Source organism: Sporolactobacillus kofuensis (assembly GCF_024125425.1).
GTDB lineage: Bacteria > Bacillota > Bacilli > Bacillales > Sporolactobacillaceae > Sporolactobacillus > Sporolactobacillus kofuensis.
In genome coordinates this window covers 230686-323842 of the sequence record NZ_JAMXWN010000002.1, presented here as the reverse complement: position 1 = coordinate 323842, position 93157 = coordinate 230686, and the positions used below count along the sequence as shown (strand labels likewise).

Genomic DNA, 93157 nt, shown 5'->3' with positions numbered 1-93157 from the left:
TGTACTCTCTGGCAGACTGCCTTGCCGCATCCACTGTGATAAAATGGTAATGGTTACATAATTGATGTGATGATCGTAAAGTACAGGAGGCTTATGAGATGACAGAATTCGAAACATTATTAGATCATTATGCAGATATTACCGTGAAGATCGGACTTAATGTTCAAAAAGGTCAAGATGTTATGATCTTTGCGCCGATTGAATCCCCTGAGTTTGTTCGAAAAGTTGTAAAAAAAGCCTACGAAGTCGGTGCCAAACAAGTATTTGTTGAATGGAATGACGAAGAACTGACGCGAATCAGACTTGACCTCGCCAATGAAGCATCGCTAAAAGAGTACCCTGCATGGCGCTCCGGGTCCTATCAGACACTCTCCGATCAAGATGCTGCCTTCCTTTATATCTATTCACCCAATCCTGAATTACTGAACGGTGTCGATCCGTTGCGCGTTGCCTCGGCTCAAAAAGCTGCTGCTGCTGCAAACAAGCAATTCTCGATGGACAAGAGCAGTGCCAAAGTGAGCTGGACAATCGTCTCAGTACCCACAGTGTCATGGTCTAAAAAAATCTACCCAAAGATGGATGAGGCTGAGCGAATGCGCGCACTTTGGAAACAAATTTTTGCGATCACTCGTGCCGATAATGAAGACCCGGAACAAGCATGGAAGAATCATATTCAATCACTAAATGACAAGCTGGATTATTTTAATGAAAAGCGATTCAAGTTCTTGCATTATAAAGCACCCGGCACCGAACTCACGATCGAACTTATTCCAGAACATCTATGGATTGGCGGCGGCATGACCAATGCGCATGGTGTCCCATTTCAGCCCAACATGCCAACAGAAGAAATCTTTACAATGCCGCTCAAAACAGGTGTGAATGGGACGGTTTCAAGCACAAAACCGCTAAATTATGGTGGAAATCTGATTGATCATTTTTCAATTACCTTTGAAAATGGGCGAATTATCGATTGCCAAGCGGAAAAAGGCCTTGATACCTTGAAACAAATTATCGATACCGATGAAGGCGCACATTTCCTTGGTGAAGTTTCACTTGTTCCTCATCATTCACCAATTTCAGATACAAATCTGATTTTCTATAATACACTCTTTGATGAGAATGCATCCTGTCACCTTGCCATCGGCCACTCCTACCCATTTAATTATCGTGGCGGGCGAGAGATGTCAGAGGAGGCACTTGCTGCCAAAGGTGCAAACATGAGCTTAGCCCATGTTGATTTCATGGTCGGTTCCGACGCTCTTGATATTGATGGTGAAACCCATGATGGCCAAAGTGTACCGATCTTCCGAAATGGAAATTGGGCCATTTAAAAAATCCTGAAAAACACAGATGTTCAGCATAAATGTGGAATGACATGCTCATCGCCTCTGGTTAAGGCGCAGGCACCGTCGCGCTTATACGAACTTCTATAAGATTAAATGATTTCTTATTGTATAAAAGAAGCCCGAGAAAATGTTCTCGGGCTTCTTTTCGCTCAACTATTCATTTCAGGAAACTGTCACGCTTAAATTTTATAGCGCTTGATTTCCTCTTGCATCATCTGTGCTTGTTGATCCAAGTCGCCGGCAAGTTTATTCAATTCTTCCATAGAAGCTGTCTGTTCTTGAACGGAAGCACTCATCTCTTCCGTACTTGCCGCCGTTTCTTCACTTGTTGCCGCAATCGTTTGCGCGCCTTGTGTCACTTGTTCAATCTGTTCATGTGTTTGAATAATCGCATCAGAAATTGTCTGCATGCCTTTTACATTGAGTTCAATCGTTTTTTCAATTTCGGTAAACGCATCATTGGATTCAGAAACGGCTTCTTGTTGATTCTTTAGCGTTGTTTCCGTCTCGCGACAATAAGCGACCGCCTGCTGAATTTCATCATTCATCACTTGTACCGTATCCGTCACTTCTTTCAGCGACTGATTCGTCTGCTGCGCTAGTTTTCTGATTTCACCCGCGACAACAGCAAAGCCCTTGCCATGTTCGCCCGCATGTGCTGCTTCAATGCTGGCGTTTAGTGATAAGAGATTCGTACGTCTTGCAATACCATCCAATACATCGATAATCTGATGTACATTTTTCGCCTGCGCTTCCAGCTGCAACACTGTGTCAATAATTTGGTTGGTCGTATCAGCAGAAGTTTTGGATTGTGAAGACAAATGATTCATTTTATCCAGTCCGCCGCGTGCAAAGTCAATCATCCGATGCGCGCCTTGAAGGACATCTTTACTTTGAGCGTCGATCTTATTGACTTGTCCAAGCAAATTCTGAAGCGAAGACTGGCTCTCGTCAATCGATTTTGATTGGTTTGAAGCTCCGGCCGCAATTTCTGTGACTGTTGCACTAATTTCATTTGCTGAAGCCACATTCTCCTCAGCACTCGCGACAAGTGTTTGCGATGCGCCACTAATTTGATGCGAAACATCAATCATCTTTCTGAACGCATTTCGATTGGCCTCAGCCATCTTATTAATACTCTTCGTCAATTGGGATAATTCATCATTTCCCATGACGGGGATCTGAACAGTTAAGTCCCCTTTTTCAACACGTTGAGCGGCTACTTGAAGTTTTCTTAGTCGAGCAATGACTCGCCCAAGCATATAGCCTGTGAACAATAGAGCAATAGCGATAATAACGATTAGGGTGATCACAGATGGCAATGTAATGAGATTTGCTTTATGTGAAATTTCGCTTTTATCAATAATGCCTAGAAGTGTCCATCCCGTTGTTTTATTCGTTCTAAAAACGACTAATTTCTGCGAACCGTCAACTGTTGCGTAAAAGGTACCACTCTTGCCAATGCTACGCATTTTTTTGAAGAACGCTTGGTCCGCTACATTCTTTCCTATTTCTTTTCGCTCAGGAGAAGCAATATATGTACCTTTATTATCAATAAGTGCCGCGTAACCTGTATCTCCCAATTTGGCTTGGCTCACCTGATTGACAATGGATTGAATAAATAAATCCATTTTGATCACGCCTTTAAGCTGACCATGATCCATAACCGCTTGAGTGACACTGACCACTTTTTCCTTCGTAATGGGGTCAACATAAGGATTCGTCCATACAGACTTGCCTTTACCTGCATCTCCAGCTTTATACCATGATTCGGCAGTTGGATCATAACCTTGATCAAAAAAATATACAGGCGCACGCACCATATCCTTGTTTGCCGACGCATAGGTGATCGCTTGATACTTTGTATTCGAGTTTAGAACATTTTGGAACGACTGATTGATTTCATCTTTATTTTTTGCTACATTCTTAAGCAAATTGCTCATCGTGAACTGCCTGGTAACCGACTGAGCATCGTCAAAATATGTTTCAAATGTTTGATCTGTTGCTTTTAGCTGGCCCATCGTTGCTTGAGTCAATTGACTTTTTGTCAGATCCGCACCATAAATGTAACTAAATAATCCGCCAACAAGCCCGACAATGGCTATAAATGTGACAATTGGAATTAACAACTGTTTTCTGACACTTGAATTTGCAAACAACCGATTTGGCAAAAATTTAAAAAACGGTGATGTTTGTAAATAGTCCTGCACACGTGTTACTAAACTTTGTAACTTATTCTTATTGTTCTTCCCGTTCGTCCTCTGCTTGTCCAGAACTTTCCTCTTATTACTGCCCTTCTCTTTCATGCGCCATTAGCCCCCCCGTCATAGCTTTTGCGTGATGATTCATTGCATGTATGACTAGTAATCTATTATTAATTAATAGAAAGAATAGATTTAAGAAAGAACGTAACCCTTCAATGCCTTACGGATCAGGGAAGCGTCAGACTCCAGATCTGCAGCGAGTTTGTTCAGATGTTCCATGCCGGCTGTCTGTTCCTCAAGGGAAGCCGTCACTTCTTCAGTACCCGCAGCAGTCTGTTCACTGATTTCCGTCATACCATTCATAGTTTGCTTGATCTCCGTTGTCCGATCAACCATCTCATTAAGAGCTCCTGAAATATCGGCAATTTGGTTTTGATTATCCGTAACCGCTTTAGAAATCCGCTTCGCTGCCTGCTCAAAATCACTGACGACAATAAATTGTTCTTCAAGGACTTTGCTTGTCTTACCTGCATAGCCAACCGTGTTCTCCGTATCCACGCGAATACCGTTCATCAATTCGGAAATTTCTTTTAGCGCACGGTCGGTTTGCTCAGACAACTTTCTGACCTCATCCGCAACAACGGCAAAACCTTTACCTTGTTCGCCCGCTCGTGCAGCCTCAATAGCCGCGTTCAGAGCAAGCAAGTTGGTCTGGCCGGCAATATCTGTAATCGATTCGATGATCTTACCAACATTCTTGGAACGAGCCTCCAGCGATGAAATGGCTTCAATAATATCAGCCGTTGTACTGATTGTCCGTTCCGAATGATTTCTTAGTTGATCAACAGACTTCTGATTACCCGCAGAGACCTCGGCCAAATGCTCGGCCACTTGCTTCATTAGCCCCGTTTGCTCTGTGATCTTTGCCATTTTACTCTCCATGAGGTCCGTGGATTCTTTGTTACGCGACATGAGTTCCGCTTGATCAGAGGCTCCTGCTGCGATCTCTGTCATCGTAGAACTGATTTCATTTGAAGAAGCTGTATGTTCCTCAACACTGGAAACAAGCGATTGAGAAGCATCGTTCACCTTCTCTGAAATAGCAGTCATACTTGAAATCACATTGTGATTCATACGCACCATGTGGTTAATACCCTCCGCAAGGTACGCGAGTTCGTCATTTCCTTTAACCTTGATAATTACGCTCAAATCACCGGTCTCTGCTTTGGCAACAGCTAAGCGAAGCCTATGCACTCTGTTGTTGTATGATCGAAAAATAATGAGTCTCAGCGCAATTGCGCCGAGGAGCATAACGCCTACAGCTGTAAATAGTGATGGCCAGAGCATTCCTTTACTACCAAATAAGTAAAATGCTAGCGTAACAATAATAACCCCGATCAAGTACGCAATTAAATAAAAGTTTTGGAGATTGCACACCTTCGCGATCCAGCGGCTTTCCGCTTTCTTTTTCTCTTGTACAACCATGACCAATCCGTCCTTTCGAACCCAGCATATTCACTTTTTTGCTCTATTGCAGCACCCAGTTCTACATATGAATTATATCGGTATCTGAAGATAAAAAGTTTATGTTTTTTCAATCATCCATGCTGTCCGGCATGGATACGAGAAGTATGATGACTTCCTGTATAGAAGAGATAGTAGTAAAGATCAAGTAAAAATACGATAATCATTGCAAGAATCATACCAAAAAGGTCGAAGGTAAAAGTATCAATAAGATGCCCTGTTCGACCTGGAACAAAGGTTTGATGCCATTCGTCAAACATCGCGTAGCATAGAGCAAGTGCCGGACCACAGAGATAACAGAGCATGCGCGGCATTACAGTCGTCATAAATAGATTAATAATCATGAACGTTAAGAGACAATACTCCATGACATGGCTCGCTTTTCGAAAAACAAATTCAAATAAAGCATAAGGTTCATCGGATGTTACGCGCTCCCCGCCGTAATTAAAGTCAACATGCGGAAAAGTCTCAGCTGTCCATTGAAAATGAGCTCTTAGAAATGGCTTTAGGTCTTGCTGAGCATAAGGCGTCGACGATCCTTTATAAATTGATCCAACAATAATTAGAATTAATACCATCCAGAAAATAAATGCTTTAGGATTTTTTAGCATTGCTCTTTCCCCCATCATATCTTCCGCGCCCTAATTTTGATTATTTTTTCATTATAGCGCACTGGACCTGGTCTTTAGTAGGTGTTTCTGTCATTAAGTTTCACGTAAAGCTCATAATTCGAGAAATTCGTCAGAATAATGTAACCTATGTCCCTTTTAACCATCATTCATCGCACCCTATGATTTACATTTAAGCAGACTTTGGCGTATTAAATAGAATAAAACTTGCGATTCATGCCACACTACGGATGAATAAAAATAAAAGGAGCGAGGCAATTGATGAATAAGGAACAAGAATTCAAACGTCAATTTAAGGCGAGGGAAAATACAGGCGAGCATCGCAACGGACGCCTTGCCCAGCAAAAAAATCACGCAGATGATCACAATGTGCCGAACGAATACATCAGCCATGATAAAGAACAATCTGAAGACTTATGATTCTATGCGGGAAGCCCGTTCATAATAGGCTTCCCGATTTTTTTGTGGAACCATACCTCCGCCGGTTGCCCAGAATAAATGGGTTGCTTGATTCATTTTTTCTACGAGCTGATGCCGAGTTAGGTAGCTATGCCCGGCTTTCGTTCCGAGTAACGTTTGAGGACCAATAAGACCTGCGGCAGCTGAAGGTTCGATCCAATAATTTTCCGTATCCTTGAGCACTTTTAAATACTGAAACAATCGCTCATCGGACACAGTCATGCAACCGGAGATCAGATTTCCGGCTGCTTTACCGGCAAACGCAGACGGTCGCGGAACAGCCAAACCGTCCGCTGCCGTCTTATTATCTAACCCAAAGTCTTGAACTGATACATGGTCATCCAATCCTGTAAGCAAACCGAGCAGAAAACATGGTGCATGGGTAGGCTCTACAAAAAATGCATGAACATTAGGTCCGAATGCTTGTTTCAATCCAAAAGTTACACCAGCCGGTCCGCCGCCGACCCCGCATGGAAGATAAACGAATAACGGATGGTCACGATCAACCGGTATTGATGCATCAGTCATTTGCTTTTTTAAACGACCTCCCGCAGTTGCATAACCGACAAACAAATCCTTAGAATGCTCATCATCAATAAAATGACACCTTGGATCTTGGTTCGCCAGCTTTCGTCCTTCCATGATTGCCACACTGTAATCCGCTTCGTATTCCTTGACAAATGCACCTTTTTTTCTGAGCATATCTTTTTTCCACTGACTTGCATCTTTCGACATGTGGACGATCGTGTGAAAACCGAGCATTGCGCCGACTATGCCAATACTTAAGCCAAGATTGCCCGTCGATCCCACAGCAATAGAATACTTTGAGAAAAAGTTCTGGAAGGAGGACTCAGCCAATTTCGCATAATTATCGGTTTCTTTGAGCAATCCATGTGCGATTGCCAGACTTTCCGCTGTCTTCAGTACCTCATAAATCCCGCCTCGCGCTTTTATTGAGCCGGATATCGGCAGTTCATTGTCTGCCTTCATCAGCAGTCTTCCAGGTATCTTAGGACCTAGTTGTTCTAATGCTGTTTGCATTTTCGGTACTTCATAAAGAGGCGATTCGATGATACCGTTCGCCGCTCTTGTTGCCGGAAATACTTTGGCAAGATAAGGGGCGAATCGCTGCAGACGTGCTTCCGCTTCAGCCACTTCGCTGCCGGTCATCAATCCTGTGCCCAACTCCATGTACTTAGGGTTCAACCACAGAACTTCTCCGTATGCCGCGATACGTTTAAGTAACGGATGCTCTTTTTCCCATTCAGCTTTCGTCTTTGCGCCAATTAAATTACTCATCACAGATCCTCCTAACGCTCGTTTTCTCGAGCCGAGACCGATCAGTTCAATGATCCAGCAGTTTGAAAACTAAAAGAAAGTTCGTGTAGCACCGGACCGGATGGTTCCCCGGTTCAAGTGTTCGTCAATCACACTACAGGTGTTTTCGTCATTATACATCACATCGAGCACCCCTGAGAATCGACAGCAGCTTTTTTTGATCTAGGTTTGTACTTATTCCCCTACAAAAGGATACCTTGATTTTAGAAATTCACTTTAACCTATCCTTAACAATTTGGTGTTATCACTCATCCTGGCAATGCACGAACGCGAAAAAAACGACCCACTTATAAAAGTGAGTCGTCTTTTGTACATCATTGAAACATACAAACTAAATTCCAAACAGGACTATCTTATGTTGCTGTTCATAAATCAAATGCGGTCATTTTACGCGCTTATTTCCTAGTTAGACCATTAAATTAACCAAGGTGTTTTCTTCTTCTGAACAGATAGACAGATAAACCACCAACAAGTAGGCCCCCTACAACAACTCCAGCAATGATAACTGAACGTTGGCTCTTTCCTGATTTGATCTGTTCATTTGTAGATTTCTGATGATGTGACTGGCCTTTCTCTTTCTGTTCAAATGTAGATTTCTGTTCATGCGACGACTTTTCTTTGTTCGAAGCAGTCTTTGTCGCTTTCTCGTTATTGGAAGCCGATTTTTCAGTTGAATTATCCTTCTTGTTCGGTGCATTCCACTTATAGTCGGATAATGTTTCATCAACCGGAATCAGTTGGTTTGAAGACACTGTCTTGGATGAAACGTTCCCATCATTAGAATGAGATGCACGAGGATAAACCGGTTTAATCGGGATTGACGGTTTCACTTCTTTTGAAGGAAAATTCGGCTCAATCGGAAGTTCTTGATGCTTTGGCACATCGGAATTTTCTTTTTCCCCAGGATCATTCGAATTTCCATTTTTCCCAGGTTCATTTTCATCATTATTAGAAGTCCCTGTATCTGTATTCTTATCGGAAACCTCAATCGTTATTTCAGCCGACACATTATCATAACCTGGGACAAAAGCCTTGATGACTGCGCTCCCTGCTTTCTTTGCCGTCACGTCTCCATCACTTGAAACCGACACGATGTCACTGCCAGAAGTGACAGAATAACTTATCTTGCTGAGCGATGCAAAGGACGGACTTAAAATTGGCTGAAGCTGCAAATGATCACCGACGGTTAAATTAGTCTTAGAATCACTAAAGGTAATCTTCGTTGGTGAAACTTGTACGGTTGAATCCACATTACTTTCTCCCTCAACACGTGCATTCTCGCCAAGTATCACTTCGCCGTCACCGTTAATTTTACCGTTAACTGTTAGTGCACCATTAATATACAAACGTTTCCCTTTCGGAACGGTCAACGTACCATTAACCGTTAGCTCCCCAAACACTGAAGTTGATGCGTTACTAATTTGATGTGCAAGAGCACCGACTGCTGTTCGGTCATCGGAAATTGTAACATTTTGTCCGGCAGGAACAGTTGAACCATCACCGCTGTAGATTGCTGTTTGTCCATCCCACACCACTTGAGGAAGTTGATCAAGTGCGTTAAACGCTACAATATCTTCCAACTGGGAATTTAATACCACCTTTATTTGGGCATCTTTGGAGAAGCTATTCCATCCATACGCAGTAACCGATCCCCCGACCATTACATCCTTAGTCTTATTCTCAGATTCCTGCGTTGAGTTAAACGCTTGCGATCCAATATAGGTGACAGAGTCTGGAATGTCCACTTTGGTTATACCCGTTGAACTGAACGCGTTGTTACCAATATATTGAAGACTAGACGGTAAGTCAATCGATGTCAGTAATTTGTTTGTGCTAAATGCGCCATCCCTAATCATCTTCAACGAATGGCCAAAGTCAATTTTTTTAATTGAGCTCCCAGAAAATACATAGTCATTAATGTAGTCAACTGAGCTTGGAATTGTAATTGTGTCACGTTTTAGTCCGGCAAAAGCTGCGTCTTCCCATAGATCAATTGATTGCGGCAAGTCAGACGTTCCCTGCCAATTATCAGAAAGTTGTCCAAGATAGCCCAAGGCCTGATAATCAATTTCTTTTAAATTCTTTGGCAAATTAATTGATGTCAAATAAATTTGCTGATCAAATGCACGTTCACCAATATGCTCGATCGTGTCCGGAAGTTTAACTGATTTTAATAGTTTCCCTTGAACATTTTGACCAGTGACAAAAGCAGCGACTGACGTAACAGTATAAGTTTTGGTATTAGACTTATCCGTTATTGTTTCTGGAATATCAAGTTCTGTCCGTGTCGATAAGTCATTAATACCTTGGACTTCCGCCGTCGTGTCACTCGTTGGTCGATACACCACACCATTGACCACAAATAATCCGGGAACATATTCAGTAAACTCAGATCCACCGACTAGAATTGTTCCGCCAAAATTGCTGCGACGTATCTGTTTTGCGACCGTTGCATTTGCTGCAGTAATATCTGCTGTCACCCCAACAAAAGCATCTTTGTCAATTCTCATTGCATTTGCTCCTACACGAATTGAATCCGCTATTGCACCTCTGAAGGCATATTCGCCAATCACTTGGACTGAATCCGGAATAACGATTTTTTCTCCGGAAAAATCTATTTTCGAAAATGCATAAGGTTCAATTCGTTTGACCGAAGAAGGAATCACTAATGATTTTAATTTAGATGACTGAAAAGCATCATAACCTATGGTCTCTAGACTAGTCGGTAAATCAATATGCGTAATTGCCGAAGCAAAAAATGCATTCTTTGGAATCCGTTTTAAATCATTTGGTAAACGAACGGTTTCAAGGTTTCGGGTTGTTGATAGTGCATTTTGCCCAATTGACTTGACGCCATCAGGAAGTATAAGACTTCTTATTGACGAGAGCTCAAAGGCACTGTCACCAAGTTCCTCGAACCCCTTATTTAACGTTACATCGGTCAATTTTTGATCCCCTTGAAAAGACCGGTCACCGATGTATTTAAGATTAGACGGAATATTGATTTCGGCATTTATTACCCAACTAAACGCACTATCGTCGATCCGCTGTAAAGAGTCGGGAAGTTCTATTTTAGTCAAACCACGCGCTCCGTAAAAGGCGAAATCCCCGATTACTTTGACACCTTCTGGAATCGATACTTTGGTTATGTTCGGTGAATTGTAAAAGGCACGACTGCCAATCATCGTTAAGTTATAATCTTTGCCCTTATAGGTGACCGTTTTGGGCAAATTAAGTTCTCCTGATTTATTCGTGTAACGTTGTGCATACACATTCTTGTCTGCATTCGGGTCCTGAACAAGTTCAACCTCATGATCACCGATCACACGATAGTAAAGATTATCTACTTCGAATTTCTGATTCAGAGTTTCCGGCACATGTTCATGATTCCGTGCAATCGAAAGGTCACCGAATTGGGCATCCAAAATTGGCTTTTCAACCTGTTGATTATTGTCTGGTTCTGTTGTACCTGAACCGTCCGGCAACTCGGTATCTACATAAACCTTTGTTGTCGACTGAAAGCCGGTATCAGCGGTTGCTGTGATCGTCGCTATGCCCTTGCTCTTTGCCGTAAATACACCATTTTGGTCAATGCTTCCAATTGATGGATCATTCACCGACCACTTAATGTTTGCATCACTGAATTTATCTGGTTTCAAAGTTGCATTTATCTTTAGTGTTTCTCCGGATTTTACTTTTTGTGCTGGAGATAGTGTTATTGAACTTGGCCCAAACTGTACGTAAGAAGAATTCATATTGAATGCATAGTCATACGTATAAACTGCAATTTTACCAGGATCATACCCTGATTTTTTCAATTTATTGCCGAGATCGGTAATATCGATTTTAACCGAGTCATTTGTTCCACCGTCTTTGAATACATAATTATCTAAGACATTTTCATGACCCGATGTATCCGTAAATAAAGCAACCTGTAATGCCTGATTGTCTTTGGCATCATATTCAAGGTACATTTTTCCGTTTTCTACTTTTGTTGTCGGATTGGAAATTTCTGGTGCTTCAGTATCGATTTTGAATGGGATATCCAGAGTTTGCATCTTCCCATCGCCAACTGGAGTAGCCGAAATATGATACATAAGACTCGTATTGTTTGCAATGAGGTTGTTATCTTTATCTTTTCCATTCCAACCCAAAGAGGTTGGCTGCGTGGCTATAACTGTACGGCCGTTAGCATAATAGAAATTCTTTAAAGCTGATCCATGGTTCTCATTCCAATAGGTCACTTTTCCATCCGTACTGGTTACCGAAAAATTTAACTGGCTCACGTTTCGGAGTAGGCTAAGACGGGCAGTTAAATAATTATTTCGTTCAGCTAAAGTCGGAGAAAAGGCGATTTTATCTTTATCAATTATTGCTGGTGACGCCTGTTGATTAACACCAAGAACGATCGCATTTCGATTCTCATCACCGTTGAGCAATGCTGTAAACGATTGACTGAGTGGTTTTCCATCATATATTGGGGTGTCAAAAACAGGCAGGTTACCCCAATCACCATAAAAGCCTAAAAATGGAAGTGACAGATCAATGCCTTTACTATCCTCACTTTTTAAACCAATAAACCCTTCTACGTAAATGCCATTCGTGAACTGAGTCTGCAATTCTTTCTTGACTTCGTCACTTAGTTTCAACGTCAATGTCACATCTTCAGAAGTGTTGGCTTCAACATGAACCGAACTTTTTCCTTGAACTGTTGCCTCGCTGTCGGAAAGTTGACGTGCGTCGGTAGACAGATATTTGCCATCCTGTAGTTTTCCGGTTAATACGGTTGGATCAATCGTATAATTGACTGCTTTATCTGATGTATTTGTAACCTTAAAATTGATTGTCCATGTTCCCTCGCAATCGACCCCAGTTCGGCTTTGGGACGTCCACCATTAACTGTTAAATATGCTGGCGTCTCAATTGCTTTTTCAACGTTGACTAGTCCTGCCCCCTGCCGACGAACAGGATAAGCAATGTCATTTGTATCTTTAATCGGCGTTGCCGTACTCATTTCTAAGTATTCGATGAGATCAGCTTTTGCGATTGGGCTTAAATTATCGAATCGATTTTCACTATTTAAATATTGCTTCAATAGGGAAGACACACCTGACAGTTGAGGAGTCGCCATTGACGTGCCACTCATTAATTCATACTTTCCACCATTAATACTTGAATAAATATTTCCGCCTGGAGCAGTTATTTCAGGTTTAATTCCTAAATTTGGTGATGGACCGATCGATGAAAAGCTTGAAATCATTCCGGCTCCGGGATTGCCCAGGATTCCTACGAAGGAACTGCTCACATAAATGGTTTTAAGCGCTGCATCGGCAAGTTTCTTACCATCATTTTGAGAAATGAACACCGTAGGAATGATGTCGTCGGTCTGCACGCCCGGAGAAGAGATGGCCCCTGCAACGTTATTGACAACAATGACAGCCCGTGCACCTGCTTCCTCCGCGTTATCTGCTTTCTGCTGGAACGTTAATGATTCTCCAGATTTTGTACCGCCTCGATTGACGACAGCGATCTTTCCTTTTACATCAACACCATCATAGTCTTCGGGAAATCCATATTTATTGAGATAAACGTAACTTACATTATTATTATTTATTGCAGTCGTTAAACTTATCATCTTATTATTTTGTACATTTACCGCATCAGCGTACGGAATTTTTTCACCATCTTGTCCACCCAATGTAAAATATTTTGACTGAAAGGAGCTACTTTCAGAACTTGCGACGGATAATGCCGACGCGTATGATGACGGTGAACCAACAATCGCTGTATCCGGACTGTTTGCGGGATTAAGATTGACTCCGGTTGTATTCTGAACGGAAGACGATGTATCATTACCGGCGGCAACAAGCAAATCAATACCTGCTTCTGAGACCGAACGGTACACTTCATCAGTTACAGGATCACCCGATGTTGGAGATCCCGCTGGTGAACCAAGGCTCATATTAATCGCATCAGCACCTAGTTTCACTGCATCTTCCAATCCTGCTAGAATGATATCATCTGTTGTCGATCCGGTTCCATCGGCAAAAACTTTCATCATCATCAACTGAGCATCTGGAGCGACCCCTTTAAACTGTTTGGCTTCATCAGTCTCTATTGCCGTATTGTTACCAGCAATAATCCCAGAAACATGGGTGCCATGATCAGCTCCACCCCGGACATTTGTATCTTTACCTGCGTAGTCGTAGGCATAGGGAACTTTATCATCCACATAGGTTGAATTCGTTGATAGATCTGTGTTTTTTGATGCTTGAAGATCGGAAGATTTAACTTTTTCACCAATAGCAGCTTGAGTATATTTTAACGGTCCCTTGGGCATAGTATTAAAAGCCTCATGCTGGGTATCCAATCCACTGTCAAGAACAGCAACGACGGTTCCTTTACCCGTAAAACCGGATTGATTTGCTAAATCAGCACCAATTAGATCAGAACTTGTGTTTAACGACTGGAGTGAAACTTTATTATTATTTATCGTTTTTTCATCCGGTAAAGAATAAGTCACAGCCTCGTGAACACTTTTTACCCCATTCAACTTTTTAATTTTATTTATTTCTTTGTAAGGTACTTGAACAGAGAAACCATTAAGCGCAGTGGTATAATTATAGGAATTCTTAAATGAGACCTTGTCAACTTTGTCGATAATTTGTTTCTTTATTTTGGTTTGTTCCACAAGCATTTTCTTTGATGCAGATTTCATTCGCTTAGTTGCTATGTAACTGGCAGCTGTCAGCTTTGATTTATCATGATCATAGTTTTGAAGAATTGACGGAGACTTTAATTCTACGATTAGCTTAATCGTCTTATTTGGATTAATGTTCTTACTTAGATTACTAGATTGAATGTTCTTATCGGTCTTTTTAAGTGGATCTCGTATTTTTTCACCAGGTTTGCTGATATATGCATGAGCAACATCTTTATGAAGACCTTTTTGATCATTGCTTGCATATGTAGAAGTAGGCGTTACAACCCATGATGAAAGAATCAACATTCCAATTAATAATAATGCAATGAATTTTCTGACATTTGATACTATAGCATTAACCACGTATCTCTTCACTCCCTTGAAAATAGAATGCTAATAAAAGATTTTTGTATAAATAAAACCTTATCATAATCAACTCTATATTTCAATATTTGTCTAATTAATATTTAGATGTATATCTAACTATTGAATTCTACTTTAATAAAAGATAAGATTAATTTACTTTCAAATAGGATGGAGAACGATGATGCCCAGAGTAACAAAGAATGATTTGTTTTTTGATACCGATCTTCTTTTTTTTCTTGAAAAGTGCTACCTGACAGCACAAAATCAGCCGCAATCACCGACGGACATGATGCGTGAGATAAGCGACAATTATAATATTCCTTTGAATATTTTTTCCAAGCAAATTGATGTTGTTCAAAGTGAATACGATTACATACGCGAAAATATATATGATAAATTCAAACCTTTAGATTCTCTTAGTCTTTTTCAACAATTCTTTACTGTTGAATCACCAGCCGACACGTCTCTAGCACTCCACCTCTATCTCTTTAATAAAAATGGACAAACTTTTGAAAGCGATGAGCAGATAGAGGGTGAGGAATTAACGAAAAGAAAGTTTATGATTTCTCAAATTCTAAATGATGATTATGAAAATCTAGCAACACTTAATGGAGTTTCTGATTTGACAGATTATCTATGGCAATATCCCTCAACAAACTACAAAAAATGGATTTGCATACTCACCTTGTATCATGCTAAAAAACTGACGGACCAACTTCTTAATTTCGTTGAAAAATCCGTTCAAAATTTTTCGAATTTAAAGAGACCTTTGAAACAATTTGCGCTTTTTGATCTAGACTTGGAAAAAAATAACAAATTGATCTCGGATATCATTGGAGATACAACAGGAAAACAAATAATTAAAATGCCTACCATTGCATGCTTTAATGCAATAAAAATCATTGAGGATGGTTATTCAAACCGAACATATATATTTATTGGTGTACTATATAATGAAATTGGAGAATTGATTGAAAAGTATAGTCAAAGCGACAAAATTGTTGTTAGTCGTCTAAAAGCAATAGGGGATAGTAAACGTCTTGGAATTTTGAAAACACTTCGTAAACAACCGTTATGCGGCAAAGACATCGCTTCTTTATTTGATCTTACGCCTGCGACAGTATCGCATCACATGAACAGTCTTGTTAACGGCGGTCTTGTTTCTATTCAAAGAACTGGAACCCGAGTTGATTACAAAATAAACAAAACTGAATCAGAGAAATTAATTAAAGCATTAAAGAATATTCTTCTGTAAACTATTTTTTAAACATTTGCTCGTTAACGCTTTGATTCTTCGCAATGAACAACTATGAACACGATCTTTATGATAATCTTTTAAAAAGCTGTACTTTTTTCTAAAAAAGTGGTTAATTGACATCTATACAACTTTTTTAACTTTGTTATGCAAAGTTTGATGCAGATTATTGACATAGCGCTTACATCGGGGATCTGGTCCTCCTCGAATGTGATGACAACAAAGTACCTCGCTTGCAGCATCTGTCACATTACCATGGCTTTACTTTACTCATTGGCTTTTTCTATAGTGAAGTCCCTGTTTATCTTATTTTCTTCAATATCCCCGGTGATCCTGGAGGACCATTCCCACTCATTCTGATATTTTTCACCTTTATAAAAACCTGTTGGTAAGAAAAATGATACCATTCTGCGTATGCGTCAAATAGCCCACACCTAGTCAAAGATGTGGGCCCAATCTTTGATGATTGGGAAGAGAGTTTGCAGCTGTCAGGGAGATTTGCGGACCAGGGTAGTAGTTAACGAAAACCTCATCATAAGACTGCTGTTAAGGTACTGAAACGGAATCAGGCGGTTTTCTTTCGCTGTCTCGAGGAGAATGTAAATGGTGGTGCTGGCTACCGCACCTTTAGGCGTATTACTGAACAGCCAGTTTTTTCACTCCATCGCAAAGTGCTAGATCGAACGTTCAGCTCGATTGTGGTCTAGCTCCAAACGTCCATCTTGCAAAAAAGGTAACGAGTTTGTCCTATTGCGACCGAAAACGGCAATAATGTACCAAGCTATAAAATTTAAAGGAGATTGATTAATTTAAATCCATGCACCCATGTAGGATGCGATTAAAAATATGTCAAACCAAAATCGTACATTAAGTCAATTTCAATCCACGCATCCATGTAGGGTGCGATTTGAGACACTCGGATGGTGAGTGGGCAGTTTATATTTCAATCCACGCATCCATGTAGGATGCGATATTTAATAATATCAAAAGCCTTTTTAATTTCAGGTATTTCAATCCACGCATCCATGTAGGATGCGATATAATATCGCTAAAAAGGTTCATGGATTGCCAAAAATTTCAATCCACGCATCCATGTAGGATGCGATAACATTCCAACTTGTTTATTTAAACGATACTAAAATTTCAATCCACGCATCCATGTAGGATGCGATAATTATCGCGCAAGGTATTCTCGAAAGCGGTTGGGATTTCAATCCACGCATCCATGTAGGATGCGATTTGCACAAGAGGTACAAGGCGAGTGGAAGTATTGATTTCAATCCACGCATCCATGTAGGATGCGATAAGTAAAAGGTCGTGCCACCTTGTTCTTTCTAATTCTATTTCAATCCACGCATCCATGTAGGATGCGATTACATCGCTTAGGAGGCTTGGTCATGGATAAGCTATTTCAATCCACGCATCCATGTAGGATGCGATGTATAGTCTTTAAGAGTTTCAACCATTTCCATCTATTTCAATCCACGCATCCATGTAGGATGCGATAGCGGATTTTAACAAAAATAAACCCTAATTTTGGTTTTTTTATTAAATTCCGCATCATTAATAGCATTATTTTGAAATGTTGTAAACTAACTTCCGTTTTTATTACATTCAGTATTAAATTAATTACAGTTTATTGGTGCGAAGGAACTTGAGAAATCATGTGCACATTAAGTTCGCACTAGAAGAGTAGAGTTCCTTCTATATCAATTGATGGCTTTGCCCCAATGTGCCAAACTTTATTTTTGTAATTCTTACCGAGCTGATAAAAACGAAGACTGTCTGTGGATTCATTGATGACTTCAGACAATTCAACTTTTAGTTGAGCGAATTGAGTCGTATCGACAACACATTCAAATACCGAATTTTGAACTCGTTGTCCATATCTTTGACAAATTTTTGATACTTTTCTCAGGCGTTTCTGTCCGGCATTTGTTAGTGTACTCACGTCATACGTAATAAGAACAAGCATGTTTATCACCTCATTTCCACAGAAATGGCGGATATTCATCTAGATCATTTCGTAAAAATCGGGCTAATAACAGCGCTTGAACGTGTGGAACAAGACCCCACGAAATTTTCTCTCCTAGAAATGGATGGGTCAACGTTTCTTGCTTTTTTGTTTGCCATGTTTTTAAGAAGAGTCTTCTTGCTTCTTCGTTCATGATCACTGCGCCATTTTCCTTCTTCAAAAAATCGTTATTATGCAAAATTCTCTTATTAATTAATGAAATAACAAATCGATCTGCATAGACACCGCGCAATTCTTCCATCAAATCTAAGGCTAAAGAAGCACGACCCGGACGCTCACGATGCATAAAACCAACATACGCATCCAGCCCTACCCCTTCAAGAGCTGCAGTCACATCGTTCGCCAATAACGTGTAAGCGAATGAGAGCATTGCATTTACATTGTCTAAAGGTGGCCTTCTTGATCTACCATGAAAAATGAAGTGATCTTTTTGCTGCAAAATCATTTGATCAAACATTGAGAAATAAATAGTTGCAGCTTGTCCTTCCAACCCTCTTAATCGCTCTAAATCATTACAAACGCGAATGTCCTTTAATATGCGTGTAAGCTCTTGTGATGCTTCTTTAAATGGTTGAACTTTAACTCGTAAAGGATAATCACGTGTGGTGCGTTCAAGTATCCATTTGTGATTAAATACTTTTCCAAGAATGAAGTTTCTAGAAATTAAGCATGATTCAGTAAGGTCGTCTGAAACTCGATATTGTTTTTTTCGAAGAACGACGTTTCCTCTACTCTTCCCTATTACCCGCGCTAAGAAATGCCCATTCATTGTAAAAAAAGTGAGTGCAATGTTATGTTCTGCACAGTACCCCATGAGCGCAGGGCTCGCACCTGTGTATCCAAATGAGATTATTGTTTCCAAGTTGTGAAGTGGAATTCTAGCTAGTTTTTCTTGATCTTTTTGAAGGACAATATTACCGCCATCAAGGGAAAGATAGGTGTCAGATTGAGTGACGTATAAAGTGTTCAGCAGCCGCTTCATTCAATGATATTCCCTTCAATATATCGCTTAACAGATTGCTTTTGCATGAGTTTAGGCAAACAAATGTTTTGAAGTGAACAACTCATGCAAAATTTTCCTGTTCGTACTTTGGGTGTATATTGACGTCGATAATAATCCTGCATTTCTGAAATCATCGAATAAACTTTGTTTTTTAGTTCATCTGTAAATGGAACAGATATGCGATGCTTAAGTTCATTGTAGAAAATAAAACCTTGTTTCACGTCACAAAGGAGCATCTCCTCAAGACATAATGCTTGTGCCGTTAGTTGCAGAAGATCTGAATCATCTGTTTTTGGCTTGCCACGTTTATATTCAACGGGAATGGGAATGACTTTTCCATCCATTCCATTAATCGTAACTCCATGAACTTCGTCGTTCACAAATTCAACCACATCGCAAATTCCTGTAACTCTTAGTTTTCTAGATTGAACAGGCATTGCACGGACAATGAGCTTTTCTCCTCTTTTTTCACGAATAAATGGCTGATCTGCTTTACGATGCAAAACTTGACCTTCAAAAGTTCGGACATTTTCCTCCCATTGTTGCTCAATATGAATTAGCGCCCATTGCCGTCGGCAGAATTGAAAATGCTGAATACCGGACAACATTAAATAGTCATCTTCGTTATCTGCCTTCAATAACTTCCACATCCAGACCGTCAAGTCTTTCAAGGCTGGTCTCATAGTCTCCCAGTCTTTTCGGTATGTCGTTTACAGGTTTTACTTCAAGGGAATGATGCACTTTAGCCGATGAATATTGCCCCAATTTATTTTTATGTTCCCACCAGTACACTTTATAGACTTCCATACTTCCTTCAGGGCGAGCTGAGGATGCATCATTCTCAAACAAAGAGAGCAAGGCTTCTTTTATTTTTTTGGCATCTTCACTGGTGAAACCTGTTTTTTCAGCCAATTGAGTATTAATACTTCCATTAAACCGATATAAACCGAAATCAACTCGATGCTTCATCCCCATTGTGTCAGAACCCTTACCTTCCCCTGGTTCCGAGTTAACACTTTTTGTGATTTGCATACTAGATATGTCAATCGGTGCAAGACTAACAGCTGTTTGAATACTTACTGGTCCCCGCACACCGACCGAAACACCTTTACTTGATCCGCCTTTAAAGGCAAATACTTGACCAAAGCTACGGACATCGATCCAACTCCTACAGGCCACTTCAGCATAATCGTCATTCGTTTTCTTTTTATCTTTAGATATAGCTTTTAGTTCTTCATTACCATCCGCGCGTTCTCGCAAACTATTAAATTCATCTTCTTGACGATCATTGGATTGAACAAAAATTGATTCTCCCATGTCTTGAAGTCGGTTCCGAATCTTACGTTTAATCGCAACATCAGATATTTCTCCATAACCATCGTAATTTTGTCTTGGGCGGTTTCCATTAAGTGGATCACCATTTGGATTGGCTTTCATTACCGTCAACAGAACTGCAAAGTCAATCTTATGATCAAGTACTGGCATTTTGATTTCTCCCTTATTTTTCGTTTTTTATTTTTCCAATTGTGCAACAGCAGGTTCTTCAAACCTATTCGGATACAACTGATTGCGCTGACTGTAAAAGCCGAGCAGAAATTTTCCTGTTAATGGGCGATCATTAAAATCCTCTATTTGAAACATTGATGCAACTTGATCAATGAGCTGAGTTAAATACCAGCCACCTCTGCCTAACTTTGCCTGATATGGAACCAGATTGGCTTGGATAATCTTCCAAGTTCGTTCCGGATGTTTTGCAAAATCATTCATATAGCGCATGGCATTGCTCATTCTCCAGTCTTCTGATTTGAGTGCCCGATGTTCAAGCACATCCGCAATAGCTAGAAGACGTCCGAACAAGTAACTCCGATCATCTATTTGTTCATTTAATGCCACGGTAAATCCCTTCTTTCGTTCAAATTCTTGACGATTAATTAACGCGCAAGCAATACTTAGCGTTTTCTCCCACTCCCATTGATCCTTAACAAGTGGACGTATCGCGCGATTAATAACAGAAGTTATGATATCTTTTGGAATATGTCTCCGATCAACAACGCATGGAAGCATCCGCTCCATAATTTCTTTAATCACTTTTTCATTTGCATTGGGTCCGTAGGCGGCGTAAGCAATGTCTAAAGTTGAAGGCGCTCCGTAAAAATTCACAACTTGTCTGTCTTTTTTTCTCATGTAACGATGCTTCCAAATACACTGAGCGTGCCATTCTTTTAAACTATTTAGATAAACATCCTTTTGCATGTTGCGATAATATAAAATCGCCATTCTTCCAGTTGTCGCTGAATCAAGGATGAGAATATTAACTTCACTGACATGAGTCAGGTCATTTTGATATCCTGTGATTGCTCTTCTAAATTGCTCAGCAAATGCCTGGTCGGTAAAAGCTGATTGGTCAACCTCTGGATTTTGATCATTGGTTAATTGGGCGAGATCAAAAAAGTCATCTTCCGGATTCGGCAATGTATCGCCGGACACTGCCCAGACAAGAAATACTCGATTATCAATTATTTTCCCTTGCCGGCGAATCAGCCACTTTAATGCATTATGTGCTTTTTGTGATACGTCATAACTGATGTTCGCTGCTTCATGGCTAGTCTCAAAAAGTCCACGAAAAGTGAAGCCATTCGTGTCATTGGCGGAGATCAGCTTTGCCTTATCACCGGAGTTTCTAATTTTATTAGCATGTTTTTCTGTAAATGGAAGTAAACTCCCGGTTACATAACAGATATCCTTTTTGCCTAGCTGCTGATTGTAGAAATTAATAAAAGAATTATAGATGTCTGGATTTGCCCAAACTTTCGGTGTGATCGGTGAGTCCGCATCATGTGCATACACATTAAAACGAATAAATGCACTATACTGGCCGCCTGAAGCAATCGTAAAAATTTCTGGCTTTTTTCCCTCGCAAACAGATTTGTATTGATCGTTCCATTTATCAATTAATTTTCCTTGTTCATCAAGCCACAGAATCCGTTCACTGACTAAGTCGCTAATCAGCTGTCCCTTTTTTAAATACAGGTAGATGCTATTAATTTGCGGGCAAGTAAACGAATATTCCGCCCATTGTCTGAGTTGCTCAATATAATGTGTAAAGGGTTGATCTTTATCATCCTTTACTTTTCCTCCAAAAGTGACATAGTCTCCTGCAACATAACTCAGTTTGTCGTGAAGCGGATAAGGAGCAATCACAGAACCTGCCCTGCTTGCCGAAGCCTCCGTACAGGGGATAACCGTTTCGCGTTCGTTCTTATTTGTAATGAGTTCTGCAGTATGAAAATTTCCATCTTTAGTGACTGTAACTTCGATATGAGCTGTTTGTGTCGTATGAGAAATAGGTAAAAGTGTATAGCTTTTCCCATTTCTCACTTCTTCCCTTCCGACAACATGCTGATTTGCCTCATAGGTTTCATATAAATTGAGAAAACAGCTCATCTCGTTCCCCCCCTTTCAAGTTCAAACAGGAGTGCGTCTGCTGTTTGAATCGATGAAAGTTCAAAATGTTTGGCCTGCATTTTGCTTATTGTTCTAACTAAGGTACAGGATTCGGGGCGGAGAAAATGGATAATGCCATTTTTCATTACCGGTCGCCATAATCGCACGGATAATTCATCTTTTCCGGTCTCATCAGGGTACGAAATGCCATGCACCATCGTGCCAAAATGTACCTCATCAATTTGGTCATAGTCTCCTTTTTCCTTATCAAAGGTACAAGGTTCGACATAACCCTGACATTCACGTGTTCCTAAGAAAATATCCCTACGCCCCCCAGCCTTCAACGAGCGTTGAAAAATACTAAAATGTTTGCCATCATTACGGTCTGCTGCAAGATCGGGGCGGTTCATATTAAATTCAAAGTGACCTTGTACCATGTATCTCGGTTCTTTTAAATAAGTATAATTAGCCAATGTATTTCCCCCACTGTATTCAATCGGCCGCACACCTTTCGTTTCCATTCGGATCGTATGAAGCACGCGGATTGAGTCAATATAATGGATGATTGTTGGCTTCCAATAAATACTTTCAGCAATGCCTTTTAGCGCTTGATAGGTTGGGATTTGATAGGTCGACTTTTCTCCCCCAATTTTGGTTAGCGGATCGGTAAATAGGGCATAGGTTCCATAGACTACGAAGCAATAACTATTTTTCACGTTTTCACCTCCACAAGATTTATTTTCCATAAAGAGTATTATGGATATTTTTTCCCATCCATTTTCAGCACCCCTTAGTTGTACTTTTTAGACTCTGAAAAGTATACAGTTTTGTTGGAATAGCATTTAAAATCCGTTTGTTTCCAATAAACAGATAATTGCATCAAGGCCTTTATTTGGCCTTTTTAAAATACATATTCATCAAGTGTACCTTCACCCCCAAGATCGAGTCCAAATTCCTTACTGTAAGCCGATTCACGGATTGCTAAAATTTGTCCTTCAAAATATGGAATAAGAAGATTTTCCTTCTCAAGTTTCCTTTTATCTTGCTCATAGATGTTGATGGAGTATTGCTGTAGACGTTTAAATAGGGTACCTAAGTCTTCAATGGTAGTCGCACCGTTCAGCTCAGCGATAATGTTCTTTCCTTCACCATAAGGCACGAGAACACTGATGGACTCATTAATGACATAGAATTCTTTTGCAGCCGTTTTCAAGCTGCTTGGCAGAAAAAGAGGGGGAACAAATCCATGCTTATTTCTAAAATTCTGCACACACTCGCTAAGACTACGTTCCGTATTTATTAGATTGACAAGCGTTCCATTATAGTGACGCAAATTAAAATCAAGCTTTCCTTCGAGTTCGCCAAAGTAATTTTTAAAATACCAATCCATTGCAATTCGAGAGAGAATATTATTCTGAAATCTTTCTGGATACTCACGGAATTCTTTAAGAATCCGCTTAGTTATTGATTTTCCTCTGTTAATCTCAAATAAATTTGCCAGTTTTTCTTCTTCATGATCTACAATAAATACCTTACGATAACCCGGATATTCACCATTACGATTACAACGACCAGCAGCTTGCGCAATGGAGTCCAGACCAGCCAAAGAACGGATCACACATTCGAAACTGACATCAACTCCCGCCTCAATCAATTGTGTACTGATACACACCATTTTTACTTTTTCCTTTAAACAAATCTTTATTTGTTCAAGAAGATCTTCACGGTGTTTTGCGCACATTGATGTGCTTAGATGAAAGATTATCACCGATTGATCTAACTCTCTAATGTGCTGATAAAGCTTACGCACGACCGACTTTGTATTGAGTATTACGAGCACATTGTCTACATCATCCAGTTGTTCAATAATAAGATCGGTTAGTTTGTCAGAATTAAATTTTTCCTGGTATGAACGGTCAATAATTTCCACACGTTTGAACGCATCCGTCACACGATCAAGATCATTAATAAGTTCTGAATGAGGATTCACTTTAAGCGAATGACGAACATAATTTAGCGCGGGCTGTGTCGCCGTGCAAAGCAAGATGCTTGATTTGCCAAATGTCTTTAGAAAGTTAACGGCTTGGTTGAAGAGTGAAATGCAGTGTATGGGGACCTTCTGTACTTCATCAAAAATGATCACACTATCGGTTAAGTGATGAAGACGGCGAATATTACGTGATCCATATTTATAGAAAGTATTTAGAAATTGCACCATTGTGGTCAAAATAATCGGGCAATCCCAGTTATCCTTAGCGAGCCTCAACCGCTCTTGAATAGTCATTACGTCTTCATCCTCATCCCGTTCATCATTTTTCGCATCAACAGCTAAATTCGAATGATGTTCAAGAATGTGTGCATCATCATGGAGTATGGAACGAATGACTTTCGCGTTTTGTTCAATAATTGTTGTATAAGGCACAATGTAAATGATTTGCTTTTTACCGTATTTGAGGGCATGTGCAAGTGCATAACGCATACTCGCTAATGTTTTCCCGCCTCCCGTTGGAATTGACAGTGTATAAATCCCTGATGGTTTTTCAGCAAATCGTTCGCATTGCTGAGACATTTCATTCCGTAGTTGATTAATGGGGGTTTGTGCCTCGTGTTGTGAATTAAAAACGGCAAGCTGATCCCTTAAGCGCTGATCATAGATTTGGAATAGATAGTGGGTGTCCGGCTTTTGACGCTTACTGTTCTCTTCAAATAATCGAGTATCAGTCCGATCAGCATCAATGAGACAGCTAAAAACAAATCTTGTTAACAAGGTTAAATTTTCAATTGGATTTCCAGAATTATTTTGTAGAAATGATTTTAATTCCTGAACTGCAGTATTAACGTATTTTTTCAATTCTTCCTGTGAAAATACTTCTGAATAGAAGTGATCCATAGTCTCAGAGTATCCTGGAAGATCCTCCTCACTTTTGGTGACACGTCGATAGAAAGGAACATCAGCATCGGGGCTAAAATAGTCGTGAAGATAAGAATGATGGGACACAATTGCATTACCAACAATTTCAGCAAGTAAATACCTTAATTGATCACGATTCTGTTTAGTGTGCAAGCATTCAAATAAAAATTTTCCGCCTGCACTTGCATGATCCACTGAACCACGCCGAGGTGCGGTTTCGGGTGAAAACACCGCCATTCGAAGATAGTCCTGAAAAGTAGCTGTATACTTGCCTAAGTCATGGAGCAAGCCAGCCAATCCTGCAATACGTGGAATTCCAACATCATGTCCATAGTGTTCAGCTAAATTTTTTACAGCAAGTAAATGTTCTTTTACCAATTGAGGATGCTGATCCTTCTCACGATAATGAGCAACAAACGTATACACAGCACAACACCTACTATTTGTATAAAAATGACTAATAATGTTTTTTAGAGTCGATACATTTATATTCCATAATAAAAGTAAAAACCCTTCAAAATAGTTCAAATTAATCATGAAAATAGATACTTATGTAAAAGCATCCGCCTCAGACTTTAGCCAGAGGCGGATGCTTATTTTTTATTCATACGTTAATAATGGTCGTTGACTTTACTTCTCCATCTCCGCCTCAATATACGAATTTTTTGAGGATTCCTGCATGCGCCAGTAGACGATCAGGCTGATAAAGATGCAGATAGCGACGTAGATGAAGAACATCGTTTCAATGCCAATGCTCTTGAACCACAGGGCAACAAATTCAGCGGTACCCCCGAAAATTGCAACGGTTAGGCCATACGGCAAGCCAACACCGAGGGCACGAATTTCTGTTGGAAACAGCTCGGCTTTGACAATCGCATTGATTGACGTGTAGCCGGTAACGATGACCAATCCGGCGAGCATGAGCAAGAATGCTGCTGTTGCGCTATGCGATGCCTTCATCAACAAGAAGATCGGCACGGTGAGTACCGTTCCTAAGATTCCAAAGAAGAACAGCAATGGTCGACGTCCGATACGATCGGACAGCATTCCGGCAAGCGGCTGTAAAACCAGGAAGATGAGCAGCGCGACAAAGTTAATCAAGCTGACTACTTCCTTGTCGAGGCCAACAGAGTTGATCATGAACTTCTGCAGGTACGTGGTATAGGTATAGAAAGCAACTGTTCCGCCAAGCGTTAGACCAACAACCGTAAGCACTGCTTTCGGATATTGCATCAATGCCTTGATCGTGCCGGCTTCCTTCTTTTCTTTACCGGACATATGTTTAAATTGGTCGGATTCATCCATCGATAGGCGCAGCCATAATACAGCTAACGCGCCTAGTGCTCCGATAATAAATGGGATGCGCCAGCCCCAAGCCTTTAGTTCCGCCTCATTCAGCATTAATTGAAGAATAATCTGTACGCCTAATGCCACCAGTTGGCCACCAACCAATGTTACATATTGGAAACTGGAATAAAAGCCGCGGCGCCCCTTATTCGCCATCTCAGACAAATAGGTTGCTGATGTACCATACTCACCACCGAGTGACAGACCCTGAAATAGTCGGGCAAGGACCAGGATGATTGGGGCAAATACGCCGATCGTATGGAAATTTGGAGTCACCGCAATGACCAGTGAGCCGCTTGCCATAATCGTGATGGACAGGGTCAGTGCTGCCCGTCGACCATGTCGGTCAGCATACCGTCCCATGATTAAGCTGCCAATTGGGCGCATCAGAAAACCAATCGCAAAAATGGCAGCTGTGCTCAGCAGCTGGGAGGTCGTATCTCCTGATGGGAAGAAATCGGTCGAGAAATAGACCGCAAAGGCTGCATATACGTACCAGTCATACCACTCGATCATATTTCCAAGTGAGCCTTTCAAAATATTTCCTGCAATACGGCGGGATTCCGCACGTTCAACAGTCTTAACGTTAGCCACATGAACATCTCCTTTAATCACTTTTTGCCTGTTCAAAGCCTATGTATCTCGCAACATGTGTGAAAAAATTTTCAGTCGTCGAAAAGTTAACTCTATTAACTAATGTACATGAATTCTTTTATTAAAGGTAATCATTTGTTTGGTTCTAGACCTAATCATTATTGTTTCACTGGAATTTCATGTCCATGTTCAAGATAAATCGGCAAAATCATTCTTCAAAGTTATCATTAACATAACATAAAGATCATAATTAATCATCTTTTTTTGTTACTTTCATAAAATTAACAATTCGAGTTTCCTTGTTTAATAGAAAAAAATTTTTATTTTTTTCTCAAGAGCAATACCTACATTTCTTTTTTAAAATAAGAAAAACCAGGCTGAGCCCAGTCCTTTCTGTTACTCTTTATGCGATTTTGATCACCAAACTTGTGCTTCACTGACACTCCGGTTGCTCGCTTGCCGCGGGCGATCCGTGAGCCTCCTCGTTCATGCCATTGTCTGCGGGGTCTCACTTGGCTCGCTACTCCCGCAGGCGTCTCGCACGTTCGTGTTTGAATCCTAACTTGTTCCAAATATGACTAGCTAATACGTACACGGATACCATTTAAATTTATATATTTTCTATACTTGTAGGAAAAACCAGGCTGAGCCCAGTCCTTTCTGTTACTCTTTATGCGACTTTGATCACCAAACTTGTGCTTCACTGACACTCCGGTTGCTCGCTTGCCGCGGGCGATCCGTGAGCCTCCTCGTTCATGCCGTTGTCTGCGGGGTCTCACTTGGCTCGCTACTCCCGCAGGCGTCTCGCACGTTCGTGTTTGAATCCTTACTTGTTCCAAATATTACGCACACGGATACCATTTAAATTTATATATTTTCTATACTTGTAGGAAAAACCAGGCTGAGCCCAGTCCTTTCTGTTACTCTTTATGCGACTTTGATCACCAAACTTGTGCTTCACTTACACGCCGGTTGCTCGCTTCGCGGGCAATCCGTGAGCCTCCTCGTTCAAGCCGTTGTCTGCGGGGTCTCACTTGGCTCGCTACATTTTTACGCAAAAATATTTAGCCGTTTTTTCTTTATAAAAAAAAAGAACCTAATCACAGGTTCCCACAGATTAATCTCATCCAAAGATATTTTATCTAGATTACAGCCCGACTTTTTCAAAAGCCTGCTTCAAATCAGCGATAATGTCGTTGGCACTTTCCAATCCCACACTAAAGCGAAGGAATCCATTTTTGCGAAAGGCTTCCGGATAATAGTCGATGCGTTCATCATCTGGGCCAGTGTAGACGATTAAGCTCTCATCGTGACCGATGGAGACAGCGGAAATAATCAGCTGCAATGCGTTAACAAAATCGTTGTGGCGTGCAACATCGCCATCAATGCCGAAGGACAGTACACCGGAGTACAGCCCGTGCATCTGTTTCTTGGCAACTGCATGTTGAGGATGGCTTTCAAGACCAGGATATGCGACGAAGGTTACCCCTGGATAAGCTTCCAGAAATTCGGCAACCTTTTGCCCGGTCTCGCTATGCTGTTTCATGCGCAAAGGCAGAGTAACCATCCCGCGCATGATCAACCAGGCATTAAACGGACTGATTGCACCGCCGAGGTTAACCATTGCTTCCCGTTTAATCTTATCAATCAGCTCGTTTCGTCCAATTACAGCACCGCCCATTGCATCGCCATGTCCATTGATGTATTTGGTCAAACTGTGTAGGACAAGATCTGCACCAAGTTCGAGCGGTCTTTGGATGTACGGAGACGCAAATGTACTGTCGACAGAGACAAGTGCACCAACCGTTTTGGCCATCTTGGCAATTTCAGCAATGTCACTGACACGGGTGGTCGGGTTGCCCGGCGTTTCTAAATGAATCAGTTTTGTGTTTGGACGAAGCGCTTTGCGCACTTCATCCAAATTCGAAGTGTCAACAAACGAAACCTCTACACCATATTTATCAGGAAAATACTCGTGGAGCAGGCGGTACACCGCAACGTATGAAACATTGGTGCAGATCACATGTGCATCCTTATCAAGAAAACTGAAAAAGATGCCGGCAAGTGCTGCAACACCAGTCGCCAATACAACACAATCTTCCCCGCCTTCAAGCGATGCCAATCGTTCTTGCAGATAGATTTGATTCGCAGAGGTCGTCCGGGTGTAAATGAGATTGTTCGGATCGCTCCAATTCAATGTCGATGCATCATCCGGAAGCCGGTAGCTGTTTGCCATCGTAATTGGTCTGCGGATTGCACCTGTCTCCTTATCAATGGCGTTTCCGACATGAATGCATCGTGTCAAAAAATCTGAATTACTGAAATCGGCCATATGCTTATCCCCCTTTTGTTTAGCCCCGTAAGCGTTGCTCATTTGCAACAAAATTCACATTCTTGTATTTATTCTTAACTTAACCTCATCGTATGGGCAGATGATAGAGATGTCAATGATTAATCACACTATTTATCTATGTTTTATTACCATTAATGCAAAAGAAGGTTTATCCAAAGTCTATGGCCTTTGGATAAACCTTCTTTTTGCGTGATTTTGAGTCTGTTTTGCGCAACCTATTCAGTTGATTTTTTAGTATTTTTATTATTTCGCAGACGCTTCGTGAATTTGTTATCCGCTAAATGTGCCGTAAATCAGGAAGACATTCAAACAAGTGAGAATGATGGCGATGGTCCAAGAAAGATATTTTATCCACGCCGGATTGGCGAATTTCCCCATCATCTTCTTGCTGCTTGTAAAGATTGTCAAAGGAATGATGGCGAAAGGCAGTTGAATACTCAGGAACACTTGTGTATACAGCAGCAATTGTTCAACCGCATCCTCTCTTCCTCCATAAAGAATGACGCAGATGAGAACAGGAACTACGGCAATTAATCGAGTGATGATTCGGCGTAGCCACATGGGCATTTTCATCCGGATGAAACCTTCCATGACAATCTGGCCGGATAATGTTCCCGTAATGGTTGAATTCTGTCCGGAAGCGAGCAGTGCAACAGCGAACAGGGTACTTAATACGGGACTTGCGATTGTGCCGACAATCTGTGAGTTACTGAGTGCATTATAGAGGTCAGTGAAACGTCCTAGATTGCTTGCGTGCCCATAAAACATGGCCGCACCAAGGATCAAGAGAAGACAGTTAATCACGAATGCAACACTTAAACTGATATTTGAGTCAATCGTTGAGAACTTAATGGCTTGTTTCTTTCCTTTATCATTGCGTTCAAACTGGCGCGCTTGAACAATTGACGAGTGCAGGTATAAGTTATGCGGCATGACCGTTGCTCCGACAATTCCAAGAGCAAGAAGCAGTGCACCTTTGTCTGTCGCAATTTCCGGGCTAGGTATATAGCCTGCGAGAATCTGACTTACAGATGGATTCGAGAGCAAAACTTCATAAAGGAAAACAACAAGAATGGTCGCAATCAAAGTTGCAACAATCGCTTCGATTTTTCGAAAGCCTACTTTTGTCAACGTAAGCAAGAGCAGGACATCGAGTGTCGTGATCAAAACACCAACAAGTAAAGGCAGTTTAAATAAAAGTTGTAGTGCAACCGCTCCACCGATCACTTCCGCAATATCGGTCGCCATGATCGCAAGTTCGGTGAGTATCCACAAAACGAAGGAAACAGGTTTATTGGTTGCTTTTCGGGTCGCCTGAGCAAGGTCCATCCCAGTAACAATCCCCAATTTTGCAGACATGCTTTGCAGTAACATAGCAATCAGACTGGAAATTAAAATCACCGACAAAAGTGTATACGCATATTGAGCCCCACCTTGAATCGATGTAATCCAGTTTCCCGGGTCCATATATCCTACGGCAACTAGAGCGCCCGGCCCACTGTATGCGGCAAGCATTTTCCAGAAACCAGCTTTTTTCGGTACTTTAACAGTATTGTTAATCTCTTCCAAACTTGGTCCATTAGAGTACTGCATCATGTGCTGTCTTGGTTGCGTTCGTGGCTGAACGCTAAACGATTCCTCCATTTCATCAATCCCCTTTTGTTTCGTCTGTATTATTATTTTGCCTTAAGGAAACATTATTGTCAATATGAAATTAAAGGTTTTAATTTTTATTTTCAGCCGGTTGTTAGAAAATAATTTTTCAGAACATGCTAACGCATTAAAGAGCTCATCGTCCCACTTTCTAGGTGTTTCTCAAGGTGAATTTTGAATCCGTTCGGTATGGTCAATCAGCTTAAGAACACGTTCACGCCACTGCTCGCATAACCTTGAACTTCCGCGACGTAATCCACAAGTCGATCATGGACAATTTCCTAGAGAACAAAAAAAACCTTCGCCCATGAAATTGCAGGCGAAGGGTTTAACCAATTCGTATTATTTTTTCCGCATCAGGAAGTAAGGTTCGACCGCTGCATCAACGGTCATGGTGACGGTCATCATTGGATTTGGCGCACGGTCGATTGGTTCGCCGTCCTCATTCCATAGATCACGAACGGTCTGCTTAAAGTGTGCAAAGCCCGGCCCATAGAACTCCACCTCTTCACCGACACCGAAATTATTACGTTGTTCCAATGTCGCGATGTGTGTATCAGGATTATAATCGAGCACCTGTGCCGCAAATGTATACTTAGGAATCTTTCGTACTTTGCCGAAAAGCTGTTCCTTTTCTGTCGGTACACCGTAATAGAAGCCTGTGGAGAGATCACGCTGGGCGACTTTCCAGATTTCCTCATCCCAAGCAGGATCAAAGGTGAAGTGTTCCGGATCGCTGCAGTACGCATCAACAACATTGCGGTAGACATTAGCAACAGTAGATACATAATGAATGGACTTCATACGCCCCTCAATTTTCAAACTGTTCACGCCGGCATCAATCATGTCGGGCAAGTGATGGAGCATGGAAAGATCGACAGCACTCATCGAAAACGGTTCATCATCGCGAAGCAAGCTCTCTTCCTTGCCGCCATCCATTTCAAATAGATCATATTTCCAGCGACATGATTGTGCGCATCCACCCCGATTGGCATCGCGATTGACCATATGATTGGACAGTGTGCAGCGGCCCGAGTAGGCAATGCACATCGCGCCATGGACAAATGCTTCAATCTCGATATCCGTATGACGGCGCATTTCGCGAATTTCCTCAATCCCTACTTCACGTGCCAGCACGACGCGTTCAAGACCCATGCTTTTCCAGAATTCAAGCGTCTTATAATTTGTCGCCGAAGCTTGTGTCGACAAATGAATCGGCAGACCCGGTGCAGCATTGGCACAGACGACAATCAGTGCCGGATCTGAAACAATCACGGCATCAACACGAATGTCTTTCAACGTTTTGAAAAATACGTCCGCGCCTTTTGCATCGCCTTCATGCGTCACCATATTTGCTGCAACGTAGACTTTTGCACCGCGATCGTGAGCGAAAGTGACGCCTTCCGTCATTTCCTCATAAGTAAAATTTCCGGCACGTGAGCGCAGGCCGAATGCCTGTCCCCCAATATATACGGCGTCCGCGCCATATCGGATCGCCATTTTTAATTTTTCTAAATTACCTGCCGGAGCTAGAACTTCAGGCTTTTTTTCGATCATGTTCATCATCGTTCCCTTTCATGAAGTAACCATCATATCTTTGCAATTAATGGACATCTTCAGGATTTTTCATGTAAAATCCGGTACCAAGTGGCCGGTGTTCCGGTTGCAGTTTTGCTAAGCGATTGCAGAAACTCTCTGGGACAAAAGCCCCTGACTCTATTGCTAGTCGTGCTTCATGAAAAAGTGCTGCAACCCTTACAAAGGCCTCTCCGTGAAGCAAAACGCCATCCAACTTCCACGTATTCAGACCTTGCTCATGCATTACCTTCAGTTGCCCCATTAGTGACAAATCTTCTGTCGAGAAAATATGGGTTCCATCTTCATCTTCAAAGATTGGATATTGACTCTCCTCATTTTTCGGATCACGTAAGTAAAGTCCCTGATCCTTAGTCACCGGACCATCGCTGCCGGTATAGTGGTAGTAATTCGTGAGCAGTGGGCGGCCGGACTGATGAATGCACGTTGGTCCATAGACTTGGACCTCAATCGGCTGCTCGAGCTTTTGTTGCATCGCAATTAATTCTTTCAAGGTTAATTCACGAGCGGCAACAGCTCCTGAAGCACCTTGACCGATCCAAAAGGCAATCTGTTCTGCTGACGTAACGAGTGTCCCAGCATCATAGAAGAATTTAAGTGGCAATTGAAGTTCCTTGAGTACAAAAATGGCACCCGGATCGCCAATAGTTATTGTATCGACTTCTAATTCTGCAAGTCGAGTCAAATAGAGCGGCAACTTCTCAATCTGTTCATTGTGCATCAAAGCGTTGCACGCAACCGTCACTTTTTTTCCACGACGATGTGCATATGTGACAATTTTCCCGATTTCTTCAATGCTCAACGGATTTGGCAAACGAAGCCCAAATGGATGACCGCCAACATAAAGTGTGTCCGCCCCCGCGTCAAGCAGCGCTTCAGCCTGCTGATACGACTCTGCAGTGGTAATGAGTTCAATCAAAATAAAACCTCCGTTCTTTGTTCCATTGTGACTAGTATAACACTGGTACAACGCCCAAAACGTTAGAGATAAGGCAATTTGGTGTGTATTTCATCTCTACTATGCTAAGCTGTCATTAGACAATGTTATCGAATAAATGGTTTTCCGACCGGGGAAAAAGGTCGAAACCATAGGTAGGGAGAGACGTTGATGATTGGATTTATCGGCATTGGTATTATGGGCAGTCGGATGGCCGCTAGACTTATTGACGCAGGGCATGATCTCGTAATTTACAATCGAACCAAGTCGAAGGCTGACCCTCTTATTGAAAAAGGAGCAAAATGGGCGGATTCTCCTCGAGAAGTTGGTCAACAGGCAGACATTGTGTTCACGATGCTCGCAAACCCCCAGGCTGTTGACGCCGTCGCTTATGGGCAGAATAGCCTACTTAGCGGCATGAAGCCTGGCACACTTTGGATCGATAGCAGCACAATCAGCCCCACTCAATCGGTAAAACTCGCTGAATCCGCAAGTCAAAAAGAAATCCGTTTTCTCGATGCACCGGTTGCCGGTTCAACAGGGCCTGCAGAAAAAGGTGAATTGATTTTCTTTGTCGGTGGCGCAGCGGCTGATCTCGAAGACGCACAACCACTTCTCAAAATATTAGGTAAAGAAGTCCATCATAAAGGCGCAAATGGCACTGGTACAGCGATGAAACTGGTCAACAATTTGATGCTCGGACAAACGGTTGCTGCCTTCTCCGAAGCCGTGGCATTTGGCGAAAGCCTTGGTTTGGATAAAGAAGGGATCATTAAGTCACTGTTTGCAGGACCGACGGCAGCTCCGATCCTTCATTTCAAAGAAAATAAGATCATGAAGGAAGACTTCGCGAATGCAGATTTCAAGGTTAACAGCATCTATAAAGATATGGAACTTGCATCTGAGGAAGCGTATGGGCATGGCTTCGCACTTCCGCTCTCAAACATGGTGAAAGCATTCTATGGTCTTTGTCAGCAAGAAGGCAAGGGCGACTATGACTTTGCCACTATTTATGACTTTTTAAAGAAGAAATAATTAACTAAAAAAATTGAGTCATACAAGAACCCCCGAGGTTGGACAGATCTTTGTCCTTATTCGGGGGTTTCATTATTTTGCTCATTTTATATGCCATGCTTCAACAGATTCGAACGGAGAGCCTTACCTTCGCTCGTTCGATTTACATTTTAGTCATTTGCCTTATAGACGTTTCATTCAGCTTGTGTTATACATATAGTATAACAGATAGAACAATAAAAGGAGGTCAATCAACTTGCTTCTTACTATTGATCTCAGTTCGGATCAGCCGATCTATATGCAAATACGAAATGGAATTGTCACCGGAATCGCCTCCGGCCAGCTTCAGGATGGCGATGCATTACCTTCCGTGCGCACACTTGGTGCGGAAATCGGCGTTAATCTCCATACAGTAAACAAGGCCTATAAATTACTGCAAAACGAAGGATTCATCGAAATCCAGCGTAGCCGAGGAACCTTTATCAAAGCAGGAAATGCTGCAAAAAGTGCTGCTGATTTTCTTCAAACATCCGGAGATCAGTTGCGGGCAATCGTTTCTGAGGCAATCACCCGCCGCATCGACCGAGCCGTACTTCATCACATGATTGATCATCAGTATGACGAACTGGAGGGGAACGAACCATGAGTGGAAACAATCTTATTTTTATCTGCACCTATATCCTTGTTGCTTGTCTCTTTATTTTGCAGCCTTGGTTTTCAAGAACGAACGTTCTGTTTGGTGTGGTTTTTGGGGATGAGGCGATCTGGCAACATGCCCAGGCAGCAACGATTCGCCGACGTTATCTGATCGAGGCAATTAGCACCGCACTTGCACTCTTACTCATTCTTTTCATTCTTCCTTTTTTCTTACCAAAAGGAACCGTGACGGCTGGCTTTAACATCACTCTGTTTGCGCTCTTTTTCATCGATTCGTTCATTTTTGTTCTTGCAAACCGGCGGACTCGGATACTGAAGCACAGTATGGTGCCGAGTGCCCAGTTGACCACGGATAAAATTATTGTCGAGGTTGGAAAAAGTGATCGAGAATCCGTGCTGTCACTGCGCTGGTTTCTAATCCTGATTCCACTGTTCAGTGCTACACTCGCTGTCGTTTGGTTTGGCTATCCGTACATGGCCGAGTCAATTCCGACGCACTTTGGAATCGCCGGTCCAGATCGATGGGTGCCGAAATCTTGGCATTCCGTTCTGTCGCCGGTCTTCATTGAAATGCTTCTAGGTATCCTTATTCTTTTCATCCGGCGTGCACCGGCATCCGTAAAAGGCAATCCGAATGCTGCCCCCGGTTACGCACGGTATCGAAAAATGATGGGCATTTTTCTGATCGTCTTTTGTCTGCTTTCTGAGCTTCTTTTCTTACTGATCGTCATCGGCTTTATTACACCTGTCCGCACGCTGTTGTATATAATCGTTACACTTGTTGATCTCGGTTTTCTCACCGCAATGATTTTACTCTATAACCGCTTTGTCCGTAGCAAGCGTGCAACCGGACCAATCCTTGATGACGATGACAAGTGGATCTGGGGGCTCTTCTATTTCAATCGCTCCGACCCGTCAATTTTTGTGGAAAAGCGAGTTGGGATTGGCTACACGGTCAATATGGCCCGTCCGATTGCCTGGATTGTCTTGGTCGGCATCATTGCCATTGCAATTGTTTTCTCTCGGTAAGTCTATTTATAACTTTATGAAGAAAAGACAATTGAATAAGAACAATTCCAAACGAACCCCCCGCAGCTGGCAACATCATTGTCCAACTTCGGAGGGTTCGTTCATCTTATTGGTTTACGCAATGTTTCTTCTTTTCCGCCATTTTTTGGCGGATGTATGCTTTTTGTCATTCATCGACATCACTGTCAGTTGTTCCGCTACACGTTTGATCTTGTCATTAAGAGACAGCATCGGTTCTGAATCAATCAATACCTTCACATGATACTTATTGGCGAGGGCAGCGGTCTGCAGGGCTACGCCAACCACAACATCTTGAAGAAGTAGGACGGCGCTGCATCGTGCAATCGTTTTCTCCGCTTGACGTAAATCTTCTGCACGAATCTCTTCACCTGGTCTTCCTAGGTAAAGGACACGTGCATCACCACGATCACGCCGGATCATGAATTTCTTTTTCCACTTACGCTGCATCCTCGCTGTCCCGTTGGTCCCAATTCTATTTGATAACGAACATTGATTAGGTGCACCAACCACCATAATTGCAGGCTTTCTTCGCTTCGTACGCATTTATACAGGGCTCGAAACAATCAAATCCAGGGTTCCCAAGATTTGTAGTGATTTGACTGAAGCCGGGACAACCAAATGATCGCCTTTGTTCAATTCATAGTTTTCATGTTCAATCTGAAGTTTGCCTTGACCATCCAGAACACTCACGAGTAAAAATGGCCAATTCTTCTGGATCGGCTCCGTGTGCCCACGAACCTCCCAATGAGAAACGGTGAACAAATCTTCTCTAAGCAGTTCAGTGAATTTGGCTTCTGCCTCTTGACGTACATGATAAGTGAGTTTCGGATCACGATGTGGACAATTAGAGACTTCTATAGATTGCTGAATATGCAGTTCGCGCAGTTTACCGTCTGCGCCAGGGCGATCGTAATCATAGACACGGTAGGTGGTGTCTGAGCTCTGCTGCGTTTCAAGAATAAGGCAGCCGCCTCCAATAGCATGGATTGTTCCACTTGGTACATAGAAAAAGTCACCCGGCTTCACTTTTACACGCCGCAACAAGCTGTCCCACTTTTTCTCTTCAACTGCTTGGCGGAATGCTTCCCGAGATGGTGCAGTATGTCCATAGACAATCTCAGCACCTTCATCGCAATCAATAATATACCAGCATTCTGTCTTACCAAACGGGACATGCTCTTTTGCTTGGGCGTAAGCATCATCAGGATGCACCTGAACGGATAAATCCGTGCGTGCATCGAGAATTTTTGTCAAAAGTGGGAAATCATCTCCCTCATAATTATCAAAGAACTCACGATGTTGCGCCCATGCATCGGCAAGTGTTTGTCCCGCAAGCGAACCGTTCTTAATCACAGCTGGACCATTTGGATGCGCAGAAATTCCCCAGCATTCACCAGTCGTTTCACTCGGAATCTTGTACCCAAACAAATCCCGTAGCCGAGTTCCACCCCAAATTTTATTATGAAGCGCAGGTTCTAGAAATAGCGGTGTTGTATCCATAATCAATGTTCCCCCGTTCTCTTTGAATGCGCTTATATTATACCATTCTTTTTTTAATAAATAGAGCTCATAAATCGGTGTAATGGACCTGGTTCTCGTTGACAAAAGTTTTGAAAAACTACTTTTTTAAATCTCTCATCATGAAAAATAGAAAAAAGATCATAAGAGAGCAGCAGCCTTCTCGTGATCTTTCCCTATGTTGGTCCGATTTCTGTGAAGTTTGTTTGTTAATGTAGGTGGTTTCTGTCCTTAAATCCATTTATTTTTTAGGCGTTACCAGTTGAAGGTATAAAAAAAACCGCATCTCTTTCAGAGCGGATTTCGCATAGAATTTTTGATCGTATGGAGATCATATTTTGGATGGGCGGATCCATCTACCTTTTGCTTCATCATTTATCTGCTTGTCAGTCGAATAAACAAGTGTACCCCGACTGATCGTCATCTGAATACTTGACGGAAAAACATGACCTTCATATAAACTGAATTTGTTCTTTTGAAACAGCGTATCCTTTGTCACAACATGAGGGACATCAAGGGCAACAAGCGCAAGGTCGGCATCCGCTCCCTCACGGATTTCTCCCTTTTCTGCTGCAATCCTAAAACGCTCAGCCGGACGTTTCGCTGTCCACTCAGCGACTTGAGTTAGCGGAAGATGATGCGCGAGGGCAATTTCTATAGCGCTCAGCAGTGAAAATTGTCCACCACTAATCCCGCCCCAAGCTTCAAATAAATTATCTTTCTGTTTGTCTTTCCACTCGCATGGGGAGTGATCAGAAGAAATCATATCAATCTGTTGATGAGCAAGACGGTCAACAAGCGCATACTGCTCAGATTCCGAGCGAAGCGGTGGCGCACATTTCCCAACGACACCAACTTGGCGAAAATCATCATGGTTATAGAGCAAATAATGTGGACAAGTTTCGAGCGTTACATCCTGCCCCTTCTTTTTAGCTGTTTGAATCAGGTCGACAGCTTCAGCACTGCTTATGTGAACAAAATGAAGCGGACATCCGGTCAGCTCGGCAAACATTAGGGCACGTGAGACAGCTTCGATCTCCGCAAGTACGGGTCGTGACTCAGCGTAAGCATCATAGCCCGTTAATCCTTGCGCTTCTTTTTCCTTTTGAAGGAAGGTAACCATCGGCGCACTTTCCGAATGCAAGGCAAGCACTGCTCCAAGTTTTGCGATACGCTTCATGCCTTCAAGAAGTGAAGAATCATCTACTGAATGGAAATAAGGATTACCGGAAGGGGATAAAAATGCTTTGAAGCCGATCGCGCCTGCATGGGCCAGCCCTTCCAAATCCATCAAATTCTCCGGTACAAGTCCGCCCCAAAGGCCGAAATCAATGTGTGATTTTGCCTCGCCAATCACAACCTTCTCATCAAACACCTTTTTATTGACAGTTGATGGAATCCCGTTAAGCGGCATATCAAAAAAAGTGGTACAGCCACCGGCAGCGAGCATCGCCGATCCTGTGTCGAATCCTTCCCAGTTTTCACGACCCGGCTCATCAAAATGAACATGAACATCAATCATTCCAGGAACTATCGTCTTACCTTTTGCATTGATGACTTTCTCCGCTTGATCCTCTAATAGGTCACCTAAAGCGGCTATTTTTCCATCCTTAATCCCGATATCAAGTTTTTTCACTTCATGAGCGAGCACAACATCACCGTTCTTGATCAGTAAGTCGTAAGGCATGGCCTTCATCTCCCTTTAAAGTAAAAAGATCCGCCCATCAAGACATGAGCTTATTCAGCTGCTTCATCATACACATCCAGTGCTGCTTGCAGCGCTTCCCCTCGATTAACGGAACCCCCACATCGAATGAGGGACGCTTCCAGTCCGGCAAGTACAGCAAGTACATTATCTTTGCGGCAGCCATACCCCATCGTGCCGATTCGCCAGATTTTTCCTTGGAGTGATCCGAAAGATCCGGCAATCTCGATACCAAATTGCTTTAGCAAAACATTACGTACATCATCAGCACTCACGCCATCTGGAACTGCGACACATGTGACCGTCGGCATTTTGCAATCAGGATCTCCGAACAACTCGAGCCCCATTGCTTCGATGCCTACCATCAACGCTTTTTCATTCACTTTATGTCGAATAAAACGCGCAGCAAGCCCTTCATCTAGGACAAGACGCAGCCCCTCATGCAATGCATACTCCATTGATGTCGCTTCGGTGTGATGATTGAGACGGCGTTCACTCCAATAATCCTGTAACTGGCTAAGGTCAAAATAATTACTGCGGATCGGCATGACGGACGCTGCTCGTCTATCTGAATCCGTTGCAATGCCGCGTTCCACCTTTTTCCTGCTTAGAATCACTTTTTCAACGCGCTCATTATAAGTAATTGGTGTAATTCCTGATGGTACGGAAAGGCATTTTTGCGCGCCGCCAATTACTGCATCGAGACACCATTCATCCACACGAACATCCGCCCCTCCGAAAGTTGCCACGCTATCAACGACCAGTAGAGCGTCGAACTCCCGGCAAGCGTGACCAATTTCCGACAACGGCTGCATCCGTCCCGTAGATGTTTCCCCATGGACAAGGGCCACCACTTTCGGGCGAATTTTTTTTAGTTCATTAATCACCTCCTGCGGTTCAAAAACTGTGCCCCATGGACAGTTCATCGTGTGAATTTCAGCACCATAGCGTTCACCAATTTCAACAAACAAATCACCAAAACGTCCATAAATAGGGACAAGCATTCGATCGCCCGGTTCAATTAAACTTGCGATAACTGCCTCGAGTCCTGCACGTGATGTTCCGTCAATTGGGTACGCCCAATGGTTCTTTGTTTGAAACGCTTCACGTAGCATGTCCATCACTTCGTTCATAATTTGCGTAAATGCCGGATCAAACTGACCAAGTATCGGCATCGACATTGCGCGGAGCACCCGTGGATCCACTTCTACTGGACCTGGCGTCATAATTTTACGAGGCGGTATTTTTAACATTTTTTGTTCCTTCGTTCTTTCCATATACTCACTCTTTTCTAGATAAAGATATTAATAGGCTAACTGATAGAGAATCTTCATCAGCATCTGCACCCCAATTTCCAAATCCTCTGTTCTTGTAAATTCCTTAGGTGAATGACTCACGCCATTGTGACTTGGAACAAACATCATGGCAGTCGGGCAGTAGACTCCGAAAATCTGTGAATCATGACCCGCTCCACTCACCATCTTTTTAGAGGGGATACCTGCTTCCCGTGCTAATTTCAGATGGCGCTGCGTCATCATTGGATCCATCTTCACCGGAGGATCATCAAGCCAAGTTTCGATGTTCAGGTCGATCTGCCCCCTCTGCGCAATCAACCGAAACTTCTCTAGTTGCTTACTGTAGAATGCGTTAAGTACGTCATACTCATGATGCCGAATATCAAGAGAGAAGGTGCATGTTCCCGGAACCACATTACCGACATTAGGCTGAACGCTGATTTGGCCCACAGTTGCAACCAATCCATTGTTTTGACTTTTTCCATCGCCAATCACACTAGAGATCATCTGTGACGCCGCGTACAGTGCATCACGACGACTATTCATTGGTGTCGTTCCGGCATGATTACTCGCACCGGTTAATTGAATCGTCATGCGCTTCATACCAACAATATGGCTGACTGCAGCCCACGCTAATTTTTCATCTTCTAAAATTTGCCCCTGCTCAATATGAGTTTCTAGAAAACAAGCAATATCCTCACGTTTTGCCGGTGGGAAAACGCCGGTACCAAAACCCGCTTGATGCATGGCATCTTCAAGGGTTAAGTGCTCTGTATCGGTAACTTTTCTTGCATCCGAAAGCTGATAACGTCCGGTGATACTCCCTGAACCCCAAAAAGCCAGGTGAAACCGACTGCCTTCTTCTTCACAAAGCGAAACCGTCTCAATCGTTTTTTTTGGTGCACCATAGTGCTGTTTCAACCTGCTCACGGCAATGATCGCCGCAAGAACACCAAATGCACCATCATATTTGCCACCGTCAACAACGGTATCGATATGGGAACCTGCTAGAATCACCCGATCACGTTCTTCGGTACCTTCAAGTCGTCCAAAGACATTACCGACATCATCAAATCGGGCGGAAAGTCCCCTTTCTTCCATTTTCTTTTTAATCGCCGTCTGGGCTTCCAACCATGGAGCGCTGTATAGTAATCTTGTTACGCCCCCATTTTTGGTGCTTCCGAACGAAGCTAACCAGTTGATGAGTTTCCCGATCTCTTCCGTTAGTGGCTCTACTTGATTCATCGTCTGACGAGCCCTCTTTCCATGTGAGGTTAAATGTCATATAGTGTGAATAACCTCATTTTAGCAAAATTTCTGACTTTAACCATTGACACTAATTCTAATTTTTTTATCTTCATTCAGTTAAAGTACACAAAAGTTTATAGCCAATGATGTGTTTTGTTCGCTTCATCCATCAAAGATTTCAGCCGAAATGCAAATCGAATCATAAATCCTGTCTCCGGATCTTTTAAATTTTTTCCAAGCAACTGCTCACATTTTTCAATCCGATAGATGACTGTATTTCGATGAATATACAATTTCTTCGCTGTTTCTGAAATCTGGCAGTTCGACTCAAAGTAGACAATGAGCGTACGGAAAAGTTCTTTGTCTTCCTCTTTCTCAGAAAAAGCGAGTCCTTGGAATGTTTCACGATAAAGCTTGTACAAATCTTCCATCGGTACCATGCGCAAAAGATCAGCAAACCCATTTGATTGATAGATCTGGATAAACGCGCGTCGCCCCGAACGCAAACCAACGTGCAGAGCGTCAACAGCTGCCTGGTATGCTGTCGCGATGTCGGTCAGATTCACGCAGAGATTGCTCAGTCCGAAGGAAAGCGTTTCGGAAAAGAATTGTGCCACTCGATTCTGAACTCTGCCCAAATAAGGCAGAAGCTGCCGCTGTCCATTCGTCCAACCTTCCCCAACATTAATCAAGCATATACAGAAAGTGTCTTTGACAAAAAAGAAGCCGGGAAAAGGTAGGTTCGCCAATTCCCCTTCCATGAATTCACAGACATCATTCGTTTTCTTTCTGAAGGTTGTAAAACTGATCTGACGATCGTCAATGTCAAGCTTTCCAACGATGACGATCGTTTTTTGTTCGCTCTGCATCCCGAATTCTTTTGCACGGTTGATCATTTCTTCTTTAGAAGAAAATTCATCAGTAATTAATTTCATGAAAAAGGCATCACGAATTTTCCGATCGCTCTGTTTCAATGCCTCATCTTTAATCAACTCAAAGGCTAGTACATTCACCGCCTGCTCAATCGTCAATACCCTAATCCGATCTTCCATGGCTGTACATCCAGCAATGACCAGAAAATGGCGTTTTGTTTTGTACGTATAAAGTGGGAAGAGTGTATACACTTGATGCGTGTTGATCAAGCAGAATGAGGAAGAGAAACTGCGCGTCTGTATGAATTCAGAACCGACTTGTTTTAGGGGATCAAATAGATTCTGTATGGACCCTTGATGCGCGACTGCAATGGGTTTGAAATAATTGTCAAGCAGCGCTGCAGGGAATCCAATGAACTGTGAAAGACTATCAAGAATCTGTAAGGCCCCTTCGCCATTCATGATATGGCTGGAAAATTGTTGGTGCTTATCAATCGCAAATTGCAACTCTTGTGTACGTGTATTCAGAATAAGACTCAGTGTCTGGTTCACGATATCCACAAGCGGAATGCTGTTGGGAATAAAAATTAGTGGGAAGGACAGCTGATTTGCCAGTTGAATCACTGCATCAGGAATGTCTTCGATAAACCGCTTCGTTTTGATGCCAAGAGCTGCGCACCCTTTTTCAGCCATCTGCCGCACCAATTTCTCAAAAAAATCAGCATTGTTTTTTAGGTGATAACCTGAGGTCACCAACCAGTCGCCCGACTTAAGATAATCAATAATATCCGGAGCGTCCATCATATTAATATTGCGTATTTCCCGATCAGAACCCGCATCACCTGCAATGAGTTTAAATCCGGAAAAAGTTGATTGCGAAAAAATATCAGAGACAATCATCGATGCGTTCCCCCATTTTTACAACCGTCTTGATGCATTCAGCAAGTAGCTTTGGCTTGTTCAACTCGTGTTCATACACTCCGTCTCCGCGAAAAACATATCAGCAAATCGTCAAATTTTTGTCACATCATCCAAAGGAAAACGTGTCTATAGATCAAATATACAAAAAAAGATTATTTCAGTTAGATTATCTAACATAATAATACAGATTTTTCTAAATTCATTATAAACTTTCTGATATTAAAACATAAGGGGAGATTATGGCTATGGCAATGGTGAACACTCAGAGGAACACACCCTATCCGAACGCGTGCACATTTAGTTTGGAAGATTGGACCGTTCTCGCTCAATACTGGTATCCCGTTGCGAAAAGCGATGAGGTCACAGACAAACCGGTAGCCGTAAAACTGCTTGATGTTGAACTCGTCGTTTACCGAGCAAAGGGAAAACCCGTTGTTGCACGCGACCTCTGCATCCATCGTGGAACACCATTAAGCATGGGTTGGGTTGATAATGACACGATTGTCTGCCCTTATCATGGATTCAGTTATGCTTCTGATGGACAATGTGTTGCAATTCCGGCGCATCCTGAAGCAAAAATTTCACCTCGTCTCTGTTTGACCGTCTTCCCAGTAGTTGAACGCTATGGACTCATTTGGACAACGTTAAACGGCGAAGAAGAAAGAATTCCGTCTTTGCCGACTTGGGAAGATCCCGAGCACATATCATTTATCGCGCCCGTGATTGACATTAATGGTTCAGCAGGGCGTCAGGTTGAAGGTTTTCTGGACGTTGCTCACTTTGCCTGGGTCCATACAGATACGTTTGCCGATCGGAATAATGCATTTGTTCCAAGCTATAAAGTGTATCGTACCGAAGATGGTATTCACACGGACTACCTCAGTTCGGTCAGCAACTATCCCAAAGGCATGGATGATCCTTCACCCGCTGATTTCAAATGGCTGAGAGAATATGACATCTTTCCCCCACTCGCCGCCAGATTGATTGTACATTTTCCAGATGATAAGCTGCTTTGTATTCTGAATGCTGCCAGTCCGATCTCCGCAAGAAAAACTCGACTCTTTTGCCCGATTACCCAAAACTTCGATAAGAACCTATCCATTGAAGATGCTTGTGCATTCAACTTGAGAATTTTCAACGAGGACAAGGAAATGGTCGAAAACCAAAAGCCAGAAGAGCTTCCGCTCGATCTGATGGCTGAAGCGCATATTATGGCAGACAAGACATCGATTGCTTATCGCAAACTGCTCAAAGAAATGGGACTCGGCAAACAGTATACAAGTTGACATCGCGTAGATCTGAAAGATGGAACGATCTAATTGGAGGTGGCACAAATGATGAACTATGTAATCGTCGATAAAGAGACATGTATCGCATGTGGTGCTTGCGGATGTGCAGCACCTGAAATCTTCGGCTACGATGCTGACGGTACGTCGCGTGTTCTTCTTGATGACAATCAAGGTACGACGAAAATCCCGGAAGACAGTCTTGATGATGTTATTGATGCCTTCGAAGGCTGCCCATCTGAATCTATAAAGATGAGCGATCATCCCTTTAATGGCAATCCCTTAAGTAATGAGAGCGAGGCAAGCTGAGCTAACTCCATTGGTGTTATCTCATTATTAATAGAAGAAGAATCGAAGAGGAGTGTGAAAAATGGGCACGACACAAAAATCCGGAAAAATATTATCGCTTGGCATTCAACACATGCTTGCCATGTATGGCGGTGCAGTCATCGTTCCCCTGATTGTCGGTGGTGCTGTTGGCTTGAATGGTGCTGAACTTGCACTGCTTGTTTCCATTGATCTTGCCGCTTGTGGGCTCGCCACGCTGTTTCAGGCCTGGAAAAACCGGTATTTCGGTATTGGTCTTCCAATCGTCATGGGGTGTACCTTTACAGCGGTGTCGCCAATGATCATCATTGGTAAATCGTACGGAATGCCCGGAATTTGCGGTGCCATTCTCGTTGCCGGGCTGGTGGTACTCATTCTGTCCACTATTTTCGGGAAAATCGTCCATTTCTTTCCACCTGTTGTTGTCGGTACAGTTGTGATGATCATTGGCATTACGCTGATCCCCGTTGCAATCAACAATTTGGGAGGCGGTGTCGGGGCTAAGGGCTTCGGTAGTCCCCAAAACTTAGGACTTGGTTTCGGCGTGCTCGCGCTGATTATTGTCCTGAACCGTTTTTTCAAAGGATTCCTGCGCACGATTTCCATCCTACTCAGTATTGTCGTCGGTACGATTGCTGCTGCTTTTATGGGCATGGTTGATTTTTCATCAGCAAGTAGTGCTGGCTGGTTCAGCCTGATCAAACCATTCAGTTTCGGTGCCCCGACATTCCACATTGACGCCATTATTGCCATGTCGATTGTCGGCATTGTCAGTATGATCGAAACGACCGGTGTGTATCTCGCACTCAGCGAAATCTGTGAACAGCCGATTAATGAGAAGGCAATGAAGCACGGGTATCGTGCGGAAGGGCTGGCAATTCTGATTGGTGGGCTTTTCAACGCTTTTCCTTACACGACTTTCTCACAGAATGTCGGACTTGTCCAAATGACTCGTGTAAAAACCCGCAAAGTGGCGATCGTCTGCGGTGTTGCACTGATTACGCTTGGCTTGATTCCTAAAATTGGTGCGTTGACCGTATTGATTCCGAGTGCTGTGATTGGCGGTGCGACTCTTGCCATGTTTGGCATGGTCATTGCTTCCGGTGTGCGCATGCTCGGAAAAGTTGACTTCTCGCGTCAGGAAAACTTGTTGATCATTGCCTGCTCGATCGGCATCGGGCTCGGCGTCACGGTCCAACCCGAGTTGTTCGCAAAGTTTCCGAGTCTCATCCAGATTCTCACCAATAATGGAATTGTTTCCGGTAGTCTTACCGCCCTTATTCTAAATGTTATTTTTAATGTTGGCCGTCATACACACGAAGAAGAGGTTACCAATCTTTCAAAGCAAATGGTTGCTGAAACGAGTGCGGCAAAATCTTAAATGGTTCTGTGTTTCCCCAAACTCATAATCTACAACAAGAAGCGCGGTGAAATTGCCGCGCTTCTTGTTCTTCTTACTAAGTAAGAACATATAACTATTTGGATAAATCCAGTGTTCCGATCAACGGAGTACTCTTTGAACACGTTAGGATTAAACAGGAAAGTGCGGGACTGCTTTTGGACCACTTGTGATGCGAACCAGGGAGCCCCGCAGGCAGCAGGTTGTTCAAGGAGGCTCCCAGATCACCCTCGGAAAGAGAGCAACTGGAGTGTAATCGAGCACATATCGACGTTCAAAATCCAACATTCCAGCATAGAGCAAGGATCTGGCGTCACCTAGTTTTCTTCAACTGCCTCTATAAACTTGATAGCCAAACGGAGACACAAGCAACGGTACATGGTAGTTTTGTTCAGCATCTGCAACACGAAAACGAACGGTGACAATATCTAGAAAAGTTAAATCTGAAGAATGATTTGTTCGCTTGAAATAGTCGCCAATATGAACATGCAATTCATAGATGCCTTCGTAAAAATTCATTCCGACAAGCAACGGAGCGTCCAAACGTCCATCACCGTTTGTCCTGCTGCTCTGTAAAAAAGTGATCATTTCCCCATCCACGTTGTACACATCGATTTGGACATTTGACGCCGGTCTCCCTTGTGTCAAGTCCAAAATATGTGTCGTGAGCTGGCCCATAACCATTCCCCCATTGGTTCTGATTGGATTGACCAATCAATTGGCGTATGAAAATCTCTGATCCTAGTTACTCTTCATGCAACAGATCATCCAATCGAAAACGTGTAATCTTCAGAATCTCGTCAATTGCCGTTTCAAATTCCTTCTTTTTGGTATTGTGGATTCGCTTTTCCATCGCTGCGTATATTTCAGATTTTGTTTTTCCTCGAACTGCCATGATAAACGGGAGATCAAATCTTTTTTCATAGTCGGCATTTAATTTTGCGAAAGCAGTCGCCTCTTCCTCTTCCATGTTCTGAAGCCCTGCTTGTTGCTGCTCACGTGTAGATCTTTCCGTCATTTTTCCAGATGATCCGAGCCGAGGATGAGCATTGATCAATGCCTCTTTTTGCTCGTATGATGCAGTTGTTAATGCAGACGCGATTGCTCTGAATAATGTATCAATCGATGAGAAAGGTCTCAAATGATCGATTTTCTTGACAATCCATGGCGCGTGTTCAAAGACCCCATCAAGCAGCTCGACAAAATGATCTGAATCCGCTCGATTCAATGTCTCAAGTTTCATTTGGCATCCTCCCATTCAATGGTGAATCGAGGCTTTGTACTCTTGGCACGGACAGCTCTTGAATTATCCTATGTATGCGTCACCACTTGTTCTGCATAATTCTTCAACAAATGCCAGCAGTTGTTGGTCCGTGTGCGCGCCGGAAATCAAAGAAAGTCCAAGTGGTCGGCCATGATCCATGACTGGAATTGTGACCTGGGGCAATCCTGAAACACCGGCGATACAGGTCAGTTTCATCGTTTGCGCACGTACTTTTTCACTCGCTTCAAATGATGCATCCCGGTCAGGTGCAGGCCCATAGGTAGTCGGCAAGATGAGCAGGCTGTCTGATCCAACGAAACTTCTCATCTCGTGGACAAATTGCGTTTTAATCTGTACCGCTCGATCAAAGGCTTCATCTCGCTTCATTTTCGACGCAGCTTCAAATCGACCGGCAATATCTCGACCGAACCGAGGGTGAATAGCTTCAATCCATCTGCCATGTGCCTCCCAAGCCTCGATACCTTGAATGAGACGAAAAGTCTCGACGAGTTCCTCCAGTGAGGTTAACGGTAAACGGACATGCTGAATAGTCTGATCAAGGAACATATGGGAGACCGCCTGTTCCAAAGTTTCTTTTACTGTTTCAGACGTAATGAGGTCCCATGCATCCTCGAGAATGTACATATGCTTGTAAGTGGCAATTGCTTCATCGGAGAGCAGACATTGCCCCACTGCCGCTAGAACTTCTGCCTTCTTTGCCATCCATCCAACCGTGTCAAAGCTTGGTGCCAAAGGGATCACACCATCAAGTGGAATTGCGCCATGCGTTGTACGGATGCCGAAAAGTCCACAATAAGATGATGGAATACGAACAGATCCACCGGTATCAGTGCCCACTGCAAAGTCGGTTAACCCGGCAGCTGCAGCAACGGCCGAACCGCTTGACGAACCTCCTGAGAAAGAACTTGGGATACGCGGATTTATCGTTGGTGGGTAGTGAATATTATCCCCTTTCAGGCTGTACATTAGCTCATCGGTCACGGTTACACCGCGCAATGTCGCCCCGTTTTCGAGCAGTCGCTCGACCGTCCAGGCATGTTTGTCCGCAGCTGAATGTGTCTTCTGCCAATCTGGATTTCCACCACTATTGACATGACCTCGAACAGCGAAAACATCTTTAACAGCAAAACTCATCTGATCGAGTAACCCATTTCTTGTAGGTTCAATATTCATCTGATCCTGGACGAAAGCACCAAATTGATCCTTCTCCATTTTCCGATCACCACTTTTTATCCTAATTTTAAGAAAACAAGTTAACTCCTATTATACGTCATCATCGCCTAATACAAGTCTAACTCAAATCCGGGCATTTGTTTCTGTACGAATCGTACAAAAACTATTTGTGTTCTATGGATGAATCGTGTATAGCCACAGGGAAGCAGGCTATGACCATTTTTCTAGTGAAAGTGACTAATTATAAAGAGAATATTTAGATCTATTGCAATTGATCTATGTCGACGAAAACGATACTATAAATAGTAAAAATTCTCACAATTAAAGGAGTGGTTTGGCTATGAGTCTGGACGCGTTGAACGAACGGGTAAAACAAGATCTCTCCTATCTTGTCATGAACAGCCCGGATTGGGTACGCCCGGTCAATCATCCTGATGGTCATGTCTACGACGCAGTAATCGTCGGAGGCGGGCAGTGTGGCCTGGGGATTGCCTTTGGTCTTATGCGCGAACGGATTTCCAACATTCTGGTTATTGATGAGAACGAAGAGGGCTTGGAAGGCCCTTGGGTGACCTATGCCCGCATGGTTACCTTACGAACACCAAAACAGCTAACACCTCTAGATTTCGGAATCCCCTCACTAACCTTCCGCTCCTGGTGGGAGGCACAGTTTGGGCAGGAGAGTTGGGCGGCTCTTGACAAAATTCCGCGGGGCGATTGGATGAACTACTTACGCTGGTATCGGCATGTGCTTGATCTTCCAGTGATGAATAAAGTCAAATTGAACTTAATCGAACCGATTAAAGATGGGATTTACCGTTTGCATGTTGGCGGTACACATGCGCCATCCGATACTCTACTCGCCCGAAAAGTGATTCTAGCTACTGGTATTCAAGGCGGCGGCAGCTGGTATATTCCACCGATGATCACAGATAAGCTTCCAAAGAATCTCTATGCGCACACTTCTGAAGCTATTGATTTTGATCGGCTAAACGGAAAGAAAATTGCAGTATTAGGCGGAGGTGCCTCAGCCTTTGACAATGCTCATTTTGCATTGTCGAAAGGTGCTTCAGAAGTCCATGTTTTTGTTCGGCGCCCAGCACTGCCACGCGTAAATCCAATCCGCCAGTTGGAGCCGTCAGGTTTGATTGAGCATTTTCATTTATTGACCGATGCAGAAAAGTACGCAGTAATGGCCCACTTCTTCAAGCTAAATCAACCGCCAACCAATGACATGTTTGCGCGTGCATCTGCGTGGCCGGGATTCCACCTCCACCTCGGATCCCCCTGGCTTGATGTTGCTCGAACTGAGGACACCGCAAAGGTAACCACTGCAAAAGACTCCTTCTCCTTTGATTTTCTAATTGTCAGCACTGGTCTTCGCACAGATCCCGCCTTGCGTCCTGAACTAAGACTCGTCGAAAAATACATTGCCCGTTGGAGCGACTGCTACAATGCCCCGGAAGAAATAAAGAATCAGCTTCTTGATGCACATCCCTACCTTAGTCCCGGTTTCGGCTTACTCAGCCGAGATGAAGAAGGTAAAGAACTGCTTCATGGCCTCTTTGCTTTTAACTATTCGGCGATGATCAGTTGCGGACTTTCGGCTTCTGCACTTTCCGGAATGAAATACAGCTTGCCGAAAATCGCAAAAGCTGTAGCCAGTGCACTTTTTCTCGATAATCGCCATGACTATTTAAGCAGCTATTTTACCTATCAAGAACCTGAATTTATTAGCAATCAATGAAAACTGCTCAGATTCTTATTTGACCATGGACATGCGCGCCTCAGTGTACAACAGAATACAAGGAAGTTATCCATTGCCTCTCTTTCATGGGTTCGAGGCGTTGTAAGAATACCAGGAACATTGATATTAGTCTGCGAATAATGAAAAACGAACGGAAAGATTTTTCCGTTCGTCTCTGAATGGACTATACTCAAAACGCTAGTCATTTTACTAAACTTTGTTTTGCGAGAATTAGTGCTCCGGTAATTCCTGCGTTGTCACCAAGCGCTGGTGGTACAACGTACGCATCAATATCCGCATTGAGCTCAGGAAAAGCGACATAGTTATTGAGATACAAGCGTAATTTTTCTCGAATTAATGGGAAGAGTTGTGCCTGTTTCATGACCCCACCGCCCAAAATGATCCGTTTTGGTGAAACAATCAATACGTATTGCATCAACGCTTGGGCCAGATAATCCGCTTCGATTTCCCAAGCACTATGATCTGAAGGCAATGCACGCGCTGGTTTCCCCCAGCGGGCTTGAAGCGCTGGTCCGGAGGCAAGTCCCTCAAGGCAGTCCTTGTGGTAGGGACAAATTCCTTCAAATTCTTGATCATTCGGATGTCGGCGCAGTAGGATATGCCCCATCTCCGGATGGCTCATCCCTTGAAGTACATGGCCTTCTGATATTGCTCCTCCTCCAATACCAGTCCCCACGGTCAGATACAGACAGCCATTTAGTCCTTTTCCTGCCCCCCGATATAATTCTCCAAGTGCCGCTCCATTCACATCCGTAGTGATGCCCACCGGCAAGCTTAGCTTTTTCTTCATTGTTTTTAGCAATGGATAATTTGCCCAACCCTGTTTCGGTGTGGATGTGATCGTGCCGTACGTTCCACTTTCCGGATCCAAATCCACCGGACCAAATGTTGCAATGCCTAACGCTTCAATTTTGAAATTCATGAAAAACTTGATGACCTTTTCCATAGTTATCTCTGGTGTTTCTGTTGCAATACGTTCAGTAGCTAGAATTTTGCCCGATGCATCACCAACCGCACAAACAAATTTCGTGCCCCCGGCTTCGATAGCTCCAAGATACATAGTCTGATCTCCCCATTCCATGTAAACGTTATCTCCTTCACTTATTATAGCAACTACATAGTCAAAATACGTGATGAAAAGATCTTCTATTCTCTCTTTAATTCATGCCTGTAATTGATTCACTAGCTATGAATCGTCACCTGTTACTGCCTCACGTTCGCCTTCATTGAAAAAATTTCATATAATTGACTTATATTCAACTTTCTTGTGTTCTAGAAAAGTTAGTGAATGAGTGAAAAAGATTAACGGAGGATAGAAAATGAGCGACGCAAAACAAATGAAGACCAATGCGCTTGCGGTTGAGGCAACGGGGCTTGTGAAGCGCTTCGGTAAGAACCGCGCAGTTGACGGCATTGATCTCGCCATACCCCAAGGCACAGTATATGGCTTTCTCGGTCCAAATGGTGCAGGGAAGACGACTACGATTAAGATGCTTGCCACCTTGTTGCGCCCTGATGAAGGACAAGCACGCATCATGGGGCATGATTTAATAACCGAACCGGATGCTGTACGCAGCAGGGTTAGTCTTACCGGACAATTTGCTTCGGTCGATGAAGTGTTGTCAGGTCTTGAAAATTTGATCATGATCGCCCGCTTGATGGGCTATTCTTGGCGAGAAGCAAAAAAGAGAGCTTTCGAATTGCTCGATGCTTTTGGCCTTCAAGATGCCGCTAAAAGGCAAGTAAAAAAATATTCAGGAGGCATGCGCCGCCGCATCGATATCGCTGCCAGTATGGTTGTTCGTCCGGATCTGCTGTTTCTCGATGAACCGACGACCGGACTCGATCCGCGTAGCCGCAACCAAATTTGGGATATTGTGCGTGCACTGGTTGATACGGGAACAACAGTCCTGCTAACCACACAATATCTTGATGAAGCCGATCAGCTTGCCGACCGCATTGCGGTTATTGACCATGGCAAAATGATTGCCGAAGGAACAAGCGGCGAGTTAAAGGCATCAGTTGGTTCAGGTGTCCTCCATGTTCGTTTACTCGATCCGGCTGTGCGTGAACAGGCGCAGCACTTACTCGCTGATGTCTTGAATGTACCTATTCACCTTTCCTCAGACCCTGTCGCTCTGTCTGCACAACTTGCAGATACAGAACATGCTGGTGATGCCTTGAATGTGCTGAACAGCAATCAAATCAAGGTAAGTCAATTTTCACTTGGTCAGCCTAGCCTTGATGAAGTGTTCCTGACATTGACCGGAAAACCGGCAGAACCCACAACTCAAGAAGAAGGTGCTGCAAAATGAGTGTAGAATCGATGCAAGATCAACAGAAAATGAGAACTGCCTTGGTCGAACAGCAACGTCCTTCTAAGCCGAATGGACTCTCAGCATCGTTGACGTTCGCTTGGCGAGCGTTGTTGAAAATCAAATATTTACCGGAACAGCTTCTTGACGTTACGTTCTTTCCGGTCATGTTCACACTGATGTTTACTTATCTATTTGGTGGTGCACTGGCCGGATCAACCGGTGCCTATTTGCAGTTTCTTATCCCCGGCATTCTCGTTCAAACGGTCCTTTTTACCACGGTTTATACCGGCGTTGCACTAAATACGGATATCTCGAAAGGTACCTTCGACCGCTTCCGATCATTACCAATATGGAGCCCGTCACCGCTTGTCGGGGCACTGCTTGCTGACGCTGCACGATACATGATCGCATCAATCATTGTCATCGCCTTAGGTCTTATCCTCGGATTTCGTCCGCATGGCGGCTTTGTCGGTATCGTGATTGGAATTGTGCTCGTGCTGGTCTTTGCATTCAGCATATCTTGGATCTTCTCCGTTCTTGGGTTGATCTTGCGGACATCTGCTGCAGTAATGGGCATCAGCATGACCTTCCTATTTCCAGTGACCTTTGCCAGCAACATTTTTGTCAATCCATCCACCATGCCTTCATGGCTCCGTGCAGTCGTCAATGCGAATCCGGTATCATTATTAACTACTGCAGTTCGCGGATTGATGCAAGGTCACGTTAATGTTGCCGAAATCGGATGGGTATTGCTTTCCTCTGCCGTACTGATTCTTGTGTTCGCACCAATCACCATGTATCTCTATCGCAACAAGCACTAACCAGAATAGTGTATTGAGAAAAAGGATGAGAAGCAGCTTAATGCCTCTCATCCTTTTTTTCATAACTATTTATAATATTGTCCTTTGCCAATCAATAGGTTTCGTTAAAGAAGACACCATTATACATGTTCTGAGTGACCGTTAATCGGTACTTCCCGACGATCAAACAAGGAGAACATCAGTCCGTAAATAAACACTCCAAGAAACGCCACAATACCCAAAATAACGAATGTCTGTGAATAGCCGAACCAGACAGTCATCGGGATCGCCAACGGCGCAAGTGTCCGCCCAAGAGAGAAACGCAATCCTGCAGCAGCAAAATATTGACCACGCAAGTGCTCCGGAGCAAGCTTCGCAATAAAACTATCCTGAACACCGACAACCATGAGTTCAGCCCAGGAGAACAGAACGATCATGCCCAGCAGCAGCCAGACATTCAACGTTTGGCCGATCACGATCATCGCAACACCATAGCAGAATGCTGAACCCATAAATACTTTGCCTTCACGAAATTTTGTCATCCATTTGGTGACAATGACCGTAAACAGTGCAACACAAAGTCCATTCGTGGATACCATCAGACTGAACAGATTCTTTCCATTCACATCGAAATGCCATCCGCCTAATGAGAACAGAGTCTGCATCGGCACTTTATCCGTTGTGTATACGGCAATCAGCATATCCAATTGCATAAATGTCTGAGCAACCAGCACCCCCGCCAAGATATACAGCAGAAAAATATGGTCGGTAAAAATAACATGATAATCACTCAATTGATTTTTCACATGATGCGTCCAGTTCTGTTTCCCAGTCTGTTGCTCCACTTGGCTCTTTTGCGGAACCGTCTCGTGAATCCAGTGCTGAAGTGCCCAAATGAGCCCGGCACTGACCACTGTGCAAACGAGCAGAAAAGCGAATCGATCATTAAAGAAAAAGGTTGCACCCAGCAGCGGTCCCACAACAACCGTCACATTAATTGAAGTATAAAAGACGGCGAATACGTTTGCCCGATGCTTCTCGGGTACTACATCAGCAATCATCGCACTGCTTGCCGGCCAATACAATTGGCCAAACAGACCCAAAAATGAAAAACTGATAAAGGTCACCCATGGAGAAACAAGCCATGGTGAATTGGCTAAAGCGAAGAATGCAAAACAAACGGTCTGCCCAATTGCCGAGAAAACCATCATCCGCTTACGACCGAAATGATCGGCACAGTAGCCGCCAAATAACCCAATTACCGTACCGAGTACTTGCGAAAGAACCAAAAGAAACCCAGCCACTTCCTGACCGAAATGATTGGAAAAGTAAATCGCCATAAAAGGAAAATACATCCAGAACAGAATGTTAAATAATCCTTCACCAATTAATCGTACTTTTAAATTAATGTCCCAGTCACGCCATTTCATTACTATAAATCCCACCTTAACGACCAGAAAACCGTAAAAACTTGTGAGAAACAGTCTACCTGTATACACACGTGTTTCTGCTCACTTCATTTTTCTCCGTTGAGAACTACTGGGCAACTACCGCCCAGTCCCTATTTTGCATCACTTACACTTCGATTGCTCGCTTTCCTCCGGCAGTCCAGGATCCTCCTCAGACATACTTTTACCTGCGTTTCGCCTGCACTCCCGCAGGAGTATCGCAACTTCGCTGTATTTTTAAGTAAAAAGGTTATCCTTCGTTATCAAAAAAAAAGAATCCATGGCCGGCATGTAAGATGCCGGACCACAGACTCTCTTTATCAAAAGTCTTGAACCACAGCACCGCTACGCGATTTGATAATCACCTTTTGAGCTTTGAGGCACAAACAATGTGAAGACAAGTGCATTCATTTTCTCATTTGCCATTAAGCTCTTATCAATGCGTGCAGTCATGATTCAACCCTCTTATTCTGATACAGTTTACCGTGCTTGTGCGCCATTAAAAATGTCGCGGTTCTTGCATTATACTGCATTTATTGTATCGTGACAATTCATGTACATCCTTGAAAAAAGGGAATTATTTTGCGATGAATTGCGCGATTTCATGATTAAACGCATCAAGTAGGCGGCTTGTGATTGCGCCCGGCTTGCCATCTCCAACCGGATGCTCGTCAATCTGCACAACCGGAGTCACACGTACGCCGGTACTTGTGATAAAAGCTTCATCCGCATCCAGCAATTCATCGGTTGTGTATGTACGCTCCTCAACCGGAATGCCAAGCTGTTCCGCAAGCTGCAAGACAAAGAGACGTGTAATCCCATTTAATATAAAGTGATTGGCCGGATGCGTAATTAATACACCATCCTTCACGATGAATACGTTACATGTTGATCCTTCAGTCACCACGCCGTCCCGATGTAAGATCGCTTCGGCACTTCCTTTTTCAAAGGCTTCCTGATTGGCGAGCACATTTCCAAGCAAATTCAGTGTCTTGATGTCGCAGCGCAGCCAGCGAATGTCGTCGATCAAACTTGCCTTAATGCCATCCGGATAGAGATCTTCATCTTGAGTCGTCGCTTCGACACTGGCAGTAAGTACAGAGCTGATCGGTTTTTCTGGAAAACGATGCTTTCGTGCGATCGCACCACGTGTAATCTGAAAGTAAACGTAACCATCGTTCATCTCGTTGTCTTTAATTAATTTGTTCAAGTTCTCCACAAGATGATCCGTATCATAAGGAAGCGTTAAACGTAATTCCCGTGCACTTCGGTTCAATCGTTTCATATGAAGATCAAGCAGAAACATCTCTCCGTTATAGACACGGAGGGCTTCATAGATCCCGTCGCCGAATTGATAGCCTCTGTCCTCCATATCAACCTTACCCTGTTCCCTTGCCATAAACTGGTCATTATATAATATTGTGCTCACTGTGAGGTCCCCCTTTGTCGATGAATTGCTCCACTGTCCTTCCACAGGGAGACAAATCCGATTCATTTCGTACCCATTTGTTTTATTATACTCTGTGATTTATTAAGGCCTCAACTACAAATTTTTCAGAATCCTTGTCAAGATCATGTCGGATCGAGAGACTGATCCATCTCGGAAGCTGATCATTTGCTTTATAGGACTTATCGATCAATCTAAGGCGAGAAAGAAAAAAACAGAGACAATTGCCTCTGTTTCCTAAATCTATTGAGTAATTATCTTAATCAAATAAGTATGTCCTGCAAAATCGGATCGTCATGTAAGATCTGATGTGCAAGCTCTCGATATTTTTCTTCATGAAGGTAGGTATGACGCATCGGTTTCATCTCCGGTGCTCGATCGATCGCCATGTCAAAATCCGCAATAGTCATCCCCACGGACTTTGCGTATGTGAAAAAGCCGGTGCTCTGCAACACTTTTGTCACGCGTTCATAACGATGATCCTGTACCTTGCTCATCAGGTAGGTGGCAACACCAACCTGGATGCCGTGAAGCTGCGGTTTTGCTGAAAAAGTATCGAGTGCATGTGAAATCAGATGTTCACTGCCGCTGGTCGGTGCACTGTTCCCGGCAATTTCCATCGATATACCAGCCATTGTCAAAGAGTCTACCAATTCTTTAAGAAAGAGGTCATCACGGATCGTACCAAAATCGGTGCGGACAAAACTGTTTACCGCTTTCTTCGAGATCATTAACGCACAATCATCTACCCGTGTGACGCCTTTCTTTTCCTCTAAAATCCAATCTTCAGCTGCCGTAATCTTAGAAACAAGATCCCCAACTCCGGAATAGATAAAGCATTCCGGTGCACTTTTCACAACATCAATATCAATGAGAATGCCATAGGGCATCTTCGCATGCACCGAAATACGGCGACCATGAATGGTCAGCGATGTGTTGGAACTTGAGAACCCATCGTTTGATGTCGAAGTCGGCACACTGATGAACGGCCATTTACGCAATAACGCTGTGTATTTCGCCGCGTCAAGCGCTTTACCTCCGCCGATCCCGACCACTGCCTCTGTCTGGAATGGAAGCTGAAAAGCGTAATCAACAACATGATCAATATCAATATCGTTGATCTCAGTTGTTTCCAAAACATCGATACCCGCTTCTTTCATTGATGCAAACACGGTTTCTCCAAGCATTTCTGTTAAGCCCATGCCGAAGAAAAGAACTACTTTTTTAAATTGATGGCGACCAAGCAACCTGCCGATTTCCGCCATATTCCCTTTCCGTACATCCAAGAGTGACGGTACAACAATTTGATGATTATCGCTGCCCATTGATGATCGCCTCCTCATGTGTGGCCAGATAGTTCTCTACATCTTTAAAACTATTAATGGCGACGTACTCTTTATTTTCTTGATCCAGCAAATTCTGAAGCTTTCCTTTGGCAAAAATGGTATCTGCCAGCATGGCTGCTTTCAGATCAGGAAGACTGTCTCCTGCAAACAATACGGTGTTGTACTCTTTCATCAGATCACGCGCAAGCTTCTGTTTGTCAATACCATACAGTTCTGAGTAATAAGAACCGTTTGGATCAGGCTTGAGCTGAATTCCACGATTTTCATATACACCAGGATTAGAATAGATTTTAACATCTGTTATACCCTGTTTCTCAAAAATACGTTTAATATAGTAATCTGTACCTGCACTGATGACTACAAACGCACCGCCAAGCGCTTTAACGTGTTCAATCACCTTTTTGGCATAGGGATCAAAAGGTACCGCATCAATATCTTCATCAATCCCTACTTGATCGCGATCTATAGATTTAAATAATCGGCTCAGATAGTCAAGATCAGTCATGACTTTCTTATCCCAATCATCATAGAGCTTGTCACGTTGATCAGCAAAATGTCGGTCAATGATCACATGAAAAAAATCTTTATCGGAGAGTGTGCCATCGAAATCAGAAAGAAAAAGGAAGGATTTTGTCATATAATAGTTCTCCTTTATTTGTTCTGTTATATTACAGTTATAGTATAACAGATAAATTATCTGTTTTATTTTCATGCAAACGTAACCAATATGTCGAAATGATGAAAATCATTTACCTACTCAACCCGATTGACCTTTTTGAATTAGTATACCCTTTTCTCTAGGTATTTTATCTAAGTCAGTGTATGCGGGTTTACAGACTTCAGATACGCGTAGGAGATTTAGCTTGGTAAAAAACTCTGGTCTCATATTTTTTATCATTGTGCTTCGATCGATTGCCACAGGCGACCCGGAAGCCTCCTCGGTCAATCCTCTATCTACGGGGTCTCCCTTGGCTCGCATCAACTAGAACGGTCCCGAAGGAGTCTCGTACTTTCGGTTTTGAGCTTAAATTTTGACGAAATAAATGCCGTTCATCCTAGTATCTAAGTCCAAAATTTTATACTTTCCTTTCTTACAAAAAACACCCCGACTATTGGCTGGATTACGCCAATCATCGGGGTGCTTTGATCACGCTATTATGCTTCGGATAAATCCTCTCCCTCGTCATTCAGGTGAATGAAAAATGTACCTCTTTCATTAATTCTAATGTTGTGCTCATGGACTTGCTTTCGAGGTACACCAGTATCAAGAATCTGATAAGGTGCGATTCGTTCGCGAATCTGAAGTCGGTATTGTGCTGTTTTCATGACCTTGTTGAAAAACGGGCGAATATTTATTGGTAATTCAATTTTTTGATTATGCGTTAAATAAGCGAAAATAGTTCCGGGGGTCTCTTCACTCTTTGCCCATTGACGAATATGGGAATGGGCAAGCCACACACAGTTTCTTGACGCTTCCGCCATGAGCGGCAGAAAATAGATACCCAGTTCGTTGCATACACAAATAGGCGGCATGCTTTTGTAACCCATCATCATGGCAATTTTCTTTCTGCCGCTGTAGGTTGACCCATAATAACTGCAGGATTCCTGGACGATCTGTAACGGTGTTTGCGCCACTTGACATGTTCGCGTTTCCTCAATAATCAGCGTGCCTAAACTCCCGTCAGAACGGTCGTAGGGAAGCAAGGCCATTGTTTCCGGACGAATAATATACAGTTTTTCGTTCTCCATTAACATGCTCCTCATCTAAATTTGATTTGGTGTCTTACAAATTGCTGGGTGAAAAAGGTACCTGTTTTCCTTACATTGTGTTGGAAAGAACCGCGATAGAGGATTTTTCATTTTTGCGGTTAACCAGTGAGAGGTGTACTGAATAAATTTCAGAGTATTTGGAACCCTGCATTTATACCTATAATTATACAGAATTCACTATATTTTTCAATTAAATATAGAGCTTTTCAGACACTATTTTCCATATTTTCACAAATTGTTCAATAATACAGACCATGAACATCCCTCAGTTCCCTAATCACTTTCATTGTTTAAACAATTTTTCTAACTTTTTAGAATAAATCACATAACACAAATAGCCAATGGACTTGAACCAACAAATGATCTTCTCATAAGAAAAAAAATATTCTTGTCTCATAAACGGAGGCTTTATTACTTATATAATTCGGTTGTCAATGCAGTTGTATAAAAGCGATTAAAAAGATGAAAGGAAAATTCCTCTCATCTTTTTTTAAAGCCACTGATTGAAATTGCCTCTTATCCATAAAAATTCATTTCATTTTTATTAGTTCAATGACCAAGTCTGTATCTTTTTTCGAGAAATTAGTCAGTTGCAGATCTTCACCCTTTTTCAATTTAAATTCAAAGGTATCTCTATTTTTCTTGATATCGTCACTATTTTTTTCTTGGAATGTCTTTGCATCCACTACCTGAACGAACAATTCAAATGGCGTATTCTTATTATTCTCCACACTTAATTTGTAGGTTCCACTCTCGATTTCCTGCCCTGCTCGAAAGTTTCCTGTTTCATTAAGCAATTCAAAACGTTTATTTTGCACAATTATTTTTTTGAACTTAGATGGAGTGAGTAAGGCTGCTCCCTTCCCGGAAACCTGCACTTTATTATTCATAGTATATAAACGATTTACAATCCGATCACCTTTTTTAAGATGAATGATGCCAACAGTTACATGCCCACTTGTCGCCTTGATATCATAATATCCTGGTTTAAACCGTTTATTATCTACAGTATAAGTGTTTCCGCTTCTCAAGGTTATCATTTGCGCCGTATTACTTTTGGTATTTCTCCTAAAGGTTTTATATGATTCATCACTTAAGAGATATCGGGATATCAAAACACCTGCCAAAGCAAGAATAAGAACAACAAATACAATTTTTTTATTTTTCGTCATTTCCGACCAAATGTCCTTCCTCTACTGTAAGAACAGTGTCAGCCAAAATGTCCAAATCATCTTGATTATGACTCGCAATGACAATGAGTGCGCCTCGTTCCTTTTCTTCAACCAAAATGTCTCGGACCAGTTCAACACCGTTTTTGTCTATTGCATTGGTCGGTTCATCAAGCAACAAGATCTCTGGTTTTTCGAAAATCGCTTGAGCAATACTAAGCCGCTGCTTCATCCCCAACGAAAATTTTCTGACAGGCATCTTACTTGTCGGATCAAGTCCCACTCTTTCAATAGCTGATTTAATGTCTTGGTCTGAAGCAACCCGCTTCACCTTGGATAAAATTTTCAAGTTCGTAAATGCACTGTATTCCGGCAGCAGATCCGTTTTTTCAATAATAACACCAATACTTGACGGGAATGATATATCCCGATGCAATACTTTCTCATTAATTTTTATGGTTCCATGGTTAATATAGATCAATCCACAAAGAGCACGAATCAGCATTGTTTTTCCTGAACCATTGCGCCCGCTTAACCCGTATATATGCTTATCATAAAATGTATAACTAATGTCATTTAATACATCTGCACGTTTAATTTTTTTACTCACATGATCTGCAATGACTGTTGTCAAGACAAATTCCCCCTAATAGATATCCACTTTTTTTATTAAGCGTGTCGCAAAGAAGATTAGAATTGTTATCAGTGTACAGACTATGACGAGTGAAAGCACCGTCTCAATGAATAACCCTTGATGAATATAGTGGTTCGTTCTAAGTGGAAACATTGCATTGGGTACAAAGAAATAGATCAGCCATGTCCATTTTCCAATTGCTTGGAGATAATTCCAAAATGATAGTGATAAAGTGACATATATATTGATAATCAGAAAAGAGGTAATCTCTGAGAAAACCAGTTCGAGTATAAGTTGACTCATTAATAGAAAGACAACAATAAGGATATAGAATGGCAACGCATAAACATTTTCATACCAATAAATATAAGTTTCATCGTTCAGAAAAAGCTCTCCTACTACACTAAATATCCCAACTTGGATCAAGATAAACCCGATTCCCAATGCAAGGGTTTTTACTAGTTTCAACACGATAAATTTTTTCCGATTATAGTTACGAACCAACATGTATTTTCCAAATCCGTATAAGTCCTTTTTTAACATTCCCATCATAAAAAAACTGATCACACCAAAACTAAAATACCAGTCCATCATCAATATCAGTGCTGAATTATTCGACACACTAATCATAAAAGCTAGTGACACGGGCCAGTCCGGCTTAAAATCATGAAGACCAGGAATCATCGTCCACGCCTGAAAGAATGTAATGCCAATAAAAAACAATAGAATAAATCGTTTATTCTTTCTCATCAAAGGAAATCCCTTCTTTGAATGAAAATACTATTGACTAAATATAGGCTTAAAAAGACGGCAATTAATCTTAATACGCGTGAGATGAACTCCGTAACTGTCAATCCTTTTTCAAAGTACATTTGGATGAACGGATCAACATCAAAGAGTGGACTCCAAGTAATTTTTCCTAATAGAAAACCTAAATAACTTAAGATAATACATAGAACAAGAGCATGTAATCTATTGAAAAAGTTCTCCAAGAAAAAAAGCAACAATCCTAGAAAGTTCAAATAAAGAAAGAACAGGCAGGCATAGATTAATGCCAAAATGTAGAACTGCTGCTGCATCAATACATTATTTTCTAGAAACAATGCATTCAAACCGGCAGCAACACCCCCATGAATCAGCACAAAAATGAAAGAAAGCACACACAATTTGACTACATAATGTTTTGTAAAATCATAACGATCTTTATGGAGCAATGTAATAACATTTGACGGATAAAGTGTGAGGTTCCTGAAGAGAAGGAAAATAACACCAAATATATAAGCAATTGAGCGAAAATCATAATAACAATAAAAATTTGTGGTAATCTGCTTCAATGTATCTGGTCTTATATGTCGTACTAGAGATTGATAGAGTAAGAAATAATAAAATACACAAAAAAGAATGAACATGAGTGACACGTGAACGAGTTTTTTTAAGTCAAATCTCATCGCTCTTCACCTTATAAATATAAGAAGCTACTATAAGAATGAACGCTGGACTCAGAAAGAGTCCAATATTTGTGAGTACTAATTTCCATGGATATTCATTGAACGGTTGAAAAACAATCATAACGGCATGATCCCCAGTAATATCTAGAAACCAAAGAGCAAACGCAAGAAAATAAGCATAAACTCTTTTCGGAAAAAAGAAACAGATAGCTGTTAATCCTGAGCCTAAGACACCAACAATAACACTTACAAGTAAAATAAAAATGAGATTTGCCAAGGTCTGATTAGCTATTATAAAATACGAATACATAAATTCTGGATGTTGATTGATAATTTTACTTAATTGGGGAAGTGCAGCTGTATATGGATCTTGAGTACCATTATAATTGATTAACCAAACGAGCAAAAAATTAATCAGAAGCGAAATAAGCATAACTGAAAAAGCAACGATAAATGAGAATATCAATTGCCGGCCAAAATATTTCCTTTTGCCTACCTTTAAAATATGGATCGACTGACTGTTCGATTGAACATCCTGAATGTAATACTCGGAAACCATTATTAATATGTAGATGGGAAGAAACCACAACATTAAAATTTGCATCATATGCCCTTCAGAATTTCCAACAAGGAAAGCTGATTGATTGGGAGTAAACTTTTCTGACCACTGACTGTTTAGTAAAAATAAATCGGCGATAGGAAACAGAATCATCAAGGTCATTATCAACATACTTCTTTTACTCTTAATGAAACGATAATAATAAGCCTTCAATTAAGCCACCAACTTTATTAAAAATTATTAATTGAAGAGAGGATCATCCAAATTACTCATTAATATACGATTTTAGGATATTCTTCATCCCAATAACCGGATACGTTATAAGAATTATTATTATAGTTATTATTCTGAGCGGTTAGGTAGCAATACACCCCAGTTGCATCATCGGATGCCTTTTCATAGGCCTCTCCTCGTCCACTATAAGCATTAACCGTTGGTGTTATATTGTGTCCCGATTTATTTTCCATCCAAAATTGGGTAATTGAATTAAACCCTTCTTCAGAGCCCTCCAAATTAACCATCCATGCTTCGTGTATATTTGTAGTTGTGCGCTTATGAGCGTTAGCGTCGCTTACACGCGAATTAGCTTGATACGGACCTATATTAAAGTTATATCTATATTCATTTTTTTCTGCAGCATGAGAAATAGTTGGAATAAGTAAACACAGTGCGATTAAACCAGCAAGTATTAGTTTCATTAATTTTTTCTTATCTAACACCATTGTTTTATCCCCCTCATAAGTATAATAGTGGAACCCTCTCTCATTATGTCATATTACCATAAATAGGAATAATATCAGCAAATACTTATCGACATTTTTCGATATATTCTGATTATATAGTTTTTAATTTGATCCTATATCGATCTGAACCCCAGAGGTTGGATTTTATTGTCTCATCAGTTATGGGGAGAGTTGGTAACCTTTAAGACTTAATCGAAGACCTGCTCGTTCTCAACTGTCTAGTAATCTTGAATGCCCACATACACACAATTCCACTGAATTTTAATTTCTTATTTGTGCAATCAAAACCACCCGTGTGAACGGGTGATTTGCTCTGCGGCTGAAAGCCTTTATTGCTGGCCAGCCCTAAACGGGCACCGAGGCGTTCGCCAACCGCACTACTTTCCCGGCTATCCTAAAAGGGCTGCACTTATTTTTTCTTTGTTTTGCGGTTGACTTCTTCTCCAGTAAACGGATCAATATGTTCAAACATGCTTAATTGTTCTGCGACTACATTCTCTTGTATCTGGTTACGAATGTATCTTCAATTACTTTCTTGTTTCTTCCAACTGTGTCCACATAAAATCCTTTGCACCAAAATTTCCGATTTCCGTACCGATATTTTAAGTTCGCATGTCGATCAAAGATCATTAAACTACTTTTTCCTTTGAGATACCCGATAAAAGCTGAGACACCGATCTTAGGCGGTATACTGATTAACATATGAATGTGATCTTTACACGCTTCAGCTTCGATAATCTCTACACCTTTTCGCTCGCATAACTGTCGCAAAATCATACCTATATCTTTTTTTAGCTTTCCATAGATGATTTGTCTTCGGTACTTAGGTGCGAATACGATATGATACTTACAATTCCATTTTGTATGTGCGAAACTGTTAACATCCGATGGCATTAAAAAAGTCTCCCCTTGTCTGATGAATTTGGTTGGCGAACCAAAATTTATCTTAGCACGAAGGGAGGCTTTTTTTGATACATCGCTTGGAGCTTTCCGGAACCCTAGGCATAGCCTAAGGTTTTCATTACATACAATAAAAGGGCTCCCTTTTGGGAGCCCTAACCGTAACGGACATCACCTGGACGGCACTCCAGGATCTCTTTTAACCACCAATTGACTTGATCGGCGGCGCATGGGGAACCTTTCCCACCTTAATATCCGTATTTATAATATTGACCTTCTTTCTTTATTATAACCTTTTGCTTGATATTTTCAAGTGTATGGGACAATTCTCCCTGACCTTAAACGACTTGCAATTTTTGCCTGTGGATTATTCAAGTCATAGAAGCTACTGACAAAAAGATACCCATCTCAAGAACCCATCAAATTGGTTCTACTTACATAAGTATAAAGTATTCACCAGGTTATCCAAATTAAACTAGACATGCAAAAGAAGTCTTCGCCAAGAATAGACGGCGGGGACTTCTTTGGTTTAATATTGTAATAACTTAATGGGATCTAAAAGGTGGGGTAACATGAAAATTTTGCGAAAAGATATTTTGCCCGCAGTTCTCTTTATCACAGCAATATTTTGTATATTTTTCAGAAATCCATTAGCTTATTGGAGTGCTTTCACGACATGTCTTATCGTTTCGATTATTAATATTTACTATGATCGAAAATTAGCGCATATTGCTATTTACGTTTCTGGCAACATAATCTTCTTAATTTTACTGATTATTTACCGTTAAACAAGAATATTTTTCTCATGGCCTCAAGGCTATTCATGATCGACTGTCCTTTTTTCTTATGGAATTCTTTATATTTTGGATCTTGATGTTTAAGAGGTCATTTACAATCGAGTAGGAGGAAACCTTCGGTTTCCGACCTCTCACACCACCGTACGTACGGATCCGTATACGGCGGTTCAATAGCTTGAGTGTGCATGCTCGAACAGATGAGTAAGATTCTTTAAACCCATCTGTTCGAGTATTTTATTTGTAATCGACCGATGTAGGATATGGCTACAGACAATGCGCCAGTAGCCTTTTCGTGTGTTTGCCCATTCCCATGCCTTTTGTTTCGGCACTTTGAGTTGGATAAGGTTTTTATATTTCGTCTTAACCTTCTTCCAACGTTTCCAGATGATCTGCCGGATTCTGCGCCGGAGCCACTGATCAATGTGCCGAATATAATTCTTCATATAACTGATTCCATAGTAGTTGATCCATCCAGTGGTTACTTCATTAATTTCTTGAATGATCTCACGGATGTTACCACTTCGGCTTCTTTTTGTCAGCTGTTTGAGCTTTCGTTCAAGGCGCTTTTTCGATTCTTGATGAGGACGAAATCCCGTTCCTTGTTTCGTTGTGTACAGGCAGAACCCAAGAAATTTGAGTTTGGTGGGACTGCCAACCTGGGTTTTCTCGCGATTGACTGTTAGTTTCAGTTCCTTTTCGAGGAACGTGGTGATACTTTTCATGACGCGTTCTCCCGCTTTTCGACTCTTGACGTAGATGTTGCTGTCATCAGCGTAGCGGACAAATTTATGTCCTCTTCGTTCCAATTCTTTGTCCAGTTGATCGAGATAGATATTTCCTAGAATTGGTGAGAGTGGGCCCCCTTGCGGAACTCCTTCTTCAGTCGGGTTCACCCTTCCATTAATGACTGCACCACTCCGTAAGAACTTACGAATAAGCCGAAGAACCCTTTTATCCTTGATCCGTTTTTCCACACAGTACATCAACTTATCGTGATTCACCGTATCAAAGTAGGATTTCAGATCAAGATCAACCACGTATCTGTATCCTTCCTCGTAGTAAGCCTTGGCACGCTTCAGCGCGTCGTGGGCACTACGGTTGGGGCGGAAGCCAAAACTGCTATCTGAAAATGTCGGATCGAAGATCCGTTCTATTACTTGGAGTATCGCTTGTTGGACTAGGCGATCGCACACAGTTGGAACGCCAAGTTTTCGTTTCGATCCATCTGGTTTCGGGATTTCCACACATCTTACGGGTTGTGGCTCGTATGAGCTATCTTTAATCTGTCTCATGAGTTTATCCCTATTTCGTATGAGGTAAGGGAACAACTCGTCAACAGTCATTCCATCCGTTTCGGCCGATCCCTTATTCGCCTTGACTCGTTTATAGGCTCGATTTAGGTTCATGCGGTCGGCGATTTTCGTGATGAGATCATGCACACCATCTCTTCTTTCAGTTTCACCGCAAGCCGTACTGCACACTTCTACCGTACCTTCGGATTCCATCCTATTCTTCGATAAATAGTCATCATTTGATGTTGTCTGTGGTTGTCGCATGGCTCACACCTCCGCTGTTTCCAAGATTACTATTGTTCAGCCCTTCGTCCTGATGGACTACTATGGCGTCTGCTGACTTCTTACAATTCATCGCACCATCACTGGCATGATTGTTCCTGTGGAAAATCGCTTTCCTCTTGTTGGGAACCCTTGTAAGACCTCCCCGGGTAAGAATGACAACTTTCCTCCCATGTAGGTGCTGGATTTACTGTAAGAGATTCGGGCAGTATCGGACTTCGCCTTGTTCAGCAGGTTTATCCGTCTCCATTCAGCCTTTGTATCCAGTTTCTGTTCGTCACCTCAGGAGTTTGCCTCCGGCTTCCTCCAGATTCCATCTCACGGTGGACACCCTTGCCTTTAGCTAACAGTTCCTACTGCCAAGCCTGTAGCGGACTTTCACCGCCGAGTTGTCACCCATGCCGGGCGCACAATGAAAAAAACATCGATGCCGATCGGCATCGATGTCAGCTTATTAAAATTATTTATTTTGACTTGTACTGTAGTCTTCCTTGGTAATGAGATGCAGCTTGCGGCACAGCCATTCAAAGAACCAACCGCCTGCGAAAGGAATGATAATAAACACGAGCACAATAATCAGCAGATTGCTCAATGTGGCACCGCCGGACATAAACCGAATCGCGTTGATTGGTCCGACAAGACCAGAAAAGCCAAATCCTGCACTAATCGGCGTTCCTTTAATGTCAAAAACAACAGCAAGGATGCCAAGTAAGGCAGCATTTAATACGACCGGAATCAGAATCTTCGGTTTGCGTACAACCGCCGCGATCATAATTTTCGGTGTACCGAGCAAAGCGGAAAGCGAGAGACCGATTGGATTCACACGCAGTCCGCCGATAAACATGCCCACCGCTGCTGCAACAACTCCAAGGTTACCCGCGCCGGATGCAATCCCGCTCATACTAATCGCTGTCGCAATTGCGACTGTAGAGATCGGAGAAAGAATGATAATTGAAAAGCTGACTGCAACCATAATCCCCATAACAATTGGTTGTAGCGCAAAGTAACTGTCCACGAGCTGACCGACGGCCATCGTAATCTTACGGACAAAGGGCAGCATCCATAGACCAAGACCGCCTGAAACAATACACACGATGGTCGGTAAGACAAGAGGCGCGAATGCCTTCAGTTTATCGCCAACGATGAGTACAACACCAACGGCTATGCTGGCTGTTAACAATGTATTAATCAAGTCGCCCATGCCGGTCACAAGGACACCGTTCGGGGTAAAATTCAAAGCTCCGGAACCAATGTACGTTGCCGATGCGACTGCCACCATTTGGATCGGATTCAACTTGAAGTTGAAGGCAATGGCGGTTCCGATTAATAATGGGACCGTGAACATAATTGTTGTAACAATCTGCAAGATAATCCCGAAAATCGGTGCGTGAGGGGCAAGCGCCTTACAGATTTCACTGAGCAATGCAGACGGAATCAATCCGGCAACAATTCCTATTGCTAAACCAGTAAGCACATTATTCACGTATTTCTTCACTGTCAATCCTTCGTGCTTCACTTCATTTGTCAACTTCAACACCCTCCATCCATCTTCTGTTTCGTATTTTTTCTGTATCTTGTTCATCTCTACCGAGGTTGCTTAAGAATAAGGACAATACTTATAGAATATCCTCTTTAGAAATGAACCTGTGCTTGCTATTCTATCAAGTATTCATCCATATGTCGATACAACGCGTTTAATCACTAAAGTTTTTTTAAAAAGAAAAAACTGAGCAAAAACCGCCCAGTTCTTATTTTGCATTAATTGTGCTTTGATTGCTCGCTTGACGCGGGCGATCCGTGAGCCTCCTCAAACACACAAAAATCTGCGGGGTCGCACTCGGCTCGCATCAACAGAAACGGTCCCGCAGGCGTCTCGAATCTTCGCTGTATTTTTATGCAAAAAGGTTATACATTCTTTTCTTTTGAGCAAAAACCGCTGAACCTTTGTAAATCATAAAAATTCGGCAGTTTCATAGGGAAAATTAACAATTATTTTTCGATGAATGACCCTGTTGCTGGACGCTGATGACGTGCGAAAATCCTTCCATAGAACATGTATACAGAAAAAGTCGAAAAAGCGAAAAGCGCCAAGAGAAAGCCACTTATTATGCCTGGTGTTCGATAATCAAAGCGTATATGGTTGGTCCCATCACCGATTGGAACAATCATCATCCCGTCTGCGTCGAGAATCGGCACGGACACTCCGTTCACTTTGGCCGACCATCCTTTATCATAAGGCACACTGAAAAAGGCATATTTGTCAGCATTAGCCCGAATGTCAGCAGTAAAGCCATAACGATCACGATGAAAATCGGTTGACGTTTCTTTTGCACGCATCTTCAAATCATGCCGATACCCTGCCTTCGTTGTGGTATACAGCTCAGATTCCGGCAACGGTACTAGGAAATTTTTTACTTTTGTTACATCATTTGCTTTAATCACGACGGCACGTAGCAGTACCAAATGTTTGAACTCATCAGGCACATGCTGGAACTGACTCTGCGTAATATAGTAGTCGTAAGTGAAGCCAATCGGCAGTGTATCCTTGTTTTCATAGATATAAATCCAATTGGTCCCATTAAAGAAAGAAGTATAGAGTTTTCCACTATCCTGTTTTATTGTGGTCACATAAAAGCGTTCCGATAATAATGGCTTCAGCCCATAAGCATACTCAGGAATGACCGTTTTTACAGCTCGTGGTGATCCAATCGATTGATAAAATTCAAAAATAGAACCATTAACCATGCTTGTAAACGAATTTACTGTCGGCAAGCCGGCAACCATCGCCAGATTCCAGCCATCATCGCTGATCCCGATGCGATAGTTTTCCGTCTTTGGCAGCGCAGCCTTCACCATTCGCCCTGTTTTCACGACGTTATTTTGAATCGCTTGTCCGGATTGATAGTCATAGATTGAATGTGTTGCGAAAATATTAAACAAACCAAGTCCGCCGCAAAAAAGAACAAGCATGAGCAGCGTCGCTCTGTACCAATAACGAGCATTTCTAAATCGCCACACAAGATAATAGGTGGCGGCAAGGCCTGCAGCGGCTGTGGTTAGATAAAAAAGAAACTGATCATAATGAAAAACCCCACTCTTCTGAGTCTCGCTCCATGGATAGAAAAGGAGAAATGCCGAAAGCACTGCCAGCGCAGTCGCTGTGATCAATAAGCTTTTTTTTAACTGGATATGCTCTCGTTGCTCAAGCGCCACAGCGGACATCAACGCCATAATCAGCACCGGCATGTAAAACCAGCGCGCATAATAGGAAGCGTTGAATACATAGAAAAAGCTGTTCAAAAGTGGTACTAACGCCATAATGAACGAGACAATGATCATCCGTTTCATCCAATTTTTGCGGCCAAGCATCATCGCAATCACGAGCACCGGGCCAAACAGGGGCAAGTACGCACTGCTGGATGTAAAATCCGACGGAAAAATTGCGGACTGATGCGGCATCAGATCCGCCGGCATCAAAATAGCCTTAATCATTAGCAGATAGCGACTGCCCATGTAAACCAACGCGTTCGGTCCATAGAGAAAAGAGTCGAGACGCGGATTTTGCAAAGTAAACAGGATTGCAGGAACGAACAGGATACCGGCCATCCCAATGCCGAGCACCCCTTCCAAAACAATTCGCGGCAAGCGTTGAATAGAGTTTTTCCAATCCTCGACGACATACCGGAAGACGAAATAAAGGATTAAGAAAACCACTTCACCGATGAAGAAAAAGAAGTTCAGCGTAGCGTTCAATGCGACAGCCGCAGCAAACCAGCCCTTCTTCTTGTCCTCAACCAAGCGATCAAAACCAACCAATAATAAAGGAAAGAACGCGACCACATCGTGAAAGTGATTGAACATCAGATTAACGGTTGAAAAACCTGAAAATGCGTACAGCAAAGCACCCATGATTGCATAACGGCCATCCTTCACATAGCGCCGAATATAGGCATAGGCGGTCATTCCTGCCACACAATACTTGAGCATCAGCATCGGACCAATAATATAAGAAAAAAAAGATGCCGGAAAAAGAAGACTCAGCCAGAAAAATGGACTTCCTAGCGTATAGAAACTGTATGAACCTATAAAATTACTCCCCAAATCGGTCGACCAGTTCCAAAATATATCACCGCTCTTAATAGCACGATTACTCAGCATATTAAAAGGAATCTGTTGATAATTAAAATCTCCTACTAACGTAAATAGGCCCTTGTTTGCAAGAATTGAAGGTAAGAACATCAATCCTGAGGTCAGCAAGCAGAGCAGAAATACTTTTATATAATTTGATCGGTACATTTTCTTCAGAAAAATAAGCAGTATCACAACACAGTAACTCCTTAATAGAAAATCCTTCGGAAATTTTTATTTTTACTTAATTGTACAATGAAGATCATAGTTTAGGAGAAAAAAAGAATGGCAAGTTTTAGGGAATGAAAGAATTTGAAATTCTTTGCATCAAATCATTCGTATTGTGTATGAAATTGTGGGATTATAGAAGAAACGATTTACAGAAAATAGTCACACAGTGACCCCTTTAAACAATTAACTGTTAGGCTTTGTTAAAATCTGCGGGGCTCACTGGCACCAATCATCAGGAACGATCCCACAGGCGTCTCACACACTGCCTTTTGGTCAGAAAAACACCATTAATTTTAGACATAGCTAAATAGTAAAAAGAAGGTGCGCCAATGTCTTATGACCTATCACCATTAATTCACACTTTTAACGCGCATCGCAATGCTGAGAAAGCACAGCAAATGGAGCGCTATATGCGTAACCAATTCCCTTTCTTCGGCATCCCGGCACCAGAGCGCAGGCAACTGGTTCGCGATTTCACGAAAACAAACGGGCTTCCAAAAGCAGACGAACTCCATGATGTCACCACGATGCTCTGGAATCAGCCTGAGCGCGAATGTCAGATTGCCGCACTCGATCTCTTGCAACGTGCTCGGCGTGTCTTAAATGACCAACACATACCTTTACTAGAGTGGATGATTGTCACCAAATCATGGTGGGATTCGGTGGACACCATTTCACCGCAAAGCTGCGGTCCACTTTTTCAAAAGTATCCTGATCTTATTGAACAGTATGCTGAAAAATGGATCATTGATGACAACTTTTGGCTGCGCCGTGCCGCCCTACTCTTTCAACTAAAGTACAAAGATGCAACAGACGAGGAACGCTTGTACCGATACATACTGCTGAACACAGATTCAAATCAATTTTTTATCCAGAAGGCGATCGGGTGGGTACTGCGTGAATATTCGAAGACAGCTCCGGATTCGGTCCAGCAATTTATTCAGCATCATGATCTTAAACCATTAAGCAAACGTGAAGGATTAAAATGGTTAAATAGCCATTCAACCTGAAAGAGGAGGAAGATCCATCATGCATTTGGAAGACGACGAGACTGCGCGTATTCGACACGATTTGGAAAATCGAAAAATAACACTTGCAGACGGAACAAAGATTCCTGCTATTGGTCAAGGCACTTGGCGTATGGGGGACGACCCGTTCAAGCATCAGAATGAAATCGAATCTTTGCGCCTTGGTGTACGTTTAGGATTAACGCTGATTGATACTGCAGAAATGTATGGCGAAGGACGGTCGGAATTACTGATTGGCGAGGTGATCACTGATCTTCGAGATGAAGTATTTCTTGTGAGTAAGGCGTACCCAAACCATGCGGATCGAAAACGACTGAAAACAGCTTGTGAGCAGAGTCTGAAAAGGCTGGGTACCGATCATCTTGACCTCTACTTGCTGCATTGGCGCGGAGCCACACCTCTGGAGGAGACAGTCCGCGGTATGGAGGAATTAAAAAAAGCAGGCAAAATCCTTCGCTGGGGTGTTTCCAATTTTGACACAAAAGATATGGAAGAACTATGGTCCGTACCCGGCGGTACCCACTGTGCAGTCAATCAAGTCCTCTATCATCTTGGCTCTCGCGGTATTGAATTTGATCTGATTCCATGGCAAGCGGCACATCACGTACCATTCATGGCCTATTGCCCGCTTGCAGAAGGCGGTTCGCTTAAAAATGCTCTGCTCCACGATTCTTCGGTGATCAAAATTGCCCAGGCGCACCAGATCACACCGCTTCAATTACTACTGGCATGGAGCATCCGTCATGCCGAAAACCAGCATATTGTGGCCATTCCAAAGGCCGGACAGCCTGAGCATGTGCTTCAGAATGCTAAAGCTGTTGCCATTCGGTTAACAGCTGAAGAAGAGCGTACCCTCAATCTGGCTTTCCCTCGTCCTTCGGGAAAAGTTCCGCTGGATATTGTCTAATTTACAGATCCTGACGATTAAAAACGAAACAGCACAAACGTCATTCAAACGTTTATGCTGTTTCGTTTTTTTAACATGCAATTACTGAGTGAAAAATACTGTCTTCCCTTTTTCTGATCTGTGTAGCTCATCGAAGGAGACATCTTCTCAGATGAATTTCCAAGGAAATCACGATGAAAAAAGTTACGCTTTGCGAAAAGAAATATGCCAGTTGGTTCCGGTACCGATACTGTACGCCTTCGCAAACGAGCCTTGATTAATCGCGATGCCGATGTTTTCGAGCGAATTGATATAGATGAGTGGCTCACCAATGGCAACTTCAGCGAACGAACGTGCGAATGTCATCGTGTTCTCATAAACTGTACGCGTATCATTTTTGATATTGACCGCTAGCCGATCACCACGCCCAACCTGCAATTCCCGGAAAAGCAAGTGATCTATATTTGTCCAGAGATTACCGAAGCGAACATCGAGGATGTCAATCGTACCGTTCAATTGGTTGCCCTCACGATAGGCTGGAACAATCGGTAATTCGACGATCGAAGAGACCGGAACCTCTTCACCAAAATGATCATAGTCAATGATGCCTGATGCAAGTTTTGCACCGGTGAACGCGTAAATATCTCTACCGAAAAAAGTAAAGGATTCCCCTGCTGAGGGTAACTTGTTCTTCTTTTCATCGAAATAACGCACACTTTCAATACCTTCGATTTTTTTTATATGTGTCAGTGTTCCATTGTCAGGGGTTATGATGTACTGATTGCGGCGTGTTCTGGCAATCACACTGCGTCGGGCAGAACCGACACCGGGATCGACAACCGAAACGAAAACTGTTCCCTCCGGCCAATAATCGATTGTCTGGCGTAACCGATAAGAAGCTTCCCAAATATTGTACTGGGGAATATCATGCGTCAAGTCAAAAATTCTCAAAGTCGGATCTACGGAATTGGCAACGCCGTACATCGCACAAACCGCTCCGTCTACAAGTCCGAAATCCGTTTGAAATACCAATGCCTTGCTCATTCCAATCACCTTTCCTTCCACTCTATTCTTAACCATTCTAAATGTTAAAAACCCCCGTCCTTAATCTTTCGACTAAGGACGGGGGTTGGTTATCCCGTGGTACCACCTTACTTCACCGACCATTTTCATGATCGGCCTCAATAAGTACGAAGTGCTCCAGCACCTTATACTTTGGTTTTGACAACAAGAACCTTAACTTGTCGTGACTTACTTTGATCATGAATCACCGTTCAGCCACGCAGCTCAGAGGCCATGTTCGAAAGTTCACCGATGCCCCTTCTCACCATCCGGGACTCTCTGCGGATCCGTTCCCTTTCTACTTCTTCTCTTCATCGCTTTTCTTTATTTAAACATTAATTACATAGATTATTGTTCGTATGGAGAATTTTGTCAAGCCAAATTTTTATGCTTTTGAATGTTTGATTCGATGAACCCAATGCGGCCAATGCCAAATCATCGCTTCCCGATTCAGATGCAGATGGATGACACGATCAAAGAACAAGATAAAGTAACCCATACAGAGAAAGCTGATCGCTGTACCCAAATTGATTCCAATCAGATTGTGACGGAAAAGTCCAATGGACAAACCAAGGGTTAATGGGATGCCTAAAGAAATACGCTGAGCGCGTACAACATTGCCATGCAAGTACTTCTCACGCAATATTTTCAGAAGATCATCAAATGGATGAAGCACCAAATTCACCTTAAAGTAGATGGAGAGTGCACACGCAATACACAGGACTCCAGAGACACATGCAACCAATCGGAAGAGTCCTCCGTTTACATGGATGGCCTGCATGATGAACAACCAGAAATCAATCAAATAACCAAAGGACAACATATAAAGAAAATTAAAAACATCCTTAATCCCGTTCCATCGATGCCGTAAGAAATCATCTGCTATGAGTGTGAAAATGCCCATGATTATCAAAGCATTCCCTACTGTTATCCCTGCCGCGTGCGAAATGTTGATACCCGCAGCTGTCCATGGAGCGGAACCTAGCGCAGCTTTCACCGTCAATGCATTTCCAAAAGCATTCAAGAATACAGAAAGAACCAGCCAAAACAAACCTTTCGACATTGCGTCTCATTCCTCCAAGATTACTTTTCAGTTGTCTTCACCATCTAAGCACTGGGTCATCTCTTTCAGTCACCACTGAACTAAAATCCTTTTTCAATCAATCAAGCTATACTCTGTGTTTGTAAGCCCTCTTGCCATCTGTTTTTAAACCATTGCTTGCTGCATTCGGTAATCTTTTGTACTCACATTCTATCAACAGATCAGAAAAAAAGTAACTAGTTTTTTATCGAAAGTGCACCTTTGAAAAAATTTATTAAGACTCGTCTTCGATACAGGTGGGCATATTCTGATTCTCCCTATTCTCCGTTGAATCATAGCCCTTTTCTATAGAAAAAGGGAGAGGTAAAAAGCATTCACTTTTCCTCTCCCTTAGTCCTGCTATCTTATGCAAGTGTTTGAAAAAAATCACATGGAAACACGCTTATTTTTCAAGATTTCCTAATCTTTCCATTGCATCCGCATAGATTTCTGAAGCAAGCAGCAAGTCATCAAGTTTCACATGTTCATCCACTTGATGACCGGTATATGGATAATTCGGCATACATGCACCGAAAGCTACACCTGCATCCAAATACTGTGCATACGTGCCCCCTCCTGAAGTGAGCAGCTTAACATTGTCGAGCCCCATATGTTCTTCGTAAACGTTCTTGAGTACTTGCACACCCGGATGTTTTGGATCGACATAGAGTGGTTGGGTTGTACCAAGCTCACCGATGGATAATCCTAATTTTTCTATTGATGAAGTCAGTGTCTTTGTCAGTTGATCAAGTGAGGCTTTGATTGGGCAGCGGATATCGAGCGACACCGTACCACCTTGATTGCCAAAACGAATCACGCCGGCATTGACCGTTAACTCTCCGGAAACGTCGTCATGGAAGGCGATGCCGAGCCGTTCACCACCAAAGTCGTTATATAGCGTATCAGCAAGTAGATCAATAAAGGCTTTCTCTGTCGGAATAAACGGCAAATCCTTGAGCGCTTCTGCAAGTAAGAATGCTGCGTTCACTCCACCGGCTGGTTCCGAACCATGTGCGGATTGACCTTTTACCGTCAATTTCAATCCTTGCTCTGTTTTCTCTTCGACAAAGGCTACTTTTTTCGCTGTTAACGCTGCTTGTGCATGCGCAGACCATTTTTCAGCTTCAGGACCTGTCAGCAGTGCATAAGCATGGTCCGGTACCATATTCATCCGTTCACCTGAATAGAAGGAAGAAAGATGAACCTGTGCATCGCCATCCCCCTGAGGCAATTTAATCCAAGCGCGAATCTGACCTTTTTCAGCAAAAATCAATGGGAATTCAGCATCAGGCGCGAAACCGAATAAAGACATCGGTTCCAGTTCATTATATTTCTTCATACATGCGCAGCCGCTCTCTTCATCTGACCCAATCACAAGACGAATTCTGTGTTTGAGCGCAGCACCTGACTCTCTCAGTGCTTTCAGAGCGTAATACGCGGCCATTGTCGGACCTTTGTCATCAATCACGCCTCTGGCATATAAAGTGCCATTTTCTAAATGAACAGTGAAAGGATCATGTGCCCATTTGCCTGTAGCCGGCACGACATCCACATGACCAAGTACTGCAATATAGTCCTCAGCATCTTCAGGACCATATTCGATATAACCGGCATACCCTTTCAGCATCTTCGTGCGGAATCCATCTCTTTTTCCTATTTCCAACATTTTTTCCAATGCAGCGAGTGGACCGGGTCCAAATGGAGCGCCTTCCTTCGCCTGATCAGCATCCTTCGTGCTTGGAATTGCGATCAATGTTGATAGGTCTTCAAGAAATGCATCTTTATCTACCTTGATATTCACTTGACTCATTCTGCAACCTTCCTTTTCACTCAAATAGTAGTGTTCTCTGCGTTCGGAAAAAGTGACGAACAGGCGCGAACATCTTCTCATATGCATTCTAGCACAAAGCAAAAGGCAAGGAAAAATATGGTGAATAAACCTGATTGAAGGCCTGGATGATTACGTTCCCTTCCAGCTTGGATGGGTGCGATTTTCATTCGGTTAGGTTCGATTCCTACTGGGTTGGGTTCGACTTTTATCCGACTCGGTTCGGTTTAATTTCTTAGGTTCGACTTCTTCCCGATTAGGTTTGGTTTTTCTTTCCTTAAGTTCATTTGTTACTCTATTAAGTTCGATTTTTCTCCACCACTTATTTTCGATCAAAAAAGAGCAAAGAGGCTTTCCCTCTTTACTCCTTACGTAAAACTCATATTATCCGCGGACCTGCGCGCAATTTTCTTCTATTTCTTCCCATTTCATGTATTTACGGTCAATGTCTTCTTCTATTAGTTGGCTGCCGATCTGAACTTCGATCAATTCCAGAGCTTCATCTGCGATTATCGCATGTAATGTCTCTGCTTGAACAATTACGACATCACCTGGTTTGATTGAGCGAATCACGCCATTTTCCGCGTAACGTCCATGGCCCTTGACAATCGTCCAAACTTCCTGGCGCATGTGATGGCAATGGTAGCTAAGATTTGCGCCTTGATCAATCTTTATTTTCTTCGTCAGCACTTCTTCATTATTTGCTGAGTAGCGTGAGTAATCCAGGACCCGATAGGATCCCCATTGGCGCTCTTCATACATCGGGCGCTGGTCGAAGCCTTTCATCACTTCTTTAATTCGCGGACTCTGTTCCTTATCGGAAACCAGAATACCATCCGGACTTACCGCAACGATCGCATTGGAAACACCTAGCACGGTTACGGGCAAATCCAACTCGTTAATCAGATGTGTATTCTCAGAATCATTACTGATGATGCCTTTTCCGATTTGTTTTGTCGCCATTTCTTCAGTGAGTGTATTCCACGTTCCAAGGTCTTTCCAGAAACCATCATAAGGTAATGCCACAATCTTTTTCGCTTTTTCCACTACTGCATAGTCAAAGCTGATTTTCGGCAACTTCGTGAATTGTTGCGAAAGTTCCTCATAATCAAGCGGCAATCCGAGTGATTTCAAAATGGAAAGGACATAGTTCAGTCGGAATGCGAATACACCACAATTCCAGAGGGCGGACTCTTTAATCAACTGTTTCGCCAATTCCGTATTCGGCTTCTCGGTAAAATGATCAACTCTGATATAATCCTTATGCTCGTCCTTTTCGGGAACAATATAACCGTATTTCTCAGATGGATATGTCGGCGTAACCCCCATCAATGCCAAATCGGCATCGGTGTTCTCGAGTAATTTCTCCAAATCAAGTATGCGTTCAAAGAAAGCGGTATCGACGTATGGATCGACTGGTAATACCGCGACTGCATCATTAAGTGATGCCTCTGTCATCGTGTAGAGATAAGCTGCCGCAAGCGCGATTGCCGGGAAGGTGTCGCGGCGCTCAGGTTCAACGATCAACGGCACATTCTTGCCAAGTTGACTCTCAAGCATTTCTACCTGACCTTTGCCCGTTGCAACGACTGTTGAATCCCCTAAGCCAACTTCCTTTAACTGACCAAAAACACGTTGGACCATCGAGGATAAGTGCTGTTCACGGTCCTCAAGCACTCTTAGAAATTGTTTGGATCGCGCATCATTGGATAAAGGCCATAGCCGCTTTCCAGAACCGCCTGACAACAAAACTAAACGCATATTCATCTCTCCTTAAGTTCTAACTTCCACGGGATGGATTCAATTTGCAGTACACCAGATGGAATCTGAAACCGAGGGTGTCTTGATCGTCCGTTTTCATACACACAGATCTTTTTTGCGAAAATGACCGATCCAGGGGGAAGAGAAACTATTTTTTATCTATGTCTTATCTTTGTAGCCTGTTCTTTAGACGAGCACAAAACAATAAGTCTATTATGCCACTAAATGTAAATTACGATCAATACTCCTCGGACAATCCACCTATTTTATTGACGGCGCGCCTATCCATTAATCATGACTTGTGCGGCCGCTCTAGTACATTTGCAGCTTGCCGCTCGGTTTCGATCATAAGATATTTTATCAAGTCACTCTAATTGCATATTATAATTTGTTGATCGCTTTCCACTCATTGTTAATCGCGCTTTTATTAATATCCATCCCAGAAATGATTTATCTAGACTTTGTCCCCTCTTCCATTTTTATATCAATGTGGCTTAATCCCCCGATCACTGCCATTATCCTTGTTCTTTATTAATTTTTTTCCAATAAACGCTTGCAATTCAAATGCATTCTGGTTATAATATTTCTTGTTCTGATTCATTACCCCATGGCCAAGCGGTAAGGCAACGGATTCTGATTCCGTGATGCTCAGGTTCGAATCCTGATGGGGTAATCGCATAAAAGCCCGAATTTCTTGATTGATAAGAAATTCGGGCTTTTTTTCAAATGGCTGCTGAAGAATAAGCTGTAGGTGATTCTGCTCCTAAAGTAGCTTGATTTTTGTGGCTGTTTTTTGTCCTGTTGCGCCATCTTTTTAGGCGCCTCACGTGCTTGCAAGGCTTCGGATACTCTTATGCATTTCAAACGGATCCGACCGCAATCATGATCATCGGTTTTCTGCTGACCGTATGCATTTACCTCCTTATGGCAATCGGTCTTGCCATCTATGTCCCTGAACTCTTTCCGACACAGTTTGCGGATGCGCGGTAACGGAACAGCACAGGCGGTCGGACGCTTCTTTACCATTATCACGCCCTATGCTGTTGCGGGTTTACTCGACACTCAGGGAACCGTCAGCATTTTTATCACAATCGGTATCTTTATGGCCATTGTCGCTGTGCTGAAGATCCTGTGGGGGCCGGAAACTAAGAAACAGATTTTGAAATGATTAAGGATTTACCTGGCTGAAAAGCCTGTAAGCTATCAATCTGTGTGAATGCTTCTTTGATTCCTAGCTAAAATATGAATAGCGCATGAATTTAAATATGAAACGCGATATAAAAACAACTTGACCACTTGTAAGAAGAGGGTGCCCCATTTTCTATGAGACACCCTCTTCTTTGTTTATTTATATTGAAGCAGAATCACTTCATTTTTTCAGCAAACCGCTGTTCTCGTAATAGCGAATCGCTTCTTTGGTGATCGGATCGTCTGCAGCAAGACCGCTCACTTCACTCAAAGCAGCAAGTACACCTTTTTCTTTCAACAGTTCTTGAAGCTTCACCGCTTCGGTGTCTTCTGCAAAATCGAAGCGCAGAGCTGCTGCCATGACCTTTGCTAGATGTGTAAAAGACAAACCGAGTTTTTCTGCCTCACGTGCCGGTTTCACAAGTCGATCCTCGGGTCCGAGTTTCCGTAGCGGCGAACGGCCGACACGGGTGACATCATCATTCAACTTCGGATTCTGGAAGCGGTGCAGAATTTTCTCAATGTACTGTTCGTGCACTTCGGGTTTAAAGCCGTAGCGCTTGATCAGGTAAGCACCGGTTTCCTCAATCGTTGCCTTGACATCTTGATAAATAGCCGGATCGCCGAGTGCTTCATGAATCTTATTTTTTCCTGCTTGATAGCCGAGATAAGCCGTTGTAGCATGTCCGGTATTTACCGTAAACAATTTGCGTTCGATATATGGAGCTAAATCCGGAACAATTTGCATACCTTTCACTTCAGGAAGTGATTGATCCGTTTCAACGATCCACTCATGATAATCCTCAACCAGCACATCGAGCAGTTCCTCGTTATGCTGCAGTGGCACAATACGGTCGACCGCCGAATTTAAGAAATAAACTGTTCCTTCAAGCTTTTTAATCGTTTCTTCATCTAATGCTTTCAGAACTTCTTTCTTCAACAAATCTGTAGCATTGATCTGGTTCTCGCAAGCGATTACATAGATTTTTGCATCAGTATGTTTTATGCGTTCAGCCAGCCCCTTCGCAATCAGCGGTGCAATAAACGGAAGTACTTTCGGACCGATTGCTGTCGTCAGATAAACCGCTTTACCAATGGCCGCAACCACTTGCTCAGGATTGGTTTTGCTATTAATACCGGAAACATTGTGAATCGTAATCGCTTCTGAGTTTTCTGCCGCCGTTCTAACTGTATATGTTTGTTTCTCATTTAAAGCGTCAATAATTTGTTCGGCGATGTCTACGAACTGGACATGATAGCCTGATTCCGCAAATAGACCTCCGATGAAACCTCTTCCAATATTGCCTGCACCAAAATGTACGACTTCTTGCATGATTCTCAGTCCTTTTTATTTTAATTTTTGAATGAAAAATCGATAGAACAATGCTTCTAATTTCGCATGAATCATCGGTTCATTCGCAGATGCGAAAATTAACGTGCTTTCGCGATCTTCAACGAGTGACGAACTGATTGTGCTGATCACTTCCTGAGCGACCGGATCTAAGCGGTCGGGCGCAAGCATGAGCAGAAAATTACTGACCGAACACATCCCGCCGTCCATTGCTGCCAAATCAAAAGCCTGATTTGAATGCGCAATTTTGAAGCTTAAATGCCGTACCGACTTAGCTCGGCAATGAAACAGTGCCATATTCGTTCCCGGAACGGCAAGTCCCGCCATTCGTTCACGTTCAATCAACCGCCAATAGACGGATTCACGATCATCGATAATGGATTGATCAAAGCAGGTGTCAATTAATTGGATCAACACATCATTCATTTTTTCTGCCTTGCTCACTTGGATTACCGAAAAGTTTTTTAAAATGCTACGGATGGCCGATTGCGCTTGATCCACTTCATCCATCAACTGCTGCAGTGAGCGTTGCCCGGCAGCCTCAGGACTGGAAACTATTCGTACCGGAAGCAGTTCTACACCGCTCCTGCTTTTCGACAAATCGCGCGTGACTTGTTCGATTGCTGCAATATCCTCTTTACTTAACAACGGATTCACAAACAGGCACGGTATTTTCTGTTTTGGCAAATGAACAGTAGATAGAATCAGATCAAAAGTATCTAAATCCATACGTCTCATGTCATGGATCGAAGCCGTTTGCACCGAGTACAGCTCCGGCATTTCTTTTCTAAGTCTTGCAGCAAGCATTTTCGATGCACCGATTCCCGTCGGACAAACGATTAATGCATGGATGTTTCGTATCTGCTTGCGTTGTTCTAGGGCGGAGCCGAAGTGCAGCACAATATAGGCAATCTCGTCATCAGGAAACTGGATTTGCTGAAACACCTGCTGCAAAGCCTGTTCAGTAATCTTGAACAGCACAGGAAACCGGTCCTTGATTTGCTGCGTCAGCGGATTGAACGTAGCAAGGTCTTTTCTGATTCGGAATAGCGACGGTTCCAAATGTGCCAGCAATCCTTGAAACAGAGAGAAATCGCTGGTCAAATCTACCTGCAGCTGCTGCGAAACGTGCTGGATCAATTTTTTTATTGCCTTACCTGTAATGACCTGATCAAAATATATGGATTCGGCATTTTGAAGCCGTGACCCTTTAAGCAATGTCACCATGAATGCCTTTTCCTGGTCCGGAAGCACAATGCCTAATTGATCGGATAGAAGTCCACAAAGCTTCTCAATAAAAGACAAAGCTTCTCTTTCGTGACTATTTTGTTTCTCATTATCTTCTGCTTCTGTCTCCTCAAGTGGATGTCCGCTCTCAAATCGCTGCAAGGCGATACACACCTGAATGAGAAAGCTGACATAATCACTATCCGCAAGTTCTGTATAAAGGTTCCTATTATGCTTCATCACCTGATCAACCGCCGACAGATAGTCCGACTTAATATAATGCAGGACACGTATGCCCCGATTCGGCTGCTGATGGTTGATCTGAAAAATTGCCTCAATCAGTTCCTCATTAAAATAGAACAAGTAAAAATGCGCAAACGCTGTTCGTTTGGATCGTTCCGACCCGGTTAGTTGTACACCGACGCCGCGTTTTCGTACCACATGGGCCTCAAAATCCTCCATCCATGTGGATAATTCATCCAGATAACCGCCTAATGTTGTGGACGAGATGCCCAGTTCCTTTGCTAGCGGTCCTATTTTCATGGGCTCATCAGTATTAAAAAGTTTCAGAAACAGCAGGAGTTTACGCTCTTTTGCCGATAAATCCACCGGTTTTATTTTTGAAAGCTCCTGTACCAGCTTGAACACCGCTTCGTTTGGCCCTTGAATTTGCAGGGTCTTATCTTCATTTTGGATCAATTGAAGTCCAAACGGTTTAAGCATTTTCTCAACATTTTTCAAGTCGCGGTGAACCGTTCGCACACTGACCTGGAGATAGGACGCCATCGATAACGCTGAATGCCTACCGCTTGTCTTCATCAGCAGCTCAAGTATGGTTTTTTCTCGATTGGTCACATACATACAATTCGTCCGCCTTTTTTCCTATACCATAGCATAACGAACAGACGATTTCTTGTGGGAGCACTTACCCGTTTTGTGCTGCTGCTTTATTAATCGTTTCCAGCAATTCATCGATTGATTGTGCACGTACCATCTCGCCGACGTTGATTACATCCGAGCAGGCAATGGCAATTTTTGAAAGAATTTCTAAATGCCCATTATTCTTTCCGGCAATTGCGAAGACAAGACGAACTTTGTTTCCATCAAAATCAACGCTGTCCGGGATTTGAACAATGACAATACCTGATGCGAGCACTTCCTTTTTCACGTCTTCAGTGCCATGAGGGATCGCAATCCCATTTCCCATGTATGTGGACATCAGCTGATCACGTGCAATCATGCCTTCGACGTAGGACGGTTTGACGTACCCGCCTTCCACGAGCTTTTGACCGGCAAAACGAATGACTTCTTCCTTGGTCTTAAACGATTGCTTGATGAATACATTTTCCTTACGTAGGATCGTCCCATCAACGAATGGCTGTGTTTCCGCTTTAACACCTGGTGCCGGTTCGACTGTTTCTCCTTTGCTCAGCTGATTGATCAGTAGATCATACTCAGGACTGCTCAAGAAGTTGTCTACGGAAATGTGGTATGCGCTCGGCGCTTTGTCTCGTGCTCTTGGCGTCAATTCGGATTGAGTGACCACGATCTGTGCATCGCCCGGTATTGCGCTGACTGCCGTGTTGGTCACATTAATGTCAAGACCTGCAGCTTTCACTTTCTTTCGAAGCAGTGACGCCCCCATCGCGCTCGACCCCATACCTGCATCACAGGCAAAGACGATTTTTTTTACAGCTTTTGGATCGAATCCATCGCTAGTTGTCAGCACATCGGAAACTCTACTTTTCTTTCCTTTCATGCTTTCCATTTTCCGTGTTGCTTCCTCAAGATCTGCATTTTCAGACTTATCCATTTTCAGGATCAGCATGGAGATGACGAAGGACACTGTTAATGAAACAAGAACATCCGCAATGTTGGCTACAAAGCTGCCAAAGGATTTCGGAGTAACCGCCAGCATTGCGAGAAAGCTACCTGGAGATGCCGGTCCGACGAGTCCGCCTTTTAACGTAACCAAGGTAAAGATGCCGCTCATACCGCCGGCAATGGTCGCTAGAATTAAGAGCGGTTTCATTAAAATGTAAGGAAAATAGATCTCGTGAATCCCACCGAAAAAGTGAATAATTGCAGCACCTGGGGCCGACTTTTTCGCATTGCCTTTTCCAAAGAAGCAATAGGCCAGCAGAACGCCCATACCAGGACCAGGATTTGCTTCAAGGAAAAAGAGTACAGACTTTCCATATTGACGTGCCTGTTCAACCGCAATCGGTGTTAATACACCATGGTTGATCGCATTGTTTAAGAATAGTATTTTGCCTGGCTCAATAAACAGACTGGCAAGTGGAAGCAAGCCGGCATGCACGAGCCATTCAACACCTGAAGCAAGTGCACCGCTGATCGCATCAACAACCGGTCCAATTGCATAAAATGCAACAATCGCTAGTAGTGCACCAAGAATACCTGCAGAGAAGTTATCGACAAGCATTTCAAAACCGGTTTTGACTTTGCCTTCAATGGATTTGTCAAACTTTTTAATGACATAGCCACCGAGCGGACCCATAATCATTGCACCAAGAAACATCGGAATATCGGTACCAACGATGACCCCTGCGGTAGCGATGGAACCAACAACTCCGCCTCGATGGCCAAATACAAGTTTACCGCCCGAATAACCAATTAAAATTGGCAGTAGATATTTTACAAGTGGATCAACCATCGTCGCCAATTCTTTATTTGGCAGCCACCCTGTCGGGATAAAGAGTGCGGTGATCAGCCCCCAAGCGATAAATGCGCCAATGTTGGGTAAGATCATTGAACTTAGGAAGTTGCCGAATTTTTGTACTCTAACTTTGATTGAACTTCCAGACATGTGTTTCTCCTCCTTCAAATTGCTTATTCACATCGGAATAAACAGAAAGGCATTTCCGAAAAAAAATTAAGTAGTAAAATAGTTTTCATTAAACCGCTTACATTTTTCCGCTAACCTTTATATATATCTCTTACATTTCCATTATAATGAGTGTCCGTTCACCAAAACAACACAAACTAAAACCAGTTTTGTCATCCTTTCAATGACAAAACTGGAACAATTCAATTCTATACGCAAACACAAGTAATGGTCAGACTTTCAATGCTTCAACATCATTCACCCTTGGGTGCAATGACCGCCGATCAAATTAGGCCTCACGCTTGATCGGCTCTTCGGACCGGATGGTTTCCTGATGATGCGGAATCAGCTGAACCGACTGGATCAACTCGTCAATTTTGCCCTCAATACGGTGCAAAAGAAAAAAGGTGACGACCGCCGGGAAGCCAACATCTTTGACCATGGATATCCATACCTCCATAAGCACCCTCCTTTTCATAGACTAGCAGAAAACCGAAGAGAAGGTCTGCCCCCTCTCTCCGGTTCCTCCAAATCCTTATACTCCTAAGTCAATAGGGGTTGTGTTACTCTCAGAGATACGCGCCGATTTAATTTCGGTCAAATCTCCTCCTTTCGACACAAACACATTCTGAGCAATAATCGTGTTCATCGCTGCCTTAATTGCAGCAGGATCCGCAGGTTCAACCGGATCATTGAGTGCAAGCGTCACACTCTTCCCTTCCGTATTCAAAAACACAAGATTCAATTTTTTCATCAAGAAGCTCCTCCTTTCCCTATTGTGCGTGCATCCAAGAAAAATTAGTTCGTAATTTCAGCAGTGTCATTGCGCTCAATAGAAATGAGTGGATGCTTCTGTAACGGAGCTAATTGTTCTGCCACCGCCAACAGACCATCATGCGCTGCTGCTGCCTTGATGTTTCTGAATGATTTTGTGAGCAGCACTTGCTCCCCTTGCTCATCCAGACCTCCATCCAAATTCATGACGAATACGGATGCGGTTATTGTGCTGTTTGCCATTGTGATCACCTCCTACATGAAGTAAGTAGAAGATCCACCAAAAAATGGTGAGCACCTTTGAAAAAGTTGGATTACGTTTTATGAACATAGGAGATTGGTTTTGAACGAACACATGAAAAATGCCTCCGGAGTAGTTAACCGGAGGCATTTTTATTAATCATCTCGTTTAGTTATTTCAGTAGTGTGTATATCTGATCAGCGCGCTCGGCAGTAATCAATTGGTGCACCGTATCCTTGTCAACGAGCTTCTGCGCTGTCTCAGAAAGGTAATGCAGATGAGCACTGCTGCCTTTCGGTGGGATCAAGAAAGCAATGACAAAGCGGACGGGCTTTTGGTCTAACGTCAGCCAATCGGTAATCGGATCGGTCAGTTTAACGACGAGCATCGCTGCCTGTCTGATCGTTTCCGATTGAGCATGGGGAATGGCGAAACCGCCTTCCATACCGGTCGAGCTTTGCTTTTCACGATTCTGAAAAGCGTCAATGAGCTGATCCTGATCGATAATGATCCCTTTTGCCTTCATTTTCTGTGCGATAAAGCGGAACAGTTCGTCTTTCGTTTCAATACCTTTTTCAAAGAAGATGTTATCTTTTGTCAACAAGCCCGCTTGTTCTACGGCTGGAGCGACTTCTTGACTTGCAGTATTTGTGCTTTGTGTAGCCCGTGCTGCGGTTTGTGTGGCAAGACTTGCTCTCTTATTTTTAAGAAAACGACGCTTTTGATCCATGGCAATCAAATAACCGGAAACGAGTGATCCCAAGAGGATCGCAATGACCCATAAGAATGGATGTGTGACAATCGGCAGGACAATGAAGCCGCCATGTGGTGCCGGAACCTGCACCTTCATATAATAAGTCAGAATGGCTGCTATCGATGAACCAACCATCAAGGATGGAATCACCGTGATTGGACTTTTCGCTGCAAAAGGAATTGCACCTTCAGTAATATGTGTTGAGCCGAGTAGGAAATTGACATAACCTGCGTTCCGCTCTTCTTTTTCAAAATATTTGCCAGCAAAGAGTACTGCGAATCCGGTAGCGATTGGTGGTGCGATACAAGCCGCTGAAACTCCGGCCATGAAGTAGAAATTTCCTTGTCCAAGTAACGCTACACCGGTAACATATGCTGCTTTGTTTATAGGTCCACCCATGTCAAATGCGCACATGACGCCGATTATAAGACCAAGGATTAACGGACTTTGGTTTTGCATGTTGGTTAGAAAATGCATCATGCCCTGGTTAATTGCAGTCATTGGTGAAGAAAGGAGGATCATGATATACCCACCAATGAATCCACCCAAAACCGGAAGAAGAAAGATTGATTTCAATCCGTCAAATTGTTTCGGTAACCCCTTCAGGAAATAGTCCAGCATTAAAACGAGGTAGCCGGATAAGAACCCACTGACAATGCCACCAAGAAAACCCGTTCCATTCGTAAAGGCAATCATGCCGGTGATGAAGCCAATAACGAGCCCGGTCCGTTTCCCAATTGCCTGCGCAATATACGCTGAGAGAATTGGAACCATCAAGCCAAGACCAATTTTACCAATTGCATTCAAGTTTGCGGCAAATACATTGTATTCATGACTTTTCGGATCTGCTGAGTTGATGCCGAACATGAAGGAAATAGCAAGCAATACACCACCTGCGACAACAACCGGCAACATATGGGAAACGCCATTCATGAGATAGACGTACAGTTTATGTGCGTAGGACTCTTTCTCAACACTGATTTCAGAACTGCCTCCGCTCGGTGTTTGTCCACTTTTAAATAAAGGAACGGAACCGTTTACAAGTTCATCAATCAGTTTATCCGGTTCTTTGATTCCCTTCGTTACCGATACCTTGATGACTCGTTTTCCTGCAAATCGATCCTCATCAACATCTTTATCCGCTGCAATAATGACGCCATCTGCTTCAGCAATTTCTTTTGGCGTGAGCCCATTTTCAATGCCGGTTTGGCCATGCGTCTCAACCTTAATCTCAATGCCTTTCGCCTTTGCGGCATCCTCTAGCGCTTTTTTTGCCATAAATGTATGCGCAATACCTGTGGGACAACCGGTCGCTGCAATAATTTTTGTCATGATTCTCTAACCCCCTTCAAATTTGAAGTCAATTGTATTTGTTTCATTAATTCCGGAACATCCTTTAAATCACTGAGTCCGGCTGTAAATGCTGTCGATGAGCCTGCCGCTGTTGCAAAGATTAATGCATCTTCCAAACGCTTATTTTGTATCAGTGATCCGATAAAAGTACCAAGTAGCGTATCTCCCGCGCATGCTGTATTAACAACTTCTCCTTTCGGTGCGGAGGTGAACAGGAGATGTTCACGATCTGCATACATTGTTCCTTTTTCGCCACGTGAGACAAGAATTCTCTGTGCACCTTTTTTCAGAAGTTTCTCTGCAGCAGTGATCAGGTTCTCTTCATTATCGAAACTTAACGGATCAACGTCCAGCCATGCTGCAAGTTCTTCATCACTTGGCTTGATGAGATAAGGCTGATCTTCAAGACAGCTCAGCAAAGTCTTCGAACTCACATCAAGAATGAGATCAAATCCATTTTTCCGAGACAGTTCGGAAATTTTCTTCAGAATCGAATCCTGAACACCTCTTGGTAAGCTTCCAGACACAAACAAAATATCCTCTGGTCCGAGTCGGCTGATTTTTCCGATCAGTTGTTCTTGGGCAGAAGCACTGATTTCAGGACCTCGATTCACCGCTTTATATTCATGGGCTTCTGCTTTGATAAATGTATTAATGCGTGTTATTCCTTCAATGGACACAAAATCGGTACGAATACCAGTCTTTCTCAATTCTTCTTCGATATAGCGTCCGGTAAAACCACCGAGAAAACCGATAGCCACACTGTCTATGCCCATTTTCTTCAACATAAATGAAATATTAATTGTTTTACCGTTTGCCTGATAATCTTCAAACACACTGCGATTGACGACATGAGGTTTGAAGTGTTCAAATTTAGTAAATAAGTCAATAGCCGGATTCATTGTACATGTATAAATCATGGTTCATCCCTCACTTTCACTTGCCTCTTTCTATAGTTCTATTGTGACATGTTTTACAGTGAAAATGTTTTCCAAAAAGGCTATAATCAATGTAAAGGTTTTCAAATTGGAGGTCATCATGGATTTAACATTCTTTGAACGCGTCAATCAACACTTTGATCGATTGAGCGACAGTGAAAAATTTTTGCTCCGTTACATCCAAGATCACATTAGTGACATGCCGAAGATATCAATCGTCCGTTTGAGTGAGAAAGCCAATGTATCAACTGCAACGATCGTGCGTACGATGAAAAAGTTGGGCTATGATGGATTTACATCATTCAAAATTCGTCTCAAGGATGAACATCAGTTGTCTCCAGAATTTTCAGTAGTAGAAAAAGTGGACAATAAAATCAAAGAAGCGATATTGAAGAACGAGCAGGAGGTCAGCAAAACGATCCAAATGCTGGATCGAGGAACGATTGAAGACGTGCTGCAGAAGATTATCTATGCCCGTAAAATTGTGCTGTTTGCGCGTGGTTTCTCAGAGTTAATTGCCAAAGAGATGACCATCAAATTTCAACTCGCAGGCAAATATTGCGAGATGCACGACGACCCGAATATTATCAAGACCATGAGCAAACGCATCCAAAAACAAGATGTGGTACTTTTGATTTCACTTAATGGCTACACAGAGGAACTGGTTGAGGCAGCGAAGAATTGCAAAGCGAATGGCGTCAGCACAATTACATTGACTGCAAATCGCGAAAGCCCGATCTATGCTTTGTCTGAATTGGCTCTAGTCGGCTACAAATCGAAAGTTTCGTATTTTCCTGACTATGAAGTACGCTCGCGCCTCCCCCTTCAAGTGATGGCAAGAATTATTCTCGATGCCTATGCAATACGGACGCGCGAGTAATTGGGTAATCCTACATACTCTCTATTTGTTAATCGAATAAATAAAATTATCGTGTTAAGAATGTTTCGAAATCCGTGTTAAAATAATAGAAAGAATTAATCACTCGCGGCTTGTTAGGCTGATGTCCTATAGATTAAGGTTAGCCGCTACGCATCTGGAGGTATGATTACATGAAAAAACAAATCGCAACGAATGCCGCTCCTAAGGCAGTTGGGCCGTATTCTCAAGGTGTTGTGGCTGGTGATTTTCTGTTTGCATCCGGACAGATTGCACTTGACCCGTCAACAGGGGAACTTGTCCCAGGCGACATTGAAGCACAAGCCACTCGTGTCTTTCTTAACTTGAAGGCTGTGTTAAATGAAGCCGGACTCGATTTTTCAAACGTTGTCAATGCAACGGTCTATCTTGCAGATATCAACGATTTTGCCACCGTTAACACTATTTACTCAACTTATTTCACAGGCGAAATTTTGCCGGCACGCTGCGCTATTCAAGTCGCTGCTCTGCCAAAGAACGCGAAACTAGAAATCTCTTGCGTTGCTTATCGAAGGTAAACAGAGAAACAAGCCGAATGCAGAACACATTCTTCTACATCCGGCTTGTTTTTTTATTTCCTAGTATAAGATGAGAGAGGATAGGAGCATGACTGGTGTACTACTATGCACCTATATTTTTTGTTTTGATGACTGCAGCTGTTTGAATTGATAAGCCACATTCTCTGGCGTAAAACCGTATTCTTTAGATACGATCCCAGCTGGTGCAGATGTGCCAAAACGATCAATTGTCACCAGGCCACCTTCTGCACCGACAAATTCTTGCCAACCGAGAGAAGCTGCCATTTCAATACCGAGGCGTGCACGGATTTCGCTCGGAAGAATCATTTGTTTGTACTCTTCTGATTGTTCACGGAACAATTCCCATGAGGGCAGGCTGACGACGCGCACGAAAATTTTTTCCTTTTCGAGCAATTGTTGCGCTTGGATCGCAATTCCAACTTCAGAACCCGTCGCAATGAGTATCCCTTCCGGTTTTCCCTCCTTGGCTTCACTAACGATATAACCACCGCGGCGCACACCTTCGTGTGCATCATCCAACTCTCCATCGAACGTCTCCACATTCTGTCGGGTCAGGACCAATACGGTTGGGCGATTTGGGCTTTCCAAAGCAATCTTCCATGCTTCCCGGACTTCATTCCCATCTGCCGGACGGAGTACATTTAAGTTCGGGATCGCACGGAGCCCGGCTAATTGTTCGATTGGTTCGTGGGTCGGTCCGTCTTCTCCGACAGCGATAGAGTCGTGCGTGAACACGAAGATCGATGGTATGCCCATTAATGCCGCCAGACGAATCGCCGGTTTTGCATAATCGGAAAAAGTGAAGAACGTTGATCCGAATGGAAGCACACCGCCATGCAGCGCCATGCCGTTAACCGC

At 42.7% G+C, this 93157-nt stretch carries 72 protein-coding genes, 1 tRNA gene, 4 pseudogenes, 1 CRISPR repeat array and 1 other annotated feature (1 of these 79 cut by a window edge); of the genes and pseudogenes, 19 read left to right on the top strand and 58 right to left on the bottom strand.

Features of this window, described 5'->3' with window-relative positions; all coding sequences use genetic code 11:
* Nucleotides 1-98 precede the first annotated feature (98 nt).
* The gene (locus tag NIE32_RS02905) at nt 99-1331 is read left to right on the top strand and encodes an aminopeptidase (RefSeq protein WP_253052810.1); all 1233 of its coding nucleotides are present in this window, start codon (nt 99-101) and stop codon (nt 1329-1331) included.
* A gap of 194 nt (nt 1332-1525) precedes the next feature.
* On the opposite strand, the gene NIE32_RS02900 is transcribed toward NIE32_RS02905, so the two are convergent.
* The 3 genes from NIE32_RS02900 to NIE32_RS02890 all read right to left on the bottom strand — a co-directional run bounded on the left by NIE32_RS02900 (nt 1526) and on the right by NIE32_RS02890 (nt 5685).
* Nucleotides 1526-3652: a methyl-accepting chemotaxis protein gene (locus NIE32_RS02900; RefSeq protein WP_253052808.1), complete on the bottom strand. Its 2127-nt coding sequence runs from the start codon at nt 3650-3652 to the stop codon at nt 1526-1528.
* 90 nt (nt 3653-3742) lie between these two features.
* Nucleotides 3743-5035 carry a methyl-accepting chemotaxis protein gene (locus NIE32_RS02895; RefSeq protein ID WP_253052806.1) on the bottom strand — a complete coding sequence of 431 codons (1293 nt, stop codon included), beginning with the start codon at nt 5033-5035 and terminating at the stop codon, nt 3743-3745.
* A 113-nt stretch (nt 5036-5148) separates the two neighbouring features.
* Complete coding sequence (locus NIE32_RS02890) at nt 5149-5685, bottom strand: VanZ family protein (RefSeq protein WP_253052804.1); 537 nt, start codon at nt 5683-5685, stop codon at nt 5149-5151.
* Between the two features lie 279 nt (nt 5686-5964).
* On the opposite strand from NIE32_RS02890, the gene NIE32_RS02885 reads away from it, so the two are divergent.
* Complete coding sequence (locus tag NIE32_RS02885) at nt 5965-6123, top strand: hypothetical protein (RefSeq protein ID WP_253052802.1); 159 nt, start codon at nt 5965-5967, stop codon at nt 6121-6123.
* On the opposite strand, the gene dsdA is transcribed toward NIE32_RS02885, so the two are convergent.
* From dsdA to NIE32_RS02870, 3 genes are all read right to left on the bottom strand, one after another.
* The gene (gene dsdA / locus NIE32_RS02880) at nt 6118-7461 is read right to left on the bottom strand and encodes a D-serine ammonia-lyase (protein WP_253052800.1); all 1344 of its coding nucleotides are present in this window, start codon (nt 7459-7461) and stop codon (nt 6118-6120) included. The genes NIE32_RS02885 and dsdA overlap by 6 nt on opposite strands.
* Before the next feature lie 458 nt (nt 7462-7919).
* The gene (locus NIE32_RS02875) at nt 7920-12296 is read right to left on the bottom strand and encodes a leucine-rich repeat protein (protein ID WP_253052848.1); all 4377 of its coding nucleotides are present in this window, start codon (nt 12294-12296) and stop codon (nt 7920-7922) included.
* The gene (locus tag NIE32_RS02870; RefSeq protein WP_253052798.1) at nt 12278-14566 is read right to left on the bottom strand and encodes a S8 family serine peptidase; all 2289 of its coding nucleotides are present in this window, start codon (nt 14564-14566) and stop codon (nt 12278-12280) included. Before NIE32_RS02870 ends, NIE32_RS02875 begins: the two co-directional genes overlap by 19 nt.
* A 181-nt stretch (nt 14567-14747) precedes the next feature.
* Between NIE32_RS02870 and NIE32_RS02865 the strand changes: the two genes are divergently transcribed.
* Nucleotides 14748-15824, top strand: a complete 1077-nt coding sequence (locus NIE32_RS02865; RefSeq protein ID WP_253052796.1) for an ArsR/SmtB family transcription factor — start codon at nt 14748-14750, stop codon at nt 15822-15824.
* 548 nt (nt 15825-16372) lie between these two features.
* Here NIE32_RS02865 and NIE32_RS14405 read toward each other — a convergent pair.
* From NIE32_RS14405 to NIE32_RS02805, 13 genes and pseudogenes are all read right to left on the bottom strand, one after another.
* A pseudogene (locus NIE32_RS14405) lies at nt 16373-16555 on the bottom strand (IS66 family transposase); the annotation flags it as partial.
* Nucleotides 16556-16631: 76 nt separating this feature from the next.
* A CRISPR array of direct repeats spans nt 16632-17330; the repeat unit is 32 nt; unit sequence ATTTCAATCCACGCATCCATGTAGGATGCGAT.
* A gap of 178 nt (nt 17331-17508) precedes the next feature.
* A complete protein-coding gene (gene cas2 / locus NIE32_RS02860; protein WP_253052794.1) occupies nt 17509-17799 on the bottom strand; it encodes a CRISPR-associated endonuclease Cas2 in 291 nt (96 codons plus the stop codon).
* A 10-nt stretch (nt 17800-17809) separates the two neighbouring features.
* On the bottom strand, nt 17810-18841 hold the full coding sequence (gene cas1c / locus NIE32_RS02855) for a type I-C CRISPR-associated endonuclease Cas1c (protein ID WP_253052792.1): 1032 nt from the start codon (nt 18839-18841) through the stop codon (nt 17810-17812).
* Nucleotides 18838-19512 carry a CRISPR-associated protein Cas4 gene (cas4, locus tag NIE32_RS02850; RefSeq protein WP_381452892.1) on the bottom strand — a complete coding sequence of 225 codons (675 nt, stop codon included), beginning with the start codon at nt 19510-19512 and terminating at the stop codon, nt 18838-18840. Before cas4 ends, cas1c begins: the two co-directional genes overlap by 4 nt.
* Nucleotides 19487-20347 (bottom strand): type I-C CRISPR-associated protein Cas7/Csd2, encoded by an 861-nt coding sequence (gene cas7c, locus NIE32_RS02845; protein ID WP_253052788.1) that lies wholly within the window; start codon nt 20345-20347, stop codon nt 19487-19489. Before cas7c ends, cas4 begins: the two co-directional genes overlap by 26 nt.
* A gap of 27 nt (nt 20348-20374) precedes the next feature.
* Complete coding sequence (gene cas8c, locus NIE32_RS02840; protein ID WP_253052786.1) at nt 20375-22306, bottom strand: type I-C CRISPR-associated protein Cas8c/Csd1; 1932 nt, start codon at nt 22304-22306, stop codon at nt 20375-20377.
* Nucleotides 22303-23022: a type I-C CRISPR-associated protein Cas5c gene (gene cas5c, locus NIE32_RS02835; RefSeq protein ID WP_253052784.1), complete on the bottom strand. Its 720-nt coding sequence runs from the start codon at nt 23020-23022 to the stop codon at nt 22303-22305. Before cas5c ends, cas8c begins: the two co-directional genes overlap by 4 nt.
* Nucleotides 23023-23207: 185 nt before the next feature.
* Nucleotides 23208-25643: a CRISPR-associated helicase Cas3' gene (gene cas3 / locus NIE32_RS02830; RefSeq protein ID WP_253052782.1), complete on the bottom strand. Its 2436-nt coding sequence runs from the start codon at nt 25641-25643 to the stop codon at nt 23208-23210.
* A 204-nt stretch (nt 25644-25847) separates the two neighbouring features.
* Nucleotides 25848-27080 (bottom strand): MFS transporter, encoded by a 1233-nt coding sequence (locus NIE32_RS02825; protein WP_253052846.1) that lies wholly within the window; start codon nt 27078-27080, stop codon nt 25848-25850.
* Nucleotides 27081-28305: 1225 nt separating this feature from the next.
* Nucleotides 28306-29490, bottom strand: coding sequence for a trans-sulfuration enzyme family protein (locus NIE32_RS02820; RefSeq protein ID WP_253052780.1), 1185 nt, complete (start codon nt 29488-29490; stop codon nt 28306-28308).
* Nucleotides 29491-29781: 291 nt separating this feature from the next.
* Nucleotides 29782-31155, bottom strand: coding sequence for an Nramp family divalent metal transporter (locus tag NIE32_RS02815; protein WP_435594231.1), 1374 nt, complete (start codon nt 31153-31155; stop codon nt 29782-29784).
* A gap of 351 nt (nt 31156-31506) precedes the next feature.
* Nucleotides 31507-32727, bottom strand: a complete 1221-nt coding sequence (locus NIE32_RS02810) for a peptidase U32 family protein (protein ID WP_253052842.1) — start codon at nt 32725-32727, stop codon at nt 31507-31509.
* A gap of 40 nt (nt 32728-32767) precedes the next feature.
* Complete coding sequence (locus tag NIE32_RS02805; protein ID WP_253052840.1) at nt 32768-33676, bottom strand: peptidase U32 family protein; 909 nt, start codon at nt 33674-33676, stop codon at nt 32768-32770.
* Between the two features lie 192 nt (nt 33677-33868).
* Here NIE32_RS02805 and NIE32_RS02800 point away from each other — a divergent pair, with 192 nt between their 5' ends.
* The 3 genes from NIE32_RS02800 (at nt 33869) to NIE32_RS02790 (ending at nt 36397) form a co-directional block, all read left to right on the top strand.
* Complete coding sequence (locus NIE32_RS02800; RefSeq protein ID WP_253052778.1) at nt 33869-34732, top strand: NAD(P)-dependent oxidoreductase; 864 nt, start codon at nt 33869-33871, stop codon at nt 34730-34732.
* Nucleotides 34733-34967: 235 nt separating this feature from the next.
* Nucleotides 34968-35357: a GntR family transcriptional regulator gene (locus tag NIE32_RS02795; protein WP_253052776.1), complete on the top strand. Its 390-nt coding sequence runs from the start codon at nt 34968-34970 to the stop codon at nt 35355-35357.
* On the top strand, nt 35354-36397 hold the full coding sequence (locus tag NIE32_RS02790) for a DUF5808 domain-containing protein (protein WP_253052774.1): 1044 nt from the start codon (nt 35354-35356) through the stop codon (nt 36395-36397). The genes NIE32_RS02795 and NIE32_RS02790 overlap by 4 nt, the downstream gene beginning before the upstream one ends.
* 114 nt (nt 36398-36511) lie before the next feature.
* On the opposite strand, the gene NIE32_RS02785 is transcribed toward NIE32_RS02790, so the two are convergent.
* The 6 genes from NIE32_RS02785 to NIE32_RS02760 all read right to left on the bottom strand — a co-directional run bounded on the left by NIE32_RS02785 (nt 36512) and on the right by NIE32_RS02760 (nt 43956).
* On the bottom strand, nt 36512-36961 hold the full coding sequence (locus NIE32_RS02785) for a hypothetical protein (protein WP_253052772.1): 450 nt from the start codon (nt 36959-36961) through the stop codon (nt 36512-36514).
* Nucleotides 36962-37918, bottom strand: coding sequence for a mannose-6-phosphate isomerase, class I (manA, locus tag NIE32_RS02780; RefSeq protein ID WP_253052770.1), 957 nt, complete (start codon nt 37916-37918; stop codon nt 36962-36964).
* Between the two features lie 349 nt (nt 37919-38267).
* Nucleotides 38268-39623, bottom strand: coding sequence for an allantoinase (locus tag NIE32_RS02775; protein WP_253052768.1), 1356 nt, complete (start codon nt 39621-39623; stop codon nt 38268-38270).
* Nucleotides 39624-39673: 50 nt separating this feature from the next.
* The gene (locus NIE32_RS02770; RefSeq protein ID WP_253052766.1) at nt 39674-40918 is read right to left on the bottom strand and encodes a pyridoxal-phosphate-dependent aminotransferase family protein; all 1245 of its coding nucleotides are present in this window, start codon (nt 40916-40918) and stop codon (nt 39674-39676) included.
* Nucleotides 40919-40945: 27 nt separating this feature from the next.
* On the bottom strand, nt 40946-42181 hold the full coding sequence (gene allC, locus NIE32_RS02765) for an allantoate deiminase (RefSeq protein WP_253052764.1): 1236 nt from the start codon (nt 42179-42181) through the stop codon (nt 40946-40948).
* A 137-nt stretch (nt 42182-42318) separates the two neighbouring features.
* Nucleotides 42319-43956: a PucR family transcriptional regulator gene (locus tag NIE32_RS02760; RefSeq protein WP_253052762.1), complete on the bottom strand. Its 1638-nt coding sequence runs from the start codon at nt 43954-43956 to the stop codon at nt 42319-42321.
* A 266-nt stretch (nt 43957-44222) separates the two neighbouring features.
* Here NIE32_RS02760 and NIE32_RS02755 point away from each other — a divergent pair, with 266 nt between their 5' ends.
* The 3 genes from NIE32_RS02755 (at nt 44223) to NIE32_RS02745 (ending at nt 46971) form a co-directional block, all read left to right on the top strand.
* The gene (locus NIE32_RS02755) at nt 44223-45263 is read left to right on the top strand and encodes a Rieske 2Fe-2S domain-containing protein (protein WP_253052760.1); all 1041 of its coding nucleotides are present in this window, start codon (nt 44223-44225) and stop codon (nt 45261-45263) included.
* A gap of 48 nt (nt 45264-45311) precedes the next feature.
* Entirely contained in the window at nt 45312-45572 is a 261-nt protein-coding gene (locus NIE32_RS02750; RefSeq protein WP_253052758.1) for a ferredoxin, read from the top strand.
* 61 nt (nt 45573-45633) lie between these two features.
* Nucleotides 45634-46971 (top strand): nucleobase:cation symporter-2 family protein, encoded by a 1338-nt coding sequence (locus NIE32_RS02745; RefSeq protein ID WP_253052756.1) that lies wholly within the window; start codon nt 45634-45636, stop codon nt 46969-46971.
* A 345-nt stretch (nt 46972-47316) separates the two neighbouring features.
* Here the strand turns inward: NIE32_RS02745 and uraH are convergent, their stop codons facing one another.
* The 3 genes from uraH to NIE32_RS02730 form a co-directional block, all read right to left on the bottom strand.
* The gene (gene uraH / locus NIE32_RS02740; protein ID WP_253052754.1) at nt 47317-47667 is read right to left on the bottom strand and encodes a hydroxyisourate hydrolase; all 351 of its coding nucleotides are present in this window, start codon (nt 47665-47667) and stop codon (nt 47317-47319) included.
* Between the two features lie 67 nt (nt 47668-47734).
* The gene (gene uraD, locus NIE32_RS02735) at nt 47735-48232 is read right to left on the bottom strand and encodes a 2-oxo-4-hydroxy-4-carboxy-5-ureidoimidazoline decarboxylase (protein WP_253052752.1); all 498 of its coding nucleotides are present in this window, start codon (nt 48230-48232) and stop codon (nt 47735-47737) included.
* Between the two features lie 63 nt (nt 48233-48295).
* A complete protein-coding gene (locus tag NIE32_RS02730; RefSeq protein ID WP_253052750.1) occupies nt 48296-49486 on the bottom strand; it encodes an amidase in 1191 nt (396 codons plus the stop codon).
* Nucleotides 49487-49787: 301 nt separating this feature from the next.
* Here NIE32_RS02730 and NIE32_RS02725 point away from each other — a divergent pair, with 301 nt between their 5' ends.
* Entirely contained in the window at nt 49788-51194 is a 1407-nt protein-coding gene (locus NIE32_RS02725; RefSeq protein WP_253052748.1) for an NAD(P)-binding domain-containing protein, read from the top strand.
* A gap of 202 nt (nt 51195-51396) precedes the next feature.
* On the opposite strand, the gene NIE32_RS02720 is transcribed toward NIE32_RS02725, so the two are convergent.
* Complete coding sequence (locus tag NIE32_RS02720) at nt 51397-52275, bottom strand: ROK family protein (RefSeq protein ID WP_253052838.1); 879 nt, start codon at nt 52273-52275, stop codon at nt 51397-51399.
* A 259-nt stretch (nt 52276-52534) separates the two neighbouring features.
* On the opposite strand from NIE32_RS02720, the gene NIE32_RS02715 reads away from it, so the two are divergent.
* Together NIE32_RS02715 and NIE32_RS02710 are read left to right on the top strand one after the other, a co-directional pair.
* Nucleotides 52535-53530: an ATP-binding cassette domain-containing protein gene (locus tag NIE32_RS02715; RefSeq protein ID WP_253052746.1), complete on the top strand. Its 996-nt coding sequence runs from the start codon at nt 52535-52537 to the stop codon at nt 53528-53530.
* Entirely contained in the window at nt 53527-54354 is an 828-nt protein-coding gene (locus tag NIE32_RS02710) for an ABC transporter permease (protein ID WP_253052744.1), read from the top strand. Before NIE32_RS02715 ends, NIE32_RS02710 begins: the two co-directional genes overlap by 4 nt.
* A gap of 119 nt (nt 54355-54473) precedes the next feature.
* Here the strand turns inward: NIE32_RS02710 and NIE32_RS02705 are convergent, their stop codons facing one another.
* The 15 genes and pseudogenes from NIE32_RS02705 to NIE32_RS02635 form a co-directional block, all read right to left on the bottom strand.
* Nucleotides 54474-55763 carry an MDR family MFS transporter gene (locus NIE32_RS02705; protein ID WP_253052742.1) on the bottom strand — a complete coding sequence of 430 codons (1290 nt, stop codon included), beginning with the start codon at nt 55761-55763 and terminating at the stop codon, nt 54474-54476.
* Nucleotides 55764-56358: 595 nt separating this feature from the next.
* Nucleotides 56359-57210: a D-amino-acid transaminase gene (gene dat, locus NIE32_RS02700; RefSeq protein ID WP_253052740.1), complete on the bottom strand. Its 852-nt coding sequence runs from the start codon at nt 57208-57210 to the stop codon at nt 56359-56361.
* Nucleotides 57211-57491: 281 nt separating this feature from the next.
* A complete protein-coding gene (locus NIE32_RS02695) occupies nt 57492-58553 on the bottom strand; it encodes an iron-containing alcohol dehydrogenase family protein (protein WP_253052738.1) in 1062 nt (353 codons plus the stop codon).
* Nucleotides 58540-59211, bottom strand: coding sequence for an MtnX-like HAD-IB family phosphatase (locus NIE32_RS02690; protein WP_253052736.1), 672 nt, complete (start codon nt 59209-59211; stop codon nt 58540-58542). The genes NIE32_RS02695 and NIE32_RS02690 overlap by 14 nt, the downstream gene beginning before the upstream one ends.
* Before the next feature lie 518 nt (nt 59212-59729).
* Complete coding sequence (locus NIE32_RS02685) at nt 59730-60323, bottom strand: competence protein ComK (protein ID WP_253052734.1); 594 nt, start codon at nt 60321-60323, stop codon at nt 59730-59732.
* Between the two features lie 551 nt (nt 60324-60874).
* Nucleotides 60875-61516, bottom strand: a complete 642-nt coding sequence (locus NIE32_RS02680) for a hypothetical protein (protein WP_253052732.1) — start codon at nt 61514-61516, stop codon at nt 60875-60877.
* Complete coding sequence (locus NIE32_RS02675; protein ID WP_253052730.1) at nt 61503-62147, bottom strand: ATP-binding cassette domain-containing protein; 645 nt, start codon at nt 62145-62147, stop codon at nt 61503-61505. The genes NIE32_RS02680 and NIE32_RS02675 overlap by 14 nt, the downstream gene beginning before the upstream one ends.
* Before the next feature lie 12 nt (nt 62148-62159).
* The gene (locus NIE32_RS02670; protein WP_253052728.1) at nt 62160-62897 is read right to left on the bottom strand and encodes a DUF2705 family protein; all 738 of its coding nucleotides are present in this window, start codon (nt 62895-62897) and stop codon (nt 62160-62162) included.
* Nucleotides 62897-63595 (bottom strand): WxPxxD family membrane protein, encoded by a 699-nt coding sequence (locus tag NIE32_RS02665; RefSeq protein ID WP_253052726.1) that lies wholly within the window; start codon nt 63593-63595, stop codon nt 62897-62899. Before NIE32_RS02665 ends, NIE32_RS02670 begins: the two co-directional genes overlap by 1 nt.
* Entirely contained in the window at nt 63585-64316 is a 732-nt protein-coding gene (locus NIE32_RS02660) for a DUF2705 family protein (RefSeq protein ID WP_253052724.1), read from the bottom strand. The genes NIE32_RS02665 and NIE32_RS02660 overlap by 11 nt, the downstream gene beginning before the upstream one ends.
* 110 nt (nt 64317-64426) lie before the next feature.
* On the bottom strand, nt 64427-64876 hold the full coding sequence (locus tag NIE32_RS02655; protein ID WP_253052722.1) for a DUF2712 domain-containing protein: 450 nt from the start codon (nt 64874-64876) through the stop codon (nt 64427-64429).
* Between the two features lie 430 nt (nt 64877-65306).
* Nucleotides 65307-65791, bottom strand: a pseudogene (gene tnpA, locus NIE32_RS02650) (IS200/IS605 family transposase).
* A 970-nt stretch (nt 65792-66761) separates the two neighbouring features.
* On the bottom strand, nt 66762-68150 hold the full coding sequence (ltrA, locus tag NIE32_RS02645) for a group II intron reverse transcriptase/maturase (RefSeq protein WP_253052720.1): 1389 nt from the start codon (nt 68148-68150) through the stop codon (nt 66762-66764).
* Between the two features lie 478 nt (nt 68151-68628).
* Nucleotides 68629-69696, bottom strand: a complete 1068-nt coding sequence (locus NIE32_RS02640) for a PTS sugar transporter subunit IIC (protein WP_253052718.1) — start codon at nt 69694-69696, stop codon at nt 68629-68631.
* Between the two features lie 461 nt (nt 69697-70157).
* Entirely contained in the window at nt 70158-72491 is a 2334-nt protein-coding gene (locus NIE32_RS02635; RefSeq protein ID WP_253052716.1) for a YfhO family protein, read from the bottom strand.
* Nucleotides 72492-72856: 365 nt separating this feature from the next.
* Between NIE32_RS02635 and NIE32_RS02630 the strand changes: the two genes are divergently transcribed.
* Nucleotides 72857-73537, top strand: coding sequence for a DNA alkylation repair protein (locus NIE32_RS02630; RefSeq protein WP_253052714.1), 681 nt, complete (start codon nt 72857-72859; stop codon nt 73535-73537).
* Between the two features lie 19 nt (nt 73538-73556).
* On the top strand, nt 73557-74462 hold the full coding sequence (locus NIE32_RS02625; protein WP_253052712.1) for an aldo/keto reductase: 906 nt from the start codon (nt 73557-73559) through the stop codon (nt 74460-74462).
* A gap of 183 nt (nt 74463-74645) precedes the next feature.
* Here NIE32_RS02625 and NIE32_RS02620 read toward each other — a convergent pair whose 3' ends face one another.
* From NIE32_RS02620 to NIE32_RS02605, 4 genes are all read right to left on the bottom strand, one after another.
* Nucleotides 74646-75485, bottom strand: a complete 840-nt coding sequence (locus tag NIE32_RS02620) for an SAM hydrolase/SAM-dependent halogenase family protein (RefSeq protein WP_253052836.1) — start codon at nt 75483-75485, stop codon at nt 74646-74648.
* Nucleotides 75486-75556: 71 nt separating this feature from the next.
* Nucleotides 75557-75827, bottom strand: a binding site (T-box leader).
* Between the two features lie 61 nt (nt 75828-75888).
* Nucleotides 75889-76566, bottom strand: coding sequence for a YczE/YyaS/YitT family protein (locus NIE32_RS02615; RefSeq protein WP_253052711.1), 678 nt, complete (start codon nt 76564-76566; stop codon nt 75889-75891).
* Between the two features lie 421 nt (nt 76567-76987).
* Nucleotides 76988-78394 carry a dipeptidase PepV gene (gene pepV / locus NIE32_RS02610; RefSeq protein ID WP_253052710.1) on the bottom strand — a complete coding sequence of 469 codons (1407 nt, stop codon included), beginning with the start codon at nt 78392-78394 and terminating at the stop codon, nt 76988-76990.
* Between the two features lie 402 nt (nt 78395-78796).
* Nucleotides 78797-80173 (bottom strand): sugar phosphate nucleotidyltransferase, encoded by a 1377-nt coding sequence (locus NIE32_RS02605; protein WP_253052709.1) that lies wholly within the window; start codon nt 80171-80173, stop codon nt 78797-78799.
* A 601-nt stretch (nt 80174-80774) separates the two neighbouring features.
* On the opposite strand from NIE32_RS02605, the gene NIE32_RS02600 reads away from it, so the two are divergent.
* From NIE32_RS02600 to NIE32_RS02590, 3 genes are all read left to right on the top strand, one after another.
* Nucleotides 80775-80846: transfer RNA gene (locus NIE32_RS02600), tRNA-Gln, on the top strand.
* Nucleotides 80847-81004: 158 nt separating this feature from the next.
* The gene (locus NIE32_RS02595) at nt 81005-81163 is read left to right on the top strand and encodes a hypothetical protein (RefSeq protein WP_253052707.1); all 159 of its coding nucleotides are present in this window, start codon (nt 81005-81007) and stop codon (nt 81161-81163) included.
* Nucleotides 81153-81341 carry a hypothetical protein gene (locus tag NIE32_RS02590; RefSeq protein ID WP_253052705.1) on the top strand — a complete coding sequence of 63 codons (189 nt, stop codon included), beginning with the start codon at nt 81153-81155 and terminating at the stop codon, nt 81339-81341. Before NIE32_RS02595 ends, NIE32_RS02590 begins: the two co-directional genes overlap by 11 nt.
* A 201-nt stretch (nt 81342-81542) precedes the next feature.
* Here the strand turns inward: NIE32_RS02590 and NIE32_RS02585 are convergent, their stop codons facing one another.
* The 9 genes and pseudogenes from NIE32_RS02585 to pfkB form a co-directional block, all read right to left on the bottom strand.
* Nucleotides 81543-82694 (bottom strand): mannitol-1-phosphate 5-dehydrogenase, encoded by a 1152-nt coding sequence (locus NIE32_RS02585; RefSeq protein ID WP_253052703.1) that lies wholly within the window; start codon nt 82692-82694, stop codon nt 81543-81545.
* 15 nt (nt 82695-82709) lie between these two features.
* Nucleotides 82710-84800, bottom strand: coding sequence for a BglG family transcription antiterminator (locus NIE32_RS02580; protein ID WP_253052701.1), 2091 nt, complete (start codon nt 84798-84800; stop codon nt 82710-82712).
* Between the two features lie 64 nt (nt 84801-84864).
* Nucleotides 84865-86766, bottom strand: a complete 1902-nt coding sequence (locus NIE32_RS02575) for a PTS mannitol transporter subunit IICBA (protein WP_253052699.1) — start codon at nt 86764-86766, stop codon at nt 84865-84867.
* Nucleotides 86767-87073: 307 nt separating this feature from the next.
* The gene (locus NIE32_RS02570) at nt 87074-87244 is read right to left on the bottom strand and encodes a YvrJ family protein (protein ID WP_253052698.1); all 171 of its coding nucleotides are present in this window, start codon (nt 87242-87244) and stop codon (nt 87074-87076) included.
* Between the two features lie 75 nt (nt 87245-87319).
* Entirely contained in the window at nt 87320-87538 is a 219-nt protein-coding gene (locus NIE32_RS02565; RefSeq protein WP_253052697.1) for a DUF2922 domain-containing protein, read from the bottom strand.
* A 44-nt stretch (nt 87539-87582) separates the two neighbouring features.
* A complete protein-coding gene (locus NIE32_RS02560) occupies nt 87583-87801 on the bottom strand; it encodes a DUF1659 domain-containing protein (protein WP_253052695.1) in 219 nt (72 codons plus the stop codon).
* Nucleotides 87802-87971: 170 nt separating this feature from the next.
* Nucleotides 87972-88391 (bottom strand): annotated as a pseudogene (locus NIE32_RS14400) (PTS sugar transporter subunit IIA); the annotation flags it as partial.
* A 123-nt stretch (nt 88392-88514) separates the two neighbouring features.
* Nucleotides 88515-89885, bottom strand: a pseudogene (locus NIE32_RS02555) (PTS fructose transporter subunit IIC); the annotation flags it as partial.
* Nucleotides 89882-90826, bottom strand: a complete 945-nt coding sequence (gene pfkB, locus NIE32_RS02550) for a 1-phosphofructokinase (RefSeq protein ID WP_253052691.1) — start codon at nt 90824-90826, stop codon at nt 89882-89884. The pseudogene NIE32_RS02555 and the gene pfkB, both read right to left, overlap by 4 nt.
* 118 nt (nt 90827-90944) lie before the next feature.
* Between pfkB and NIE32_RS02545 the strand changes: the two genes are divergently transcribed.
* Nucleotides 90945-91724, top strand: coding sequence for a MurR/RpiR family transcriptional regulator (locus tag NIE32_RS02545; protein ID WP_253052689.1), 780 nt, complete (start codon nt 90945-90947; stop codon nt 91722-91724).
* A gap of 170 nt (nt 91725-91894) precedes the next feature.
* Entirely contained in the window at nt 91895-92278 is a 384-nt protein-coding gene (locus tag NIE32_RS02540; protein WP_253052687.1) for a RidA family protein, read from the top strand.
* 111 nt (nt 92279-92389) lie between these two features.
* Here the strand turns inward: NIE32_RS02540 and tkt are convergent, their stop codons facing one another.
* Nucleotides 92390-93157, bottom strand: the 3' end of a protein-coding gene (tkt, locus tag NIE32_RS02535; protein WP_253052685.1) for a transketolase. It continues 1245 nt past the right edge of the window; 768 of the gene's 2013 nt are visible here — the last part of the coding sequence; its start codon lies off the right edge, out of view; its stop codon occupies nt 92390-92392.

Excerpts from the sequence above, each read along its gene's own strand:
- NIE32_RS02905 (WP_253052810.1), top strand. The coding sequence starts at position 99 with ATGACAGAATTCGAAACATTATTAGATCATTATGCAGATATTACCGTG.
- NIE32_RS02900 (WP_253052808.1), bottom strand. The coding sequence starts at position 3,652 with ATGAAAGAGAAGGGCAGTAATAAGAGGAAAGTTCTGGACAAGCAGAGG.
- NIE32_RS02895 (WP_253052806.1), bottom strand. The coding sequence starts at position 5,035 with ATGGTTGTACAAGAGAAAAAGAAAGCGGAAAGCCGCTGGATCGCGAAG.
- NIE32_RS02890 (WP_253052804.1), bottom strand. The coding sequence starts at position 5,685 with ATGCTAAAAAATCCTAAAGCATTTATTTTCTGGATGGTATTAATTCTA.
- NIE32_RS02885 (WP_253052802.1), top strand. The coding sequence starts at position 5,965 with ATGAATAAGGAACAAGAATTCAAACGTCAATTTAAGGCGAGGGAAAAT.
- dsdA (WP_253052800.1), bottom strand. The coding sequence starts at position 7,461 with ATGAGTAATTTAATTGGCGCAAAGACGAAAGCTGAATGGGAAAAAGAG.
- NIE32_RS02865 (WP_253052796.1), top strand. The coding sequence starts at position 14,748 with ATGATGCCCAGAGTAACAAAGAATGATTTGTTTTTTGATACCGATCTT.
- cas2 (WP_253052794.1), bottom strand. The coding sequence starts at position 17,799 with ATGCTTGTTCTTATTACGTATGACGTGAGTACACTAACAAATGCCGGA.
- cas1c (WP_253052792.1), bottom strand. The coding sequence starts at position 18,841 with ATGAAGCGGCTGCTGAACACTTTATACGTCACTCAATCTGACACCTAT.
- cas4 (WP_381452892.1), bottom strand. The coding sequence starts at position 19,512 with ATGTGGAAGTTATTGAAGGCAGATAACGAAGATGACTATTTAATGTTG.
- cas7c (WP_253052788.1), bottom strand. The coding sequence starts at position 20,347 with ATGCCAGTACTTGATCATAAGATTGACTTTGCAGTTCTGTTGACGGTA.
- cas8c (WP_253052786.1), bottom strand. The coding sequence starts at position 22,306 with ATGAGCTGTTTTCTCAATTTATATGAAACCTATGAGGCAAATCAGCAT.
- NIE32_RS02825 (WP_253052846.1), bottom strand. The coding sequence starts at position 27,080 with ATGATCGAGTGGTATGACTGGTACGTATATGCAGCCTTTGCGGTCTAT.
- NIE32_RS02820 (WP_253052780.1), bottom strand. The coding sequence starts at position 29,490 with ATGGCCGATTTCAGTAATTCAGATTTTTTGACACGATGCATTCATGTC.
- NIE32_RS02815 (WP_435594231.1), bottom strand. The coding sequence starts at position 31,155 with ATGGAGGAATCGTTTAGCGTTCAGCCACGAACGCAACCAAGACAGCAC.
- NIE32_RS02810 (WP_253052842.1), bottom strand. The coding sequence starts at position 32,727 with ATGAACATGATCGAAAAAAAGCCTGAAGTTCTAGCTCCGGCAGGTAAT.
- NIE32_RS02800 (WP_253052778.1), top strand. The coding sequence starts at position 33,869 with ATGATTGGATTTATCGGCATTGGTATTATGGGCAGTCGGATGGCCGCT.
- NIE32_RS02790 (WP_253052774.1), top strand. The coding sequence starts at position 35,354 with ATGAGTGGAAACAATCTTATTTTTATCTGCACCTATATCCTTGTTGCT.
- NIE32_RS02785 (WP_253052772.1), bottom strand. The coding sequence starts at position 36,961 with ATGCGTACGAAGCGAAGAAAGCCTGCAATTATGGTGGTTGGTGCACCT.
- manA (WP_253052770.1), bottom strand. The coding sequence starts at position 37,918 with ATGGATACAACACCGCTATTTCTAGAACCTGCGCTTCATAATAAAATT.
- NIE32_RS02775 (WP_253052768.1), bottom strand. The coding sequence starts at position 39,623 with ATGCCTTACGACTTACTGATCAAGAACGGTGATGTTGTGCTCGCTCAT.
- NIE32_RS02770 (WP_253052766.1), bottom strand. The coding sequence starts at position 40,918 with ATGGAAAGAACGAAGGAACAAAAAATGTTAAAAATACCGCCTCGTAAA.
- allC (WP_253052764.1), bottom strand. The coding sequence starts at position 42,181 with ATGAATCAAGTAGAGCCACTAACGGAAGAGATCGGGAAACTCATCAAC.
- NIE32_RS02760 (WP_253052762.1), bottom strand. The coding sequence starts at position 43,956 with ATGATTGTCTCTGATATTTTTTCGCAATCAACTTTTTCCGGATTTAAA.
- NIE32_RS02755 (WP_253052760.1), top strand. The coding sequence starts at position 44,223 with ATGGCAATGGTGAACACTCAGAGGAACACACCCTATCCGAACGCGTGC.
- NIE32_RS02750 (WP_253052758.1), top strand. The coding sequence starts at position 45,312 with ATGATGAACTATGTAATCGTCGATAAAGAGACATGTATCGCATGTGGT.
- NIE32_RS02745 (WP_253052756.1), top strand. The coding sequence starts at position 45,634 with ATGGGCACGACACAAAAATCCGGAAAAATATTATCGCTTGGCATTCAA.
- uraH (WP_253052754.1), bottom strand. The coding sequence starts at position 47,667 with ATGGGCCAGCTCACGACACATATTTTGGACTTGACACAAGGGAGACCG.
- uraD (WP_253052752.1), bottom strand. The coding sequence starts at position 48,232 with ATGAAACTTGAGACATTGAATCGAGCGGATTCAGATCATTTTGTCGAG.
- NIE32_RS02730 (WP_253052750.1), bottom strand. The coding sequence starts at position 49,486 with ATGGAGAAGGATCAATTTGGTGCTTTCGTCCAGGATCAGATGAATATT.
- NIE32_RS02725 (WP_253052748.1), top strand. The coding sequence starts at position 49,788 with ATGAGTCTGGACGCGTTGAACGAACGGGTAAAACAAGATCTCTCCTAT.
- NIE32_RS02720 (WP_253052838.1), bottom strand. The coding sequence starts at position 52,275 with ATGTATCTTGGAGCTATCGAAGCCGGGGGCACGAAATTTGTTTGTGCG.
- NIE32_RS02715 (WP_253052746.1), top strand. The coding sequence starts at position 52,535 with ATGAGCGACGCAAAACAAATGAAGACCAATGCGCTTGCGGTTGAGGCA.
- NIE32_RS02710 (WP_253052744.1), top strand. The coding sequence starts at position 53,527 with ATGAGTGTAGAATCGATGCAAGATCAACAGAAAATGAGAACTGCCTTG.
- NIE32_RS02705 (WP_253052742.1), bottom strand. The coding sequence starts at position 55,763 with ATGAAATGGCGTGACTGGGACATTAATTTAAAAGTACGATTAATTGGT.
- NIE32_RS02695 (WP_253052738.1), bottom strand. The coding sequence starts at position 58,553 with ATGGGCAGCGATAATCATCAAATTGTTGTACCGTCACTCTTGGATGTA.
- NIE32_RS02690 (WP_253052736.1), bottom strand. The coding sequence starts at position 59,211 with ATGACAAAATCCTTCCTTTTTCTTTCTGATTTCGATGGCACACTCTCC.
- NIE32_RS02685 (WP_253052734.1), bottom strand. The coding sequence starts at position 60,323 with ATGGAGAACGAAAAACTGTATATTATTCGTCCGGAAACAATGGCCTTG.
- NIE32_RS02680 (WP_253052732.1), bottom strand. The coding sequence starts at position 61,516 with ATGACGAAAAATAAAAAAATTGTATTTGTTGTTCTTATTCTTGCTTTG.
- NIE32_RS02670 (WP_253052728.1), bottom strand. The coding sequence starts at position 62,897 with ATGAGAAAGAATAAACGATTTATTCTATTGTTTTTTATTGGCATTACA.
- NIE32_RS02665 (WP_253052726.1), bottom strand. The coding sequence starts at position 63,595 with ATGAGATTTGACTTAAAAAAACTCGTTCACGTGTCACTCATGTTCATT.
- NIE32_RS02660 (WP_253052724.1), bottom strand. The coding sequence starts at position 64,316 with ATGACCTTGATGATTCTGTTTCCTATCGCCGATTTATTTTTACTAAAC.
- NIE32_RS02655 (WP_253052722.1), bottom strand. The coding sequence starts at position 64,876 with ATGGTGTTAGATAAGAAAAAATTAATGAAACTAATACTTGCTGGTTTA.
- ltrA (WP_253052720.1), bottom strand. The coding sequence starts at position 68,150 with ATGCGACAACCACAGACAACATCAAATGATGACTATTTATCGAAGAAT.
- NIE32_RS02630 (WP_253052714.1), top strand. The coding sequence starts at position 72,857 with ATGTCTTATGACCTATCACCATTAATTCACACTTTTAACGCGCATCGC.
- NIE32_RS02625 (WP_253052712.1), top strand. The coding sequence starts at position 73,557 with ATGCATTTGGAAGACGACGAGACTGCGCGTATTCGACACGATTTGGAA.
- NIE32_RS02620 (WP_253052836.1), bottom strand. The coding sequence starts at position 75,485 with ATGAGCAAGGCATTGGTATTTCAAACGGATTTCGGACTTGTAGACGGA.
- NIE32_RS02615 (WP_253052711.1), bottom strand. The coding sequence starts at position 76,566 with ATGTCGAAAGGTTTGTTTTGGCTGGTTCTTTCTGTATTCTTGAATGCT.
- pepV (WP_253052710.1), bottom strand. The coding sequence starts at position 78,394 with ATGAGTCAAGTGAATATCAAGGTAGATAAAGATGCATTTCTTGAAGAC.
- NIE32_RS02605 (WP_253052709.1), bottom strand. The coding sequence starts at position 80,173 with ATGCGTTTAGTTTTGTTGTCAGGCGGTTCTGGAAAGCGGCTATGGCCT.
- NIE32_RS02590 (WP_253052705.1), top strand. The coding sequence starts at position 81,153 with ATGCGCGGTAACGGAACAGCACAGGCGGTCGGACGCTTCTTTACCATT.
- NIE32_RS02585 (WP_253052703.1), bottom strand. The coding sequence starts at position 82,694 with ATGCAAGAAGTCGTACATTTTGGTGCAGGCAATATTGGAAGAGGTTTC.
- NIE32_RS02580 (WP_253052701.1), bottom strand. The coding sequence starts at position 84,800 with ATGTATGTGACCAATCGAGAAAAAACCATACTTGAGCTGCTGATGAAG.
- NIE32_RS02575 (WP_253052699.1), bottom strand. The coding sequence starts at position 86,766 with ATGTCTGGAAGTTCAATCAAAGTTAGAGTACAAAAATTCGGCAACTTC.
- NIE32_RS02570 (WP_253052698.1), bottom strand. The coding sequence starts at position 87,244 with ATGGAGGTATGGATATCCATGGTCAAAGATGTTGGCTTCCCGGCGGTC.
- NIE32_RS02565 (WP_253052697.1), bottom strand. The coding sequence starts at position 87,538 with ATGAAAAAATTGAATCTTGTGTTTTTGAATACGGAAGGGAAGAGTGTG.
- NIE32_RS02560 (WP_253052695.1), bottom strand. The coding sequence starts at position 87,801 with ATGGCAAACAGCACAATAACCGCATCCGTATTCGTCATGAATTTGGAT.
- pfkB (WP_253052691.1), bottom strand. The coding sequence starts at position 90,826 with ATGATTTATACATGTACAATGAATCCGGCTATTGACTTATTTACTAAA.
- NIE32_RS02545 (WP_253052689.1), top strand. The coding sequence starts at position 90,945 with ATGGATTTAACATTCTTTGAACGCGTCAATCAACACTTTGATCGATTG.
- NIE32_RS02540 (WP_253052687.1), top strand. The coding sequence starts at position 91,895 with ATGAAAAAACAAATCGCAACGAATGCCGCTCCTAAGGCAGTTGGGCCG.